Source organism: Xanthomonas sp. F4 (assembly GCF_011761895.1).
The window spans coordinates 338,494-453,836 of record NZ_JAASQX010000001.1; the positions used below are offsets into that span (position 1 = coordinate 338,494).

At 69.4% G+C, this 115,343-nt stretch carries 92 protein-coding genes, 1 other RNA gene and 1 riboswitch (2 of these 94 only partly in view); of the genes, 62 read left to right on the top strand and 31 right to left on the bottom strand.

What is annotated here, in order from left to right:
* The 4 genes from ribB to thiL all read left to right on the top strand — a co-directional run.
* On the top strand, positions 1–435 hold the 3' end of the coding sequence (ribB, locus tag FHR66_RS01480) for a 3,4-dihydroxy-2-butanone-4-phosphate synthase (protein ID WP_160966721.1). The gene continues 693 nt to the left of window position 1, outside the view; only the last 435 of its 1,128 coding nucleotides appear in the window; its start codon lies off the left edge, out of view; it ends in the stop codon at positions 433–435.
* A 126-nt stretch (positions 436–561) separates the two neighbouring features.
* Positions 562–1,029, top strand: a complete 468-nt coding sequence (gene ribH, locus FHR66_RS01485) for a 6,7-dimethyl-8-ribityllumazine synthase (protein WP_160966579.1) — start codon at positions 562–564, stop codon at positions 1,027–1,029.
* Positions 1,026–1,505 carry a transcription antitermination factor NusB gene (gene nusB / locus FHR66_RS01490; RefSeq protein WP_048490537.1) on the top strand — a complete coding sequence of 160 codons (480 nt, stop codon included), beginning with the start codon at positions 1,026–1,028 and terminating at the stop codon, positions 1,503–1,505. The genes ribH and nusB overlap by 4 nt, the downstream gene beginning before the upstream one ends.
* 108 nt (positions 1,506–1,613) lie before the next feature.
* On the top strand, positions 1,614–2,588 hold the full coding sequence (thiL, locus tag FHR66_RS01495; RefSeq protein ID WP_160966581.1) for a thiamine-phosphate kinase: 975 nt from the start codon (positions 1,614–1,616) through the stop codon (positions 2,586–2,588).
* A gap of 440 nt (positions 2,589–3,028) precedes the next feature.
* Here the strand turns inward: thiL and FHR66_RS01500 are convergent, their stop codons facing one another.
* Positions 3,029–4,540 carry an N-acetylmuramoyl-L-alanine amidase family protein gene (locus FHR66_RS01500; RefSeq protein ID WP_160966583.1) on the bottom strand — a complete coding sequence of 504 codons (1,512 nt, stop codon included), beginning with the start codon at positions 4,538–4,540 and terminating at the stop codon, positions 3,029–3,031.
* Positions 4,541–5,106: 566 nt separating this feature from the next.
* Here FHR66_RS01500 and FHR66_RS01505 point away from each other — a divergent pair.
* From FHR66_RS01505 to FHR66_RS01540, 8 genes are all read left to right on the top strand, one after another.
* Positions 5,107–6,690: a CocE/NonD family hydrolase gene (locus tag FHR66_RS01505; protein WP_160966585.1), complete on the top strand. Its 1,584-nt coding sequence runs from the start codon at positions 5,107–5,109 to the stop codon at positions 6,688–6,690.
* Between the two features lie 1,297 nt (positions 6,691–7,987).
* Entirely contained in the window at positions 7,988–9,496 is a 1,509-nt protein-coding gene (locus FHR66_RS01510) for an outer membrane beta-barrel protein (RefSeq protein ID WP_160966587.1), read from the top strand.
* A 302-nt stretch (positions 9,497–9,798) separates the two neighbouring features.
* On the top strand, positions 9,799–9,891 hold the full coding sequence (locus FHR66_RS01515; RefSeq protein ID WP_010341961.1) for a potassium-transporting ATPase subunit F: 93 nt from the start codon (positions 9,799–9,801) through the stop codon (positions 9,889–9,891).
* Between the two features lie 16 nt (positions 9,892–9,907).
* A complete protein-coding gene (kdpA, locus tag FHR66_RS01520) occupies positions 9,908–11,620 on the top strand; it encodes a potassium-transporting ATPase subunit KdpA (protein WP_160966589.1) in 1,713 nt (570 codons plus the stop codon).
* Positions 11,621–11,630: 10 nt separating this feature from the next.
* Positions 11,631–13,700: a potassium-transporting ATPase subunit KdpB gene (gene kdpB, locus FHR66_RS01525; protein WP_160966591.1), complete on the top strand. Its 2,070-nt coding sequence runs from the start codon at positions 11,631–11,633 to the stop codon at positions 13,698–13,700.
* A gap of 40 nt (positions 13,701–13,740) precedes the next feature.
* On the top strand, positions 13,741–14,364 hold the full coding sequence (gene kdpC / locus FHR66_RS01530; RefSeq protein WP_160966593.1) for a potassium-transporting ATPase subunit KdpC: 624 nt from the start codon (positions 13,741–13,743) through the stop codon (positions 14,362–14,364).
* Between the two features lie 66 nt (positions 14,365–14,430).
* The gene (locus FHR66_RS01535) at positions 14,431–17,109 is read left to right on the top strand and encodes a sensor histidine kinase (protein ID WP_160966595.1); all 2,679 of its coding nucleotides are present in this window, start codon (positions 14,431–14,433) and stop codon (positions 17,107–17,109) included.
* Positions 17,099–17,827, top strand: a complete 729-nt coding sequence (locus FHR66_RS01540) for a response regulator (protein WP_160966597.1) — start codon at positions 17,099–17,101, stop codon at positions 17,825–17,827. The genes FHR66_RS01535 and FHR66_RS01540 overlap by 11 nt, the downstream gene beginning before the upstream one ends.
* Before the next feature lie 243 nt (positions 17,828–18,070).
* On the opposite strand, the gene FHR66_RS01545 is transcribed toward FHR66_RS01540, so the two are convergent.
* The 4 genes from FHR66_RS01545 to FHR66_RS01560 are packed head-to-tail and all read right to left on the bottom strand — an operon-like array spanning position 18,071 to position 22,088.
* Positions 18,071–19,456, bottom strand: coding sequence for an FAD-binding oxidoreductase (locus FHR66_RS01545; protein ID WP_160966599.1), 1,386 nt, complete (start codon positions 19,454–19,456; stop codon positions 18,071–18,073).
* Entirely contained in the window at positions 19,453–20,004 is a 552-nt protein-coding gene (locus FHR66_RS01550; protein ID WP_160966601.1) for a metal-dependent hydrolase, read from the bottom strand. Before FHR66_RS01550 ends, FHR66_RS01545 begins: the two co-directional genes overlap by 4 nt.
* A gap of 1 nt (position 20,005) precedes the next feature.
* The gene (locus tag FHR66_RS01555; protein WP_160966603.1) at positions 20,006–20,374 is read right to left on the bottom strand and encodes a YraN family protein; all 369 of its coding nucleotides are present in this window, start codon (positions 20,372–20,374) and stop codon (positions 20,006–20,008) included.
* The gene (locus FHR66_RS01560; protein ID WP_160966605.1) at positions 20,364–22,088 is read right to left on the bottom strand and encodes a penicillin-binding protein activator; all 1,725 of its coding nucleotides are present in this window, start codon (positions 22,086–22,088) and stop codon (positions 20,364–20,366) included. The genes FHR66_RS01555 and FHR66_RS01560 overlap by 11 nt, the downstream gene beginning before the upstream one ends.
* 80 nt (positions 22,089–22,168) lie before the next feature.
* Between FHR66_RS01560 and rsmI the strand changes: the two genes are divergently transcribed.
* Both rsmI and FHR66_RS01570 read left to right on the top strand, forming a co-directional pair.
* Entirely contained in the window at positions 22,169–22,993 is an 825-nt protein-coding gene (gene rsmI, locus FHR66_RS01565; RefSeq protein ID WP_160966607.1) for a 16S rRNA (cytidine(1402)-2'-O)-methyltransferase, read from the top strand.
* Positions 22,994–23,078: 85 nt separating this feature from the next.
* A complete protein-coding gene (locus FHR66_RS01570) occupies positions 23,079–23,507 on the top strand; it encodes a GFA family protein (RefSeq protein WP_160966609.1) in 429 nt (142 codons plus the stop codon).
* A 65-nt stretch (positions 23,508–23,572) separates the two neighbouring features.
* Here FHR66_RS01570 and rnpB read toward each other — a convergent pair.
* Both rnpB and FHR66_RS01580 read right to left on the bottom strand, forming a co-directional pair.
* Positions 23,573–23,938, bottom strand: an RNA gene (gene rnpB / locus FHR66_RS01575) — RNase P RNA component class A.
* A 228-nt stretch (positions 23,939–24,166) separates the two neighbouring features.
* On the bottom strand, positions 24,167–24,931 hold the full coding sequence (locus FHR66_RS01580; RefSeq protein WP_160966611.1) for an NRDE family protein: 765 nt from the start codon (positions 24,929–24,931) through the stop codon (positions 24,167–24,169).
* Positions 24,932–25,257: 326 nt separating this feature from the next.
* Here FHR66_RS01580 and mraZ point away from each other — a divergent pair, with 326 nt between their 5' ends.
* The 15 genes from mraZ (at position 25,258) to lpxC (ending at position 42,911) form a co-directional block, all read left to right on the top strand.
* Positions 25,258–25,704 carry a division/cell wall cluster transcriptional repressor MraZ gene (gene mraZ, locus FHR66_RS01585; RefSeq protein WP_026144304.1) on the top strand — a complete coding sequence of 149 codons (447 nt, stop codon included), beginning with the start codon at positions 25,258–25,260 and terminating at the stop codon, positions 25,702–25,704.
* Between the two features lie 14 nt (positions 25,705–25,718).
* Positions 25,719–26,768, top strand: coding sequence for a 16S rRNA (cytosine(1402)-N(4))-methyltransferase RsmH (gene rsmH, locus FHR66_RS01590; RefSeq protein ID WP_160966613.1), 1,050 nt, complete (start codon positions 25,719–25,721; stop codon positions 26,766–26,768).
* Positions 26,765–27,028 carry a cell division protein FtsL gene (ftsL, locus tag FHR66_RS01595; RefSeq protein WP_009576670.1) on the top strand — a complete coding sequence of 88 codons (264 nt, stop codon included), beginning with the start codon at positions 26,765–26,767 and terminating at the stop codon, positions 27,026–27,028. The genes rsmH and ftsL overlap by 4 nt, the downstream gene beginning before the upstream one ends.
* Positions 27,025–28,893 carry a penicillin-binding transpeptidase domain-containing protein gene (locus FHR66_RS01600; RefSeq protein WP_160966615.1) on the top strand — a complete coding sequence of 623 codons (1,869 nt, stop codon included), beginning with the start codon at positions 27,025–27,027 and terminating at the stop codon, positions 28,891–28,893. The genes ftsL and FHR66_RS01600 overlap by 4 nt, the downstream gene beginning before the upstream one ends.
* 8 nt (positions 28,894–28,901) lie before the next feature.
* Positions 28,902–30,374, top strand: a complete 1,473-nt coding sequence (locus FHR66_RS01605; RefSeq protein WP_202394647.1) for a UDP-N-acetylmuramoyl-L-alanyl-D-glutamate--2,6-diaminopimelate ligase — start codon at positions 28,902–28,904, stop codon at positions 30,372–30,374.
* Positions 30,371–31,885, top strand: a complete 1,515-nt coding sequence (locus FHR66_RS01610) for a UDP-N-acetylmuramoyl-tripeptide--D-alanyl-D-alanine ligase (RefSeq protein ID WP_160966619.1) — start codon at positions 30,371–30,373, stop codon at positions 31,883–31,885. Before FHR66_RS01605 ends, FHR66_RS01610 begins: the two co-directional genes overlap by 4 nt.
* Positions 31,875–32,960: a phospho-N-acetylmuramoyl-pentapeptide-transferase gene (mraY, locus tag FHR66_RS01615; RefSeq protein WP_010344435.1), complete on the top strand. Its 1,086-nt coding sequence runs from the start codon at positions 31,875–31,877 to the stop codon at positions 32,958–32,960. The genes FHR66_RS01610 and mraY overlap by 11 nt, the downstream gene beginning before the upstream one ends.
* Positions 32,960–34,282 (top strand): putative lipid II flippase FtsW, encoded by a 1,323-nt coding sequence (gene ftsW / locus FHR66_RS01620; protein ID WP_167087284.1) that lies wholly within the window; start codon positions 32,960–32,962, stop codon positions 34,280–34,282. Before mraY ends, ftsW begins: the two co-directional genes overlap by 1 nt.
* Complete coding sequence (gene murG, locus FHR66_RS01625; protein ID WP_160966623.1) at positions 34,279–35,517, top strand: undecaprenyldiphospho-muramoylpentapeptide beta-N-acetylglucosaminyltransferase; 1,239 nt, start codon at positions 34,279–34,281, stop codon at positions 35,515–35,517. Before ftsW ends, murG begins: the two co-directional genes overlap by 4 nt.
* Entirely contained in the window at positions 35,514–36,950 is a 1,437-nt protein-coding gene (gene murC, locus FHR66_RS01630; protein WP_160966625.1) for a UDP-N-acetylmuramate--L-alanine ligase, read from the top strand. The genes murG and murC overlap by 4 nt, the downstream gene beginning before the upstream one ends.
* Positions 36,947–37,888 (top strand): D-alanine--D-alanine ligase, encoded by a 942-nt coding sequence (locus FHR66_RS01635; RefSeq protein ID WP_160966627.1) that lies wholly within the window; start codon positions 36,947–36,949, stop codon positions 37,886–37,888. Before murC ends, FHR66_RS01635 begins: the two co-directional genes overlap by 4 nt.
* 127 nt (positions 37,889–38,015) lie before the next feature.
* On the top strand, positions 38,016–38,870 hold the full coding sequence (locus FHR66_RS01640) for a cell division protein FtsQ/DivIB (RefSeq protein ID WP_160966629.1): 855 nt from the start codon (positions 38,016–38,018) through the stop codon (positions 38,868–38,870).
* Positions 38,867–40,102 (top strand): cell division protein FtsA, encoded by a 1,236-nt coding sequence (gene ftsA / locus FHR66_RS01645; protein ID WP_010340121.1) that lies wholly within the window; start codon positions 38,867–38,869, stop codon positions 40,100–40,102. The genes FHR66_RS01640 and ftsA overlap by 4 nt, the downstream gene beginning before the upstream one ends.
* 285 nt (positions 40,103–40,387) lie before the next feature.
* Positions 40,388–41,614 carry a cell division protein FtsZ gene (ftsZ, locus tag FHR66_RS01650; RefSeq protein ID WP_160966631.1) on the top strand — a complete coding sequence of 409 codons (1,227 nt, stop codon included), beginning with the start codon at positions 40,388–40,390 and terminating at the stop codon, positions 41,612–41,614.
* A 382-nt stretch (positions 41,615–41,996) separates the two neighbouring features.
* Positions 41,997–42,911: a UDP-3-O-acyl-N-acetylglucosamine deacetylase gene (lpxC, locus tag FHR66_RS01655; RefSeq protein WP_160966633.1), complete on the top strand. Its 915-nt coding sequence runs from the start codon at positions 41,997–41,999 to the stop codon at positions 42,909–42,911.
* Between the two features lie 147 nt (positions 42,912–43,058).
* Here the strand turns inward: lpxC and FHR66_RS01660 are convergent, their stop codons facing one another.
* On the bottom strand, positions 43,059–43,535 hold the full coding sequence (locus FHR66_RS01660; protein WP_160966635.1) for a DUF721 domain-containing protein: 477 nt from the start codon (positions 43,533–43,535) through the stop codon (positions 43,059–43,061).
* Between the two features lie 10 nt (positions 43,536–43,545).
* Between FHR66_RS01660 and FHR66_RS01665 the strand changes: the two genes are divergently transcribed.
* Positions 43,546–44,493, top strand: a complete 948-nt coding sequence (locus FHR66_RS01665) for a peptidoglycan DD-metalloendopeptidase family protein (protein WP_160966637.1) — start codon at positions 43,546–43,548, stop codon at positions 44,491–44,493.
* 163 nt (positions 44,494–44,656) lie between these two features.
* Positions 44,657–47,398: a preprotein translocase subunit SecA gene (secA, locus tag FHR66_RS01670; RefSeq protein ID WP_160966639.1), complete on the top strand. Its 2,742-nt coding sequence runs from the start codon at positions 44,657–44,659 to the stop codon at positions 47,396–47,398.
* A gap of 120 nt (positions 47,399–47,518) precedes the next feature.
* Here the strand turns inward: secA and FHR66_RS01675 are convergent, their stop codons facing one another.
* Complete coding sequence (locus tag FHR66_RS01675; RefSeq protein ID WP_167087286.1) at positions 47,519–48,688, bottom strand: FAD-dependent monooxygenase; 1,170 nt, start codon at positions 48,686–48,688, stop codon at positions 47,519–47,521.
* A gap of 101 nt (positions 48,689–48,789) precedes the next feature.
* Between FHR66_RS01675 and FHR66_RS01680 the strand changes: the two genes are divergently transcribed.
* From FHR66_RS01680 to FHR66_RS01690, 3 genes are all read left to right on the top strand, one after another.
* The gene (locus FHR66_RS01680) at positions 48,790–49,344 is read left to right on the top strand and encodes a TetR/AcrR family transcriptional regulator (RefSeq protein WP_160966643.1); all 555 of its coding nucleotides are present in this window, start codon (positions 48,790–48,792) and stop codon (positions 49,342–49,344) included.
* A gap of 171 nt (positions 49,345–49,515) precedes the next feature.
* The gene (locus FHR66_RS01685; protein ID WP_160966645.1) at positions 49,516–49,890 is read left to right on the top strand and encodes a VOC family protein; all 375 of its coding nucleotides are present in this window, start codon (positions 49,516–49,518) and stop codon (positions 49,888–49,890) included.
* A 396-nt stretch (positions 49,891–50,286) separates the two neighbouring features.
* Positions 50,287–51,249, top strand: coding sequence for a Nudix family hydrolase (locus FHR66_RS01690; protein ID WP_160966647.1), 963 nt, complete (start codon positions 50,287–50,289; stop codon positions 51,247–51,249).
* A 274-nt stretch (positions 51,250–51,523) separates the two neighbouring features.
* On the opposite strand, the gene FHR66_RS01695 is transcribed toward FHR66_RS01690, so the two are convergent.
* The 3 genes from FHR66_RS01695 to FHR66_RS01705 all read right to left on the bottom strand — a co-directional run bounded on the left by FHR66_RS01695 (position 51,524) and on the right by FHR66_RS01705 (position 54,696).
* On the bottom strand, positions 51,524–52,147 hold the full coding sequence (locus FHR66_RS01695; RefSeq protein ID WP_160966649.1) for a DUF4124 domain-containing protein: 624 nt from the start codon (positions 52,145–52,147) through the stop codon (positions 51,524–51,526).
* Positions 52,148–52,319: 172 nt separating this feature from the next.
* A complete protein-coding gene (gene metF, locus FHR66_RS01700) occupies positions 52,320–53,162 on the bottom strand; it encodes a methylenetetrahydrofolate reductase [NAD(P)H] (RefSeq protein ID WP_160966651.1) in 843 nt (280 codons plus the stop codon).
* Positions 53,163–53,325: 163 nt separating this feature from the next.
* Entirely contained in the window at positions 53,326–54,696 is a 1,371-nt protein-coding gene (locus FHR66_RS01705) for an alpha-amylase family protein (RefSeq protein ID WP_202394649.1), read from the bottom strand.
* Positions 54,697–55,032: 336 nt separating this feature from the next.
* Between FHR66_RS01705 and FHR66_RS01710 the strand changes: the two genes are divergently transcribed.
* On the top strand, positions 55,033–55,953 hold the full coding sequence (locus tag FHR66_RS01710; protein WP_160966655.1) for a M14 family metallopeptidase: 921 nt from the start codon (positions 55,033–55,035) through the stop codon (positions 55,951–55,953).
* 203 nt (positions 55,954–56,156) lie between these two features.
* Complete coding sequence (locus tag FHR66_RS01715; protein WP_160966657.1) at positions 56,157–56,714, top strand: DUF3228 family protein; 558 nt, start codon at positions 56,157–56,159, stop codon at positions 56,712–56,714.
* Positions 56,715–56,783: 69 nt separating this feature from the next.
* Here FHR66_RS01715 and FHR66_RS01720 read toward each other — a convergent pair whose 3' ends face one another.
* Entirely contained in the window at positions 56,784–57,281 is a 498-nt protein-coding gene (locus FHR66_RS01720) for a DUF6630 family protein (RefSeq protein WP_160966659.1), read from the bottom strand.
* 516 nt (positions 57,282–57,797) lie between these two features.
* On the opposite strand from FHR66_RS01720, the gene FHR66_RS01725 reads away from it, so the two are divergent.
* Both FHR66_RS01725 and FHR66_RS01730 read left to right on the top strand, forming a co-directional pair.
* Positions 57,798–60,338, top strand: coding sequence for a methyl-accepting chemotaxis protein (locus FHR66_RS01725; RefSeq protein ID WP_160966661.1), 2,541 nt, complete (start codon positions 57,798–57,800; stop codon positions 60,336–60,338).
* A 17-nt stretch (positions 60,339–60,355) separates the two neighbouring features.
* Positions 60,356–61,117 (top strand): TorF family putative porin, encoded by a 762-nt coding sequence (locus FHR66_RS01730; RefSeq protein ID WP_343160668.1) that lies wholly within the window; start codon positions 60,356–60,358, stop codon positions 61,115–61,117.
* Positions 61,118–61,128: 11 nt separating this feature from the next.
* Here the strand turns inward: FHR66_RS01730 and FHR66_RS01735 are convergent, their stop codons facing one another.
* The 3 genes from FHR66_RS01735 to FHR66_RS01745 are packed head-to-tail and all read right to left on the bottom strand — an operon-like array spanning position 61,129 to position 64,128.
* Complete coding sequence (locus FHR66_RS01735) at positions 61,129–61,833, bottom strand: sulfotransferase family protein (RefSeq protein WP_160966665.1); 705 nt, start codon at positions 61,831–61,833, stop codon at positions 61,129–61,131.
* A complete protein-coding gene (locus FHR66_RS01740; RefSeq protein WP_160966667.1) occupies positions 61,830–62,744 on the bottom strand; it encodes a sulfotransferase domain-containing protein in 915 nt (304 codons plus the stop codon). Before FHR66_RS01740 ends, FHR66_RS01735 begins: the two co-directional genes overlap by 4 nt.
* Positions 62,737–64,128, bottom strand: a complete 1,392-nt coding sequence (locus FHR66_RS01745) for a cytochrome P450 (protein ID WP_160966669.1) — start codon at positions 64,126–64,128, stop codon at positions 62,737–62,739. The genes FHR66_RS01740 and FHR66_RS01745 overlap by 8 nt, the downstream gene beginning before the upstream one ends.
* Before the next feature lie 511 nt (positions 64,129–64,639).
* Between FHR66_RS01745 and FHR66_RS01750 the strand changes: the two genes are divergently transcribed.
* Positions 64,640–65,419 (top strand): class I SAM-dependent DNA methyltransferase, encoded by a 780-nt coding sequence (locus FHR66_RS01750; RefSeq protein WP_237475296.1) that lies wholly within the window; start codon positions 64,640–64,642, stop codon positions 65,417–65,419.
* Positions 65,420–65,550: 131 nt separating this feature from the next.
* On the top strand, positions 65,551–65,703 hold the full coding sequence (locus tag FHR66_RS01755; RefSeq protein ID WP_160966671.1) for a hypothetical protein: 153 nt from the start codon (positions 65,551–65,553) through the stop codon (positions 65,701–65,703).
* 104 nt (positions 65,704–65,807) lie between these two features.
* On the opposite strand, the gene FHR66_RS01760 is transcribed toward FHR66_RS01755, so the two are convergent.
* From FHR66_RS01760 to ahcY, 3 genes are all read right to left on the bottom strand, one after another.
* On the bottom strand, positions 65,808–66,107 hold the full coding sequence (locus tag FHR66_RS01760) for a type II toxin-antitoxin system RelE/ParE family toxin (protein ID WP_160957430.1): 300 nt from the start codon (positions 66,105–66,107) through the stop codon (positions 65,808–65,810).
* 1 nt (position 66,108) lies between these two features.
* Positions 66,109–66,393, bottom strand: coding sequence for a CopG family ribbon-helix-helix protein (locus FHR66_RS01765; protein WP_160966673.1), 285 nt, complete (start codon positions 66,391–66,393; stop codon positions 66,109–66,111).
* A gap of 269 nt (positions 66,394–66,662) precedes the next feature.
* A complete protein-coding gene (gene ahcY, locus FHR66_RS01770) occupies positions 66,663–68,108 on the bottom strand; it encodes an adenosylhomocysteinase (RefSeq protein WP_160957428.1) in 1,446 nt (481 codons plus the stop codon).
* A gap of 33 nt (positions 68,109–68,141) precedes the next feature.
* Positions 68,142–68,241, bottom strand: a riboswitch (S-adenosyl-L-homocysteine riboswitch).
* A gap of 152 nt (positions 68,242–68,393) precedes the next feature.
* Here ahcY and FHR66_RS01775 point away from each other — a divergent pair.
* The 8 genes from FHR66_RS01775 to FHR66_RS01810 all read left to right on the top strand — a co-directional run bounded on the left by FHR66_RS01775 (position 68,394) and on the right by FHR66_RS01810 (position 83,073).
* Positions 68,394–70,922 (top strand): S9 family peptidase, encoded by a 2,529-nt coding sequence (locus tag FHR66_RS01775; RefSeq protein ID WP_260302850.1) that lies wholly within the window; start codon positions 68,394–68,396, stop codon positions 70,920–70,922.
* Between the two features lie 162 nt (positions 70,923–71,084).
* Complete coding sequence (gene ppc / locus FHR66_RS01780; RefSeq protein ID WP_160966675.1) at positions 71,085–73,799, top strand: phosphoenolpyruvate carboxylase; 2,715 nt, start codon at positions 71,085–71,087, stop codon at positions 73,797–73,799.
* A gap of 82 nt (positions 73,800–73,881) precedes the next feature.
* A complete protein-coding gene (locus FHR66_RS01785; protein WP_160966677.1) occupies positions 73,882–74,457 on the top strand; it encodes a TetR/AcrR family transcriptional regulator in 576 nt (191 codons plus the stop codon).
* 92 nt (positions 74,458–74,549) lie between these two features.
* On the top strand, positions 74,550–75,530 hold the full coding sequence (locus FHR66_RS01790) for an Lnb N-terminal periplasmic domain-containing protein (protein WP_160966679.1): 981 nt from the start codon (positions 74,550–74,552) through the stop codon (positions 75,528–75,530).
* Positions 75,527–77,479 carry a lipase family alpha/beta hydrolase gene (locus FHR66_RS01795; RefSeq protein WP_160966681.1) on the top strand — a complete coding sequence of 651 codons (1,953 nt, stop codon included), beginning with the start codon at positions 75,527–75,529 and terminating at the stop codon, positions 77,477–77,479. Before FHR66_RS01790 ends, FHR66_RS01795 begins: the two co-directional genes overlap by 4 nt.
* Before the next feature lie 448 nt (positions 77,480–77,927).
* Positions 77,928–80,642 carry a TonB-dependent receptor gene (locus FHR66_RS01800; protein ID WP_167087653.1) on the top strand — a complete coding sequence of 905 codons (2,715 nt, stop codon included), beginning with the start codon at positions 77,928–77,930 and terminating at the stop codon, positions 80,640–80,642.
* Between the two features lie 71 nt (positions 80,643–80,713).
* Complete coding sequence (locus FHR66_RS01805) at positions 80,714–81,805, top strand: Ca2+-dependent phosphoinositide-specific phospholipase C (protein ID WP_343160669.1); 1,092 nt, start codon at positions 80,714–80,716, stop codon at positions 81,803–81,805.
* Between the two features lie 23 nt (positions 81,806–81,828).
* Positions 81,829–83,073 (top strand): histidine-type phosphatase, encoded by a 1,245-nt coding sequence (locus FHR66_RS01810; RefSeq protein WP_167087289.1) that lies wholly within the window; start codon positions 81,829–81,831, stop codon positions 83,071–83,073.
* Positions 83,074–83,453: 380 nt separating this feature from the next.
* On the opposite strand, the gene metK is transcribed toward FHR66_RS01810, so the two are convergent.
* Positions 83,454–84,665 carry a methionine adenosyltransferase gene (gene metK / locus FHR66_RS01815; protein ID WP_010342184.1) on the bottom strand — a complete coding sequence of 404 codons (1,212 nt, stop codon included), beginning with the start codon at positions 84,663–84,665 and terminating at the stop codon, positions 83,454–83,456.
* Positions 84,666–84,871: 206 nt separating this feature from the next.
* On the opposite strand from metK, the gene FHR66_RS01820 reads away from it, so the two are divergent.
* The 3 genes from FHR66_RS01820 to FHR66_RS01830 all read left to right on the top strand — a co-directional run bounded on the left by FHR66_RS01820 (position 84,872) and on the right by FHR66_RS01830 (position 89,993).
* Entirely contained in the window at positions 84,872–86,587 is a 1,716-nt protein-coding gene (locus FHR66_RS01820; RefSeq protein WP_343160670.1) for a lysophospholipid acyltransferase family protein, read from the top strand.
* The gene (locus FHR66_RS01825) at positions 86,584–87,402 is read left to right on the top strand and encodes a UDP-2,3-diacylglucosamine diphosphatase (protein ID WP_160966683.1); all 819 of its coding nucleotides are present in this window, start codon (positions 86,584–86,586) and stop codon (positions 87,400–87,402) included. Before FHR66_RS01820 ends, FHR66_RS01825 begins: the two co-directional genes overlap by 4 nt.
* Before the next feature lie 653 nt (positions 87,403–88,055).
* A complete protein-coding gene (locus FHR66_RS01830) occupies positions 88,056–89,993 on the top strand; it encodes a tetratricopeptide repeat protein (RefSeq protein WP_160966685.1) in 1,938 nt (645 codons plus the stop codon).
* A 66-nt stretch (positions 89,994–90,059) separates the two neighbouring features.
* Here the strand turns inward: FHR66_RS01830 and FHR66_RS01835 are convergent, their stop codons facing one another.
* Complete coding sequence (locus FHR66_RS01835) at positions 90,060–90,446, bottom strand: hypothetical protein (protein WP_160966687.1); 387 nt, start codon at positions 90,444–90,446, stop codon at positions 90,060–90,062.
* A 362-nt stretch (positions 90,447–90,808) separates the two neighbouring features.
* On the opposite strand from FHR66_RS01835, the gene FHR66_RS01840 reads away from it, so the two are divergent.
* The 3 genes from FHR66_RS01840 (at position 90,809) to FHR66_RS01850 (ending at position 93,574) form a co-directional block, all read left to right on the top strand.
* The gene (locus FHR66_RS01840; RefSeq protein ID WP_160966689.1) at positions 90,809–91,483 is read left to right on the top strand and encodes a hypothetical protein; all 675 of its coding nucleotides are present in this window, start codon (positions 90,809–90,811) and stop codon (positions 91,481–91,483) included.
* Between the two features lie 192 nt (positions 91,484–91,675).
* The gene (locus tag FHR66_RS01845) at positions 91,676–92,368 is read left to right on the top strand and encodes a hypothetical protein (RefSeq protein WP_237475298.1); all 693 of its coding nucleotides are present in this window, start codon (positions 91,676–91,678) and stop codon (positions 92,366–92,368) included.
* Between the two features lie 132 nt (positions 92,369–92,500).
* Complete coding sequence (locus FHR66_RS01850) at positions 92,501–93,574, top strand: metal-dependent hydrolase (protein ID WP_160966691.1); 1,074 nt, start codon at positions 92,501–92,503, stop codon at positions 93,572–93,574.
* A 7-nt stretch (positions 93,575–93,581) separates the two neighbouring features.
* Here FHR66_RS01850 and FHR66_RS01855 read toward each other — a convergent pair whose 3' ends face one another.
* The 5 genes from FHR66_RS01855 to FHR66_RS01875 form a co-directional block, all read right to left on the bottom strand.
* Positions 93,582–94,409 (bottom strand): class I SAM-dependent methyltransferase, encoded by an 828-nt coding sequence (locus tag FHR66_RS01855; RefSeq protein WP_160966693.1) that lies wholly within the window; start codon positions 94,407–94,409, stop codon positions 93,582–93,584.
* A gap of 23 nt (positions 94,410–94,432) precedes the next feature.
* The gene (gene dusB / locus FHR66_RS01860) at positions 94,433–95,431 is read right to left on the bottom strand and encodes a tRNA dihydrouridine synthase DusB (protein WP_160966695.1); all 999 of its coding nucleotides are present in this window, start codon (positions 95,429–95,431) and stop codon (positions 94,433–94,435) included.
* A 75-nt stretch (positions 95,432–95,506) separates the two neighbouring features.
* Positions 95,507–96,112, bottom strand: coding sequence for a DUF4893 domain-containing protein (locus FHR66_RS01865; RefSeq protein WP_160966697.1), 606 nt, complete (start codon positions 96,110–96,112; stop codon positions 95,507–95,509).
* A gap of 97 nt (positions 96,113–96,209) precedes the next feature.
* The gene (locus FHR66_RS01870) at positions 96,210–97,163 is read right to left on the bottom strand and encodes a ribokinase (protein WP_160966699.1); all 954 of its coding nucleotides are present in this window, start codon (positions 97,161–97,163) and stop codon (positions 96,210–96,212) included.
* A 68-nt stretch (positions 97,164–97,231) separates the two neighbouring features.
* A complete protein-coding gene (locus FHR66_RS01875) occupies positions 97,232–98,530 on the bottom strand; it encodes a NupC/NupG family nucleoside CNT transporter (protein WP_160948067.1) in 1,299 nt (432 codons plus the stop codon).
* Between the two features lie 217 nt (positions 98,531–98,747).
* Between FHR66_RS01875 and FHR66_RS01880 the strand changes: the two genes are divergently transcribed.
* From FHR66_RS01880 to FHR66_RS01900, 5 genes are all read left to right on the top strand, one after another.
* Positions 98,748–99,719, top strand: a complete 972-nt coding sequence (locus tag FHR66_RS01880) for an aldo/keto reductase (protein WP_160966700.1) — start codon at positions 98,748–98,750, stop codon at positions 99,717–99,719.
* Positions 99,720–99,904: 185 nt separating this feature from the next.
* The gene (gene hemP / locus FHR66_RS01885) at positions 99,905–100,105 is read left to right on the top strand and encodes a hemin uptake protein HemP (protein ID WP_160966701.1); all 201 of its coding nucleotides are present in this window, start codon (positions 99,905–99,907) and stop codon (positions 100,103–100,105) included.
* Between the two features lie 174 nt (positions 100,106–100,279).
* Positions 100,280–102,505 (top strand): TonB-dependent hemoglobin/transferrin/lactoferrin family receptor, encoded by a 2,226-nt coding sequence (locus FHR66_RS01890; RefSeq protein WP_160966702.1) that lies wholly within the window; start codon positions 100,280–100,282, stop codon positions 102,503–102,505.
* A 6-nt stretch (positions 102,506–102,511) separates the two neighbouring features.
* Positions 102,512–103,102, top strand: coding sequence for a Hemin transport protein (locus FHR66_RS01895; RefSeq protein WP_160966703.1), 591 nt, complete (start codon positions 102,512–102,514; stop codon positions 103,100–103,102).
* Positions 103,103–103,154: 52 nt separating this feature from the next.
* Positions 103,155–104,090: a DUF6607 family protein gene (locus FHR66_RS01900; protein WP_456361720.1), complete on the top strand. Its 936-nt coding sequence runs from the start codon at positions 103,155–103,157 to the stop codon at positions 104,088–104,090.
* Between the two features lie 205 nt (positions 104,091–104,295).
* Here FHR66_RS01900 and FHR66_RS01905 read toward each other — a convergent pair whose 3' ends face one another.
* The 3 genes from FHR66_RS01905 to FHR66_RS01915 form a co-directional block, all read right to left on the bottom strand.
* Positions 104,296–105,195 carry a S1 family peptidase gene (locus FHR66_RS01905; protein WP_160966735.1) on the bottom strand — a complete coding sequence of 300 codons (900 nt, stop codon included), beginning with the start codon at positions 105,193–105,195 and terminating at the stop codon, positions 104,296–104,298.
* Positions 105,196–105,377: 182 nt separating this feature from the next.
* Entirely contained in the window at positions 105,378–107,861 is a 2,484-nt protein-coding gene (locus FHR66_RS01910) for an ABC transporter permease (protein ID WP_160966705.1), read from the bottom strand.
* Positions 107,858–108,460, bottom strand: coding sequence for an ABC transporter ATP-binding protein (locus FHR66_RS01915; RefSeq protein WP_160966706.1), 603 nt, complete (start codon positions 108,458–108,460; stop codon positions 107,858–107,860). Before FHR66_RS01915 ends, FHR66_RS01910 begins: the two co-directional genes overlap by 4 nt.
* Positions 108,461–108,569: 109 nt before the next feature.
* On the opposite strand from FHR66_RS01915, the gene FHR66_RS01920 reads away from it, so the two are divergent.
* From FHR66_RS01920 to FHR66_RS01930, 3 genes are all read left to right on the top strand, one after another.
* A complete protein-coding gene (locus FHR66_RS01920) occupies positions 108,570–109,244 on the top strand; it encodes an arylesterase (RefSeq protein ID WP_160966707.1) in 675 nt (224 codons plus the stop codon).
* A 92-nt stretch (positions 109,245–109,336) separates the two neighbouring features.
* Complete coding sequence (locus tag FHR66_RS01925) at positions 109,337–110,050, top strand: response regulator transcription factor (protein ID WP_003481607.1); 714 nt, start codon at positions 109,337–109,339, stop codon at positions 110,048–110,050.
* 108 nt (positions 110,051–110,158) lie between these two features.
* Positions 110,159–111,439 carry a sensor histidine kinase gene (locus FHR66_RS01930; protein ID WP_160966708.1) on the top strand — a complete coding sequence of 427 codons (1,281 nt, stop codon included), beginning with the start codon at positions 110,159–110,161 and terminating at the stop codon, positions 111,437–111,439.
* A 109-nt stretch (positions 111,440–111,548) separates the two neighbouring features.
* Here FHR66_RS01930 and FHR66_RS01935 read toward each other — a convergent pair whose 3' ends face one another.
* Positions 111,549–112,721 (bottom strand): efflux RND transporter periplasmic adaptor subunit, encoded by a 1,173-nt coding sequence (locus tag FHR66_RS01935; RefSeq protein ID WP_160966709.1) that lies wholly within the window; start codon positions 112,719–112,721, stop codon positions 111,549–111,551.
* Positions 112,711–115,343, bottom strand: partial view of an efflux RND transporter permease subunit gene (locus tag FHR66_RS01940; RefSeq protein WP_160966710.1) — the 3' portion only. Its footprint extends 580 nt past the window's final position; 2,633 of the gene's 3,213 nt are visible here — the last part of the coding sequence; its start codon lies beyond the right edge, outside the window; the stop codon is at positions 112,711–112,713. The genes FHR66_RS01935 and FHR66_RS01940 overlap by 11 nt, the downstream gene beginning before the upstream one ends.

The following is a 115,343-nucleotide window of genomic DNA, read 5'->3' on the forward strand; positions in this document are numbered from 1 at the left end:
CACGATCTGCACTTCGCCCTGGTTCGCGGCACCCCGGACGCCGGCACCCCGACCCTGGTGCGGGTGCAGGTGGAGAATCCGCTCGCCGATCTGCTGCACTGGCGCCGCGATGATTTCGGCGTGGCTGCCAGCGACGCGCTGCGCGCGATCGCCGCGGCCGACCGCGGGGTGATGGTGGTGCTGTCGGCGCCGCGCGACAGCGAGGCGCTGCTGGCGCGGCTGCGCGCGCAGCCGGAGGCGGCGCACGGCAAGGACGTCGGCCAGTGGCGGCGCAACGGCGCCGGCAGCCAGATCCTGGCCGACCTGGGCCTGGGCAAGCTGCGCGTGCTCGGCACGCCGCGCCGGCAGATCGGCCTGGCCGGGTTCGGGCTGGAGGTGGTGGAGCACATTGAGCCGGGACTCGGGAATCGGGAATCGGGATTGGGGAATCGGTAAAAGCTGATTCCGGGCGATTCTCGCCATTGGCGGTGCTCGGCCGACTACGCGGTTCCCCTGGATCGCTTTCCGGGCCCTGGCCTCCCTGCCTGTTAAACTCTCCCACCCCCTCAAGCTGCCACCGCCATGTCCCATTACGAAGGCGACCTCCGCACTCCCGAGTCGGCGCGTTTCGCGATCATCGCCAGCCGCTGGAACGCCCGCATCACCGACGTGCTGGTCGCCGGCGCGCGGCAGAGCCTGTCCGGCAACGGCATCGCCGATGAGGCGGTGGACGTGATCCGCGTGCCGGGCGCGTGGGAGTTGCCGCTGGTCGCCGCACGCCTGGCCGCGACCGGCAAGCACGCCGCGATCATCGCGCTGGGCTGCGTGATCCGTGGCGATACCCGCCACTACGAACACGTCGCCGATGGCTGCGCCGAGGGCCTGCTGCGGGTCTCGCTGGACTTCCGCATCCCGGTGCTCAACGGCGTGCTCGCCGTTGAGCAGGTCGAGGACGCCGAGGCGCGTGCCGGCGGCAGCCATGGCAACAAGGGCGAGGAAGCGGCGCTGAGCGCGCTGGAGATGGTCAACCTGCTGGAGTTGCTGCCGTGAACAAACCCGCTGGCCACAAGCACCACCCACGCCGCGATGGTGTCGATCCGGTCCTGCGCTCGCGCGCGCGTCGGCGTGCGCTGCAGGCGATCTACGCCTGGCAGATTTCTGGCGGCAACGCCCAGCACGTGATCGCGCAGTTCGCGCACGAGCAGGCGCACGAGATCGCCGACCTGGTGTACTTCGAGAACCTGGTCGAGGGTGTGCTCAAGCACCGCGCCGAACTGGACGAGGCGCTGGTCGGCTACCTGGACCGCACGGTCGAGGAAGTGGACGCGATCGAGCGCGCGGTGCTGCGCCTGGCTGCCTACGAACTGCTGCACCGCATGGACGTGCCGTACCGCGTGGTGATCAACGAAGCCATCGAGACCGCCAAGCGCTTCGGCTCCGAGCACGGCCATACCTACGTCAACGGCGTCCTGGATCGCGCCGCGCTGCAGTGGCGCGCGGTGGAGTCGGGCGGCGGCGGCGCCTGACGGCGCGGGATTGGGCATTCGGGATTGGGGATTCGCCAGAGCGACATTCCCGTCCGAGGACGCGCTTTTGCCAATCCCCAATCCCCAATCTCCATTCCCGGCCCTTCAATGCCTGAATTCGATCTGATCGAGCGCCTGCGTGCGCGCAGTCGGGCGCGTGCGGATCTGCCGCTGGGCATCGGCGACGATGCGGCGTTGCTGCTGCCGCCGGCGGGGGAATTGCTGGCGATCACCACCGATACGCTCAATGCCGGGGTGCATTTCCCGGCCGAAACCGCGGCCGCCGACATCGGCTGGAAGACGCTGGCGGTGAATCTGTCCGACCTGGCGGCGATGGGCGCGCAGCCGCGCTGGTGCACGCTGTCGCTGTCGTTGCCGCAGGTCGACATGGCCTGGGTCGATGCGTTCGCCGAGGGCTTCTTCGCCCTGGCCGACGCGCACGGCATCGGCCTGGCCGGTGGCGACACCACGCGCGGGCCGCTGGCGTTGTCGGTGACCGCGATCGGCAGCGTGCCGGCGACGGCGGCGCTGCGCCGCGATGCCGCGCAGCCGGGCGACGAGGTCTGGGTGACCGGCCAGCCGGGCGAGGCTGCCGCGGCGCTGGCGTTGTGGCAGGGCGGCCGCCTGGACGTGACCGCGCCGGCCGCCGATCCGCTGCACGAACACCTGCGCCAGCGCCTGCTGCGGCCGACACCGCGGGTGCAGGCCGGCTTGCGCCTGCGCGGCCTGGCGCGGGCCTGCGTGGATGTCTCCGATGGCCTGCTGGCCGACCTGGAACACATCTGCGTGCGCAGCGGCGTCGGTGCCGAACTGGAGCTGGCCACGCTGCCGGCGGTCGCCGCCCCGGCCGACGCGGATGCCGCGCAGGTGCACGCCTGGCAACTGGGCGGCGGCGACGACTACGAGCTGTGCTTCACTGCCGACCCCGCGCAGCGCGCAGCGATCGTGCAGGCGCTGCAGGCGGTCGGGGTCACGGCGACGCCGATCGGGCGCATCGTCGCCGGCCGCGGCATTGTGGTGCGCGATGCCGACGGCCGGCCGTGGCAACCGCCGCGGCGTGGATACGAGCATTTCGTCAAGTAGCTTGCTATCTCGCGCGGGTGGATCGTTGCCGAGCAAGCACGGGCGTGGCGCTGATACGTCGCTGTGGCTAATCGATTCAAGGGCCTTAGGCTGATCACGCTCAGTGGCCCAGTTTGTCAATGTTCAGGCTGATCGATTTGCAGAGGCGCGATCTGAAGGATGCCGGCGAAGTGCTTAGGGATACGTCCGATGCCAGCTTCGAACTAGTGGGGCGCACTCCGTTTGGGGATCCGAACCGGCAGTGCCTGGTGGTTGTCGAAGGCTGCTGGTAGCGAGTGGGATGTTTGAGTTGTGCGCCGCATGGGGTGCCAACCGCTCTTGCGCTCGCTGGCACTGCATTCGGTAGACCAATAATCAGGATTGGCTCGGTAAGGTGCTGAATAAACCGGATAACGAAGGAGGTTCCATGGCGCTGATTAGCGCCATGGAACCCAGTGGGTCTAAGGTGTGCAAATGTACTTGTGCTGCAATTCGCCGCCTTGCACGTTGAAAGCGTCGTAGATTTTTGTCTTTGCGACGAATGTCGTTGGCTGCTTTATTCCGGACGGGCAGGAAAATTCGAGCTCTACCGTTTTATCTGCAGGCGATCGCGCGAATTGAAAGTGCTTCGATTTGCAGGTGCCGACAGGGCAGCTGATAAACGTCGTGTCGATGTGAAGCCAAGTATCAAAGTCGCCAGAGTAGGTCAGCTTCGGATACACATTTTGCGAGCGTCCGGAGGTGGGCTGCTCAATGCTGACGAGGGTGAATGGCGAGCAATCAACCGAGCGGAATCTCAGTCCCTTCTCCACTCCTCGTAGCGCGGCTTTCGCGAAATTCTGGTCATTCAGTGCTGCAGCGTCCTGCGCGTTGGTGTGATAACCCAGCTTAATAATGATGGCTGGCATGGTGGCGTAGCGATTTTCGATCTTGTCCAATTCGGTCACGCTATGCGCGATCTTGAAATTCTCATAGCCTGGTACGGAGTGGATCTGTTCTCGCAAATAGCACAGGACACTGTTTCCGAGCTTTTGAGCGAACGGACTGCCAGATTGTACGATGACCTCTGTCCCCGTCTTGCCTGGCTCGCCACTGTTGGTATGGATGGAGATCAGGTGGGTGGCACTTAACAAGTTGGCATAAAGCGGCCTGGAAGCCAGGTCTTCGTCTTGCTCGCGGAGGTCGATGCGCGTTGTGTCGTCAGTTCCATTTGGGAAAATGTTCCACAACGTAGGTCCGTTGTCGGGATAAAGCTTCTGCATGTAGTATCTGGTTGCCAGTCTCCATCCAGCGACATTGCTCTGTGGGTCGATAAAGAGATCACTGAGATTTCTGGTCTGTTTGATGCCTTTTACAGCTGTGTTCTTGCTCAAGATTTGGTTTTGGAGATTGCTGGAAAAATTTGCGGTATAGTCATCCTCAAGGATTCCATTGGTTGGGCTTTGCTGTGTAACCCATTGGTTGGATCCATGGTTGAAGTAATAGCCACTTCCCGGATTGAGGGCAACCGGTGGCGGTGTCGGTAGGGTCGATGTATCGGAACGATCTGATTGCACCGGGAAGTCGAGCGGAAACAGCTCATTGATGCTTGAGCCGTCGAAGCGAAGTGAAACAGTTGAGATGTCGATGATTCCATCGACAAGATCGTGCCCATACTGGCTTACCCTGTTGTAGGTATCACTGAAGCTTTCGCGCCATTTGGTCATGCCTTTCGGTATGAAGCCTCGGCCAAGGTCCACAATCACGATTTTGGAGGGGGCATCGTATGAAACCCGCACTACGATCGTTTTGTCTTGACCCGGGTATCGTTCCTGTTTGTCTATGAAGGCCTGCATCGCTGCCTGCAGTTGCGGCTGCAAATCAGTCCAAGCCGTTGCAGTAACGGCCGTCGGTGCTTCTCTCGGTTCTGCAGGCGCAATACCCGAATAAAATGTCAATATTGCGACGGTTGTTGCAAATTGCATCCACTTCATCTGTAGCTCCATGTGTTGATTCCATCCCCTGCCAATCGATCATATCAGTCGATGCGGTCGGCTTCGAAGATGTTATTGGTTTTTGCGAGAAGGCGTCTGTCTTCGGACATGCGCATCTGCGCCAAAGTAGTGGAGGATTGGGGCCAGCGACGACGCTATGCCTAGAATCGGAACCGACGCAAAACATGGTGTGGACAGATAGCGCTGGTTCTTTTTGGCCACGTAGCGATGGATCGCGTTCGATCCGTCACTGACTAGCTCGGCGCTACAGGAGGTTGCCGCCAGGTGGGCAAGCGCCTGACACAAAGAATCGCTGGACGTATTAAATAGGTCTGGCGCACGGCTCACGTCAGGTCATGTGCAGGCGTAAACCGCGGCCGAAACGCGGGCAGTACTGCGCCGCCACTCGGATGCCTTCCATACTGTGCCGCACTGCGGCGTGAATATCGCCCGTACCTGGTGGTACGGTCCGCCTGCCCGGCCCCGTGTCGAGCGTTTGTCACCGTTCTGGCAGTACCGTTCCGGCAGCCGGCCATTCCGGTTCGGCGCCGCTTGGGAGGCAGTCCATGCGCATGTCCGTGTCACGTCGCATCGCCCTTGGCGCGATGTTGCTGGTGTTCTCCGCCGCCGCGGCTGCGGCCGGCTTCAGCAAGCAGTACCAGAGCATTTCCAGTTTCGATGGCACCAAGCTCGGCGCGCTCGTCCTGGTGCCGCAGGGACAGGGCCCGGGACCGTTCCCGCTGGTGGTAATGCCGGCCAGCTGGTCGCTGCCCAACCTGGAGTACGTGGGCCGCGCCAGCGAACTGGCCAACGACGGCTATGTGGTGGTCAGCTACACCTCGCGCGGCTTCTGGGACTCGCAGGGGCTGATCGACATCGCCGGGCAGCCGACGGTGGAGGACGTCAGCGCGGTGATCGACTGGGCGCTGGCCAACACTCCGGCCGACGCCAAGGCGATCGGTGTGTCGGGCATCTCCTACGGCGCCGGCACCAGTCTGCTCGCCGCCGCGCGCGACCCGCGGATCAAGGCGGTGGCCGCGCTCAGCGGCTGGGCCGACCTGCAGGCGTCGCTGTACGCCAACAGCACGGTCAGCCAGCAGGGCGTGGGCATGCTGGTCGCCGCCGGGGTCGCCACTGGCCGGCCCGGTCCGGAACTGGCGCAGATCACCGCGCACGTGGCGGTGGGCGACTACGACGGTGCGGTGCAGGGCTTCCTGCCCAAGGCCGCCGAACGCGGGGTGATCAACGAGGTGCAGGCGCTCAACCGCAACGGCCCGGCGGTACTGCTGGCCAATGCGTTCAACGACGGCCTGTTCCCGCCGAACCAGTACATCAACCTCTACAACCAGCTCAGCGTGCCCAAGCACCTGATGTTCAGCCAGGGCGACCACGCCACCGCCGAACTGCCGGGCGCGTTGGGCCTGCCGAACCAGGTGTATACCGAGGCCACGCGCTGGTTCGACCGCTACCTGAAGGGCCGCGACAACGGCGTGGACCGCGAAGCGCCGGTGCAGCTGTCGACCCTCGGCGGCACCTGGCTCAGCTATGCCGACTGGAACAGCGTGCAGGCCGGCGCCACGCGCTACGGCCTGACCGGCCCCAGCGGCCTGCTGCTGCCGACCGGCTCGCTGAGCACCGGCAACAGCAGCGGCTGGAACTACCGCATCGCCACCGGCGTGCCGACCCTGGCCGACTCCGGCGTGGTGATGTTGAGCGGCCTGCTGCAGGGCCTCGGCCAGCCGGTGACGACCTCGATCCCGCTGGTCAGCCGTGCTGGTGCCGCAGTGTGGAGCGGCCCGGTGCTGTCCAGCGACAAGCGCCTGGCCGGCGCGCCGTCGCTGCGGCTGACGGTGACCCCGAGTCAGTCCAACGTGTCGCTGTTCGCCTATCTGTACAGCATGGACAGTTCGGGTTCGGCGCAATTGCTCAGCCACGTGCCGTACACCCTGCGCAATGCGACGCCAGGGTCACCGGTGACGCTCGACCTGGCGCTGCAGGCGACCGCGGTCGAGATCCCGGCTGGTCGCCGCCTGGTGCTGGTGGTGGACACCACCGATCCGCGCTACACCTCGGCCAGCCGCTTCGGCGGCACGGTGAGCTTCAGCTCGCCGACGGCCACGCCGTCGTTCCTGAGCGTGCCGTTGCACTGAGGCAGTTAGCGTTTCCCTTCTCCCCTCGGGACCATGGCCCCCTTTTCGGGGGAAGGTGCCCCGCAGGGGCGGATGAGGGTGCGGGCGGAGCTTCGCATGATCAGGTCGACGTGGCGCTTCGCGCACCGTACCCTCACCCCAGCCCCTCTCCCGGCGGGAGAGGGGCTTTGGCTCTCCCTTCTCCCCTCGGGAGAAGGTGCCCCGCAGGGGCGGATGAGGGTGCGGGCGAAGCTTCGCATGATCAGGTCGACGTGGCGCTTCGCGCACCGGACCCTCACCCCAACCCCTCTCCCGGTGGGAGAGGGGCTTTGGCTCTCCCTTCTCCCCTCGGGAGAAGGTGCCCCGCAGGGGCGGATGAGGGTACGGGCGAAGCCTCGCATGATCAGGTCGACGCGGCGCTTCGCGCGCCGGACCCTCACCCCAACCCCTCTCCCGGCGGGAGAGGGGCTTCGGCTCTTCCCTTCTCCCCCCCTGGGAGAAGGTGCCCCGCAGGGGCGGATGAGGGTGCGGGCGAAGCCTCGCATGATCAGGTCGACGCGACGCTTCGCGCACCGGACCCTCACCCCAACCCCTCTCCCGGAGGGAGAGGGGCTTTGGCTCTCCCTTCTCCCCTCGGGAGAAGGTGCCCCGCAGGGGCGGATGAGGGTACGGGCGTAGCCTCGCATGATCAGGTCGAGGCGACGCTTCGCGCGCCGTACCCTCACCCCAACCCCTCTCCCGGTGGGAGAGGGGCTTCGGCTCTTCCCTTCTCCCTTCGGGAGAAGGTGCCCCGCAGGGGCGGATGAGGGTACGGAACCACGCATCGCCACACAGCGCACCGGCCCATTCTGCATACGAATTTACGTAGGTTTTATTCGAACCGGCGCGCGCTTTGCAACGAAGATATCCGGCGATTCCTATACTTTCCGCGCTGACGACGGGGATGCTTGCGTGGAATCGATGGCTGGAAGTTTGAGCGTGTCGCTGACCGCAATGATCGCTTGCATGCGCAATATGTCGCCTCCGGTCGCGCATTCGCCTAGTGCCCGCGTCAGCGTGGCCGTCATGTCACGTGCGTTGCGACGCCACGATGTCTGCCGCAGCGCGCTGCAGCGTCCGCCGCCACGCCGCCGCGCGCGCTCACTGCACGCGCGTTGACTGTCTGACACCGCCGCCACCGCGGCGCTGCATTCCAACTCTCTCCCCGCGATGCGCCATCCGGCGCATCGCCAGCGATGGCGCGTGCGCGTGACGCGGCGCGCTGTCGTTGCCTCCCTCCACCCAAACAAGGACGGCTCGTCGCAGAGCCGAAGTCGCGATGTCCATGAAGCTGCACCCCCTGTTCCTGTCACTGACCCTGCTGTGCGCCGGCGATGCCGCCGCCGCGGGTCTGGCTGCGCCCGTGTCGGACGCGATGCCGGCGTCGGACGCCGCCACGGCGCCGCTGGCGCGCAGCGCCGATTGTGCCAATGGCTTCTTCTCGCGCCTGGCCTCGGCCTATCGCGAGGATGCGCAACCGGCCGATCCCGATGCGCCGACGCCGGCACGCCGCGGCCTGGCTTCGCCGTTCTCCTCGCCGCCGTTTCCGTCGGCCGAATGGCAGCTCGGTGCCGTGGACTACCCGGTCGGCGTGCCCAACGAGAATGCGCAGTACCCGGTCGAGAAGGCGCTGGCATGCACGCGTGTGGGGCAGTGGATGCAGCGCAACCGCATCGAGCTGTACGGCTGGATCAATCCCTCGCTCAACGCCAGCACGTCCTCGCGCACCAACTATCCGCTGTCCTACTCCACGCGGCCCAATCGCGGCGAGTTCAACCAGGCGCTGATCCGCCTGCAGCGCGTGCCGGACACCGTGCAGACCGATCATGTCGACTGGGGCTTCCATCTCGACGACCTGTACGGCTACGACTACCACTACACCACGATGAAGGGGGTCACCAGCGATCAGTTGCTGCACCACCCGCAGGCCAACAGTGCGCTCAACGGCAAGATCTACGGCAACGATCCGATGATCGCGCACGTGGACCTGTACCTGCCGTCGGTGGCGCAGGGCATGCTGGTCACGGTCGGCCGCTACCTGTCGCTGCCGGACATCGAGGCGCAGTTCTCGCCGAACAACTACCTGCTGACCCATTCGATCCTGTACACGGTCGACGCCTATACCAACATGGGCATCCTCACCACCACCAAGCTCAACGACCAGTGGACGCTGCAGCTCGGCGTGCACGGCGGCGACGATTCGGCGATCTGGGACGCGACCAGCCGCCTCAGCGCGCAGGCCTGCCTGCGCTGGGTCTCCAAGAGCAACGACGACATGCTGTATCCGTGCGTGGAGTCGTACAACAACGCCGCACAGACCTACAACAACCTGCAGGAGTTCGTGCTGACCTGGGGCCATCGCTTCTCGCCGAAGGTGCACATGCTCACCGAGGCCTACCACCTCTACGTGCGCGACCAGGCGCTGGCGACCGATCCGTCGCAATCGCACGCGCCGACCGGACGCCCGGGCTATGCGCTGGGCGAGGCGCCCGACTTCCCGCTGGGCCGCAGCAGCGCCGACGCCATCGTCAACTACGTCAACATCCAGCTCGGCGCCTCGGACATGCTGGCGATCCGCAACGAGTTCGTGAACGATCACGACGGTCAGCGCACCGGCTTCGCCACGCGCTACTCCAGCCACACCATCGGCCTCACCCACTGGGTGTCGCAGGACCTGGAGATCCGCCCCGAGCTGCGCTACGAGCACGCCTATGATTTTCCCGCCTACGACGGCGGCCGCCGCAATCATCAGGCGACTGCGTTGATCGACGCGATCCTGCACTACTGAGGACGGCGCGCGCGGCGCCGGCCGTGTCGCGCGTCATCGTGCGCTGCCGGCGCCGACCATGGCGATACGCCGGCACGCACGGTTTTACGCAGAATTTATGCGCGCCGCGCGGCTTCGCCACGGAGAGTTTATGGCGCCGGCTTCGATAATGCCGGCCTGGGCCAGAAGGCCTGTCCGACCCGGCGTCCCTCGCCATGTTGCGCTTCCCTTCTGCCTCCGTGCGCGTGTCGCGTACGGCGGTGTTCCCACGTGATTGCGGCCTGCCCTGCGGCGGGCCGTCCCTTTGTTTCGGAGTTGAGACCATGAGCGGTTGGCTTTCGTTCGTTTGCGGCGTGGCGGTGATCGTCGCGGCCGGTTACCTGCTGTACGTGATCCTGCGCCCCGAAGATTTCTGAGCCGAGTGCCACTTCCATGATCGATACATTGCTTGTCTATGCGCTCGCGCTGCTGCTGGGATGGCCGCTGGGCCTGTACCTGGCCAAGGTGATGCGCGGGGCGCCGATGCGCGGCGACGCGCTGTTTGGCTGGATCGAACGCCCGTTGTACCGCCTGCTCGGCACCGATCCGGCGCGCGGCATGCACTGGCGCGCCTATGCCGGCGCGTTCCTGGCCAGCAACCTGGTGCTCGGCGTGCTGGTGTTCGCGCTATTCGTGACCCAGGCCTGGCTGCCGTTCAATCCCGATGCGGTGCCCAACATGCGCTGGGACGTGGCCCTGCACACCATGGTCTCGTTCCTGACCAACACCAATCAGCAGCACTACTCGGGCCAGGCGCAGCTGTCGTACCTGTCGCAGGCGGTGGGCGTGGTCGGCCTGCAGTTCATCACCCCGATGATGGGCCTGGCGCTGGTCGCGGCGACGCTGCGCGGCCTGTTCGGTGGGCGCGGCCACGATGCGGCGCGCGCGGCGGCCGGCGGCGAGTTGCCGCAGGACGTGGACGTCGGCAACTACTGGGCCGACGTGATCCGTCCGACCCTGCGCTTCCTGCTGCCGCTGTGCCTGCTGTGGACGCTGCTGCTGACCCAGCAGGGCGTGCCCTCGACGTTGGCCGCCGGCCCGGTGGCCACGCCGCTGGACGCCAGCGCCGGGCAGCAGACGCAGAAGATCCCGCTCGGCCCGGTCGCGGCGATGGTGGCGATCAAGCAGCTCGGCACCAACGGCGGCGGCTGGTATGGGCCCAACAGCGCGATGGCGCTGGAGAATCCCACGCCGTTCTCCAACCTGCTGGAGGTGCTGGGCATCGTGCTGATCCCGGTGGCGGTGGCATTCATGGTGGGTCCGTTCACCGGGCGCCGCAAGTTCACCGCGCTGGTGTTCGGCAGCATGCTGGTGATGTCGCTGGCGTCCACCGCGGTGTCGCTGTGGGCCGAAGGCCACGCGCCCGGCAGTGCCGCGCTGATGGAAGGCAAGGAAGTACGCTTCGGCGTGGACGCCTCGGCCGCCTGGTCTTCGCTGACCACGCAGACTTCCAACGGCTCGGTCAACGCCATGCACGATTCGCTGGCGCCGCTGACCGGCGGCGTGGCCATGGTCAACATGCTGATCAACGCGATCTGGGGCGGCATCGGCTGCGGCCTGCAGCAGTTCCTGGTGTATCTGCTGCTGAGCGTGTTCCTGGCCGGCTTGATGACCGGGCGCACCCCGGAATTGTTCGGGCGCAAGATCGAGGCGCCGGAAGTGCGCCTGCTGGCGCTGCTGATCCTGCTGCAGCCGCTGGTGCTGCTCGGCTTCACCGCGGTCACCCTGGCCTTGCCGGCGTCGATCTCGGCGACCTCCAATCCCGGCTTCCACGGCATCAGCCAGGTGTTCTACGAGTACACCTCGGCCTTCGCCAACAACGGCTCCGGCTTCGAGGGCCTGGGTGACGGCATTCCGTGGTGGAACCTGAGCTGCACCGCGGTGCTGCTGCTGGGCCGCTATCCGGCGCTGATCGTGCCGCTGATCGTGGCCGCGCAACTGGCGCGCAAGCGGGTGGCGCCGGAAACCGGCGGCAGCCTGCAGGTGGAAACCCCGACCTTCGCGCTGACCCTGATCGCGGTCATCGCGGTCCTGACCGTTCTGCAATTCACGCCGGCTTTGGTGTTGGGACCGATCGCCGATCACCTGACCCTGGCCGCGCACTGAGACGACGACGATGAGCACCCCGCTTCCTTCTACTTCCGTGGCTTCTTCGCCGGCGCGCCGGCCTGGGCTGTTCGATGCCGCGGCGCTGCGCGCGGCCTTGCGCGACAGCGTGCTGAAGCTGTCGCCGCGGCACCTGCTCGGCAGCCCGGTGATGGCCGTGGTCTTCGCCGGCACGCTGCTGTCGGCGCTGATCACCGTGTCCGGCCAGGGCCCGGCCGGCTTCGGCTGGGCGGTGACCGCGATCCTGCTGGTCACCGTGCTGTTCGGCAACTTCGCCGAAGCGGTGGCCGAGGCGCGCGGCCGCGGCCAGGCCGCGTCGCTGCGGCGCGCGCGCAAGGACCTGGTCGCGCGCCGGGTCGCCAGCGTGCGGCTGGACGGCGAGGCCAGCGTGCCCGCCGCCGAACTGCGCCCGGGCGACCTGGTGGTGGTCTCGGCCGGCGAACTGATCCCGGCCGACGGCGAGATCGTGCACGGCCTGGCCACGATCAACGAGGCCGCGGTCACCGGCGAGTCCGCGCCGGTGCTGCGCGAGGCGGGCACCGACCGCTCCGGCGTCATCGGCGGCACCAAGGTGCTGTCCGACGAGATCCTGGTGAAGGTGACCGCCGAGCCGGGCCACAGCTTCCTGGACCGCATGATCGCGCTGGTGGAAGGCGCCAATCGGCAGAAGACGCCGAACGAGATCGCGCTGACCATGCTGCTGGCGGCGATGACCCTGACCTTCCTGATCGTGGTCGCCTCGCTGCCGGCGATCGCCGGCTTCGTCGGCGTGCACGTGGATCCGCTGCTGCTGATCGCGCTGCTGGTGTGCCTGATCCCGACCACCATCGGCGGGCTGTTGCCGGCGATCGGCATCGCCGGCATGAATCGCGCGCTGTCGGCCAACGTGCTGGCCAAGTCGGGCAAGGCGGTGGAAGTGGCCGGCGACGTCGACGTGCTGCTGCTGGACAAGACCGGCACCATCACCCACGGCGATCGCCAGGCCACCGTGTTCCATGCGCTCAGCGGCGTGGACGTGGCGCAACTGCGCGAGGCGGCGATGCTGTCGTCGCTGGCCGACCCGACCCCGGAAGGCAAGTCGATCGTGCGCCTGGCGCGCGAGCAGGGCCTGCCGCCGGCCGACCCGGAAGGCGCCGAGTTCGTCGCCTTCACCGCGCAGACGCGCATGTCCGGCGTCGACCTGCCGGCATTCGGCACGGCGTCGCCGCGCTCGATCCGCAAGGGCGCCGCCGATGCGCTGATCCGCCACGTCACCGCGCTGGGCGGGCAGGTGCCGGCGGAGCTGAAGAGCCGGGTCGAGCAGGTCGCGCGCAGCGGCGCCACGCCGCTGGTGGTGGCCGAGGGCCGGCACGTACTGGGCGTGGTCGAGCTGTCGGACGTGGTCAAGCACGGCGTGCGCGAGAAGTTCGCGCGGCTGCGCGCGATGGGCGTCAAGACGGTGATGATCACCGGCGACAACCCGCTCACCGCCGCAGCCATCGCCGCCGAGGCCGGCGTCGACGACTACATCGCCGAAGCCACGCCCGAGGACAAGCTGGCGCGCATCCGCCAGGAGCAGGCCGGCGGACGCCTGGTGGCGATGGTCGGCGACGGCACCAACGACGCGCCGGCGCTGGCCCAGGCCGACGTCGGCCTGGCGATGAACTCCGGCACCCAGGCGGCCAAGGAGGCCGGCAACATGGTCGACCTGGATTCGGATCCGGCCAAGCTGCTGGCGGTGGTGGAAGTGGGCAAGCAGCAGCTGATCACCCGCGGCGCGCTGACCACCTTCTCGCTGGCCAACGACGTGTCCAAATACTTCGCGATCCTGCCGGCGCTGTTCGCCGCCTCGATCCCGCAGATGGCCGCGCTGAACGTGATGCGCCTGTCCAGCCCGACCAACGCAGTGCTCGCGGCGCTGATCTTCAACGCGCTGGTGATCCCGGCGCTGATTCCGCTGGCGTTGCGCGGCGTACGCTTCACCCCGTCCTCGGCGACTTCGTTGCTGCGCCGGAACATGCTGATCTACGGCGTGGGCGGCGTGCTGCTGCCGTTCGTCGGGATCAAGGCCATCGACATGCTGCTGGTGGCGCTGGGCTGAGCCCGGTGCCGATTTTGACGCTCCTTCCGGAATCGCTCCCATGACCGTGTCTTCCGTTTCCCCCCGTGAGCCGATGCGCTGGCGCGCCGTGCTGGTGCTGCCGCTGCTGGTACTCGGCTCCGCGGCGCTGTACTCGCTGCTGGCCACCGTGCTGGCCGGCGCGCTGTTCCCCGCGCAGGCCAACGGCAGCCTGCGCACCCACAATGGCCGCGTGGTCGGCTCGGCGCTGGTGGCGCAGCCGTTCGCCGCCGCGGGCTACTTCCAGCCGCGTCCGTCCGGCGCCAAGTACGACCCGATGTCGGCGGCCGGCAGCAACCAGGCGCGCAGCAACCCCGACCTGCGCAAGCGCCTGGACGACACCCGCCAGGCGGTCGCCGCGCGCGAAGGCATCGACCCGGCGCAGGTGCCGGACGATCTGGTCACCCAGTCCGGCAGCGGCATGGACCCGGACATCAGCGTCGATGCGGCGCACATCCAAGTGGCGCGCGTCGCCGCCGCGCGCGGCCTGCCGCCGCAGACCGTCGCCGCCCTGGTCGCCGCACAGACCCAGCCGCGCCAGTTCGGCGTGCTTGGCGAGCCGCGGGTGAATGTGCTGGCGCTGAATTTGGCCTTGGACGCGGCCGGGAATGGGGAAACGGGAATCGGGAATGGGCAAAAGCAGTAGAGCGCATGGCCTGACGCTGTACGCTTCGCGAATCCCCAATTTCGAATCCCCAATCCCGGCCCTTCGATGCCAGACCCCCGCACCCAACAGGCCGACGCCCTGATCGGCGAACTGCAGCGCGAGCGCGGCGGGCGCCTGACCGTGTTCCTCGGCGCGGCGCCAGGGGTCGGCAAGACCTACGCGATGCTGTCGCGCGCTCGGCAGTTGCAGCAGCAGGGCAGCAACCTGGTGGTCGGTGTGGTCGAGACCCACGGCCGCGCCGAGACCGCGGCACTGCTGGAAGGCCTCACCGTGCAACCGCGGCGGCGCCTGGAGTACCGCGGCCGCACCCTCGACGAGATGGACCTGGATGCGCTGCTGGCGCTGCGCCCACCGCTGGTGCTGGTGGACGAACTGGCCCATCGCAACGCGCCCGGCAGCCGCCACGAGCGGCGCTGGCAGGACGTGCAGGAATTGCTCGACGCCGGCATCGACGTCTACAGCACGGTCAACATCCAGCACCTGGAGAGCCTCAACGACGTCGTCCACCGCATCACCGGCGTGCGCGTGAGCGAGACCGTGCCCGATGCGATCTTCGACCGCCTGCGCGACATCGTGCTGGTCGACCTGCCGCCGCGCGAACTGATCGAGCGCCTGCAGCAGGGCAAGGTGTACCTGCCCGAGCAGGCCGGGCAGGCGCTGCAGGCGTTCTTCTCGCCGTCGAACCTGGCCGCGCTGCGCGAACTGGCGATGCAGACCGCCGCCGACCGCGTCGACAACGATCTGCGCGACGTGCAAGCCGCGCAGGGCCGCACCAGCGTCGCGCTGCGGCGCACGGTGATGGTGGCGATCGACGGGCGCGGCCAGTCCGACTACCTGGTGCGAGTGGCGCGGCGCCTGGCCGAACGCCGCGGCGCGCCGTGGACGGTGGTCACCGTGCAGACCCAGGCGCAGCCCGACGCCGACTGGCAACTGGAGATCGACCGCGCCTTCGCGCTGGCGCGTCGGCTCGGCGGCGACGCCGCGCTGCTGCACGGCGCCAACGTCGCCGATACCTTGCTCGACCATGCCGCGCGCAGTGGTGTGTCCACGCTGGTGCTGGGGCGCACCCGCGAGCGTCCGCTGGCGCGGATGATCAACCGCACACTGACCCAGCAACTGCTGCAACGCGGCGCGCACTACGAGCTGGTGATCATCAGTTCGCCGGAGGCGCGCGCGCGCGCGCGGCGGCGCTGGCGCAGTCCGGGGCATTGGCTGTCGCGCGACGACCTGGTGTTCGCCACGCTGGCCTCCGTCCTGGCGGTGGTGGTGGCCTGGGTCGCCGAACGTTGGGTCGGTATCGACGACCTGTCGATGGTGTTCATCGTCGCGGTGGTGATGGTGGCGTCGAAGACACGAATGGCCGCGGCGGTCCTGGCGGCGCTGCTGAGCTTCTTCAGCTACAACTTCTTCTTCATCGAGCCGCGCTTCACCTTCCAGATCGGCGCGCGCCAGGGCGTGGTCACGGTGCTGCTGTTCCTGGTCGCCGCGCTGGTCGCCGGGCGCCTGGCCTCGCGCCTGCGCATGCAGGTGCTGGCGCTGCGCGCGGTCAATGCGCAGACCACCGCACTGCAGCGGCTGGGTCGCGAACTGACCAGCGCTGCCGACCTCGGCCAGGTGCTGGAGGCCGGGCGCCGCGCGCTCGCCGGTACGCTCGACGCCGAGGCCTGGCTGCGCCTGCAGCCGCTGGAGCGCGCCCATGACGGCGCCGACGACTACGCGCCGACGATGGCCGCGGTGGACCGCAGCGCCGCCGACTGGGCGCAGCGCCACGGCCAGGCCACCGGTCGCTTCACCGATACGCTGGCCGGCGCGAGCTGGTGGTTCCTGCCGGTGCGCCACGAGCGCGGCACCATCGGCGTGGTCGGCCTGCGCTTCGGCGCCGGCGTGCAGCGCCCTGGCCTGGAGCAGCAGCGCCTGGCCGAGGCGATGGTCGAGGACATCGGCCAGGCCGCGCTGCGCACGCGCCTGGTCGCCGACCTGGAGAGTGCGCGGGTCAGCGGCGAGACCGAGCGGCTGCGTTCGGCGCTGCTGTCCTCGGTCTCACACGACCTGCGCTCGCCGCTGGCGGCGATGATCGGCGCGGCCAGCAGCCTGTCCAGTTACGGCCAGGCGATGGACGCGGAGGATCGCCGCAGCCTGCTCGAGACGATCCAACTGGAAGGCGAGCGCCTGGATCGCTACATCCAGAACCTGCTGGACATGACCCGGCTCGGCCACACCGGGCTGACCTTGAACCGCGACTGGATCGGCGTGGACGAACTGATCGGCTCGGCCGCGCGGCGCCTGCAGCGCTACCAGCCGCAGGTGCGCCTGGACATCGCCCTGGCCGCGGACCTGCCGACGCTGTGGGTGCACCCGGCGCTGGTCGAGCAGGCGATCTTCAACGTGCTGGAGAACGCGGCCAAGTTCTCGCCGGCGGATGCGGCGATCCGCGTCGCCGCGGGCATGGTCGAGGGCCGCCTGCGCATCGACATCAGCGACCGCGGCCCGGGCATTCCCGAGGACGAGCGCGCGCGCATCTTCGATATGTTCTACAGCGTCGAGCGCGGCGACCGCGGCCGCCACGGCACCGGCCTGGGCCTGACCATCTGCCAGGGCATGATCGGCGCGCACGGCGGCAGCGTCGAGGCGCTGCCCGGCCCCGATGGTCGTGGCACCACAATCCGCATTACCCTGCCGCTCATCGAACCCGCCGCGCCGCCGTCCCGCCCCGATGCCGACTGAGTCCCACGCCGATCCGATTCCGCCGCCGCGCGTGCTGGTCATCGACGACGAGCCGCAGATCCGCCGGTTCCTCGACATCAGCCTGCGCGCGCAGGGCTACCGCGTGCTGCAGGCGGACACCGGCGCCGCCGGCCTGGCGCAACTGGCCGCGCACGGCGCCGAACTGGTGGTGCTGGACATCGGCCTGCCCGACCAGGACGGGCACAGCGTGCTGCGCGAACTGCGGCAATGGTCGTCGGTGCCGGTGATCATGCTGACCGTGCGTGCCGGCGAGGACGAGAAGGTGCAGGCGCTGGACGCCGGTGCCAACGACTACGTGACCAAACCGTTCGGCGTGCAGGAGCTGATGGCGCGCATCCGCGTGCTGCTGCGCATGCAACCGGTGGCCGGCGAGGCCGAGCCGGTGTTCGACGACGGCCACCTGCACATCCACCTGGGCCTGCGCGAGGTGCGCCTGGACGGCGAGGCGCTGCCGCTCAGCCGCAAGGAGTACGCGCTGCTCGCGCTGCTGCTGCGGCACAGCGGCCGCGTGGTGACACAGCCGCAACTGCTGCGCGAACTGTGGGGTCCCACCCACCAGGACGACACGCATTACCTGCGCATCCTGGTCGGCAAGCTGCGGCAGAAACTCGGCGACAGCGCGGTGGCCCCGCGCTACATCGCCACCGAGCCGGGCGTGGGGTTGCGCTTCATCGGCGTGCAGTGTCCGTCCGCGTGATGTGTCGCGTCGGCCTTGCCCGGTGTTCGTTGGAGCGGCTGCAGCCGCGACCCCGCGTTTTCGGTAAGGCCCGTCGCGACTGAAGTCGCTCCACAGGGCGTATCGCGACGGACACAGCCCGACAGCGACGGAAATCAGGATTAGGTCGACGTTGCAATGGATCCGCACGCGAAAGACGCTGTTACGAATCCCGAATCCCGAATCCCGAATCCCGAATCCCGAATCCCGAATCCCGAATCCCGCTCAAGCCTCCGGCAACACCTTCCCCGGATTGAGAATCCCATCCGGATCCAGTGCCCGCTTGATCGCGCGCATCGCGTCCAGGGTGGCGGCGTCGAAGGCCTGATCCATGTAGTCGCGCTTGGCCACGCCGATGCCGTGTTCGCCCGACAGCGTGCCTTCCAGCGACAGCACCAGGGCAAACAGCCGCGGCAGGGCGGCCTGCGCGCGCGCAGTCTCGGCGGCGTCGTCCGGCGCGTACATGATGTTGACGTGCAGGTTCCCGTTGCCGGCGTGGCCGAAGGCGACGATCGGCAGGTCGAACTCGGCGGCCAGCGCTTCCACGCCGGCGACCAGCTCGGGGATGCGCGACACCGGTACCACCACGTCTTCGTTGATCTTGCCGGGCCGGATCGTGCGCAGCGCCGGCGACAGCGCGCGGCGCGCGGCCCACAGGCGGTCGCGTGCGCTGCCGTCGGCGGCCACGTCCAGGGCCAGCAGGCCGTCGCCCTCGGCCGCCGCGCCCAGCGCCTGCAGCGTGTAGGGAAGGGTGTCGTGGTCGCCGTCGGCCTCGATCAGCAGCATCGCGCCGGCCTCGGGCACGTCGCTGCCGTTGCGACGCAGCAGCGCGATCGCGCTGCGGTCCATGAACTCCAGCATGGTCGGCGTGCTCGGCTGCGCCATCAGCCGCGACACCGCCGCGGCGGCGCCGGCGGCGTCGCGGTACAGCGCGCGCAGGCCGGCCTGCGCCAGCGGCCGTGGCGACAGCTTCAGCGTCGCTTCCACGATCAGCGCCAGGGTGCCTTCGCTGCCGACCAGCAGGTGGGTCAGGTCGTAGCCGGTGGCGTCCTTGGTGTAGGCGCCGCCGCAGCGGATCAGCTCGCCCGTGCCGGTCACCGCGACCAGGCCGAGCACGTTGTCGCGGGTGGCGCCGTACTTCACCGCGCGCGGCCCGCCGGCGTTGGTGGAGAGGTTGCCGCCGACGCTGCAGATCTCCGCGCTGGACGGATCCGGCGGCCAGAACAGCCCGTGCGGCGCCAGCGCCTGCTGCAGGTCGCCGTTGAGCACGCCGGGTTCGACCACCGCGCAGCGGTCGGCCGGGCGCAGCTGCACGATGCGGTTCATGCGCGCGAACGACAGCACCACGCCGCCGCTGAACGGTACCGCGGCGCCCGCGGTGCCGGTACCGGCGCCGCGCGCCACCAGTGGCACGCGGTGCGCACGGCAGGCGCGCACGATCGCCTGCACCTGCTCGCGCGTCTGCGGCAGTGCGACCGCGTCGGCCAGCGCCCAGCGCCGCGAATCGTCCTCGCCGTAGCTGCGGCGGCTGTCGGCATCGGTGCGCCAACCGTCGGCGCCGAGCAGCGCGGCGAGGGTGTCGGTGAGTGCGGTGGGGAGGGGTGTGGTCATGGCGAAGGCGGCGAAGAGGGAGCGGAGGGCGAGGGCGGCTGCAGCAGTTTCCAGGTGAGCACCGCCAGCGCCAGCGGCAGCCACACCCAGCGCAGTTCCGACAGCAGCGTGGCCACGCCGCGCGCGCTGAAGAAGCCGTTGGCGAACGGCGAGACCCGGATCGGCCGCCACGGCGCGAACCAGCGCTGCTCGCTCCACGGCCAGGCGAGGGCCACGCCGAGGCCGCCGGAAGTCATCGCATCGAGCAGCGGATGCGAGGCGGTGCAGACGAACATCCACGTGGCCGCCTGCAACGCGCCGGCGCGCAGGGGACGGTGCAGCAGCGCGCCGAGCATGCCCAGTACCGCGGCGAACAAGAGCGAGTGGCTGGCGCCGCGATGACCGAAGGCGTCGGCGTAGGGGATATGCAGGGCGAAGCCGAGCACGTCGGCGTCGGGCAGCATCGCCGCGACGATGCCGGCGCCGAGCAGGCGCGTGGAGATGCGCCCGCGGTCGGCGGCGGCCCACAGCGCCAGCGGCACCGCGGCGTGGGTGAAGATGCTGGGCATCTCAGCAATCCTCGGCGCGGAACGCGTCGCGCAGCCAGGTCAGCCGCGGCGGATCGCCCTCGGCCTCGACCACGTCGAAGCGGCACGGCCAGGTGGCGTACTGCGGATGCGCGGCCAGGAACAGTTGCGCCGCCAGCAGCAGGCGGCGGCGCTTGCGTAGGTCGACCGAGGCCGCGCCGCCGCCGAACGCGGTGCTGCGCCGGTAGCGCACTTCGACGAACACCAGGCTCTGCGCCTGCTGCATCACCAGGTCCAGCTCGCCGCCGCGGAAGGCGACGTTGGCGGCGATCAGGCGCAGGCCGGCGCGCTCCAGTTCGGCGCGCGCCGCCGCTTCCACCGCGTTGCCGCGTCGGCGCCGCTCAGTTTCCATCGGGCAGCGGGGTCGGACGCCCGCCGCTGAAGGTGGACCAGGCCGGGGTGCGCACGATGTTGCCGAAGCCGTCCAGGTGCAGCACGCCGGTGGCGCCGCGCAGGCCGCTGTCCTTGCCGGTCGCCAGCTTCTCCAGGTATGCGGTGATCTGCCAGGCGTCGTAGCCGAAGGCGAACAGGCGCGCGGCCGGGCCGCGTGCGGTCGGCAGCATGTCGGCCACGCTGGTCGCCGCCGGCAGGCCGCCGACGCCGCGCACGTTCCACAGTTCGCTCGGGTAGACGATGCCGTCCAGTACCAGGTCGTCCTCCGGCTTGCCGGTGCCCAGCACCAGCTGCGAGGTCGCCACCCGGGTCTTGCCGGCGAAACCGGCCAGCGCCAGCTGCGGCGCCAGCGCGCGGGCGGTGTTGCCCTTGACCGCCAGCAGCACCGAGTCCGCCGCGCCGGCGTTGCGCAGCTGCGCGCCGATGTCGCCCGGGGTGTCGGCCACGCTGACGCTGCCGGCGACCTTGCCGCCACGCTCGCTGAAGCGGTCGCGGAACGCGGCCACCGCGCGGCGACCGTTGTCGTCGTTGCTGCCGATCACCAGCGTGTTGTGGCGCTCGTGCGCCAGCAGGTACTCGGCGGCGGCGATGCCGTCGTCTTCCGGCGCCAGCGAGAAACCGGCGCTGCCGCCCGGCGGCGCGTGAGTGCCGCGGTTCAGCGCCAGCACCGGCACCGGCAGCGCGTCGCGCCCGAACAGTGCGGTGACCTCGTCGCGGCCGAGCGGGCCGACCACGAAATCGGCGCCGCCGTCGACCGCCTTCTGATAGGCGGCCAGCGCCCCGGCCGGGGTGCCGGTGGTGTCGATGAAGTCGATCGCAGGACGCCGCCGGGTCTCGCCGTAGTAGCCGGCGAGCAGGCCATCGCGCACCGGCGCGGCCGCGGTGGCCAGGTTGCCGCTCAACGGCAGCAGCACCGCCAGCTTGGCCGGCGGGCGGTAGCCGTCGCGTTCGGCCGGCGGCCGCTTGCTGGTATCGAAGCCCCATTGCTCGCCGCGGTCGAACGGACGCGGCAGCGCCAGGCCGCGGCTCAGCAGCGCGCGGCCGACGAAGTTGTACAGCGGGTCGCCGGCTGGCAGCGCGGCGGCGCGCGCCTGCAGGGTGGCGTCGTTGAGCGTGGCCAGCTGGCGCACGATGGCGCGCTGGTTGTCGCTGCGCGCCTGGCCGCTGAGGCCGTTGTCGGCGCGGGCACGCTCGTCCAGTGCCGCGGTGGCGTCGCCGGTGCCTTCCAGCGCCTGCGCGCGGGCCAGGTGCCAGCGCGCGCGCAGGTTCTGCGGCACCGCCTGCGGATCGCTGCCCAGCGCCTGCAACGCCTTGGCCGGCTGGCGGTCGGCCAGGGCCAGTTCGGCTTCCACCAGCGCCACCCGCACCTTGCTCAGCGGAGGCAACTGCCGCACCTGCACCTGTGCCAGCAGGCTGCGCGCGCGCGCGGCGTCGCCGGCCTCGTACCAGGCGAAGGCGGCGTCGCCCAGCAACTGGTTGCGCTCGCTGCCGGTGGCGCCGGCGGCCTGCGCCTCGAGCTGCTGCGCCGCATCCCGCGGCTTGCCCTGGTCCAGCAGCGCCAGCGCCGCCGATTGGGCCGGCGAGGCGCTCGGCGTCACGCTGGAGGTGGCGCAGCCGGCGATGAGCAACGCCAGCAGCGACAGGGCGGAAATCCTTGCGAATCGCTTGTTCATTTCTGGTCCATTCGGCTGGGCACGCCGGGCGCGCCGGGGAAAACCGCTACGATTCTACCCTTGACCATGGAAAGCCGTAGATGAGCGCCCAGCCCGGAACCCTGCATGTCGTCGCCACGCCGATCGGCAACCTCGCCGACCTGACGCCGCGCGCCCAGGAGACGCTGCGCTCGGTGGCGGCGATCTGTGCCGAGGACACCCGCCGCAGCGGCCAGCTGCTGGCCCACTTCGGCATCGAGCGGCCGCTGCTGGCGCTGCACGAACACAACGAGGAGGCGTTGTCCCAGCGCATCGTCGCGCGCCTGCTGGAGGGCCAGTCGCTGGCCCTGGTCAGCGACGCCGGCACCCCGCTGGTCAGCGACCCCGGCTACCGCCTGGTGCGCGCGGCGCGCGCGGCCGGGGTGCGGGTCAGTCCGGTGCCCGGCGCCTGTGCGGTGATCGCCGCGCTCAGCGTGGCCGGCCTGCCCAGCGACCGCTTCGCCTTCGAGGGCTTCCTGCCGGCCAAGGCCTCGGCGCGCCGCGAGCGCCTGCTGCGTCTGGCCGGCGAGCCGCGCACCCTGGTGTTCTACGAAGCCTCGCACCGCATCGCCGAGTCCCTGGCCGACTGTCGCGCCGCTTTCGGGGATGCCCGCCCGGCGGTGCTGGCGCGCGAATTGACCAAGCTGTTCGAGACCGTGCTCGACGGGACCCTGGCCGACCTGCACGCCCGGGTCGAGGCCGACGACAACCAGCGCAAGGGCGAGTTCGTGCTGATGGTGCAGGGCGCCGGCGACGACGCCGACGCGCAGCTGGCCGAGGGCCGCCGCGTCTACGCCAAGCTCAGCGAGCACCTGCCGCCGTCCACCGCCGCCAAGCTCGCCGCCGAACTGACCGGTGCTTCGCGCAAGGCCCTGTACGGCGGCTGACGTGGCAGTAGGCCGGGCGTTCGGCACCACCCGTGCCAGGCTGTAGGGGCGTTCCATTTCTGCTTCTTTGATGAAAGGGCACACAATGAGCACAGCAGTTGCGAAGGAGCAGGGCGCGTGTCTCTGCGGCGCCGTTCGGCTGCAGGCGACGTTTTCCGCCCGCGAAATGGGGGCGTGTCACTGTTCGATGTGCCGTCGCTGGTCCGGCGGCGTATTCCTCGCGGTGGAATGCCGCGACGTCGAGGTCGAGAACGCAGAGAACGTGGGCGTGTATGCCTCGTCCGAATGGGGGGAGCGGTGCTTCTGCAAGGTCTGCGGCAGTACGCTGATGTGGCGGTCCAAGGACGGGACGCACCACGCGCTGTCCGTTCACCTCTTCGAGGATCCTTCCGGCTTCGCGTTGACGTCGCAGATCTTCATCGACGAAAAGCCGGCCAGCTACTCGTTCGCCGAACCCACCAGGAACATGACCGGCCCCGAATTCGTCGCCATGGTGACTGGCGCAGCGCAATAGTGGCCCGTCTGGACAGGCCGGGCGGCTGTCCCCGGCCAGCGGTGGGCAGGGGGCGTAGAAAAAAGCGGCGGAGCCGGCCGATAAGCCGGGTTCTGTCGTGGACAGTCATTCTTCTAGGCGCACCGTCACCGGTACGCTCGAGCAACCTACCCGGACCCGACGCGGGCCGCGCCATGAGGTCCCTATTTGGTCTTGCTCCAGGTGGGGTTTGCCGTGCCGGTCCGTTACCGGACTCGCGGTGCGCTCTTACCGCACCATTTCACCCTTACCGGCCTGCTTGCGCAGACGTAGGCGGTATCTTTCTGTTGCACTTTCCGTCGGCTTGCGCCGCCCAGGCGTTACCTGGCACCTTGCCCTATGGAGCCCGGACTTTCCTCGGCATCCCGCCGCACCGAAGTGCGAGGGGATGACGCGACTGTCTGGCCGACTCCGCCGCGCGCATTGTCGCATGTTAAGCCGGAGCCCGGGATTCGGGATTCGGGATTCGGGATTTTTACGCGAGTGCAGGGCGGTTGCGATTGCATTGTGGGAGGGACTGAAGTCCCTCCCACGAAAATCGCCGCTTTTTGTATCAGGTCGCTGACAGCGATTTCGCGCCTCATCCCATGCTTCCCGAATCCCGAATCCCGAATCCCGAATCCCGGGTCACGAGTCACGAGTCACGAGTCCCGGTTCTCCAGCCGCGTCTCCCCCAGGAACACCCCATCCGGGCCGAACCGGCGCTCGTGGATCCAGCCGTGGCCGGCGGCGTCCACCGCGACGATGGTGCTGGCGCGGGTGCCGTAGTCATGGCCACGGATGAAGGCCGGCGACAGCCGCCGCTCCAGTTCCGGGCCGACCCCGGTGTCGGGCAGGTTGTCCGGGTCGGCCAGGGTCTCGTCGGCCAGCGCCCGCCACAGCGGCGCCAGGTCGTCTTCGCCGGCGGCGATCCAGGCGGTCACGGCAGTGCGCAGACGCAGGGTCTTCGGCCAGGGCGCGTCCAGCGCGCCGTTGGACATGCCGTGCACGCCTGGCGCCAGGGCGCTGCGGCCGGGCGGGTGGTTGCCGACGTAGGCGGCGCCGGCGGCATCGGCCAGCAGCAGGTTGAACGGCGGATAGGCGTCGGCGCGCGCCGCCAGTGCTTCGGCGAAAGCCGCAGCCGGCTGCGCGCCAGTCAGGTAGTCGGCGATCAGGGCGCCGCGCGAAGCGCCGGACATCGACGCCAGCGGGTCGCGCACATTGGTGACCACGGCGCAGCGGCCGGCCTCGTCCAGCCCCACCCAGGTACCCCCGGAACGCAGGTCGCGCCCGGCCAGCAGGCGTTGCGCCGGGGCCGGCCAGCGCTGCAGTGGCGCGGTCGGGCGGGCGTGGAATTCGTCGCGGTTGCCGACCAGCAGCAAGCGCCATCGCGGGTGCGCAGCGTGCGCGAGAACGACCAGACACATGCGCCGCAGTGTGCGCGCTTGCGCAATCGGGTGCGAGTCCATGTGCCATGTCGACGGCCGGTGACGATGGCCTTAACGCCCCGTACACAGGCCTGAATTTCCGTTCAATCTCAAAATTTGAGACGAAACAGTAACTTGTGGATAAGCCTTGAACAAGTCTCTAAAGATTGCTGCAAACCATTGATCCCGCTAGCGATTTGCCGCTCGCAAAGTTGTTGACAACCTGTTGCGCGCTGCTAAGGTGGGCACTTGAGGGGAAACCGGGTTTTTTGTGGTTTTTCGTGGTTCAATGACCGCCCAGGCGGATTCGGAAAGGTGCAGGCGTCGTGTTTCAGGGCGAGACCGCAATCACTGTGGACGACAAGGGGCGTATGGCGGTTCCCACCGCGTACCGCGACCTCGTCGCGCGCGTGAGCGGCAATCGGCTGGTGCTGACCTACAACCCGTTCGAGGCCGGCTGCCTGTGGCTGTATGCGGAGAAGGAGTGGGAGCGGGTCCGTGACGACGTCATGGCCAAGCCCAATACCCAGCGCGTGGTGCGGGTCCTGCAGCAGAAGCTGGTGGGTTCGTCGGCCGCGCTGGAGCTGGACGCCAACGCCCGCATCACCATTCCGCCGAGCCATCGCGCTGCGGTGGGCATTGAAAAGCGCGCCGTGCTGTTGGGCATGGGCGACAAGTTCGAACTGTGGAGCGAGCAGGCTCATCGCGCACTGATCCAGCAGACGTTGTCTGACGAGGATCTGGGCGATGGATTGCTCGATCTGAAGTTGTGAGTCGGGGTGTCCGGATGCGCGGACAGGCGCAGGCCGGTCACCTCCCGGTGTCGCAACCATCGGCGGCGCATGTGCCGGTGTTGTTCGCGCAGGTCCTGGACGGGCTGCAGGTGATCGAAAACGGAATCTATCTGGATGGCACGTTCGGGCGTGGCGGACACGCGCGCGGGGTGCTGCACAAACTCGGCCCAGGAGGCCGGCTGCTGGTGATGGACAAGGATCCCGAGGCGATCGCCGAAGCCGAACATGCGTTCGGCGGCGACGCGCGCGTGTCCATCTATCGCGGCAGCTTTGCCGAGCTGGGCCAGTGGGACGCCGCCACCGCCCTGGACGGGGTGCTGTTCGACCTGGGCGTGTCCTCGCCGCAGCTGGACGTGGCCGAACGCGGCTTCTCCTTCGGCAAGGACGGCCCGCTGGACATGCGCATGGACCCGGAGGCCGGCGAGAGCGCGGCGCAGTGGCTGGCGCGCGCCGACGAGCGCGAGATCGCCGACGTGCTGTGGACCTACGGCGAAGAGCGGCAGAGCCGGCGCATCGCCCGCGCCATCGTCGCCCGTCGCGAGAAGCAACCGCTGACCCGCACCGCCGAGCTGGCCGAGCTGATCGCCAGCGTGATGCCGCGCGGCGACAGCAAGACCCACCCGGCCACGCGCAGCTTCCAGGCCATCCGCATCCATATCAACCGCGAACTGGCCGATCTGGAGACCGGCCTGGACGCGGCGCTGGCCCGGCTCAAGCCCGGCGGCCGCCTGGCGGTGATCAGCTTCCACTCGCTGGAAGACCGCATCGTCAAGCAGTTCATGCAGCGCCACGCCAAGGCCCCGCCGAGCAACCGCCGCCTGCCCGAGGCCACCACGTTCGTGCCGACCCTGCGCCTGCACGGCGGCGCCATCAAGGCCGACGCCGACGAACTGGCAGTGAACCCGCGCGCGCGCAGCGCGGTGCTGCGGGTGGCTGAGAAGCTGGGATTGGGGATTCGGGATTCGGGATTCGACGAGCACTCCTCCCCAATCTCCAATCCCCACTCCCCAATCCCGGCGTCTCCGCACGGAGACGCCCCATGAGCCGGTTGCTGCTGATCGTCCTGCTCGCCTGCACCATCGCCTCAGCGATCGGCGTGGTGTACATGCGCCATCGCCATCGCCAGTTGTTCGTGGAGCTGTCGCGGCTGGAGCACAACCGCGACGAGCTGAACATCGAGTTCGGGCGGCTGCAGCTTGAGCAGGCGACCTGGGCCGAGAGCAATCGCGTCGATCAGGTCGCGCGCGAGCGGTTGGGGATGAAGTTCCCCGAGACCGGCGACATCGTGGTGGTGCGCCCGTGAGCAAGAGCGGACGCAACCGCACCCGCAGCAACTTCAACCTGCGCGGCCGCCTGGTGCTGGTCGGCGCGGCGCTGGGCCTGTGCTCGGTGACCCTGATCGGCCGCGCGGCCTACGTGCAGTTGATCAACAGCGACTTCTACCAGCGCCAGGGCGAGGCGCGCTATCTGCGCGAACTGCCGATCGCCACCTCGCGCGGCATGATCACCGACCGCAATGGCGAGCCGCTGGCGGTGTCCACGCCGGTGGAGTCGATCTGGGTCAACCCGCAGGAACTGCTGCGCAGCCCGGACCGCATCCCGCAGCTGGCGCAGGCGCTGGATCTGCCGGTCGACGAGCTGACCGCCAAGCTGTCGCAGAAGGCGGACAAGGAGTTCATGTACCTCAAGCGCCGGATCAATCCGGACAAGGCGCATGCGGTGGTCGCGCTGGGCATCCCCGGCGTGTTCTCGCAGCGCGAATTCCGCCGCTTCTACCCGCAGGGCGAAGCGATGGCGCACGTGCTGGGCTTCACCAACATCGACGACCGCGGCCAGGAAGGTCTGGAGCTGGCGTTCGATTCCTGGCTGCGCGGCAAGCCGGGCGCCAAGCGGGTGATCCGCGACCGCAAGGGCGCGATCGTCGAGAGCATCGACCTGGTCAAGCCGGCGCAGCCGGGCAAGGACCTGACCCTGAGCATCGATCGCCGCATCCAGTTCCTGGCCTACAAGGAACTGCGCAACGCGCTGGTCGAGAACAAGGCCGCCGGCGGCTCGATCGTGATCATGGACGTGGCCACCGGCGAGATCCTGGCCATGGTCAACCTGCCGACCTACAACCCCAATGCGGTCAACGGGGTCAACCCGGACGTGCGCCGCAACCGCGCGGTCACCGACCTGGTCGAGCCGGGCTCGACGATGAAGCCGCTGACCATCTCCACCGCGCTCAAGGCCGGGGTGGTGACCAAGGACACGCTGATCGACACCAACCCCGGCTACATGGCCGTGGGCCGCTTCACCATCAAGGACGTGCCGCGCAACAACGGCGTGCTGACCGTGACCGGGGTGATCACCCGCAGCTCCAACATCGGCGCGGCCAAGATCGCGGCCAAACTGCCGGACCAGACCTTCTACGACCAGGTCCACAGCTACGGCTACGGCAGCTCCCCGCACAGCGGCTTCCCCGGCGAATCGGCCGGCGTGTTCCCGTCGCCGGCGCGCTGGAGCGGTTCGTCCAAGACCACCATGTCCTACGGCTACGGCCTGTCGGTGACGCCGCTGCAGATCGCCCGCGCCTATTGCGCGCTGGGCAACGGCGGGCGCCTGGTGACCCCGACCTTCGTCAAGGGCCAGCACGAGGACAGCAAGCAGGTGCTGGATCCGGCGATCGCCAAGGAAGTGGTGGCGATGATGGAGACCGTGGTCACCCAGGGCGGCGCCAAGGGCGCGGCGATCCTGGGCTACCACGTCGCCGGCAAGACCGGCACCGCGCGCAAGGCCGGCCCCGGCGGCTACGAGCGCGGCCACTACAACGCGCTGTTCGCGGGCCTGGTGCCGGCGAGCAACCCGCGTTTCGCCACGGTCATCGTGATCAACGACCCGCAGGGCGCCAAGTACTACGGCGGCCTGGTCTCGGCGCCGGTGTTCCACAACGTGATGGAAGGCGCGCTGCGGCTGATGGACGTGCCGCCGGACGACATCCAGTCGTGGCTGGCCGCGCAGGCCGCCGGCAAGAGCGGCCACGCGCCGCCGCCGGCGCAGGTTGAACCGGATCCGGCGACCGTGCCCGACGCCGCCGCCGAGGTCGATGCCGCGCTGCCCAGCGCGCGCGCGGTGGCGCCGCCGGCGCCGGCCGCGTTGCCGGCGCCGCTGCAGGAGACCCGCCAGTGACCCGCGCGATGTCGCTGTCGCAACTGTTGCCGGGTGTGGCTTTGCCGCACGACGTGCAGGTGTCCGGTCTGGTGATGGACAGCCGCGCGGTGCGCCCGGGCGATGCCTTCGTGGCGATCGCCGGGTTCGGCGCGCACGGCCTGGGTTTCGTCGAACAGGCGCGCGCCAACGGCGCCGTCGCGGTGCTGTACGACCCGCCGGCCCCGGCCGAGCTGCCGGCGCCGGCCGACGCGATCGCGGTGCCGGGCCTGCGCGCGCGCATGGGCGCGATGGCCGATCAGTTCCATGGCCATCCGTCGCAGACCATGACCATGGTCGGCGTCACCGGCACCAACGGCAAGACCTCCACCGTGCAACTGCTGGCGCAGGCCTGGCATCTGCTGGGCACCCGCAGCGGCAGCATCGGCACGCTCGGCGCCGGCCTGTACGGACAGGTGCAGCCGACCGGTTTCACCACGCCGCTGGTGCTGCCGCTGCACGCGCTGCTGGCGCAGCTGCGCGACGCCGGCGCGCAGGCGGTGGCGATGGAAGTCAGCTCGCACGCGCTCGACCAGGGCCGCGTGGACGCGGTGCATTTCGACGTGGCGGTGTTCACCAATCTCACCCGCGACCATCTCGACTACCACGGCGACATGGCGGGCTACGGCGCGGCCAAGGCGCGCCTGTTCGCCACGCCGGGGCTGAAGTCGGCGGTGATCAACCTGGACGATGCGTTCGGCCGCGCGTTGCTGGAAAAACTGGATCCGGCGCTGCGCCGCATCGCGGTCAGCTCGCGCGGCCAGGACGGTGCCGAGGTGCGCGCAGAGGCGCTGCGCCTGGACGCGCGCGGCATCGGCTTCACCCTGGCGATCGGCGAAGAGCGGCATCCGCTGCAGTCGCCGTTGCTGGGCCGTTTCAACGTCGACAACCTGCTGGCCGTGGCCGGCGCGCTGCACGCGCTGGACGTGGCGCCGGTGCGCATCGCCGCCACCCTGGCGCAACTGCAGCCGATCCGCGGGCGCATGAACCGGCTGGGCGGCGATGGCGCGCAGCCGCTGGTGGTGGTCGACTACGCGCACACCCCCGACGCGCTGGAACAGGCGTTGCAGAGCCTGCGCGCGCACGTGCAGGGCCGCATCACCTGCGTGTTCGGTTGCGGCGGCGAGCGCGATACCGGCAAGCGCCCGCAGATGGCGGCGATCGCGCAGCGCCTGGCCGAGCGCGTGGTGGTCACCGACGACAACCCGCGTGGCGAGGACGGCGACCGCATCGTCGCCGACATCCTGGCCGGCTTCGACGGCATGCAGGCGGTGCAGGTGCAGCGCGACCGTGCGCAGGCGATCGCCATGGCGGTCGCCGACGCCGGCGCCGAGGACATCGTGCTGATCGCCGGCAAGGGCCACGAGCCCTACCAGGAGATCGCCGGCGTGCGGCATCCGTTCGACGACACCGAGGTCGCCGCGCAGGCCCTGCGCGCGCATGCGGCGGAGGTGGCCCGATGAAGCGCCTGCCGTTGTCGATGATCGCGCACTGGGCCGGCGCCGAACTGCATGGCGACGACGTGGCGATCGATGCGATCAGCCACGACACCCGCAGCCTGGCTGCCGGCAGCCTGTACGTGGCGCTGCGCGGCGAGCGTTTCGACGGCCACGCCTTCGCCGCCGACGCCGCCGCGCGCGGCGCCAGCGCGCTGCTGGTGGAGCGCGTGCAGCCGGAGATCGAACTGCCGCAGATCGTCGCCGCCGATACCCAACTGGCGCTGGCGCGGATCGCCGCCGGCATGCAGCGCGGCCGCGCCACCCGCGTGGCCGCGATCACCGGCAGCAACGGCAAGACCAGCGTCAAGGCGCTGCTGCTGGCGATCCTGCAGCATGCCTGCCGCATCGACGGCGGCAGCGTCTATGCCAACCCCGGCAACCGCAACAACGAGATCGGCCTGCCGCTGGCGGTGATCGAGGCGCCGGACGACGCCGACTACGCGATCTACGAGATGGGCGCCGGCAAGCCGGGCGACATCGCCTACCTCGCCGACATCGCGCCGCCGCAGGTGTCGCTGGTCAACAACATCGCCGCCGCGCACCTGGAGCGCATGGGCAGCCTGCTCGGCGTGGCGCAGACCAAGGGCGCGATCTACACCGCGCTGCCGGCCGACGGCACCGCGGTGATCAATGCCGACGACGCGTTCGGCCTGTGGTTCGAGCAGCGCCTGCCGATGGGCGAGGCGCGGCCGCAGGTGCTGCGCTTCGGCCTGCAGCCGGGCGCCGAGGTCGGTGCCGCGCAGATCCGCATGGCCGCCGACCGCACCCAGTTCGTGCTGACCACGCCGCGCGGCGACGTCGAGGCGACGCTGCCGCTGCCGGGCCGGCATAACCTGCAGAACGCCCTGGCCGCCGCCGCGCTGGCGCTGGCGCTGGACGTGGCGCCAGCGCGCATCGCCGCCGGCCTGGCGCAGGTGCAGCCGGTGCCGGGTCGGCAGATCACCCACACGCTGCCCAATGGCGCGGTGCTGATCGACGACAGCTACAACGCCAACCCCGGCTCGCTGGCCGCGGCGATCGACGCCCTGGCCGCGGCCGGCGGCGAGCGTTGGCTGGTGCTGGGCGACATGCGCGAACTTGGCGCCGGCGCCGAGGCGCTGCATGCCAGCGGCGGCCGCCGCGCGCGCGATGCCGGGCTGACCCGGCTGTACGCGCTCGGCCCGCTCAGCGCCCATGCCGCACAGGCGTTCGGCGAGAACGGCCGGGTGTTCGACAGCCATGCGGCGCTGATCGAAGCGCTGCAGCGCGATCTGGCGGCCGTGGCCGGGACCCGGGAACAGCAGGATCAAGAGCAGGAAGTGAAGCACATGCATGAGAACACCGGCGCGCCGTCCGTTGGCGCGCCTTCGCGGGACCCGGGACCCGGGTCCCGGGTCCCGGCCACGCTCCTCGTCAAGGGCTCGCGCGGCAGCGCCATGGATACCGTCGTGCGCGCGCTGCTGAACCAGGCACAGGAGGCGCCGCATGCTGCTTGAACTCGCCCGCTGGCTGCAGCAGCTCGAAAGCATGTTCGGGCTGTTCGGCTATCTGACCTTCCGTGGCATCCTCGCGGCGCTGACCTCGCTGTTCCTGTCGCTGTGGCTGGGCCCGGCGGTGATCCGCAAGCTGGCGCAGTTCAAGGGCGGCCAGCCGATCCGCCAGGACGGCCCGCAGACCCACTTCTCCAAGGCCGGCACCCCGACCATGGGCGGCTCGCTGATCCTGCTCACCGTGCTGCTGTCGGTGCTGCTGTGGGGCGACCTGCGCAACCGCTACGTGTGGCTGGTGCTGGCGGTGATGCTGGCGTTCGGCGTGATCGGCTGGTACGACGACTGGATCAAGATCGTGCGCCGCGACCCGAACGGCCTGAAGTCGCGCTGGAAGTACCTGCTGCAGTCGATCTTCGGCCTGGCCGCGGGCCTGTTCCTGTACTACACCGCCGACGTGCCGGCGGCGATCACCTTCTACATCCCGATGTTCAAGTCGATCGCGCTGCCGCTGGCCGGGATCAGCTTCGTCGCCATCGCCTACTTCTGGATCGTCGGCTTCTCCAACGCGGTCAACCTCACCGACGGCCTGGACGGCCTGGCGATCATGCCGACGGTGCTGGTGGCCTGCGCGCTGGGCGTGTTCGCCTACGCCTCGGGCAACGCGGTGTTCTCGGCCTACCTGAAGATCCCGACCATTCCCGGTGCCGGCGAACTGATCATCATCTGCGCGGCGATCGCCGGCGCGGGCCTGGGCTTCTTGTGGTTCAACACCTACCCGGCGATGGTGTTCATGGGCGACATCGGCGCGCTGGCGCTGGGCGCGGTGCTGGGCACCATCGCGGTGATCGTGCGCCAGGAACTGGTGCTGGTGATCATGGGCGGCGTGTTCGTCATCGAGACCCTGTCGGTGATGATCCAGGTCGCCTCGTTCAAGCTCACCGGCAAGCGCGTGTTCCGCATGGCGCCGATCCACCACCACTTCGAACTGAAGGGTTGGCCGGAGCCGCGGGTGATCGTGCGCTTCTGGATCATTTCGGTGGTGCTGGTGCTGGTCGGCCTGGCCACGTTGAAGGTGCGCTGATGAACGACACCGCCCGCCAAGCGACCCGCCTGGAGGCCATCGGTGGCCGCTACGACCCGTGGCTGCTCGGCGCCGCGGTGGCGCTGGCGTCGCTGGGCGTGGTCATGGTCGGCTCCAGCTCGATCGAGCTGACCACCAGCCCGTTCTATTACCTGAGCCGCCACCTGCTGTTCCTGGCCGGCGGCGTCGGCCTGGCGATCTGGGCGATGCGCACCGAGCTGAAGAACATCGAGCAGTACAACCAGTTGCTGCTGCTGGCCTGCTTCGGCCTGCTGCTGGTGGTGTTCGTGCCTGGCCTGGGCAGCACCGTCAATGGCGCGCGGCGCTGGATCAACCTGGGCATCTCGCGCTTCCAGACCGTGGAAGCGGTGAAGGTGTTGTACATCGTGTGGCTGTCCAGCTACCTGGTGCGCTTCCGCGACGAGGTCAACGCGACCTGGCCGGCGATGCTCAAGCCGCTGGGCGTGGCGGTGGCGCTGGTCGGCCTGCTGCTGCTGCAGCCGGACTTCGGCTCGTCCACGCTGCTGCTGGCGATCACCGCCGGCATGCTGGTGCTGGGCGGGGTGAACCTGCCGCGCATGTCGATGCCGATCGTGATCGGCCTGCCGGTGTTCGCCTTCATCGCGATCCTCGAGCCGTATCGCCTGCGCCGCATCACCTCCTTCCTCGATCCCTGGGCCGACCAGCTCGGCTCCGGCTACCAGCTGTCCAACGCGCTGATGGCGGTGGGCCGCGGCGAACTGTTCGGGGTCGGCCTGGGCGGCTCGGTGCAGAAGCTCAACTACCTGCCGGAAGCGCACACCGACTTCATCTTCTCGGTGATCGCCGAGGAGCTGGGCTTCGTCGGCGTGTGCTTGATCATCTCGCTGTACGCGCTGCTGGTCGGCCGTGCGTTCTGGCTGGGCATGCGCTGCGTGGAGATGAAGCGCCACTTCTCTGGCTACATCGCCTTCGGCATCGGCCTGTGGATCAGCCTGCAGAGCTTCGTCTCGGTCGGCGTGAACCTGGGCATCCTGCCGACCAAGGGCCTGACCCTGCCGCTGATCTCCGCCGGCGGTTCCAGCGTGCTCATGACCTGCGTGGCGATGGGCCTGCTGCTGCGCGTGTCCTACGAACTCAACCGCGCCGAGCGCCAGGTGGCGCTGGTGCGCAGCGATGCGGCGATGCCGGTCAAGCAGACCGTCGACAACGCCGAGGACCTGCACGCCGCGCGCGAGGCCAGCGCCAGCGCGGTCGCCGCGGCGATCCAGGGCGGCGCCCCGGGGCGCGGTACCAGCCGCATGCAGCCGCGCGTCGAACCCACCTTCGGGAGGCTGGGATGAGCGCGGTGCAGGGCGATCGTCCGGTAATGATCCTCGCCGGCGGCACCGGCGGGCACATCTTCCCCGCGCTGGCCGTGGCCAAGGTGCTGCGCGCGCGCGGCGTGCCGGTGGTGTGGCTGGGCGCGGCCGGGCGCATGGAAACGCGGCTGGTGCCGGAACACGGCATCGAGCTGGACACCATCGAGATCGGCGGCCTGCGCGGCAAGGGCGCGCTGGCCCTGTTCGGCGCGCCGGTGCGGGTGATGCGCGCCGTGCGCGCTGCCGGCTTCGTACTGCGCCGGCGTGCGCCGCGCGCGGTGATCAGTTTCGGCGGTTTCGCTGCCGGTCCCGGCGGCCTGGCCGCGCGGCTGCTCAAGCTGCCGCTGCTGGTGCACGAACAGAACCGCGCGCCGGGCCTGACCAACAAGGTGCTGGCGCGGGTCGCACGGCGCGTGCTGACCGGCTTCCCCGGCAGCTTCGCCACCCGCGAGGAAGCGGTAGGCAACCCGGTGCGCGCCGAGATCGCCGCGCTGGCGCCGCCGGCGCAGCGCCTGGCCGGTCGCCACGGCGCGCCGCGGCTGCTGGTGCTGGGCGGCAGCCAGGGCGCACGTGTGCTCAACCAGGCATTGCCGAAGGCGTTGGCCGCGCTCGGCGTGGCCGTCGAGGTGCGCCACCAGTGCGGCGAAGCGCTGCGCGAGGAAGCCGCGCGCGCCTATGCCGATGCCGGCGTGGCCGCCAGCGTCGAAGCCTTCATCGGCGACATGGCCGACGCCTACGCCTGGGCCGATCTGGTGGTGTGCCGCGCCGGCGCCTCGACCTTGGCCGAACTGTGTGCGGTCGGCATCGGCAGCGTGCTGGTGCCGTTCGCCGCCGCCGTCGACGACCACCAGACCCGCAACGCTGAATACCTGGTCGAGCGCGGCGCGGCCGTGCTGCTGAAACAGGACGACGCCCTGGCCGACCACCTGCAGCGCGTGCTGCGCGACCTGCTGGCACAGCCCGCACAGCGCCTGGCCATGGCCGAGGCCGCACGCCAGCTGGCCAAGCCGGATGCGGCCGAACGCATCGCGGACATCGTGTTGGAAGAGGCCGGGAGTCGGGATTCGGGATTGGGGATTGGTAAAAAGCAGGAGCACAAGCAGGACACCATGCAGACACCCGTACAGCGTGCAGCGCTGCGGCCATCGGCCGCCAGCGACACGAATCCCCAATCCCCAATGCCGAATCCCGGCACCTCCACCGGAGGTGCCCAATGATCCGCCGTCTCCACGACACCGGCGATCTGGTCCGCGCGTTCCCGCGCGTGCACTTCGTCGGCATCGGCGGCACCGGCATGAGCGGCATCGCCGAGGTCATGCTGACCCTGGGCTATGAGGTCTCCGGCTCGGACAACGCCGACAACGCGGCCACCCGGCGCCTGGTCAAACTCGGCGCGCGGGTGATGCGCGGGCACTCGGCCGCCAACGTACTCGGCACCGATTGCGTGGTGGTGTCCAGCGCGATCCGCGAAGACAACCCGGAACTGATGGAAGCGCGCAGCCAGCGCATTCCGATCATGCCGCGTGCGGCGATGCTGGCCGAGCTGATGCGCTTCCGCCGCGGCATCGCGGTGGCCGGCACCCACGGCAAGACCACCACCACCAGCCTGGCCGCGGCGGTGCTCAGCGAAGGCGGTCTGGACCCGACCTTCGTGATCGGCGGGCAACTGCTCGCCGCCGGCGCCAACGCCAAGCTCGGCGGCGGCCAGTGGCTGGTCGCCGAGGCCGACGAGAGCGACGGCAGCTTCCTGCGCCTGAACCCGCTGATCTCGGTCATCACCAACATCGATGCCGACCACCTGGAGAACTACGGCAACGACTTCGCCCGGGTCCAGGCCGCGTTCGCCGAGTTCCTGCAGCGCCTGCCGTTCTACGGCCTGGCGGTGCTGTGCATCGATGATCCGGAAGTCGCCGCGCTGGCAGCGAAGACCCCGCGTCACGTGATGAGCTACGGCCTCAGCGAGAACGCCGACGTGCGCGCCGAGGACGTGGTCCAGGACGGCCCGCGCATGCGCTTCACCCTGCGCCTGCCGGAAGGCAGCAGCATCCCGGTGACCCTGGCGCTGCCGGGCCGCCACAACGTGCTCAACGCACTCGCCGCCGCCGCCATCGGCTGGCAGCTGGGCGTGGCGCCGGAGGCGATCGCCAGCGCGCTGCAGAGCTTCGCCGGCATCGGCCGCCGCTTCAACGACCTGGGCGAAGTGACCACCGCCGGCGGCGCGCGCGTGCGCCTGGTCGACGACTACGGCCATCATCCGCGCGAGCTGGCCGCGGTGTTCGCTGCCGCGCGTGGCGGCTGGCCGGACAAGCGCCTGGTGGTCGCGTTCCAGCCGCATCGCTACAGCCGTACCCGCGACCAGTTCGATGCCTTCGCCGCGGTGCTGTCGGAAGTGGACGCCCTGGTGCTCAGCGAGGTCTACCCGGCCGGCGAGGCGCCGATCCCGGGCGCAGACGCGCGCTCGCTCGCCCGTGCGATCCGCGCACGTGGCCGCAGCGAGCCGGTGGTGGTCGGCCAGGTCGGCGAACTCGACAGCGTGCTGCCGGACGTGCTGCAGGACGGCGACCTGTTGCTGATGATGGGCGCGGGCGACATCGGCTACGTCGCCCAGCACATCGCCCAGCACGGCTTCGCCGGCGGAGCGGACGCATGAGCGCGCAGACCCTGCCGCCGCCGCGCGTCACCGACCCGGCCGCGTTCGGCCGCGTCGCCGTGCTGCTCGGCGGCAGCTCCAGCGAGCGCGAGGTGTCGCTGAACTCGGGCGCCAACGTGCTCGAGGCGCTGCGCAGCCGCGGCGTCGACGCGCAGCCGGTGGACGGCATTTCCGCTCTGCTTGAGCGCATCCGCGCCGGCGAGGTCGACCGCGTATTCAACATCCTGCACGGCGGCGACGGCGAGAACGGCGTGCTGCAGGGTCTGCTGCGCGCGTTGCAGGTGCCGTTCACTGGCCCCGACGTGCTCGGCAGCGCGCTGACCCTGGACAAGATCCGCACCAAGCAGGTGTGGATCGCCGCCGGCTTGCCGACTCCGGGCTTCGCCCGCATCGACGCCCAGGCCGACCTGGCCGCGGCGGCCGCCGCGCTGGGCTATCCGCTGTTCGTCAAGCCGGCCTGCGAAGGCTCCAGCGTCGGCGTGTTCCGCGTGCTGTCCGAGGCCGACCTGGCGCCGGTGCGCGCCTTCGCTGCCGACTACCGCGGCGAACTGCTGATGGAGCAGATGGTGCAGGGCGAGGAATACACCGTCGGCATCCTCGGCGACGTCGCGCTGCCGTCGATCCGCATCGTGCCCGCGGGCGACTGGTACGACTACCACGCCAAGTACATCGCCGAGGACACCCAATACCTGTGCCCAGGCATGGAAGGCGAGGACGAGACCCGGATCCGCCAGCTCGCGCTGCAGGCCTTCGCCGCGGCCGGCTGCAGCGGCTGGGGCCGCGTCGACGTGATGCGCGACCGCGTGCGCGGCCTGCAACTGATCGAGGTCAACACCGCCCCGGGCATGACCAGCCATTCGCTGGTGCCCAAGGCCGCGGCGCAGCTGGGCGTGGATTTCGCCGGCCTGTGCTGGCGCATCCTGGAGCAGACGCTGTGAAGCCGGGATTGGGGATTCGGGATTGGGGATTCGCACCGTCGGCGCTTCGCGCCGCCGGCGCGGTCTGCTGCGCGCATTGCGCCAATCCCGAATGCCCAATCCCCAATCCCGCACGCGGAGCGCGCCCATGAACGCCTCCCTGCGCATCCTCGCCTGGTTGCTGGCACTGGCCCTGGTCGCGCTGCCGATCGTGGCCGTGCTCAACGGCTGGGTCGGCGCCGAGCGCTGGCCGCTGAGCCGGCTGCAGGTCAGCGGCGACTTCAAGCGCGTGTCCGCCGAGCAGTTGCGCCAGGTGGTGCTGCCGTATGCGCGGCGCGGCTTCTTCGCGGTGCGCCTGCAGGATGCGCAGAACGCGATCGAGCGCCTGCCGTGGGTGGAGAGCGCGCGCGTGCGCAAGCGCTGGCCGGACGTGCTGGAAGTGCGCGTCACCGAACATCGTCCGTTCGCGCGCTGGGGCGCGGACCGCATGCTGTCCGAGCAGGGGCGCATCTTCGCCCTGCCCAACGAACTGCGCGACGTGGCGCTGCCGCACCTGGACGGTCCCGACGCCAAGGCCGCCGACGTGGTCGCGCTGTACAACGCCTCGCGCGCGCTGTTCGCTCCGGTCGGCTTGCCGGTGCAGGGCGTGGCCCTGGACGCGCGCGGCAGCTGGTCGCTGGCGCTGGGCAACGGCGTGCAGGTGGTGGTCGGGCGCGACGACGCGCGCGCGCGCCTGGAGCGCTTCGCCCGGGTGCTGCCGCAACTGCTGCAGCCGGGCCAGCCGCCGCTGGCGCGCGCCGATCTTCGCTACACCAACGGATTCACGGTGGCATGGGTACCCGAGAGCAAAGAGCCGAGTAAGGAGCCGGGCAAGGAGAAGAAACCCGCGGCGCCGGCCCAGCCCACGCGCCACGCGGCACTGGCCGACCCTCCATCCCATCGCGAGAGCCCGCTCTTCTCCATTCCCCATTCCCGATTCTCTATTCCCGGCTCCAAGACATGAACCGCAAAGGCGACAAATCCCTCATCGTTGGACTGGACATCGGCACCTCGAAGGTCGTCGCGCTGGTCGGCGAATATTCGCCCGGCAACCCGATCGAGGTGATCGGCATCGGTTCGCACGAATCGCGCGGTCTCAAGCGCGGCGTGGTCGTGGACATCGAATCCACCGTGCAGTCGATCCAGCGCGCGATCGAGGAAGCCGAGCTGATGGCTGGCTGCGAGATCCGCTCGGTGTACGCGTCGATCTCCGGCAACCACGTGCAGTGCAAGAACTCGCCGGGCATCGTGCCGATCCGCGACGGCGAGGTGACCTGGAACGATCTGGACCGCGTGCTGGAAGCGGCCAAGGCGGTGGCGATCCCGGCCGACCAGCGCATCCTCCACGCGATCCCGCGCGAGTACGTGCTGGACGATTCGCAGGAAGGCATCCGCAACCCGGTCGGCATGACCGGCGTGCGCCTGGAGGTACACGCGCACCTGGTGGTGTGCGCGCAGTCGGCGGCGGCCAACATCAGCAAGTGCGTGCAGCGCTGCGGCCTGCAGGTGGACGACCTGATCCTGTCCTCGCTGGCGTCCTCGGTGGCGGTGCTGACCGCCGACGAGCGCGAGCTGGGCGTGGTGCTGGTGGACATGGGCGCCGGCACCACCGACCTGGCGGTGTTCGTGCAGGGCGCGATCTGCCACACCGCCTCGCTGCCGATCGCCGGCGACCACGTCACCAACGACATCGCGCACATGCTGCGCACGCCCACCCCGGAAGCCGAGCAGATCAAGGTGCGCTACGCCTGCGCGCTGGCGCAGCTGGCCACCGCGGAAGAAAGCATCCAGGTGCCCAGCGTCGGCGACCGCCCGCCGCGGCGCATGCCGCGCCATTCGCTGGCGCAGGCGGTGCAGGGTCGCTACGAGGAGATCTTCGAGATGGTGCAGGCGGAACTGCGCCGCTCCGGCTTCGAGGAACTGGTGCGCGCCGGCATGGTGCTGACCGGCGGCGCCTCGAAGATGGAAGGCGTGGTCGAACTGGCCGAGGAAATGGTGCAGATGCCGGTACGCGTGGGCATTCCCCAGCACGTCACCGGCCTGGGCGAGGTCGTGGGCAACCCGGTCCACGCCACCGGCGTGGGCCTGCTGCTGATGGGCAGCCAGATCGAACACCCGCGCCGCCCGTCGCTGCCGACCGGCCGCGCCGGCAGCTTGTTCAAGAAATTGAAGAACTGGTATCGCGGCGAGTTTTGATGGAGCCGGGATTCGGGATTCGACATTCGGGATTGGTGGGAGCAACAGCGGTAGGTAGAGAGAGTGGAGAGCGGTAGGTAGGCAGGCGATAGGTTTTTTTGCAGTGATTCCGCCGCGGAAAGGGTCACGGAACTGGGTAGTCGCTCTTGCGAATCCCCACTCCCGAATCCCGAATCCCGGCATCCAAACAACAACACTCGCCGGACGGAGAGGCAGGGAAAAAGGATCGGAGTTCTCCGAATCCCCAATCCCCACTCCCCAATCCCGGCTCAAGAGGACACGGACATGGCGCATTTCGAACTGATTGAAAAGATGGCACCCAATGCAGTGATCAAGGTCGTTGGCGTGGGCGGCGGCGGCGGCAACGCGGTCGCGCACATGGTCAGCAGCAGCGTGGACGGCGTGGAATTCATCACCGCTAACACCGACTCGCAGGCGATCAAGAACTGCGGCGCCAAGCTGCAGCTGCAGCTCGGCACTAACGTCACCAAGGGCCTGGGCGCGGGCGCGAACCCGGAAGTCGGCCGCCAGGCCGCGCTGGAAGACCGCGAGCGCATCATGGACGCGCTGCAGGGCGCGGACATGGTGTTCATCACCGCCGGCATGGGCGGCGGCACCGGCACCGGCGCCGCGCCGGTGGTGGCGCAGCTGGCCAAGGAAATGGGCATCCTGACCGTGGCCGTGGTCACCAAGCCGTTCCCGTTCGAAGGCCGCCGCCGCATGCAGGTGGCGCTGAAGGGCATCGAGGAACTGAGCCAGCACTGCGACTCGCTGATCACCATCCCCAACGAGAAGCTGATCACCGTGCTCGGCCGCAACGCCACCATGATCCAGGCGTTCCGCGCCGCCAACGACGTGCTGCAGGGCGCGGTGCAGGGCATCGCCGACCTGATCGTGCGTCCGGGCCTGATCAACGTCGACTTCGCCGACGTGCGCACCGTGATGTCGGAAATGGGCCTGGCGATGATGGGCACCGGCTCGGCCCGCGGCGACGATCGCGCGCAGGCCGCTGCCGAAGCCGCAATCCAGAACCCGCTGCTGGACGACGTCAACCTGGCCGGCGCCAACGGCATCCTGGTCAACATCACCGCCGGCCCGGACTTCACCATGGCCGAGTTCGACGAGATCGGCCGCACCATCGAGGGCTTCTCCTCCGAGGACGCCACCGTGGTGGTCGGCACCGTGCTGGATCCGGACATGCAGGACGAAGTGCGCGTGACCGTGGTCGCCACCGGCCTGAACCGCGCGGTGTCGCGCCAGTCGCAGCGTCCGGAGCAGCGTGCGCCGATCAAGCTGGTGCGCAACGCCACCACCGGCCAGCCGGAGTTCGGCGACTTCGAGCACGGCGGCGATGCCGTGTCCAAGGCGGTCGGCGGTGCGATGGGCCTGGGCCTGCGTCGTCCGAGCGGCGAGTCGATGAGCCCGGCGGCCGCCGCGCCGACCCCGGCCGCGGCCGACCTGCCGAGCGACTACCTGGATATCCCGGCGTTCCTGCGCCGCCAGGCCGACTGATGCCGTCCCTGGCGCAGCCGTCCGGCTTGCGGATGGGCCTGCCCGGCCATCCATGGCCGGGCGCGGGGCCGCTCGCGAAGCCGTGCTTCGCAAGCAAGCGGCCCACCCTGCGCCGCCAGGCCGACTGAGGTCGATGCGTCATCGGCCGGCGTTCGCGCCGGCCCGCAACACCGCCGTCCAGGAGCGCCTCCCTGGTCGGCGCGCCGTGTCCCTTGCTGCCGGGTCCTCGCGACCCGGCAGGTTTTTGCGACCGCGACGCCGGCGCGGGCCAGCGTTGCACCCATGGGATGCTGTGACCGCTTTGTTAAAATTTGGCTAAACGCGTGATATTCTCGTTGTCTGTTCAGTTCCCGTGCGAACAGACGTTTCCAGACTGTCTGCCATGACCCAGCAACGCACTCTCAAGAACACGATCCGCGCCACCGGCGTGGGCCTGCACAGCGGCGACAAGGTCTACATGACCCTGCGCCCCGCACCGGCCGACCACGGCATCGTGTTCCGACGCGTGGACCTGGATCCGGCGGTGGACGTGCCTGCCGATGCCGAGCTGGTCACCGAGACCACGCTGTGCACCGGCTTGAGCCGCGGCCAGGCCAAGATCCAGACCGTGGAGCACCTGATGTCGGCGATGGCCGGCCTCGGCGTGGACAACGCCATCGTCGAACTGTCCTCGGCCGAACTGCCGATCATGGACGGCTCGGCCGGTCCGTTCGTGTTCCTGCTGCAGTCGGCGGGCATCGTCGAGCAGGACAAGGCCAAGCGCTTCATCCGCATCAAGCGCGAAGTGGAAGTGCGCGACGGCGACAAGATCGCCCGCTTCGTGCCCTACGACGGCGGCTACAAGCTCGGTTTCACCATCCAGTTCGATCACCCGATGATCCCGGCCAAGCAGTCGCGCCAGGAAATCGAGTTCTCGACGATGGCCTACATCAAGGAAATCTCCCGCGCGCGCACCTTCGGCTTCATGCGCGACCTGGAGTACATGCGCGAGCGCAATCTCGGCCTGGGCGGTTCGATGGACAACGCCATCGTGCTCGACGAGTTCCGCGTGCTCAACGATGACGGCCTGCGCTATGCCGACGAGTTCGTGCGCCACAAGATCCTCGATGCGATCGGCGACCTTTACCTCGCCGGCGGCGCCATCCTCGGTGCCTACGAGGGCTACAAGTCCGGCCATGCGCTGAACAACAAGCTGGTCCGCGCGCTGCTCGCCGAACAGGCGGCCTGGGAATGGGTCAGCTTCGAATCCGCCGCGCAGCAGGCGCCGGTGGCCTACGGGGCCGTGGCTTACGCCTGAATCCGTTCAGCCCGGCCAGCGGCCGGGTGGGGATCACGGAATCGGCAATCGGCCGGTTCTTCTTCTCCCCTTAACATCGATTTAACGAATCGGTAACGACCTCACGCCCGACGCCCGCTAGGATGCGTCGGGTCGCGGCGTGCGTGTCTACGTACGTCGACGGCCGCGGTCGGAGCCCGCGGTCGCATCAGGCGTCGCGGAGCCGACGTCCTGCAGGGAAGCCAGAGCCTCGCGCAGCCCCTTGTGCGTGGCCGCAGAAACCGGAGCTGGCTTGCTTCTTGCCTGCTGCATTGGGGAATGCGCGGGTGCAGTCGCAGTCTTGACGGTCACTTTGGTGGCTTTCAGCCCGAGGGAACGGGCCGCAGCAAGGATGTCGGCCTCGGCCAGCCTGACCCGGGCGTGCCAGACCGGAGACTCAACGAGAAAAACGAGCTGCTCGCCGTTCACATTGGCCAACCGGCAACGGGAGGCCAGGTTCGGCGGCAGATGGGAGCGTAACTGCCGGTCCAGCGCGTCGAGCCACAGGGCGCGTCGCAACGGGTCGCCCGCCTTGTCCGCCAGTGCGGCGTCCAACGCCGGCTGCGGCGTGGCGGTATGGCCTTCGCCGGACTTTCGCTTAGACATGAAAACTCATATGACGTTCAAGAAGATCGTAATCCGTTCCAGTGAAAAGGGGGTCAAGACGTTGCCGTGGCGATTGCGCGATTTCGCCGATCGCCGCCCCCTCGCCGCGCTCGGCGCGGTCCTCGGACTCGGCATGGTACTCGGCATCGGCGTCAGCGCCGCAGCCGGATGGGGTGGTTCGGCGCAACTGCGCGCCAAGCTCGAACGGCAGGACCAGGAGCTGGCGCAGGTGCGCCGCGACGCGCAGACCCAGGTCAACGCCCTGGCCGCGCGCCTGGGCGAGCTGCAGGCGCAGGCGACCCGGCTCAACGCGCTCGGCGAGCGCCTGACCCGCATGGGCAAGCTGCAGGACGGTGAGTTCGACTTCGACCAGCCGGTCGGCGTCGGTGGCGGCGACGACGAGCCCAGCCACGACATGCCCGCGCAGCAGCTCGGCAAGGAGCTGGACGGGCTGCAGCAGAAGTTCGCCACCTCAGGCCAGCAGCTGTCGGTGCTCGAATCGCTGCTGTTCGACCATCAGCTGGACCAGAACGCGGTGCCCTCGCGGATGCCGATCCGCAACAGCTACATCACCTCGGCCTTCGGCGGCCGCGCCGATCCGTTCGGCCGCGGCACCGGCAACCACAAGGGCATCGACTTCCACGCCAATGTCGGCGACCCGGTGCTGGCGGTGGCCGACGGCGTGGTCAGCTATTCCGGCGTGCGCGGCGGCTACGGCAACGTGGTCGAGGTCGACCACGGCAACGGCTATGTCACCCGCTATGCGCACAATTCGCGGCTGTCGGTGAAGGTCGGCGACCTGGTGCGGGTCGGCCAGGAAGTGGCCAAGGCCGGCTCCACCGGCCGGTCCACCGGCGCCCACGTGCATTTCGAGGTGTGGAAGGACGGGGTGGTGGTGAACCCGGCCAAGTTCCTCGGCGATGGCGCCATTCCGGTGGGTCGCCGCGGCCGCGGCTGAGTTCTGCAGGGGGCGGCGTGCCGGCGCTTGAATCGCCGGGCCCCGCCCCAAGCTACAATGTGCTTTGCCATCGACAGGGCGCCTCGCGCCCTGTTTCGTTTGCGGCCCGTCGATTCCCTGGGGATCGGGCCGCGCGGGCGTTCCTTTCCAACCGGTTCCTTCAATGATCAACAGTCTGCTTACTCGCGTTTTCGGTAGCCGCAACGAGCGCCAACTGCGCCAGCTCCACCGTATCGTCGCCAAGATCAATGCGCTGGAGCCGGAGATGGAGCAGCTCTCCGACGAGCAGCTGCAGGCCAAGACCCCGGAACTGCGCGGACGCATCGCCGGCGGCGATACCCTGGACAAGGTGCTGCCGGAAGCGTTCGCGGTGTGCCGCGAGGCCAGCCGGCGCGTGCTGGGCATGCGCCACTACGACGTGCAGTTGATCGGCGGCATGGTCCTGCACCTGGGCAAGATCGCGGAAATGCGCACCGGCGAGGGCAAGACCCTGGTCGCGACGCTGCCGGTGTACCTCAACGCGCTGGAAGACAAGGGCGTGCACGTGGTCACCGTCAACGACTACCTGGCGCGCCGCGACGCCGCGCAGATGGGCAAGCTGTACAACTGGCTGGGCCTGAGCGTGGGCGTGGTGTACCCGGGCATGCCGCATAGCGACAAGCACGCCGCCTACGCCGCCGACATCACCTACGGCACCAACAACGAATTCGGCTTCGACTACTTGCGCGACAACATGGCGCTGTCCAAGGCCGATCGCTTCCAGCGCGGGCTCAACTACGCCATCGTCGACGAAGTGGACTCGATCCTGATCGACGAGGCGCGCACCCCGCTGATCATCTCTGGCCCGGCCGACGAGTCGCCGGAGCTGTACATCCGCGTCAACCGCATCGTGCCGCAGCTGGTCAAGCAGGAGTCGGAAGAGGGCGAGGGCGACTTCTGGGTCGACGAGAAGGGCAAGCAGGTGCACCTGTCCGAAGCGGGCATGGAGCACGCCGAAGAGCTGCTGCGCGCCGCCGGCATCCTCACCGACGAGGAAGACCGCCTGTACGGGGCGCAGAACCTGAGCGTGGTCCACCACCTCAACGCGGCGCTGCGCGCGCACGCGATCTACCAGCGCGACGTCGACTACATCGTGCGCGACGGCGAGGTGGTGATCGTCGACGAGTTCACCGGCCGCACCCTGCCGGGCCGGCGCTGGTCCGACGGCCTGCACCAGGCGGTGGAGGCGAAGGAAGGCGTGCCGGTGCAGCGCGAGAATCAGACGCTGGCCAGCATCACCTTCCAGAACCTGTTCCGCATGTACAAGAAGCTGTCCGGCATGACCGGTACGGCCGATACCGAAGCCTACGAGTTCCAGAGCATCTACGGCCTGGAAGTGGTGGTGATCCCGACCAACCGCCCGACCATCCGCAAGGACTGGCCGGACCAGGTGTTCCTCAACCGCCAGGGCAAGTTCAACGCGGTGCTGGCCGACATCGAGGACTGCGCCAAGCGCGGCCAGCCGGTGCTGGTCGGCACCACCTCGATCGAGACCTCGGAGATGCTGTCCGAGCACCTGCGCAAGGCCGGCGTGAAGCACGAGGTGCTCAACGCCAAGCAGCACGAGCGCGAAGCGCAGATCGTCGCCAACGCCGGCCAGCCGGGCGCGGTGACCATCGCCACCAACATGGCCGGCCGCGGTACCGACATCGTGCTCGGCGGCTCGCTGGAAGCCGAACTGCATGCGCTGGGCGAGGAGCCGGACGAGGCGACGCGCGCGCGCCTGAAGGCGGCCTGGCAGGAGCGCCACGACGCGGTCAAGGCCGCCGGCGGCCTGCACATCATCGGCACCGAGCGCCACGAATCGCGGCGTATCGACAACCAGCTGCGCGGCCGTTCCGGTCGCCAGGGCGACCCGGGTTCCTCGCGGTTCTACCTGTCGCTGGAAGACAACCTGATGCGCATCTTCGCCTCGGACTGGGTGCAGAAGGCGATGCGCATGATGGGCATGAAGGAAGACGACGTCATCGAGGACAAGCTGGTCAGCCGGCAGATCGAGAAGGCGCAGCGCAAGGTCGAGGCGCACAACTTCGACATCCGCAAGAACCTGCTCGACTTCGACGACGTCAACAACGACCAGCGCAAGGTGATCTACGCCCAGCGCGACGAGTTGCTGGACGCCGAGTCGGTGAAGGAGAACGTCGACGGCATCCGCGACGACGTGATCTACGACATCGTGTCGCGCTTCGTGCCGCCGAACTCGGTGGACGACCAGTGGGACCTGCCGGGCCTGGAAGCCACGCTGGCCAGCGAACTGGGCCTGTCGCTGTCGATCACCGATTTGGTCAAGCGCCATGAGGAACTGGACGCGGACGGCATCGTCGAGAAGGTGCGCGAGGAAGTGGACCGTCATTTCCGCGAGAAGGAATCGGCGGTCGGCGGCGAGACCATGCGCGCGCTGGAGAAGCACGTGATGCTCACCGTGCTCGACCAGAGCTGGAAGGAGCACCTGGCGCGCATGGACTACCTGCGCCAGGGCATCCACCTGCGCGGCTACGCGCAGAAGCAGCCCAAGCAGGAATACAAGAAGGAAGCCTTCGAGCTGTTCTCGGAGATGCTGGAGCACGCCAAGCGCGAAGTGGTCACCCTGCTGGCGCGGGTGCGCATCCGCAGCGAGGAGGAAGTGGCCGCGCTGGAGGCGCAGGAGCGCCAGCAGGTGGAGGCGCAGCTGCGCCAGGCGCAGTTCCAGCACCAGGACGCCGGCGGTTACGGCGCCGACGAGGAAGCCGAGCAGGTGCAGCGCGGCGAGGCGGGAGCGCCGACCGTGGCGCAGGTGACCCGCGAAGCGCCGAAGGTCGGCCGCAACGATCCCTGCCCCTGCGGCAGCGGCAAGAAGTACAAGCACTGCCACGGCCAGCTGAGCTGAGTCTGGTCCCGCCGCAGCGCTGCGCACGTGCGCAGCCGCTGTGGGCGCCGGCCCTTTCCTAGGCCCCGGCATCCCGGATCCGCTGCTCCCGACCCTTGCGGGGCAGCGACCGTCCGACGCTCAGTTGCCCAGTTCGGCCAATCGCGCCGCCAGCCTGCGCTGGATCGGGGGCGCACGATCGATCAGGCCGAGCAGGCCATTGCGAACAGTACGTGTCATCGGCGCGGTAGCGGTGGCCGCACGCGTCATCGCATCGGTCATGCGCACCACGCCGCGGGCGATGCGATGGCGGCGGCTGGCCCACGCATCCAGGTCGTGGTCATCCTGCTGGTGGAGTGCCCGCTGCAGCGCAGGCGCGAGGGCGATCGCGTCCTGGATGCCGGTATTCATGCCCTGGCCTCCGGCGGGGCTGTGCACATGCGCCGCATCGCCGCACAGCAGGACCCGTCCCCGCCGCATCTGCGCGGCCACGCGATGCTGCAGATGAAAGTCCGAACTCCAGAGCAGCGCGTCGATGCGGCCGCGCGCGTCGAGCAAGGCCTGCATCTGCGACAGGGTCGGCGGCCCGGCCGTGTCCGTCACCGTCGCCACGATCCGATGGCGATCGCCGGCTGCACCGTCGGGCTCCGGCAACGGCGCCACCACCATCAGGCCCTGCGGCGAGAAGAACAGGCTGACTTCCTCGCGCGGCAGCGGCCATGCCATGCGCACGTCGGCGAGCACGAAGGTTTCCGTGTAGTCACCGCCCTCGAATGCGATTCCTGCGCCTTGCCGCACCGTGCTGTGCGCGCCGTCGCAGCCGACGATCCATTGCGCACGCACCAACTGCCTGCGCTGTTGCGGCAGTTCCAGGTCGGCGCTGATGCCATCGGCTGCCTGCGCGAACGACAGCAGGCGTGCCGGCCGCCACACCGTGGCGGAATCGGGCCCGAGCCCGTCGCCGAGGATCGCCTCGGTCGCGTTCTGCGGGCACATCAGCGCGTATCGGTGCGCCGAGGGCAGGTCGTCGAAGCCGATCTGCAGCAGGACCCGGTCGCCGTCGCGCACGCAGAACCGGGTGGTCTTCACGCCTGCCGCGAGCAGGCGCGGCACGACCCCGAGCGGTTCGAGCACTTCCAGGGTGCGGGCATGGATCACCGCGGCGCGCGAGGTGTTCAGCCCTGCCGGATGCCGGTCGATCAGGAGCGAGGCGATCCCGAGGCGATCCAGGGCCAGGCGCAGCGCGAGCCCGCTGGGCCCGGCACCCACGATCAGTACGTCCGTCGATAGCGTGTCGCCATACGTGTTCATCGCACTTCCCTGGTAAGCGTGTGTTTACATCCTGCGCCGTTTCCCGCGTGGAGTAAACTTCCGTTTACAGGCGCTAGTCTGTTCCTCCCACGGACACCCCAGTGACACGCTCTCAGGCCACCAAAGACCGCATTCTCGAATCGGCTCGGGCGCTGTTCGCCCTGCATGGTTACGACGGCGCCACCGTGCGCCAGATCGCGGCGCAGGCGCAGGCCAATGTCGCGCTGGTGATCCGCTACTACGGCAGCAAGGAGCAGCTGTTCCTGGCGGCAGTGGAGTTCGACCTGCACCTTCCGGATCTGCGCGACACGCCAGCCGAGGAAATAGGCGAACGCCTGGCGGCGCATTTCTTCGCGGTCTGGGAGGACGCGCCCTCGGGGCATCAACTGGTGGCCTTGCTGCGCGCGGCGGTGAGCCATGCCGATGCGAAGGCGCGGATCACCGAGATCTTCGAGACGCAGTTGCGCACGGCGGTGCGGCGCTACCTGGGACCGGGCGCGGCGGCAGAGACGCGCGCGACCCTGATCGCCTCGCAGATGCTGGGTTTTGCCCTGGTGCGCTACGTGTTGGAGTTTCCGGCCAGGGGTCTGACCCGGCCGCTGGCGGTGCGGGTGTTGGGAGAGACGCTGCAGCGGTATCTGACCCAGCCGCTGTGAGTGCGGGGCGCGTTTGCCAAGCCCTTACGCAAGGCCGGGGCGTGCTCCAGCGGCCATGCCGCGGCCGGGGCGGGGAGAGGGAGGCTTGCGCGTGCTCGTGCTGACGCGCGTGTACCGTCGCAGCGTGGCATGCTGGGTCACGAATCGCACGCATGCGTTGGAGGAAGTGCCATGGAAACCTTGCGCAGCCTGGAACTGAAGGTCTTCGTGCCGGCGCAGGATTTCGGGTTGTCGGCGCGGTTCTATGCGGAGGTCGGATTCGTGCCCGAGCCGCTCGGCGACGGCCTGACCTGCTTCCGCCACGGTGACCGTTGCGCGTTCCTGCTGCAGGATGGCTACCATCAAGCCCTGGCGCACAACCTGATGCTGCACCTGTGGGTGGAGGACGCCGATGCCTGGTGGCGGCGGCTGCACGCGGCCGACCTGGTCGCCCGCTACGGCGCGCGCCTGGGCGAACCCGAGGACCGGCCCTGGGGCATGCGCGACTTCACCCTGCACGATCCCGGCGGGGTGCTGTGGCGGATCGGCCACGACCTGGTCGCCTGAGCGGGGAGCCGGGATTGGGGAGTGGGGAGTGGGGATGATCGGCACCGCGATCTGGAATGCAGCCGTCTCCGTGGGAGCGGCTTCAGCCGCGGCAGGTTTTCCGTGAAGGCCCGTCCCGGCTGGAACGCAGCCGGGGCTGCGGAAGTGCACCCAACCACCACGATGCGTGCCGCAGCGGCACGATGAGCGGGCACGCCACGCAGCGTCGCATGTGGACCAGCGCGCAACGCTTGGTGTTGGCGCGACACGCCCGCGTCTTCAAGCCGCGCTGGGTGCAGGTCATGGTCCCGCCCCGGGGATTGCCCGGTCGCGCGGGATGCCGCCTCCGCGGCCGATCGGCGCCGATGTGACCCTGGTTGATTGCGTTGGCGCTGCCGGAAACGGCAAGCTTGCGCCATGTCCGAACCGCTCAGATCCATCCATGTCGTCGCCGGCGTCATCACCGATGCGCGCGGCCGTATCCTGCTGACCCGCCGTACCGAGGGCCGCGACCTGGCCGGTCTGTGGGAATTCCCCGGCGGCAAGCGCGAGCCCGGCGAGACCTCGGAGCAGGCGCTGGTGCGCGAACTGCAGGAGGAACTGGGCATCGACGCCGTGGTCGGCGAGTGGCTGATGGAAGTTCCGCAGCGCTACCCGGACAAGCGGCTGCGCCTGGAAGTGCGCCAGGTGTCGGCGTGGAAGGGCACGCCACGCGGCCGCGAGGGCCAGGCGCTGACCTGGGTGAGCGCCGACAAGCTGGGCCGCTACGCGATGCCGCCGGCCGACCAGCCGGTGGTGGCGATGCTGCGCCAGCCCGCGTGCTACCTGGTCACGCCTGAGCCGGCCGAACCTGGCCCCTGGTTGGCGGCGTTGGAGCGCGCGCTGGATGGCGGTGTGCGCCGCGTGCAGTTGCGCGCGCGCGGCCTGCCGGCCGAGCAGTGGTCGCCGCTGGCCCGTTCCGCGGCGGCGCTGTGCGCGGCACGTGGCGCGCAGGTGCTGCTCAACCGCGACGTGGCGCTGGCGCAGGCACTGGGCGTGGGCGTGCACCTGGGCGCGGAGCAGTTGCCGCACTGGCAGGCGCGTCCGTTGCCGGCCGGCCAGCCCGTCGCGGCGTCCTGCCACAGTCTCGAAGAATTGCAGGCGGCGCAGCGCATCGGCTGCGATTTCGCGGTGGTCGGGCCGCTGGCGGCCACCGCCAGCCACCCCGGCGCCGCGCCGTTGGGTTGGGAGGCGTTCGAGCGCCTGCGCGAGCAGGTCGCCCTGCCGATCTACCCGATCGGCGGCCTGGCACCGACCCAGGTGGCCGAGGCACGCCGTCACGGCGGCCAGGGCATCGCCGCGATCCGCGGACTATGGCCGCTGGCGGCCGATGTGGCGTGAGCGGGGCGGTGGCAACCGCTTCCCGCAGGAGTCAACTGTCATGCAGCCGTGGCGCGCGAAGTGGTGCGCCTTCCGATGGCGCAATGCGTCGGGGCTGAAGTCCCTCCCACAGTGATCCTCCGACGAGGCTGGCGCCGTACTTGTGGTAGCGGCTTCAGCCGCAACAGCGGATCTCCGACAGGTCGCGGCTGAAGCCGCTCCTGCGCGAGGGGGGAGGAGCGTACGGGACGCCGCTGTTGCGATTCCCCAATCCCCAATCCCCAATCCCGGCTCCTCAGAAACTGATCCAGAAGCAGTCGTACTGCCGGCGCAGGTCCAGCACGGTGGAGGTGGGGGTGATGCTGCCGGCGAGGGTCTGCTGCAGACGCAGGCCGGTCGGATGCGGACGCGATGGCGCCTCGCCGCTGTCGGCATCCGTCGCGGCCGACGTGGCCGTTGTCGCGGACGCGACTGTCGATGACGTGCCGGCTGCAGGAGCGTTGGTCCCGCTGGTGTCCGGCACCACCGGCACGATCGCGACCAGGGGGCGGCGCACGATCGCCTCCAGCCGGTCGAAGATGCGTTGCGCGCCGTCGTCGGAAGCGCCGTTCCACCAATACAGCGCCGACAGCCGGTTGACGTCGCGGGTCTCGACTGCGGTGCGGATCTGCTGGACCAGCACGCTGAGCCGGCGCACGCACTGCGGCGGCGCCAGGCCGCGAGCGTTGTCGCCGACATTGCCGGGCGCAACCGGCGGCGGCAGCCGGTCGATCGCGCCGACGTCCTCGCAACGGCGATCGCTGAATACGGTGGTGCCGTCGGGGCCGCTGCAGCGGTTCACCCGCTGCGCCGCGGCGGGAGTGGCGAACACGCACAGGCACAGGCACAGAGCCAGCAGGATCGGCGGAAGAGCGCGCATCGGCGCAGGGTAGCGGCAGCCGGCGTGACCGCGGAGCGAATGCCTACGAAGCCGGGATTGGGGATTCGGGATTGGGGATTCGCCAAAGCGAGGCCGCGCGCGCCGCTGTTGCCAATCCCGAATCCCGAATCCCGAGCGGCAGCGACAGCGGCCGCGACCGCGACCGCGACACTCAGCCGGCGGCGATGGCGCCGCGCAGGCGTGCCAGCACGCTGGTGGTCGGCTTGGCCAGGTTGAGCGTGTAGAAATGCAGCCCGGGCGCGCCGCCGTCGATCAGGCGTTGGCACAGCGTGGCGACCACGTCGGCGCCGAAGTCGCGGATGGCCTCGGCATCGTCGCCGTAGGCCTGCATGCGCTTGCCGATCCAGCGCGGGATTTCGGCGCCGCACTGCTCGGAGAAACGCCGCAGCTGACTGAAGTTGGAGATCGGCATCATGCCGGGCACGATCGGGATCTGCACGCCGAGCTTGCGCACCGCGTCGACGAAGTGAAAGTAGGCGTCGGCGTTATAGAAGTACTGGGTGATGGCGGCATCGGCGCCGGCGTCGACCTTGGCCTTGAAGTGGCGCAGGTCGCTGAGCGCGTCGTTGGCCTGCGGATGCGTCTCCGGATACGCGCCCACTTCCAGGTGGAAGGCGTCGCCGTGCTCGGCGCGAATGAAGGCGATCAGGTCGGCGGCGTAGCGCAGGTCGCCGGGGTGGCCCATGCCGGACGGCAGGTCGCCGCGCAGCGCGACCAGGCGCCGGCAGCCGATGGCGCGGTACAACTTGAGCAGTTCGCGGATCTCCTCGCGGCTGCCGCCCACGCAGGACAGGTGCGGCGCAGCCTCGAAGCGGTGGTGCTGCTTGAGGTGGCGCACGGTCTCGGAGGTGTAGCTCAGGGTCGAGCCGCCGGCGCCGAAGGTGCAGGACACGTACTCCGGGGCGTAGGCCTTCAGCCGCGCGGCGGTGCGGTCGAGCTGCGCGCGCTGCTCGTCGGTCTTGGGCGGATAGAACTCGAAGCTGATGGCGGTCATGGGCGCAACGCAGCGGGCGGTGTCGTCAGTATATCTCTTCATCCGGATGGATATGCAATAGGCGATGGCGGCCGCACCTTGGTCAGCCGCCACCGCGCCGCCCGGATCGGCGACGCAGCCCCCTTGCGGCGCGCCGGTGGGCGCGCCGCGTCCGCTCGCAGGCTCAGCGCTTCCACATCCGCGCCTGCCGCGGCGGCAGGCTGAAGGTGTAGCTGCCGCTGGAAATGCGCACCACGCTGCCGGAGCCCAGCGCATCGGTGTAGTCGACGTTCCAGCGCAGCACGCTGCCGTTCATCGGTACGGCGGCGGTGACGGTAGTGCCGCACTTGTTGATGCCGACGATGCCCAGGTCGCCGCGGCGGAACAGCAGGTAGCAGGCGCCGTGCGCCAGTACCTGCATGTCGCGGCCCTGCGCGGCGTTGTGGAAGCCGACCATGCGCTTGAGGTCGTCGCGCTGGTAAGCGTTGACCCAGCGGTTGTCGCCGCTCTCGTTGTTGTCCGAGTACACCATCGGCACGCCGCCGTCGCGGCCGAGCAGGTAGGCGTAGGCCAGGGTCTCGTCGACCGGGTCCATGATCGCGTAGCGGAAGCCGGCGTTGTTGGGGATGTCGTGGGTGATGGCGAAGGTCACCGCACGTGCGCCGGGCAGCGCCTGGCCGTAGGCGCCCGGGTCCACCAGCTGGTCCATGCTGCCGCCATAGGCGAAGGCGTTGCGCACCGAGTTGAACAAGGGGAAGTCGTAGGCCGCGTGCGGGGTGGCCTGCAGGTACGGCGCCAGGAACTGGTCGTAGTCGGAATTGCCGCTGCCGCCGCCGGTGATGACTTCGCCGAACACCAGCACGCCGGAGCGCACCTGCGCATCGAGCACCTTGTTCAAATGGTCGAAGGTCATGTGCTTGGCCGCATCGATGCGGAAGCCGGTCACGCCCAGTGCCTTCAGCGCCAGCAGATAGTTGCGCTGCTGCTGCACCACCCAGTCGTTGCCGACCAGGTCCGGCAGGCCGGGATCGTTGCCGCCGCCGCAGATGCGGTAGGTGCGCACCTGGTAGGGGTCGTTGTAGTTGGTGATGCATTGCGCCGGGCCGAAATCGCTGGCGCTGAGGAAGTTCTGCGAGAGGTCGCCGAACAGCCGCAGCGACGCATAGCGCTGCGGATTGGCGGCGTACTGGCCGAGAACCGCGCTGCCCGGGTAGTTCAGGTCCGAGCGCGTGGCCGCTTCGTTTGCCATGTGGTTGAGCACCACGTCGGCATAGGTCTCCACGCCCACCGCCTTCAGAGCCTGCACCATGCTGGCGAAGGCGTCGGTGTCGCCGAGCGGGTTGTCGATCAGGCGCATGTCCTGCGGCTGGTAGCGCGCCCACCAGGCGTCGCCCTGCGAGCGGTAGGCCGGCGCCACCAGCACCTTGCGGTAGCCGGCGGCGGCGATCTGCGCGGCGCGCGCTTCCACGGTGGCGTACGGCCAGTTGAAGGCATGCAGGATGACGTCGGCCTGGGCGCTGGCGGTGGCCAGGAGCAGCAGCAGGCCGACCAGCAGGCTGCGCCAGCGATGCAGGCGCAGCAGACGATTTGCAGCGGCGGATGGGACGCGCATCGTTCGATCTCCTCGTTGCGTGGGCGCAGGCAGGAACGCCTGCAGGACAGGGCGTGACGTCGCCGCGGGGCTGGCATGCGGCGGGAGGATGCTAAGCGCGCATCGCGGCGCAACATGCGCGCGCTACATACGTATTCATGGCGACAGCGCGCGAAAGCGGGATCTGTTTCCGCTTCCGCATGGGAGCACCACGAACGCTGCATTCGCGGCACATGTCGCATCGCGGCCCATGCGCTTTGCTACAGTCGCCGCCCTCACCTGTCGACGCGGAGCCGCACCATGACCAGCGCAGCCTTCTATCCGATCGGAACCCCCGGCGTGCCCTGGGGCCCCGCCGAGAAGGCGGCTTGGCTGGCTACACAGCCGCGCCGGCGCAGCTACCAGGACGAGGTGGTCGCCGCCATCGAAGGCCTGCGCGGGCAGTGGGAGGTGGTCGCGTACGGGGAACTGGCGTATGCGCAGGAGCGTTATCCGCTGCTGGCCTTGCGCAGCCGCAACTGGGACGACGCCTCGCCGTGCATGCTGGTTACCGGCGGCGTGCATGGCTACGAGACCAGCGGCGTGCATGGCGCGCTGCAGTTCGCGCAGCAGCATGCCGACGCGTATGCCGGCCGCGCCAACGTGCTGGTGGCGCCGTGCGTGAGCCCGTGGGCGTACGAACGCATTCACCGCTGGAACGCCGATGCGCTGGATCCCAACCGTTCGTTCCGCGCCGACAGCCCGGCGCAGGAGTCGGCCGCGCTGCTGCGCCTGGTGGCGCCGCTGCGCGATCGGGTGCGCATGCACATCGACCTGCACGAGACCACCGACAGCGACGAGTCCGAGTTCCGTCCGGCGCTGGCCGCGCGCGATGGCATCGCCTACGAGCCGGGCGGCATTCCCGACGGGTTCTACCTGGTCGGCGACAGCGAGAATCCGCAGCCGGCGTTCCAGCAGGCGGTGCTGGCCGCGGTGGCGCAGGTCACCCATATCGCACCGGCCGATGCCGCCGGCGAACTGATCGGCACGCCGCTGGCCGCGCCGGGTGTCATCAACTATCCGGTGAAGCGGCTGGGCCTGTGCGCGGGCATCACCGACGCGCGCTACACCACCACCACCGAGGTATACCCGGACAGCGCCAGCGCGACGCCGGAGCAGTGCAATGCCGCGCAGGCGGCGGCGGTGCGCGCGGCGATCGATTACGCCTTGGCGCATCCCTAACCGGAAGCGTGGTGCGTAGCATCCGTAGGAGCGGCTTCAGCCGCGACGGCATTGCCGGTAACGCCCGTCGCGGCTGAAGCCGCTCCTATCCTGGTTTCCCATGCTGAGGCTGATGCGCCAGATACGCATCGGGATCTGGCGGCACGGTGGGCACCGGCCGTGCCGCGCGCTACGCTTGTCCGCCCTCGTTCGCCAAGTCCGCCATGTCCATCGTCCTCACGCCGTTCGCCCGCACGCGCCTGTTCCCGCGCGATGGCCGCCGCAATGCGATCCAGGACTGCACGCCGGAACAGTTCGAGCAGCATCTCAACGCGCACGCGCCGCTGCAGGTGCTCGACGGCTACGCGCCATTCTGCAAGTTGCACGTGCACCGCAACTGGACCTCGACGCGCTGCCTGACCGTGCCGATCACCGACGCCAACCGGCGCCTGCTGCGTTCCGGCTACGAGGCGCGCAGTCGCGAGGAACTGCCGGTACTGGTGCGCTGGTTCGAAGGGGTCGAGCCGCCGGTGGCGGAGTACCTGCTGCCCATCCTCTACAGCCGCGAACAACTCGCCCACGAGGGCGCGCCGATCGAGGCGGACTGGGGCGTGGTCGGTTGCCTGTACACCGCCGAGCCGCAGGAGATCCCGATGGCGCCGATCACCATGCTGCGCAATGCGCTGGGCGTGGAGGAGGGTGGCTCCGGCGTTCCGTTGGATCGCGACGCCTATCGACGCAGCGTGGCGTTCTGGGAATACAACGCCAACTGGCGGCCGTAAGCCCGGCTCGCACGTGTCGATGCCCAGCACGCCGGAAGATGCGTGCGACGGCGATACGCGCGTCGCGGCTTACAGGGCGGCGGCGCGTTCGCCCAACGCTTCGGCCATCCGCCGCGTCGCCTCGCCCCGGTCCACAGGGACGACCAGCAACGGATAGCTGTCGCTGTCGATGTCGAGATGGATCAGTGCCATGCCCTGCGCGTGCAGGCAGCGCGCCGCGAGCGTCAGCGCCTCTTCGTTGCGTGTCTGCGATGCGGCCAGTGGCGACAGCACGTTCCGCATGCCCGCCAGGGGCCGCAGTTCGCCCAGCGCGTGGGCGAGGTCGGCGGCGTCCACTTTCCAATCCACCTCGGTGCACAAGCGCCGGGCGATCAACCCGTCGACCAGGGCTAGCCACGGAGTGACCTGATGGGGCTCTTCGATGCCGCGCTCGAACAGCGATTCTTCGAACCGCTGCAGATAGCGCGCCGGCGCCTCCACGGCGAGCGCAACGTCGTCGCCCAGGTCGTGGTCTTCGGGCGCAACCGTGTCGCAGATGGACGTCCAGCTGTCGCGGGCAGGGTGCATGGCCTCTCTCCTTGTACGGGCCATTGTCGATGCACCGTCGTGCCGGCAGCAACACCGGGCTGCCGTGGCCGCACCGGGGGCGCCGTCCGTTCGCGTGCGGCTTGCTCGCATACCGCGCGTACCTCGCCGGTATCCGCATGGCTCGTCCCTCATGCCGTCGCGCTTGTGTATGCCGACACGCAGTGCTGCACCAGTGCACGCAGCTGTTCACTGGCGCATGCATACAGGAGAAAACCACGCGCGATCGGCCGCTTTGAACGCGAACACCCGTCCGTTCATCGGCCTGGCGCGGGATGGCCATCAAGTTTGCGGGCGACGGGACGATAGCGATGGGGTGGGCCGCCATGCAGCCGCGCCGGGACGTGATGCCCGGCCGCGCGTCGTGGCCCGATGGGGAAGGCGTTCCGGGCAGATCATCGGCAACGGACACGGCGCGCTCGCGCCGCGCGCTGCGGTGAGCTGACGCAGTGCGCGTTCCCCGCGACCGTATTCCCTCTCCCCGCCAAGGAAGCCTTCATGTCCACTCCGTCGCCGCATCGACGTCGCGGCAGCGTCGCCAAACGCCTGATGCTGGGTACCGGCCTGCTCGCGCTCGCCTGTTTCGGCCTGACCGCGATGATCATCTACTGGCGCAGCAGCGATGCGTTGCTGTCGACCTCGCGCACCAGCATCGAGAACCTGGCGCAACTGGAAGCGCAGCGCGTGTCGCGCGAGATCGGTGTTGCCTTCGACGCCAGCGATGCGCTGGCCAACAGCTTCCGCGTGCAGCACGCCGCTGGCCTGTCGCGTGCCACCGCCACCGCGGTGTTGCGCAGCCAGCTCGACGCGCATCCGCAATGGCTGGGCATCAGCACGATGTGGGAGCCGGACGCGTTCGACGGCAACGACAAGGCCTTCGTCGGTGCCGAGGGCCACGATGCCACCGGCCGCTACATGACCTGGTGGTCGCGGCAGAACGGCAAGCTGGTGCGCGAGGCGCTGCGCGACTACGAGAAGCCGGGCGACGGCGACTGGTACCTGCTGGCGCGCAATACGCACAAGCCGGTGGTGATCGAGCCGTACTACTACCCGGTGGCCGGCAAGGACACGTTGATGACCACGCTGGCCACGCCGATCCTGGAGAACGGCCGCTTCCTAGGTGTGGTTACCGTCGACTTCACCCTGGATACGCTGCAGCAGCGCATCGCCGCGCTGCGGCCGATGGGCGAGGGCTACGCCAGCCTGCTGTCGCCGTTGGGCATGGTGATGGCCAGCCGCGATCCGCAGCAGGTCGGCAAGACCCGCAACGACGCCTGGTCCAAGGACATGCTCGCGCGCGTGGCCAAGGGCGAGGTGGTATTCGACCATCGCCGCGCCGACGGCGAGGATGCATTGAACGTGTTCGTGCCGCTGAAGATCGGCGATGCGCCCCAGGCGTTCGCGCTGGGCATCTCGGTGCCGTATGCGCTGGTCATGGCCAAGGCGCGTGCGCTGTTGTGGACCATCGCCGCGGTCGGCCTGCTCTCGGCGTTGTTGCTGAGCGGTGCGCTGTACCTGTTGCTGCGCCGGCAGGTGCTCGATCCGCTGGCCGAGGCGGTGCGCGTGTCCTCGGCGGTCGCCGCCGGGCGCCTGGACAGCCAGGTCCGCCACCGTCGCGACGACGAACTGGGCCAGCTGCTGGATGCGATGGGCAGCATGCAGACGCAGTTGCAGGCGGTGATGCAGGCCCAGGCGGAGATGGCGCAGCGCCACGACGCCGGCGAGATGAGTTACCGGATGGACGCCGAGCGCTTCCCCGGCGAATACGGGCGCATGGTCCACGGCACCAACGCGCTGGTCGCCGCGCACGTGGACGTGCAGCGGCGCCTGGTCGAGGTGATGTCGCAGTACGCGATCGGCAACATGCAGGTGGACATGGAACCGCTGCCGGGCGAGAAGGCGGCGATCACCGAGGCGATGCGCACCACCAAGCACAGCCTGCAGGCGATCAACCAGGCCATCACCGAACTGGCACAGGCCGCGGCCTCCGGCGATTTCTCCCGGCGCGGCGATGCCGAACGCTTCCAGTACGACTTCCGCGGCATGGTGGTCGGGCTGAACCGGCTGATGGAGCTGACCGAAGGCAATCTCTCGGCCTTGTCGACGCTGTTGCGCGCCGTGGCGCAGGGCGACCTCACCGCGCGCATGCACGGCGAATTCCATGGCGTGTTCGCGCAGATGCGCGACGATGCCAATGCCACCGTGGAGCAGCTGACCGGCATCGTCGGTCGCATCCAGCAGGCCACCACCGCGATCAACACCGCCGCCGGCGAGATCGCGGCCGGCAATGACGACCTGTCGCGTCGTACCGAGCAGCAGGCGGCGAATCTGGAAGAGACCGCGGCCTCGATGGAGGAGCTGACCTCCACGGTGAAGCAGAACGCCGAGCATGCGCACCAGGCCAATCGCCTGGCGCAGGACACCGCCGGTGTGGCGTCGCGTGGCGGCGCAGTGGTCGAGCAGGTGGTGGAGACCATGACCGGCATTGCCGCCGCGTCGAAGAAGATGGCCGAGATCATCGGTGTGATCGACGGCATCGCCTTCCAGACCAATATCCTGGCGCTCAACGCCGCGGTGGAAGCCGCGCGCGCCGGCGAGCAGGGGCGCGGCTTCGCGGTGGTGGCGAGCGAGGTGCGCGCGCTGGCGCAGCGGTCGGCGACCGCGGCGCACGAGATCAAGGGCCTGATCGATACCTCGGTCGGGAAGATCGACGACGGCACCGCGTTGGTGAACGGCGCCGGCGACACCATGCGCGAGGTGGTGGCCAGCGTGCGTCGGGTCACCGACATCATGAGCGAGATCGCCGCCGCTTCGCAGGAACAGAGCGCCGGCATCGAACAGGTCGGCAAGACCATCGTGCAGATGGACGAGGTGACCCAGCAGAACGCCGCGCTGGTCGAGGAGGCCACCGCGGCGGCGCGGGCGATGGAGGAGCAAGCCGAGGAACTGCAGCGCGCGGTGGCGTTGTTCAAGCTCGCGGCACCATCGCCGGGCGGCCTGGGGACCTCGGGCCGGACGCGGCTGGAGCTGGCGTCGTGAGGGCCGTGCGCACGGGAGTGCTCCTGCTCGCGTTGGGCGCCGCTGCACCGGCCTGGGCCGGGACCGCCAGCGCCAATCTGGCGGCGACCTCGAACTACGTCTCGCGCGGTTTCGAGCAGAGCTGGGGCCGGCCGGTGCTGCAGGGCGGGCTGGACGTGGCCGCGGACAGCGGCTGGTATGCCGGCACCTGGGCGTCGGGCGTGAGTTCGTACTTCATCGAAGGCGGGCACGTGGAGTGGGACGTATATGCCGGCTATGCAGCCAGCCATGGCGACTGGGGCTGGCGCGCCGGCGTCTACCACTACGCGTATCCCGGCGCGCGCATGAGCGCCAGCGGCACCCGCTACGACTACGGCGAAGCCATCGTCGCCGCGCACTGGCGGACGGTGGAGCTGTCCTACGCCAGCACCTGGACGCGCGACTACTTCGGCTACAACAGTGCCACGCTGGGCGTCGGCCAGGGCCAGCACTCGCGCGGCTCCGGCTATCTGGCGCTGGACGCCACGCTGCCGCTGGCGTCGGACTGGCAGGCGAGCATGCATGCGGGCCATCAGCACGTGCGCAACTTCGCCGACTACGGCTGGACCGACGCGCGCGTGGGCCTGAGCCGTACCTGGCGCGGCACCGAGTTCGGGCTGGCCTATTCGCGGGCTTGGAACAGCGCCGGGGTCTACCGCCGCTACACCACTGGCGTGCCGGATGGCGACGGCCGGGTGCATGTCACCAATCCGATCGACGGCGCCTGGTCGTTCACCATCAAGCGCAATTTCTCGCTGTAGCCGGGTGGCGATCAGCCGTCGACGGACGGCGCGAACGCCTCCACGGCGAGCCGGTCCAGGTAGGCGCGCAGGCGTTGTTCGCGTTGTGCTGGTTCGCTCGGTAGCGGGCGCGCTTGCGCGCCGTTGCTGCCGCGCGCATGCACGCGCGGATACGGCTGTGTCGGCACCGGCACGCCGAGGAAGGCGCACAGCGGTTCCCAGCCGCTCTGCGCGTCGGTGTCGAGTACCAGCAGGCGATGTGCCGGTACGTTGGCGATGACGGCCTGGTTCCAGCGGTGGAAGTAGTCGGTCATGAAGCCGCGATCGTCGATGCGTGTGGCGAACCCGCGGCGCAGGAACTGGCTCAGACGTTGGCCATCAGGGCCGAACAAGGCCGGCACGCTGCCGTCGCTGGCGAAGATGGTGCTGCGCACCGAATCGAACCAGGCATCGGCATCGCGCACGGTCAGGATCACCCGGGCCTGCGGATAGCGTGCGACCAGTTCGAGCCAGAAGCAGCAGCCGGGATAATCGACGGTGGCGGTGTAGCCTGCGAACAGCGCTTCCCAATCCGCCTGCCCGTCGATCGCCGCGTCCCACAGCGGCAAGGCCTGGCGCAGGTTCGCGGCCAGTTCCATGGCGTGATAGCAGCGGCCCAGGCCCAGATGCTCCAGCGCCACTTTCAGCGACAGGGTACCGGTGCGGCCGAGGCCGGCGCCGATGATGCGCAGGCTCATGCCGACGCCCCTGCGCCCTGCGCCAGCCACTGCGCGGCCTCGCGACCCAGTTCGGCCTGCGCGCGCGCCTCATAGTCGGCGGCGACGGCCGCCGGCAACAGCGTGCGCCAGCGGCCGCTGCGGCCCTGGTTGAAGAAGGCCTTGCCGCCCTCGCGCCACAGCCCGGCGCCCTGCGGCACGTAGCGTGCGGCGTGTTGGCGCATGTAGCCGAACTGGCAGTGCGCCAGGATCGTCTCCCAGGTCGCCTCGCGTACCGGGATCTCCAGAAACGTGGCGATGCGCCGCACCTGTGCGGGCAGATCCTCCAGCAGGTCGGCGTAGTGCACCAGCAGCACATTGGGCTGCGCGCGCTGCTGCCACCAGCTGCGCACGCCTTCCCAGAACGGCCAGAACGGTGCGCCGTCGTGGGCCAGCCAATGCGCCACGTAGGCGTCCACGGGAAGGCTCGGCGGCGGCACCACGCGCAGCTTGCCGGGTTCGGCCGCGCCGGCGTCCAGCCGCGCCTGCGCATCCTGGCTGACCGCGCATTGGTGGTCGTACAGACTGAGCGCGATGTCGCGGCCATCGCGGCCGATGTACAGATACTTGGCGCGATCGCTGACCGCCAATGCATCGGCCGGCAAATGGGTCTTGATGAAGCGCCGGTGGGTCTGCGCCTGCAGCAGCGCGAGCTTGCTGGCGCGGTCCGGGTACACGCCGTCCAACCATGGCGAGATCGCCGATACGTCGACGTCCGCCGCGCCCTCGAACAACAACTGCGCGACGATCTGCTGCAGCCAGGTGGTGCCGGCCTTGGCGTAGCTGGCAATGACGATGTCGCCGTCGCGGAAGGCCAGCGCGTTCCAGGCAGCCGAATCGAAAAAGCGGTTGGGATATTCCCGGGTCTTGGCGAAGGCGGCGGGATCAGCCATGCGGGGCTTCCGGTGTGGGAGCGAGGGGCGCCGTCGCGGTAGGCGACTGGCGAGGCGGGGCTGCCGTGCGCGGGCGCAGGGCGATGCGGACATCGAGTGGACGCAGCACCAGCGCCGGATACGGCCGCGGCTGCGCATCCGCGGCCAGCTGCAGCGTGCGCTCGCGCAGCAGGCCGGCCACGACCACGGTCATCTGCACCAGTGCCAGTTGGCTGCCGATGCAACTGCGCTGGCCGCCGCCGAAAGGGAAGTAGGTGTAGCGCGCCGGCGCATGTGCGGGGTCCAGCCAGCGTGCCGGCGTGAAGCGGTCCGGCGCGGCGAAGTGGCGCGGATCGCGCTGCACCACCCATTGGCTGATGACCAGCTGGGTGCCGCGTGGCACCGCGAAGCCCTCCAGCGTGGTGTCGCGTTGGGCGATGCGCGCGGTCATCCACGCCGGCGGATACAGGCGCATGGCTTCCTTCACGCAGGCGCGGGCCAGCGGCAGGCGTTCGACCAGCGCGTCGTCGCAGGCCATGGCGGACGCGCTGTCGAGGCCGGGCAGGGCATCGGCTTCCTCCGCCACCGCCTGCGCGATCGCCGGATGCTGGGCCAGCAGCAGCAGCGTCCAGGTCAGGCCGGCCGCCATCGGCTCCAGCGCCGACATCAGCATCGCCGCCGCTTCGTCGCGGCACCAATCGCCCTGGCCCTGCGGATCGTCGCGCTGCAGCAGCTCCAGTACCGAAGCGCCTGTACCTGCTGAATGCGGCGACACCAGGATCTGCGTCAGCGCGCTGTCCAGTTCGCTGCGTGCGGTACGCAGTCGCCGCTTGCCGGCACTCGGCCACCAGGCCGGTGCCGCCGACGGCGTGCGCGTCTGCTGCAGGATCGCATCGACCATCGGCAGCAGCCGCAGCAGTGCCGGCGCGTGTGCCGTGTCGCCGAGCAGGAAACCGGCGCCCAGTTGCGCACAAAGCGCCGTCATCGTCAGGCGCAGATCCTGGGCGTGGGCGCTGTCATTGCGCGCCTGCAACAACGCCTGCGTGGCAGCGAGCGCCTGCCCGGCGTAGTCGCGCACCAGGCTGGCGCGGAACGCGGGCTGCAGTGCCTGGCGCTTGTGCCGCCATGCCTCGCCCTCGCTGTTCATCACCGATCCCGGGAATGCGGCGCGGCGCGCACGCGGATCCGGATCCGATTTGGCATAGAGGCTGCCGTCGTCGCCGAGCACCCTGGCAATGGCAGCCGGTGCTGCGATCAGATAGGTGCGCTCGGCAATCTGCACTACGTCGCCATGCTCGCGTGCGCTGCGTTGCAGGAATTCCAGGGGATCGGCAGCGAAGGCCTGCCGATTGCCGAACGCCCAGTGCCCGCGCGGCCCTGGTGGCAGTCGGTGCGCTTCGGTCACGCGAAGATCCGCATGGTGACGCGCCGCGAGACGGAAGCTGGCATGTGGCGCATGGCGAACGAAGCGCGTGGTCGCGCGAAGAGAAGCGCCGCGAGAGGGGGACGATTGCCCCCTCTCGCACAGACACGCCACACGACGGTGGCGGGAAGGTCAGTAGGTGTAGATGTAGCCGAGCTTGCGGCCGCCGAGGCTCTGCACCCAGCGCGACAGCGAATCAAAAAGGCGTTTCATGGCGATACTCCTGATTGAACGGGGAATCTGTTGCGGTTGTCGCGTCTGTCACCGTGACAGACGCGGGAAAAGCATCCCTGCTTGGGTGTGGCGACGCAAGCGAAAGACTGAAGCGCGGCCAACTGCAATGCGCCTGTCATCTGCTGCGCCGTGCCGTGTATTGCACGCGGTCTCAGGGGATTGCAACGCCTGCCATGCACGGCATCGCCCTGTGCGCAGCGCCATCCGGTCGCATCAGTGCGTGCTATCGTCGCGCCACTTCGGCAACGAGTGGCTGCGGATGCCCGTGACCCACGACTACGACCGCCTGGCCGCGATCTACGACCGGTTCTACGATCGCTGGCCCGACGTCGTCACGCAGCAGTGCGTCGGTGTCCTCGCCGAGCTGGCCGCGGGCCGTGCGGCACTGGAACTGGGCATCGGCACTGGCCGCCTCGGTTTGCCGCTTGCGCATTGCGATGTGCCGGTCACCGGCATCGACAACGCGCCGGCGATGCTCGAGGCCTTGCGTGCGAAACCCGGCAGCGAACGTCTGCAGCTGGTCTGCGCCGACTTCGCCGACATGCCGGTGTCCGGGCCGTTCGGCCTGATCTACGCAGTGGCGGCGTTCGGCTATCTGTTGACCCAGGCCGAACAACTGCGTTGCATGATCAATGCTGCGCGTTGTCTGACACCCGACGGACGCTTGCTGATCCAGACCGCGGTGCCGGGCGCAGAGGTATTCGACGGCAGCGGCAAGGTCAGCCAGGTGCTGGACGTGCCGGATACCGACGGCGACGGCGACGGCGACGGCGACGGCGCTGCGGTGATGCTGGTGTGCTCGCAGCCCGATCCGCTGCAGCAACGCATCGACCAGCGCGTGGTGGTGCTGGGTGAGTCCGGCACGCGCATCTTCCGCGAGCGCCGCCGCTACGTGTGGCCGTCCGAATTGGACCTGATGGCGCAGATCGCCGGCCTGCGTCTTGAGGCGCGCTGGAGCGACTGGGCACGTGCGCCGTATCACGCGCGCAGCCGCATCCAGATTTCGGTGTACGTGCCGGCTGGCGAGCGCAAGATCTGAAAGACTTGCGCCGTCTCAGGCACTAGATGGCGATGTCCGGTGTGTGCGTTGCGGAATCTGCAGTGGGGCCATGTCACCTTTGGCGCCTGCGTGTCCATGCCGATGCGATACCGGTCGATACCGTTGGTGTCATGGGCGAACCGCGCCTGCAGCCGCGCCGCATCGTGCTTGGTCTGGTCGACGCTCGTGCCACGACCAAGCACGGTGCGATTGGCTTCGCGATCGCCAGTTTGCTGCGGGAGTCACTCAGCATGTCATCTTCCGGCAGCGAAGTGCCGCGCTAGCAGGCGCGAGGGGGGCCGTTGTAGCAAATCAGTCGGGGTGGGGCTTCGCGCGCCCATGTCCCTGTCAGCATCGCATCGATCAGGTTGGCGCGCCGGCCTTGATGTTAGGCATCGCGTGCATAGCCTGCCTCGCGTTGCGCGCGGATCGCCAGGACAAAGACGGTATCCAGCGCAACCACGTATCGGTAGAGGGCAATATATCCGTGAGCGCCTTGGCCAATGACCAGTTCACGCACATCATGGCGCGTCAGCCGGCCGATCAGCGGATTGTCCGTCAGCACATTCGATGCGCTGACGATCTCGCTCAGACGCTCTTGGATATGTTCGGCTTCGTGTTGTTCCAGATGGCCGATGATGCGCCGTAGGTCCTCGTTGACAGATGGCAGGAACTCGACGTGCGCCATGCTATTTCGCGAACTTGCGGGGGACGGGAGGGGGAGTGTCCTTGCCCTCAATGCGTTCCATCAGATAACGACGCATCTCGTCCCAGGGAATGCTCTCGCCGGTCTCGAGGAATTGGCCCCAACGGCGCTCGGCCTCTGCATGGAAGTCGACGCGCCGCTCGGCCAGCTCGGCCTTCTCGGCAATGGCTTCCAAGATGAAGTTGTGCGACGTGGTGCCGGCCGCTTCCGCGGCCTTGGCGATGCGGGCCTTGAGCGCGTCCGGCAGGCGGATGGTGGTGGTGCTCATGGGGAGCTCCAGGCGATTGGTGTGGAATCAATGTAGCACAGGTGTGGTACAGGTGGCCTGGCCGGACAGCCGCCTTCGGTCAGCTTGGCGGAAAGTCCGCTTGGAGCAGGGATTGGCTCAGCGATGCCGGCGGTTTTCGCTCGATACGAATTCCTAGCTCCCGAGCATGTTCCTAGCCTCCCGACCATGCGCTCGCAGCACCGACCGCACAAAAAACGGGCGCCTCGCGGCGCCCGTTCTTGTCTGCATGGCGATGTCTTGCCAACGGCTCAGTAGCGGTAGTGCTCCGGCTTGAACGGGCCGTCGACCGGCACGCCCAGGTAGGCGGCCTGCGCGTCGGTGAGCTTGGTCAGCTTCACGCCGATCTTCTCCAGGTGCAGGCGCGCCACTTCCTCGTCCAGCTTCTTCGGCAGGCGGTACACCTGCTTCTCGTAGCTGTCCTTGTTCTGCCACAGGTCGATCTGCGCCAGGGTCTGGTTGGCGAAGCTGTTGGACATCACGAAGCTGGGATGGCCGGTGGCGCAGCCCAGGTTGACCAGGCGGCCTTCGGCCAGCAGGAAGATCGCATTGCCGTTGGGCAGCACGAACTTGTCCACCTGCGGCTTGATGTTGATCTTCTGCACGCCCGGCAGCTTGTACAGCGCCTCGACCTGGATCTCGTTGTCGAAGTGGCCGATGTTGCAGACGATGGCCTGGTCCTTCATCTGCGTCAGGTGCTCGATGCGGATGATGTCCTTGTTGCCGGTGGTGGTGACGTAGATGTCGGCCTGGCCGAGGGTGTCCTCGACGGTGTTGACCTCGAAGCCTTCCATCGCCGCCTGCAGCGCGCAGATCGGGTCGATCTCGGTGACGATGACGCGGGCGCCGTAGGCGCGCAGGCTGTGCGCCGAGCCCTTGCCGACGTCGCCGTAGCCGCACACCACCGCGACCTTGCCGGCCAGCATCACGTCCATCGCGCGCTTGAGGCCGTCGGCCAGCGACTCGCGGCAGCCATACAGGTTGTCGAACTTGCTCTTGGTCACCGAGTCGTTGACGTTGATCGCCGGGATCAGCAGGGTGCCGGCCTCGGCCAGCTGGTACAGGCGATGCACGCCGGTGGTGGTCTCTTCGGAGACGCCCTTCCAGTCCTTGACCACGCGGGTCCAGTAGCCCGGGCGCTCCACCGCCACGCGCTTGAGCAGGTTCTTGATCACCTGCTCCTCGTGCGAGGAGGCCGGTTCGTCGACCCACTTGGAGCCGTTCTCCAGCTCGTAGCCCTTGTGGATCAGCAGGGTCACGTCGCCGCCGTCGTCCACCACCAGCTCCGGCCCGGTCTGGGTGCCGTCGGGCAGGGTGAAGGTCAGCGCGTCGAGAGTGCAGTCCCAGTATTCCTCCAGGGTCTCGCCCTTCCAGGCGAACACGGGGGTGCCGGTGGCGGCGATCGCCGCGGCGGCGTGGTCCTGGGTGGAGAAGATGTTGCACGAGGCCCAGCGCACGTCGGCGCCGATGTCCTTCAGCGTCTCGATCAGCACCGCGGTCTGGATGGTCATGTGCAGCGAGCCGGTGACACGCACCCCGGCCAGCGGCTTGGCGGTGGCGTACTGGCGGCGGATCGACATCAGGCCCGGCATCTCGTGCTCGGCGATGTCCAGTTCCTTGCGGCCCCAATCGGCCAGGGAAATGTCGGCGACCTTGTAGTCGCCCTCGGTGGAAAAGCGCTTGAGTGCAGCGTTCATCGATAAAGCTCCGGTCAATGGCGAGAAACTCGCGAAGTCCGGGCGCCGTTGTCGCTCAAGCCTCGCGCCGAGCCTGGCCGGATCTGGAGACGGAGAATCCGGTCTCGATCCGGTCGCAGCGCCCCTCGGCGCAAGGGGTAACCGATTATAGCGGCTGCTGCGTGTGGCGCTTGAACACGCGGTCAGAACATGGAGGACACGCCCAGGCCCAACCATCGACAGGGGGCGCCCGACGCCGGCCCTGCTACCGTCGTCGGTTCGTTCGATGGGAAGGAGAGGGGAGAGATGAACCAGATCACAGTGCGCGGGCGCCGCCGCGTCGCCAGGCCGGTCTGCGGCCTGCTGTGCGCGGCCCTGGCCGCCGCCGGCAGCGCCGCCGCCAACGCGGCCTCGGCACCTGCGGCGGCGGCCACCGCCGATCCAGCCGACAGCGGCTATCAACTGCCGTCGGCGCCGCTGCAGGCCATTGTCGACGCACCGCGGCCGCCGCAACTGTCGCTGAGCCCGCGGCGCGATCTGGCGGCGATGCTGCAGCTCCCCGCGCTGCCCGGCATCGCGCAGGTCGCGCAGCCGGAACTCAAGCTCGCCGGCCTGCGCATCCATCCGCGCACCCGCTCGCAGAGCCGGTTCGTCTTCGGCGACAAACTGTGGTTGCTGCGCATCGCCGACGGCAGCGAGCTGCGCATCGACGGCCTGCCGTCGCCGCTGTCGATCGCCGGCATGGCCTGGGCGCCGGACCAGCGTCATCTGGCCTTCAACCGGGTCGACGCACGCAACGGCGCCAACGAGCTGTGGGTGGTGGACATCGCCGCGCAGCGAGCGCGGCGGATCGCCGAGCGGCTGAACACGGTGTCCGGCGACGGTTACGCATGGATGCCCGACAGCCGCCAGTTGCTGGTGCTGCTGCAGCCGCAGGAGCAGGGCGCGGCGCCGCCCGCCGATGCAGTGCCGACCGGGCCGGCGGTGCAGCAGACCGCGGGCGGTGGCGCCACCGCCTTGCGCACCTATCAGGACCTGCTGAAGAACGAGGCCGACGCGCGCCAGTTCGACGATCAACTGCGCGCGCAGCCGGCGCTGGTCGATGTCGACGGGCAGGTGCAGCGCATCGCCAACCCGGACCTGTACCTGTCGCTGGCGCCGTCGCCGGACGGCCGCTATCTGCTGGCGCAGCGCCTGCAGCGGCCGTTCTCCTACCTGGTGCCGGCCAGTGGCTTCCCGCGCACCATCGAGGTGCTCGACCGCGCCGGCAAGCCGGTGCACACGCTGGCGCAGCTGCCGCTGGTGGAAGGCCTGCCGACCGGCAACGATGCGGTGCGCACCGGCGTGCGCGACATCGACTGGCGCAGCGACGCGCCGGCCACCCTGGTCTGGGCGGAAGCCCAGGACGGCGGCGACCCGGCGCGCGAAGCGGCCGTGCGCGACGCGGTGATGATGCAGGCGGCGCCGTTCAAGGCGCCGCCGGTGACGCTGGCGCGCCTGCAGTCGCGCTTTGCCGGCATTGCCTGGGGCCGCGGCGATCTGGCCCTGATCGACGAGTTCTGGTGGAAGACGCGGCAGACCAAGCAGTGGCGCGTGGCCCCGGACCATCCCGCGCAGGCGCCGCAGCTACTGGCGCAGCGTTCGCAGGAGGACCGCTACGCAGATCCCGGCACGCCGGTGACGGAGCGCGATGCCGCCGGCAACCCGCGCCTGTTGATCGCCGCCGATGGCCACAGCCTGTTCCTGCGCGGCGAAGGCGCTTCGCCGCAGGGCGATCGGCCGTTCCTGGACCGCTACGATCTGGACACGCGGAAAAGCACCCGCCTGTTCCAGTCGCAGGCGCCGTACTACGCGGTGCCGCAGGCCCTGCTCGACGACAGCGGCCAGCGCCTGCTGATCACCCGCGAGACGCCGCAGGAGCCGCGCAATTTCTATCGGCTCGACAGCGCGAACGCCGAGCCGGTGGCGCTGACTCGCTTCACCCATCCCACGCCGCAGTTGCGCGACGTGCACAAGGAGCAGATACGCTACCGGCGCAAGGACGGCGTGGAGCTGACCGCGACCCTGCTGTTGCCGCCGGGCTACGACGCCAAGCGCGACGGCCCGCTGCCGATGCTGATGTGGGCCTACCCGGGCGAGTTCAAATCCGCCGATGCCGCCAGCCAGGTCACCGATTCGCCGTATCGGTTCAATGCGATCGGCTACTGGGGGCCGCAGGCGTTCCTGGCGCTGGGCTATGCGGTGCTCAACGACCCGTCGATGCCGATCGTGGGCGAGGGCGCGCGCGAACCCAACGATACCTACGTCGAGCAATTGGTCGCCGATGCGCAGGCGGCGGTGGACGAGGTGGTGCGGCGCGGCGTCGCCGATCGCGATCGCATCGCCATCGGCGGGCATTCCTACGGCGCCTTCATGACCGCCAACCTGCTCGCTCATACCCGCCTGTTCAAGGCCGGCATCGCCCGCAGTGGCGCCTACAACCGTTCGCTGACCCCGTTCGGCTTCCAGTCCGAGGAGCGCACCTATTGGCAGGCGCAGCCGGTGTACCAGGCGATGTCGCCGTTCAACTACGCCGACCGGATCAAGGATCCGCTGCTGCTGATCCACGGTGCCGAGGACAACAACTCCGGCACCTTCCCGATCCAGAGCGAGCGCATGTACGCGGCGATCAAGGGCAACGGCGGCACCGCGCGGCTGGTGATGCTGCCCAACGAGGCGCATGCCTACCGCGCGCGCGAGTCGGTGCTGCAGATGCTGGCCGAGAGCGAGCGCTGGCTGCGCACCTATCTGGGGCCGGCGCCCACGCCGACTGCGGCAGGCGCTGTGTCGCGCTGAGTCGTGCCTGTGCCACGGCCGCACGTTTTCGTGCAGCCGTGGCACAGGGCACTGCCGTGCGGTGCAAATGGTTCGCTTTGAAACCGTCGCCGCGGCCGACGGGACGCGATCCCTTTTCGGTTAGGCTTGCGGCGCCCCCACTGCCGAGCCATGCGTTTTCCGATGAACGAGTCCCGCAGCAGTATCGTTTTCGCCACACCCGACCTTCCCTTGCGCGACGACGTGCGTCGCCTCGGCGCCCTGGTGGGCGACCTGCTCGCCGAACAGGTCTCGGCGCAGTTCCTGGACGAGATCGAACGCATCCGCACCACCGCGATCGCCCGCCGCCAGCGTGCCGCGCCGCTGTCGTCGCTGAGCGAGCAGCTCGCCGGCCGCGCGCCGCGCGACGCCGAGGCGCTGGTGCGCGCCTTCAGCACCTACTTCCAGGTGGTCAACATCGCCGAGCGCGTGCACCGCATCCGCCGCCGCCGCGACTACCAGCGCAGCAGCGCCGATACGCCGCAGCCGGACGGCCTGCACGACGCCTTGCGCCGGCTCAAGGCGCAGGGCGTCGGCCTCGAGGAGCTGCGCGACTGGCTGCCGCGCATCGACGTCGAGCCGGTGTTCACCGCGCACCCGACCGAGGCGGTGCGGCGCGCGCTGCTGGAGAAGGAACAGTTGATGGTGGCCAGCCTGGTCGACAACCTCGACGGCCTGCGCACGCCTGGCGAGCGCGCCACCGACGCGGCGCGCTTCCGCATGGCGCTGACCGCCTCGTGGCAGACCGCCGATTCCTCGCCGGTGCGTCCCACCGTGGAGGACGAGCGCGAGCACGTCGGCTTCTACCTGACCCAGGTGCTGTACCGGGTGATCCCGGTGATGTACGAGACCCTGGAGCACGCCATCGAGGAGACCTACGGGCAGGCGCTGACCCTGCCGCGGCTGCTGCGTTTCGGCACCTGGGTCGGCGGCGACATGGACGGCAACCCCAATGTGGATGCCGCCACCATCACCGCCACCCTCGACGCGCAGCGGCGCGCGGTGCTGGAGCGTTATCTGAAGGAACTGTGGCAACTGGCCAGCCTGCTCAGCCAGTCGACCACCCTGGTCGCGGTCAGCGCACCGCTGCTGGAGCAACTGGAGCGTTACCGGCAACTGCTGCCGGAGGCCGCCGCGCGCTCGCGGCCGCGCCACGGCGACATGCCCTACCGATTGCTCAACGATCTGATGCGCGCGCGCCTGCAGGCCACCCTGGACGATGCGCCGGGTGCCTATGCCGCCCCGGCCGAACTGGAAAGCGACCTGCAGTTGATCCTGGACAGCCTGCAGGCCAACAAGGGCCTGCACGCCGGCTGGTTCGCGGTGCGGCGCCTGCTGTGGCGGGTGCGCAGCTTCGGTTTCCACCTGGCGCGGCTGGACGTGCGCCAGGAGTCCAGCGTGCACGCGCGCGCGGTCGCCGCCGCGTTGGACACGCAGGACTGGGATGCGCGGGCGGTGGAGGAGCGCGCGCGCCTGCTCGGTCCTTACGCTGGCGGCGAGCAGACCCTGCCGGCCGCCGACGACGAAGGCAATGCGCGGCTGGACGCGGTGTTCGCCGCGCTCGCCGATGCGCGCGCGCGGCACGGCGCCGACGCGCTGGGCAGCTACATCATCTCGATGGCGCACGACCGCGCCGACGTGCTGACCGTGCTGGCGCTGGCGCGCCGCGGCGGCCTGGTCGATGACGACGGCGCGGTGCCGCTGGACATCGTGCCGCTGTTCGAGACCGTGGACGATCTGCGCGGCGGCACCGCGACCTTGCGCGACCTGTTGGCCGATCCGGTCTACCGCCGCCACCTGGCTGCGCGCGACGACGTGCAGATGGTGATGCTCGGCTATTCCGACAGCGGCAAGGACGGCGGCATCGCCGCTTCGCGCTGGGGCTTGCAGCGCGCGCAGGTGGAACTGCTGGAGGCGGCGGCCGAATTGGGCATCCGCCTGACCTTCTTCCACGGCCGCGGCGGCTCGATCGTGCGCGGCGGCGGCAAGACCACGCGCGCGCTGGAGGCGGCGCCGCGCGGCAGCGTCGACGGACGTCTGCGGGTCACCGAGCAGGGCGAGGTGATCCACCGCAAGTACGGCATCCGCGCACTGGCGCTGCGCTCGCTGGAACAGATGACCGGCGCGGTGCTGCTGTCGAGCCTGCGCCCGCGTGCGGCCGACGCGCGCGAGGACGGCTGGCGGCCGGTGATGGACCTGGTCGCCGAACACAGCAGCCAGGCGTATCGCGGCTTTGTCGGCGATGCCGAGTTCATGCGTTATTTCCGCCTGGCCACGCCGATCGACGTGATCGAACGCATGACCCTGGGCTCGCGGCCGTCGCGGCGGCTTGGCCAGGATGCGGCGCTGTCCAACCTGCGCGCGATTCCCTGGGTGTTCGCCTGGAGCCAGGCGCGCGCGGTGATTCCGGGCTGGTACGGCGTGGGCAGCGGCCTGCAGGCGGCGGTGGACGCCGGCCACGAGGACGCGCTGCGCGCGATGGCCGTCGACTGGCCGTTCTTCCGCACCTTCCTCGACGACATCGCCATGGTCCTGTCCAAGGGCGACCTCAACATCGCCGAGATGTTCTCGCGCCTGTCCGGGCCGCTGCACGAGCGCTTCTTCCCGCGCATCCGCGACGAGCTGGCGCTGACCAAGGGCTGGGTGAAGACGCTGACCGGGCAAACCTCGCTGCTGCAGCACGATCCGCGGCTGGCCTTGTCGATCCGCCTGCGCAACCCCTACATCGACCCGATCAGCGTGCTGCAGGTGGACCTGCTGCAGCGCTGGCGCGCCACCGAGGGCGAGGACGAAGACCTGCTGCGGGCGCTGGTGGCCTGCGTCAACGGCGTCGCCCAGGGCGTGCAGAACACCGGCTGAGGCCAGTGCTTCAAGGTGCCGCCGGTCGATGCCGGCGGCTGCCGACCGCGATCCGCTTGCAAGCGGACAAAATTGTCCGATAATGCCGCGCATGGAAATGCGAGCCGATACCGCCCACCGCCGCCGCTTGTTGCTGGACGCCGCCGACGAGGTGTTCTGCGAGCATGGCGTGTTGGCGCCGTTGGAACTGGTGGTGGAGCGCGCCGGGCTCGGCCGCGCCACGCTGTACCGCCATTTCGCCGACCGCACCGAACTGATGGCGGCCCTGCTGGAACGCGGCCTGGACGGCCTGGAGGGCTGCGCGCGCGAGATCGGCACGCGGCCGGACGGGCTGTTCCTGCTGCTGTACGACGTCGCCGAGCACATCGCGATGTCGGCGCCGCTGGCCGACTATTGGCGGTCGATGCCGCGCGAGCATCCGACGATCGCCGCGGCGCATGCGCGGGCGATGGCGATCCTGCTGCCGTACCTGCAGCGTGCGATCGCCGCCGGCCTGTGCCGTGCCGACCTGGACGACCAGGATCTGGGGTTGGCGATGGACATGCTCGGCGCCTGCCAGCGTGGCAGCGACGAAGCCGAGCGCAAGGCGCTGGCGCAGCGGGGTTGCCGCCTGCTGCGCCACGCCCTGGCCACGCCCGCAGCGGCGGCGGACTTGTGAGCCGCGCTGCCGGCGCTGCGCGGCAGCGCGCCGCGGCGGACACGGGCGCGCCCAGACGGCGCTGGCCGCGGCGGCTGGCACGCGCGCTGGCGATGCTGGCGATCCTTGCCGCCAGCCTGTGGGGCGCGCTGTTCCTGAGCTACCTGCCGCATACCGGCGCCGTGGTGCGCTACGGCTCGGCGCTGCTGTGGGCCGCGCTCGGCGCCGCTGCGCTGTGGGGCCTGCGGCATCCGCGCGAGTACCGCGTACTGCCGCTGTTGTTCGCGGTCGGTTGCGCGGGCATGGCGGTGGGCTGGTCGGCGCTGCAGCCGCAGCAGAACCGCGACTGGGCCGACGATGTCGCGCAACTGCTGCAGCCGCAGGTGGACGGGCACGTGGTGACCCTGCACAACGTGCGCAACTTCGCCTGGCGCAGCGACCACGACTACACCCCGCACTGGGAGACCCGCCGCTACGATCTGGACCGACTGGCCTCGGCGGACCTGGCGCTGTCGTACTGGATGGGGCCGGCGATCGCCCACACCCTGGTCTCGTTCGGCTTCGACGACGGCCGTCGCGTGGTGTTCTCGCTGGAGATCCGCAAGGAGCGCGGCGAGGCGTTCTCGGCGCTGGCCGGATTCTTCCGCAATTTCGAGCAGGTGATGGTGGCTGCCGACGAGCGCGACATTCTGGCGGTGCGCAGCAACGTGCGCGGCGAGGACGTGTACCTGTATCGGCTCAACCTGTCGCGCGCGCAACTGCGCCAGCTGTTCCTGGGCTACGTGGCGCGGGCGCAGCAATTGCAGCGCACGCCGCGGTTCTACAACACCGCCACCAGCAACTGCACCACCATCGTGTTCGAACTGGCGCGCAAGCTCGATCCCGCGCTACCGCTCGACGTCCGCCTGCTGCTGTCCGGCTACCTGCCTTCCTACGTTTACGCGCAGCACGGCTTCATGCCCGGCTACAGCCTGGCCACGCTGCGTGCGCGCGGCCGTATCGGCGAACGCGCGCGGGTTGCGGGCGCTGACGCCGACTTCTCCACGCGCATTCGCGCCGGCATTCCCGGCGACGATCCGGCGGCCACGCCATGACCCTGCGCGCACGTCTTGCCCGCTGCGCCGGCACCGGGCTGTTGGCTGCCGCGCTGCTGCTCGGCACCGGCTGCGCGATGGTCAGCGTGCAGTCGCGCAGCGCCGCCGATTACATCGCCACCCAGCGTGGCGACGTCCTCAGCACCGGCAAGCTCAGCGACGCCAGCCTGGAGACGCTGCGCGTGCTCGCGCTCGATCCCAAGACTTGCGAGGCGGACGTTGCGGCCTGCGCCACGCAGCTGCGCGCATTGCAGGGGCTGGACCAGGAGCGGCGGCTGGCGACCCTGTCGGAGCTGTGGGTGCATGCGGCCAATGTGCGCACGCCGCGGCAGGCGAGGGCGCTGGACGATGCGACGCTGCAGGCCTGGCTGGAGGCCGCGCGCTACGCCTACGCCTATCTGTTCTATACCCAGCGTCCGGCCAGCGCGCGCGCGTTCGAGGACCGGCAGACCCAGGTGCGCGACTACTACAACTACGCGGTGCAGCAGGTGGTCGGCGAGCTGTTCCTGCGCTGGCGTGCCGGCAGCGCCAGCGGCGAACTGCACGACGACGACATGCTGCGCACGGCCGGCTGGCAGGTGCGCGCGGACATGGGCAGTTTCCGCCTGCCCGGCGGGGTGGCGCGGCCGGACGCGATGCTGCCGGCGTCGACGCTGCGCTTCGACGGCCTGCGCAGCACCTACCGGCGCGACGGTTTCGGCGCCGAGCTGGTCGCGGAGATTGCGCCGTCAAAGGTCGGCGACCCGACCGCGGCAACCGCTGCCAAGACCGCGCCGGACCCGCACGCGCCGGCCTTCAGCGAGATGCCGTATGCGCCGACCACGGTGCTGCTGCGCTTCGACGGCGACAGCCTGGCGCAGGTGCTGGACACCCGCAGCGTGGTGGTCGCGCCCTACGATCCGTATCGCGATGGCGAGGTCGAGGTGCACGGCCAACGCCTGCCGCTGGCGGCCAACTTCACCGCCGCCTACGGCCTGTGGCTGGCCCGTGCCGGCTTCGCGCGGCAGTCGCTGCGCTCGATGCTCGGCCGCGAGGATGGCATCGAGCAGCCGCATCTGTACCTGATGCAGCCGTACGATCCGGACCGGCGCATCATCCTGATGCTACACGGCCTGGCCAGCAGTCCGGAAGCCTGGGTCAACGTCGCCAACGAGTTGATGGGCGACGAGCAGCTGCGCCGCCACTACCAGATCTGGCAGGTCTACTATCCGACCAACATGCCGATCGCCTGGAACCGTGCGCAGATCGACGCGCTACTGCAGCAGACCTTGCGCCATTTCGATCCGCAGGGGCAGGCGCCGGCCTCGCAGCACATGGTGCTGATCGGCCACAGCATGGGCGGGGTGATCGGGCGCCTGTTGGTCAGCGACTCCGGCGACACGCTGTGGAACGAGCTGATCGGCGCACGCGGCGACCGCCGCCCGCTGGATCCGCAGGCGCTGGCGCAGTTGCAGCCGCTGCTGCGCTTCGCGCCGTTGCCGGAGGTGGACCGCGCCATCTTCATCGCCGCGCCGCAACGCGGCACCACCTTCGCCGAAGGCCGCCTCGGGCGCCTGGCCGGGCGCCTGGTACGCCTGCCGGTGACGCTGCTTGATCGCTTGAATACTCTGCTGCAGGGAATCGACGGGCCCGATGGCGCGCCGGTGCGCGTGCCCAACAGCATCGACAACCTGCGCGACACCGATCCGTTCGTGCGCGCGGCGGCTGAGTTGCCGATCGCGCCGGCGGTGCGCTACCACACCATCATCGCCCGCCGCGATCCGGCGGTGCCGCTGGCCGATTCCGACGATGGGCTGGTGCCGTACCGCAGCGCACATCTGCCTGGCGCGGTCTCCGAACTGGTGATCACCTCGGGCCACAGCGTGCAGGAGACGCCGCAGGCGATCCTGGAGATCCGCCGCATCCTGCACGCGCAGCTGCAGGTCGACGCCGCCGCAACGCCGCGCTGAGGACACCGCGGCGCTCGGCCGCGCCAGCGTCTCGAAGCGCAGCGGCGGCATTGCGTCGCGCACCGCACCCACCGAGAGGCGGGCGACGCATCCCTGCAGCCCCATCTCCACGCAACTCGGATAGACGCGCCCAACGCGTCGCGCTTGCCTTGGCGCCACGCCCCGTAGCGCCGCGCCGTGCATCGTCGCGGTTGTGCCGAATTCCGCGGGAAATGCGTCGGATCGATGGCCGATGGCGGTGGGTGACATCGTTGTCATCAAATTGCAGCCGCGCCCGCCAACAATGCGCGCCGCCGTGAACACGATCACGGCCTCTCTCCCCACCATGCCCGGCCTGCGGAACATTCCGTTGGTCGCGCCTACGCTCGGATTCTTCATGTCGCACTCGATCCATCTTCCCAAACGCCTGTCATGGGCGATCGCCGCAGCGTTGCTCGGTGTCGCGCCGATGGCCTTGGCCCAGGCGCAGGATGCGCAGGAGACGCAGAACCCCGCGTCCGACGCCAGCGCCAAGACCCTGGACAAGATCACCGTCGCCGTCACCCGCTACAACGCCGCGGACATGCAGATGGCGGCCACCAACACGGCCAACGTGCTGTCGGCCGAAGACCTGAAGTACACCGCCGTGCACAACATCGCCGAGGCGCTGGGCCTGCTGCCGGGCGTCAACGTGGTCAACACCGGGCAGTCGTACTTCGGCGGCGTCGACGGCGCCGCGCGCGGCGAGGGCATGTTCGCCTCGGTGCGCGGCCTCAACGCCGAGTACAACGTCAACCTGATCAACGGCGTCAACGTCGCCCAGGGCCTGCCCTACAGCCGCAGCGTGCAACTGAGCCTGCTGCCGCCGTCGGGCCTGCAGACCATCGTGTTGAACAAGACCTCCACCGCGGCGATGGACGGCGACGCGATCGGCGGCACCATCGACTACCGCACCCCCAGCGGCTTCGACTACAGCGAGGCGATGGGCGGCAGCGTCACTGCCAGCGGCCGCATGGAAAGCCGTGCGCGCGACTACGGCGACAGCGGCCTGGGCGAGGGCGCATCCGGCGAGTTCCACGCCAAGTTCGGCGCCGACAACCAGTTCGGCATCTACACCAGCGCGTACTACGACGAGCGCCACTACGTGAACAGCGAAGTGGCCAACGCCGCCGCCTCGCGCGGCGACTGGTCGGGCAAGTACTTCTCGCGTACCACCGCCAGCGGCCAGCCGGCGCCCGGCTACGATCCGCAGGACCTGCTGATGGCCACCGGCGCCAACATCGGCTATTCCGCCGGCGACACCAAGCGCTACGGCGGCAACGTGTCCTTCGACTGGCACGTCGACCCGAGCCTGCAACTGTACGCGCGCGCCACCTACGCCTACGCCAAGACCGAGCAGAACACCGGCTACACCCAGCTGGTGCCGGCCAACGTGAGCCTGGTGCAGATCGGCAATACCGGCGTGTATCAGCCGCAGATCAACCGTGTTGCGGTGCGCTACTGGTACGAGACCAACCCGGAAGTGGCGGACCTGGCCACCTTCCAGTTCGGCGCCGACAAGCAACTGGGCAACTGGACGCTGTCGCCGAACCTGTTCTACAGCTACGGCGACAACGATCGCCCGGACCACGTGGAAATTTCCGCGCGCGTGGACCAGTACGCTTCGACCCAGTTCCCGTACGGCGGCGCCAACACCTTCTCCGGCTACGACAGCGAAGGCTTCCCCAAGCCGCTGCTGACCCCGGCGATCCAGGCCCAGGCCAGCGACATCGGCAGCCTGTATGCGCGCCGCTACGGCCAGTTGACCAAGTCCTACAGCGGCCAGACCAAGGGCGGCGCCAAGTTCGACGTGCGCTACGACTTCGACCAGGGCGCGCTGAGCAACATCCAGTTCGGCGTGAAGTACGTCGACAGCTCCCGCGACTTCACCTCGCGCGACTGGACCAACAGCAAGTTCACCGACGGCACCCTGCTGCGCAACACCGGCCTGGTGGTGGGCCAGTACGATTCGGTGTACCCGGGCAAGTACGCGTGGCCGACGGTCAAGCTCAGCAACGGCGGGTTGAAGGCGATGATCGCCCAGCACCTGACCGCGGCCAGCTTCGACACCTGCGGCAGCCTGGCGATCAACAACCAGAACTGCGCGACCATGCGCGGCGACGAGGCGGTCACCTCGGCGTATGCGATGGCCACCTTCCGCAGCGGCGACCTGGAAGTGATCCCGGGCGTGCGCTTCGAGCACACCAGCATCCGCAACACCTTCTGGACCATGCCCGAAGACGCCAACGGCAACGAACTGCCCGGCTTCTTCAGCAGCAACCGCACCAGCTACGACGTGCCGCTGCCGAGCGTGTTCCTGAACTACCGCCCGGGCGCCGGCAATGCGGTGTACCGCGCCTCGGTGTGGACCAGCTACACCCGGCCGGCGCTGGTGCAGCTCGGCGGCGGCGCCAACTACGACGTCTCCAGCGACGGCACCACGGTTATCACCGAGGGCAACCCGGACCTGAAGCCGATCAAGTCGCTCAACGTGGACCTGTCCGGCGAGTGGGACAACGGTCATGGCGGCCACGCCATGCTGGCCGGCTACTACAAGCGCCTGACCGACTACATCTACGAGAGCGGCTCGGATCCGGCCAACGCCGGCAGCAGCGCCGGCGCCGGCAACGTGCGCTACGTGCGTCCGCAGAACGGCGGCGACGGCAAGGTGCTGGGCCTCGAAGCCGCGGTGCGGCAGACCCTGCAGGGCATGCCGGCTCCGCTGGACGGCTTCGGCATCGGTGCCAACCTCACCCGCCAGACCACCCGCGTGGACCTGGGCATGGACGGCTTCCACGACGAGCGCATCCAGAACGCGCCGGACCTGATGGCCAACGCCGAACTGTTCTACGAGAAGGGTCCGCTGTCGGTGAACCTGGCCTACCACTATTCCGGCGAATACGTCTCGGTGTACGACTATTACAACCGCGGCGCGACCTGGGACGACCTGTGGGTCAAGCCGATCACCCGCGTGGACCTGCACGTCGGCTACACCTTCAACGAGCACCTGCGTGCCGACCTGTCGGTGGCCAACCTCACCAATCGCCTGAGCTACTGGGCGCACGTGGGTCGCAACAGCACCGCGATCTCAGACATCGTCGATGCCGGCCGCACTGCGTTGTTGAACGTGAAGTACACGTTCTGAACCGGGCGCTTGCGCACGCTGGACGTCCCCACCCGCCGCACGGCCCTCTGCCGCGCGGCGGGTGGGGCGTTGTGTGCAGCGCGCTGCTGCTCGTCTGGCTGGCGCTGATTGGCCTGCCGGGAGCGGCCAGCGCGGCAGAGGCACCGGCGACAGTGCCGATCGACGGCTTGCGCCTGGACCAGGTGCAACTGCTCGGCTCGCACAACAGCTATCGGCCGGTGCCGACGGCGCAGGTGCGGCAGCGCCTGCAGGCGCACGACGCCGCCGAATGGCCGGCACTGGCCTATGGCCATCCTTCGCCGCAGGCCCAGCTCGCGCTGGGCCTGCGGCAACTCGAACTCGACGTGGCCGCCGACCCGCACGGCGGCCTGTATGCCGCGCCGTATGCGCGTGCCGATGCGGCGACCCGCGCCAGGATGCATGCGCCAGGCGCCAAGGTCCTGCACCAGCCGGGCCTGGACTACGCCAGCCATTGCCTGCGCTTCCGCGACTGCCTGGCGATCCTTGCCGCCTGGTCGCGCGCGCACCCGCGGCATGCGCCGCTGGTGGTGCTGGTCAACGCGGTGGATTTCGATCCGGTGCCGGGCCTGTGGCCGCACCGTGCCGCCTTCGATGCCAACGATCTGGACGCGCTGGACCGCGACATCGCCGAGGTGGTCGGGCGCGCACGCCTGATCGTGCCCGATGATGTGCGCGGCGCCGCGCCGAGCCTGCGCGACGCGGTGCTGGCGCATGCCTGGCCGCGCGTGGCGCAGGCGCGTGGCCGCATGTTGTTCGTGCTCGACGGCAATCCGCGGCACGAGGCGCTGTATCGACAGGAGCATCCATCGCTGCGCGGACGCATGATGTTCGGTTGGTATGCGCCGGACCAGCCGGAGGCGGCGGTGTTGTCGATCGAGGATCCGCTGGCCGAGGCGTCGCGGATCCGCGCGCTGGTCGCGCAGGGCTTCGTGGTGCGCACCCGCGCCGATGCCGAAGGCCGCGAAGCACGTGCGCACGACCGGCGCCGTGCGCAGGCGGCGCTGGATGCCGGCGCGCAGTGGATCAGTACCGATTACTACGCCGGCGCGCCGGATCCGCAGCAACTGCACTACTGGCTCGGCATCGCCACGGGCCTGCGCTGCGACCGGGTCACCGCTGACTGCGGCGCGACCGCGCCATGAGATTTTCCATCTTGGGAACGACGATGAAGACAAGCTTGCGCTGGATGCTGTGGGGCGTATTGGTGGTGGCGACGTTGGGCGCGCAGGCGCGGCCGGCGCCGAAGACTGCGCCCGCGCCCGCGCTTCAGGTGGAAAAGGTGTGGATGCTGTTCCGCCATGGCGTACGCGCACCGCTGCCGGGCGAGGCCGCGGCTGCTGCGCTGGCGCCGCAGCCCTGGCCGGTATGGGACACGCCGCCGAGCCTGCTTACCGCGCATGGCCGCACCGCGGTGGAGCGCAGCGGCGACTACACCCGGCAATGGCTGCTGCGCGATGGCGTGCTGCCGGCCCAGGGCTGCCCCGCCGACGGCACGGTCAGCATCTACGCCAACACCGACCAGCGCACCATCGTCAGCGCGCAGTTGCTCGCCGACACCCTCGCGCCCGTCTGCCATCTGCAGGCCGGCCACCAGGCCGAGGGCAGTGACGACCCGCTGTTCCGCCCGGTGGAAGCCGGCGCGGTGGAGTTCGATGCCGCCGCCGCGGTGGCCTCGATCCAGCGCCAGACCGGTGGGCCGGGCGCGGTGCTGGCACCGTATGCACGCGAACTGCGGACCATGCAGGAGATCCTTGGCTGTACCGACACCTGCGACTTCGTGCACATGCCGTCGTCGCTGACTCCGGGCGGGAACGGACGCAGCCTGGCCCTGCACGGACCGCTGGACCTGACCTCGGGCACGGCCGAGGTGTTCATCCTGCAATACGCGGAAGGCATGCCGCTGGACCAGGTCGGCTGGGGCCGCGCGACCCCGGCGCGCATCGCTGCGGTGTCGCGCCTGCATGCCCTGCTGTTCGAGATCTATGCGCGGCCGCAGTACATGGCCGCGCGCGCAGGCGCGCCGCTGGCGCACCGCCTGCTGGACACATTGGATGCGGCCGACGCGCCGCGGCTGAGCGTGCTGGTCGCCAGCGACACCCATATCGCCGCGCTCAGCGGCCTGCTCGACCTGCACTTCCATCTGCCCGGTTTCGGCCGCGACGACGCACCCCCGGGCGGTGCGCTGGTGGTGGAGCAGGTGCGCGACGCACGCGACGGCCAGCGCTACGTGCGCGTGCGCTACCAGGCGCAGTCGCTGGACCAGCTGCGCGCACTGACCCCGCTGAGCCTGCGCCATCCGCCGCTGCTGCAGACCCTGCAGATTCCGGGTTGCAGCGATCCAGCGACCGGGCTGTGCCCGCTGCCGAAGTTCCAGTCGTTGCTGCAGGCGGCGCTACAGCGGCGCGGCTGAGCAGTTCGCCGCGCCTCTGCGCTTTTGCTCGTCTGCTCGTCGTAGGAGCGGCTTCAGCCGCGACAGGCCTTCCCAGGAATGCCCGTCGCGGCTGAGCCGCTCCTACGACGGGCGGCGTGCTGACGCGTGAATGGATGACGCGTTGCCCGGCATTGCGGTGCCGTGTCCTTTGCTCGCGGCGACCGCGATGCGCTGCTGATCCTGTAGGAGCGGCTTCAGCCGCGACAGGCGTTCGTCGTGACGCCCAGTCACGGAGGCGGTGGCCTACGACGACGCATCCGCGACAGCGTCTGTGTCGACGGTTCAGCACCACCCATCACCCCAAACGCAGAACGGGCCGCAGTGCGGCCCGTTCCGTGTCGCAAGCGCGGCAGGCCGGCTTACTTCAGCTTGGCGTCCGCGCGCAGTGCCTCGGCGCGGTCGGTCTTCTCCCACGAGAACGCGGTGGCCTGGTGCTGGGCGCCGGTGCCGTCGGTGTAGGTGAAGGCCTTCGGGGTACGGCCGAAATGGCCGTACGAGGCGGTCTGCTGGTACATCGGGTGGATCAGGTCGAGCATCTGGATGATGCCGAACGGACGCAGGTCGAAATGCTTGCGGATCAGCTTCTCGATCTTGTCGTCGGCGATCTTGCCGGTGCCGAAGGTGGTGACCGAGATCGAGGTCGGCTCGGCCACGCCGATGGCGTAGGAGACCTGCACTTCGCAACGGTCGGCCAGGCCGGCGGCGACCACGTTCTTGGCGACGTAACGCGCGGCGTAAGCGGCCGAGCGGTCGACCTTGGACGGATCCTTGCCGGAGAACGCGCCGCCGCCGTGGCGCGCCCAGCCGCCGTAGGTGTCGACGATGATCTTGCGCCCGGTCAGGCCGCAGTCGCCCACCGGCCCGCCGATGACGAACTTGCCGGTCGGGTTGATGTGGAACTTGGTGCCCTTGTGCAGCCACTTGGCCGGCAGCACCGGCTTGAGGATTTCCTCGCGCACGGCTTCGACCAGGTGCTTCTGCTTGATGTCCGGGTCGTGCTGGGTGGACAGCACCACCGCGTCGATGGCGGTCGCCACGCCGTCTTCGTAGCGCAGGGTGACCTGGCTCTTGGCGTCCGGGCGCAGCCACGCCAGCGGCGAGTTCTTCTTCTTGCGCACCTTGGCCTGCTGTTCGACCAGGCGGTGCGACAGGTGGATGGCGGCCGGCATGAAGCTGTCGGTCTCGCGAGTGGCGTAGCCGAACATCAGGCCCTGGTCGCCGGCGCCCTGTTCTTCCGGCTTCTTGCGGTCCACGCCCTGGTTGATGTCCGGCGACTGCTTGCCGATCAGGTTGAGCACGCCGCAGGTCTCGCCGTCGAAGCCGACGTCGGAGCTGTTGTAGCCGATGTCCAGGATCACCTTGCGGGTCAGCGCTTCCAGGTCGATCCAGGCGCTGGTGGTGATTTCGCCGGCGACGATCGCCACGCCGGTCTTGACCAGCGTTTCGCAGGCCACGCGCGCGCGCTTGTCCTGGGTCAGGATCGCGTCGAGCACCGCATCGGAGATCTGATCGGCGATCTTGTCCGGGTGGCCTTCGGAGACCGACTCGGAGGTGAAGAGATAGCTGGACATCGCGGCTATATCCTTGTATTCGGATGAAAAGATGGAGGCGAATGATACACGGGCGCCGGGCGGCGTGCATGGTGCCCGGGGCCGACGTTGCCCAAGGTTAACCGGTTGGCGCGCCACGGTGCGCCCGTCACCTTGCCGTAGCCAGATTGCAAGATCGGTGTCGCCGCCGCGGCCGAAGCTGTGCGCAGTCAGCAAGGGGGCTTGCCGTGCTCGCACTCGAACGCCGTCTTCAGGACCGTTACCCGCATTGGTTTGCCGGGCGCCGCTCGCGGCTGGTCCGGCCATTGCTGCGCGGCCTGCAGAAATGGTCGGGACTGGACGCGCTGGACGCGTTCCTGGAGGCCAACCGCGACCTGCGCGGGTTCGCCCTGGTCCAGGCGGGACTGGATTTCCTGCAGGCCCGCTACGTGGTTGGGCCGACCGCCGCCGAGTGCATCCCGGCGCGCGGGCGCCTGCTGATCGTCGCCAACCACCCCTCCGGCGCGCTGGATGCGCTGGCGCTGCTGGACTGTGTCGGCCAGGTGCGGCGCGACGTGAAGATCGTCGCCAACGATTTCCTGTGGGCGCTGGAAGGGCTGCGCGACCTGCTGCTGCCGGTACGCATCCTCGGCGGTGCGCCGTCGCCGGCCAGCGTGCGGGCGATCGAGCAGGCGCTGGCGCAGGAGCAATGTGTGATCGTGTTCCCGGCAGGTGAAGTCTCGCGGCTGGGCTGGGGCGGCGTCGCCGACGGGCGCTGGCGCCGCGGCTTCCTGCGCTTCGCCCTGCGGAGTGCCGCGCCGGTGTTGCCGGTGCGCATCCATGCGCGCAACTCGGCGCTGTTCTATGGCGCCTCGGCGCTGTTCAAGCCGGCCGGGACCGCGTTGCTGGCGCGGGAGATGTTCGCCCGCCGCGAGCGCCGCATCGCGCTCAGCCTGGGCCGCGCCCGCGCGCTGCCGCAGGACCTGCCCGAAGCCGAGCTGATGCGGCGCCTGCGCAGCGAGCTGTATGCGCTCGGCCGCAGCGGCGGGCAGGCCGCGCCGAGCGAGGAAGCGCTGGTCGCCGCCGAGGACCCGGCGCAGCTGGCCGTGGAAGTGGCGAGCCTGCGCAGCCTCGGCCACACCCTGGACGGCAAGCAGATCCGCGTCGGCCGGCTGCGTGCCGGCTCGGCGCTGCTGCGCGAGATCGGCCGCCTGCGCGAGCTGACCTTCCGCGCGGTGGGCGAGGGCACCGGCCGGCGCCTGGACCTGGACGACTACGACACCTGGTACGAGCACATCGTGCTGTGGGACGGCGCCGCCACCCGCGTGGTCGGCGCCTACCGGGTCGCTCGCGGCGCGCCGGTGCTGGCCGAGCGCGGCCTGGCCGGTTTCTACACCGCCGAACTGTTCCGCTACGGCGAGGGCATGCTGCCGCGCATCGCCGCGGGCATGGAACTGGGCCGCAGCTTCGTTGTGCCTGATTACTGGGGCAGCCGCAGCATCGACTACCTGTGGCAGGGCATCGGCGCCTATCTGCAAGACCATCCGCAGGTGCGCTACCTGTTCGGCGCGGTGTCGATCAGCGCCGCGTTGCCGCAGCAGGCACGCGAACAGATCGTGGCCTACTACGCGCGCTACTACGGCGACGCCAGCGGCGAAGCCGCCTCGGCGCGGCCGTTCCCGTATCCGGAAGCGCCGTCGGCGTTCGACGAACTGGACGCCGACACCGCCTTCAAGGTGCTCAAGGGCAACCTCGACGCGCTGGGTGCGGCGGTGCCGATGCTCTACAAGCAGTACACCGATCTGTGCGAACCCGGCGGCGCGCGCTTCCTCGCCTTCGGCGTGGATCCGGCGTTCAACGACGCTGTCGACGGCCTGATCGAGCTGGACCTGCAGCGCATCCGCAGCAAGAAGCGCGCGCGCTACCTCGAACGTCCCCGCAACGAAGCAGAGGTGGTGGCATGAATCCGGTCAGCAGCCTGTCGCCGCGCCGCGCGGTGTTCGTCTCCGACGTGCACCTGGGTGCGCCGCATTGCCATGCACGCGAACTGGCCGATTTCCTCGGCGGCCTACGCTGCGAACAGTTGTACCTGGTCGGCGACATCGTCGACTTCTGGTGGATGGCGCAGCGCCGCGCGGTGTGGAGCGCGGCGCACCAGCGCGTGATCGATGCACTGCATGCGCTGGCCCGTGGCGGCACCGAACTGATCTACGTGCCCGGCAACCACGACCGGCCGATCCGCCGCTTCTGCGGGCTGGCGCTGCCGGCGATGCAGGTGCGCCGCCGCGCGGTGCACGCCACCGCCGACGGACGCCGCCTGCTGGTGGTGCACGGCGACGACTACGACAGCGTGACCCAGTTCGGCGGCCTGCAGGAGAAGTTCGGCGACTGGCTGTACTACCGCATTCTCACCGGCAACCAGCTGACCAACCGCGTACGCCGCCGCCTGGGCATGCGCTACTGGTCGCTGGCCGACTACCTGAAGCGGCAGAGCAGCGCGGCCGAGCGCTACATCGAGCGCTTCGTCACTGCCGGCCTGGACGACGCGCGCCGTCGCGGTCTGGACGGGGTGATCTGCGGTCATGTGCACCGCGCCGGCCTGTTCGAACGCGATGGCCTGGTCTACGCCAACGACGGCGACTGGGTGGAAAGCCTCACCGCGCTCGCCGAGGAGGCCGACGGCACGCTGCGCCTGCTCTCGCATCGCGGCGACGTGCTGCGCGAACTGCCGCCGCGCCTGCGGCTGGTGCAGGAGAACGCCTGGCCGCGTGCGGCCTGAGGCAGACGGTTCGCGCGCGGCTACGCTGCGCCGCTCTCTGCGGAGTTTCTGAGCACGTCGTGGACTGCGCATGCCGCAACCACGGTGCGGGTCGACCGGACGCAGCGATGCCACAGTGGCACTGGACGGCGGCGTAGAACTCGGCGTGACGTCCATTCCATGATGATCGACGTGGTGCGGATAGCGCCGCGGCGTGCGCTTGCCCGGCCTCCAGCGCATCGGGTCTACTGCGTTGCGATGGAGCGATACGCCCGGGCAGGAGCACATGGCCGCGCCCGGTTGTCGCCCCGGGCCATATCGCTGCGGCGCACCTGCGCCGCATCCCGATCAGTTCTGGAGCCGTGGAGCACGTGAAACCAGGGAAGGCAGTGTGCGGCCGGTCGCTGCGATCCGCATGGACGTGGTCGAGCCCGATCTGGTCGGCGTCTTGCAGCACGACCCTCCAGGCCCAGGCCACCACTGCACGCGCGTGGCAGCGGGCACGCGTCCGAGCGGCGTGCCTGGGCGTCCTGCTCGCGGCGTGCGGGACAGCGATCGCGCAGAACACGGTCTACGGCTGCACCGATGCCGAGGCACCGCGCAAACTCCCGGATGCGATGCTGTGCCTGCAGCAGGCCGGCCTGTCGACCTTGCACACAACCGGTGGCACGCGGATGGACGCGCTGTTCGCACGGGCCAAGGAACAGCTCGACGGCGGCCGCTTCGACGCCGCCGAGCAGGCGCTGGACTGCGCCGAGGCCAATATCGGCGATGCCGGCGACGCGCGATGGCGCTACGAACTCACGCGCCGCCGCGGCATTCTCGATTTCCGTCGCGAACGCCTGCCGCAGGCGCTGGCGCGCTTCGAGTGCGCGGCCACGCTGTCCCGCTCGCTGCACGACCGCGTGGGGCAGGCGCGCGATCTGAACAACGTCGGTGCGGCGCTGCGCCGGCTCGGCGATTTCCGCGGCGCCCTGCGCAACCTGACGCTAAGCCTGGACCTGCAGCGTGCGCACGGCGCAGTAGCGGCGTCGGTGCTCACCAATATTGCCGACGTCTATCGCGAACTGCGCGAGTCCGACACCGCGATGCGCTACTACCGCGATGCGCTGGCCGCCAACCGCGCGCAGGGCGACGCCATCGAGGCCGCGCACGTGCAGGAAACCATGGCCGAGCTGGCGCTCGACAGCGGCGACACGCCGCAAGCGCTGGCTTGGTTGCAGGAGGCCCTGGCCGTGTACCGCGCGCAGGGCCGCCGGGTGTACGAACTGCGTGTCCACGACGGCCTGATCCGTGCGGCGCTGGCGCTTGGCGATGTGGCGCAGGCGCAACGCTGGAGTTCCAGTGCGCTGGCGCTCGCCGAGGCGTGGGCGCTGCCGCTGCCATCGGCACTGCAGCTGCAACTGGCGCGGACGGCCCGGCTCGAAGGCAATGCCGCGGCGGCCGCGGCACGCCTGCGCGAGGCGCTGGCCGCGGCCGCCGGCGGCGATCCGGTGCGGGTGCCACTGCTGGAGGAACTGGCACGGCTGCAGGAAAGCAGTGGCGACACGGTGGCCGCCATCGCCACCCTGCGGCGCGCGAACGCAGAAGCCGCCGCATTGGTGCGCGCGCAGCACGATCGCCAACTGGACTGGTTGCGGATCCGCTTCGACACCGCCGAAAAGCAGCGCACCATCGACGCCCTGCAAAGCGAAAACCGCCTGCGTCAGGCCCAGCTGCGCCAACGCACGCTGCTGCTGTGGCTGGCGCTGGTGTCTGGCGTCGCCGCCGTGCTCGGCGTGTGGCTGTTGCTGCAACGTCGCCGGCAGCGCGAGCGCTTGCTGCAGGCCGCGCGGCAGGTCCGCCACGAGGAGCAGCTCGCCCGTTATCGGCGCGAGGCCGATGCGCTGGCCGAGGATCGCAGCCTGCTGCAGACCTTGCTCGACAGCCGCGAGGATGCGCTGTGCCTGCTCGATGCCGAAGGCCAGGTCCTGGCCGCCAATCGTGCGGGCCGCCTGCTGCTTGGCGGCACGGACGCCGCCGAACCGGTAGGGCAGGCGGTGTTCGCCTGCGTTGCCGAACGCGACCGTCCGGCGTTGCAGGCGGCGCTGGAGCGTATGGAGGACAGCGCCGCGCAGCGCCTCGAGGTCGTGGCGCGGCACGGCACACCGCTCGCCGTTACCCTCGCACCCTGGCGGGGCGGCGATGGCCTGGTCGTCCTCGCCCTGCAGGAACGCGACACTGACGCGGCGTCGGACACCGCGCAGGCCGAGCACACGCAACAGGAAGCCGCCGCGCCTGCGTTGCGCGATGCCTTCCGACGCGCGCTGGTCGACTTGATGCTCGCGGTCATCGACACCTGGGAGCGCACCACGGCGACCGGCCGGCTGGAGTTGGCCGAGCGCAGCCGGATCTGGCGCGTGAACATCGACGATGGCCGCCTGCGCGCGCGGGCGATGGAGCGCTACCTGGCGGTCTCCAAGTTGCCCAGCAACCCGCGCTGGCGGGACGTGCTGCGCTCGGCCTATTTCGTGCTCGCGCACTGCGAGGGAATCTCGGCAGAGGCGCGCGCCGCGCTGCAGTCGCGGATCGACACGGTGCTTGCCTACACCCGACGGGACGCGCTCGGCTGAGCGTGCCTGGCCGCCCTGCTGGCGACCGTTGGCCGCCCTGAGGAGCGAGCGCGCCTGCACGGTGGGTCAGCGCCCGCGCTTGGCCGGGCAGACCACGCACGCGCCCTTCAAGCCTTGTTCCATGCGGTAGGCGCTGTGGTGGTCGCGGGCCAGGAAGGTCGTCGGGCCGAGCACGATGGGCTTGGCCGATCGCGACGGGGCCACCACCTCGCAATAGGCGGCAATGGTGTTCAGCGTATTCGTGTACGGCTCGTGGCTATCGACCACGCCGCACTTGTCCATGGTCTGCCGCAGCTGCTGGCCGTCGAAATCGAACTTCACCACGACCTCCGGTTCCTGGTCCTGCTCCAGGCACCAGTCCGGTGGCAGGGTGTCGTGGCCGTGGGCGATCAGCGGCAAGCTCAGCAGGACCGCGACGAGGGCGGCATGAAAGACGGAGCGGGAGGCAGGCATCGGAATCTCGCAATGCGCAGAAGGGAAGCCGCAGCCTACGAGTGGCGCGACGGCCGATGCCAGCGCATCCACGGGTATAGACCGGGAATAAATCCGGCTAACGCATTGATTCTTCGGTGGCGGCATCGCGCCGCGCCGCAGGATCGCGCGCCCGCGACCGGTGGTGCTCGTATCCGGGCTTCGTCAATCCGACCCGGTTCATTCCATGGGCGGCCCGGCTTCGCCCTCGTGCTGCGCCGTCGCCCTGCCTAGCCTGGAATCGCCGGATCGCACCGTGTGTCGATGCGGCGGTGGCCTTCCTCCGGGGGCGGTGCACGCATCCCAGCCATCTCCAATCCCTTCCATATAGCGAGAGAACGCTCATGAAGAAGAAGTTCCTTGTCGCAACCGCTCTGCTGGCGGGCAGCGTCGTCGGCACCCCTGCGCTGGCGGCCGAGAACCCGTTGGACCATGCCGGCATCCAGCACAACATGTACCTGGGCTGCCTGATGGACCTGAATGCCACGGCCGAGGACGCGCTGACCCTGCTGGTCAAGAAGTGCGGCTATGCCCCCGGCGTGCCGCTGGAGCGGTACATCGCCACGCAGCAGCCGATCGTCGACTCGATCGATCCGACGCGGTCCCTGACGGAAAACCTGCCCGCACTGCGCCAGCAGTTCAATGCCTACGAGTACTCGTTCCTCGTTCGCATGGATCAGATCGTCGAGAACGCCGCGGACATGGATGCCGCGGCGGCCCAGTTCGAGGCGCTGGAGCGCGAGGCCATCGCGCGGCTCGATCCCAAGTCCGAGAACGGCGCGCTGATCCTGGGCGGGCTGAGCGTGGCCAGGCATTCCAATGGCTACTGGTCCAAGCAGGCGGCCGAGAGCGGCGTCACTTCGAAAGGGCGGTTCTGGAAATGGCTGGCCGTCGTCGTGAGCGACGTGGGTGGCTATTTCCTCTCGAATCACGACGTCGGGGCGGCGGCCACGGTCTCGAGCCAGGCCCACGACGTGATCTTCGACACGGCGAGCCCGACTCCCAATCCGCAACCCTGAGTCGATCCATCTGCCGCCAGCCTTCCAGGAGACCCGATCGGGCCAGACACGCCGAGGGGGGAGGCCCGATGGGCGCCTTCCCCTGTATCGCATTGCGCCATGTGCCGGTGCGTCGGTGGTCGCCCTTTGCGGGGCCTGCAGGAACGTCGAGACCTGGCCACCTCTCTCTCCATCCATTGCACGAGAATGTTCATGAACAAAAAACTCCTTGTCGCGACCGCCGCCCTGCTGGTCGGCAGTGCCTTCGGCGCGGCCCCCGCGCTGGCGGCCGAGAATCCGATGGAACAGGCCGGCATCCAGCACAACATGTACCTGGGCTGCCTGATGGACACCAACGCCCCGCCCGACGAGGCCCTCGCCGCGCTGGTCGAGAAGTGCGGCTACAACCCTGGCATGCCGCTGGAGCGCTTCATCGCCACGCGGCAGCCCATGGTGGATGCGATCGACCCGACCCGGCCGATGACCGAGAACCTGGCTGTACTGCGCCAGCAGTTAAGCGCCTACGAATTCTCGTTCATCGTGCGAATGGACCAGATCGTGCAGAACGCCCAGGACCTGGACGCGGCGGCGGTGCAATTCGAGGAACTGGAACGGGAAGGCATCGCGCGGCTCGATCCCAGGTCGAAGAACGGCGCGCTGGTCCTGGGTGGGCTGAGCGTGGTCAGGCACTCCACGCGCTACTGGTCCAAATTTGCGGCCGACGCCTCATCGAGACAGGCTGCGCCTCCGCACACGGGCTGGGCGATCGTCGCAGCGAGTGATGCGATGGGCTACTTTCTCTTTGGTGACAGCGAAATGGCATCTGGCACCTCGTATTTGGCCTTTGGCATCCTCGTTTCACAGGGATATTTCCCACTCTACGCATCCGGAGAAATTTCCCCCTGATCCTGCTTCAGGCAGTGCAGATGAAATAAAGAAAGGCGTCCCCGACGGGGCGCCTCTCCCTGTCGGGCACATCGAGAATGCGGGTATCTCACCGCTGCGCATCGAGCACTGCATCGCTGCTAGCATCCCCCGATGGATTCCCTCACCCAGATCGTGCTCGGCGGCGCCGTTGCCGCGGCCATCGCCCCGGCCGCGCATCGGCGCGCGGCACTGCTCGCCGGTGCCGCGCTCGGCACCGTGCCGGATCTCGATTCGCTGATCCTGCTGCCGCTCACTCGCGATCCGGTCACGCTGATGACGGTGCATCGCAGCGTCAGTCATTCGCTGTTCGTGCTGCCGCTGCTCGGCTGGCTGATCTGGTGGCTGTTCCGCCGCCTCGGCCACGGGCGCGTGGCCGAGGCGCCGCGTCGCTGGTTCTGGGCGATCCAACTGGCCTTGCTCACCCATCCGTTGCTGGATGCGTTCACCGTCTACGGCACGCAGCTATGGTGGCCGCTGCGGCCGCCGCCGGCCATGTGGTCGAGCGTGTTCATCATCGATCCCGCCTACACGCTGTGGCTGCTGCTGGCCTGTGGCATCGCATGGTGGGCGCGCGCGCGCCGCTTTGCGCAGCAGGCTTTGCTTGTCGGACTGCTGTTGAGCAGCGCCTACCTGGGCTGGTCGCTGCTGGCCAAGCACCTGGTCGATCGGCAGGCCGACCGCGCGCTGGCGGCGATGGGCCTGGCGCAGGCGCCGCGCTTCTCGGTGCCGATGCCGTTCAACACGCTGTTGTGGCGGGTGGTGGCGATGACGCCGAGCGGCTATGTGATCGGCGAGCGCTCGCTGGTCGCCGATCGTGGGCCGATGCGCTTCCAGGGCTATCCCTCCAACACCCAGGCGCTGGCGCAGGTACGCGACCTGCCGGCAGTGCAGCGACTGAGCTGGTTCAACCGCGGTTTCATGCGTGCGCAGGTCAGGGACGGCGAGCTGGTGCTCAGCGACCTGCGCATGGGCCTGGAACCGGACTACAACTTCAACTTCGCGGTGGCGCGGCAGCAGGGCGACTGCTGGGAGGCGATTCCACCGCGGCAACTGCAGGCCGCGTACCGGGCGCCGGTGGCACGTGGGCAGATTCGCGCAGCGCTGGCGCGGATGTGGCAACGGATCTGGGTCGAACCGGCGTCGCCCGCGCCGGTCGGCGCGCAGGCATCGCCAGCGGCGCCGTGAGCGCCGCTCAGTACACCGTGGCGTGCGCCTGTACGAACGAATAGAAGAACACCGCATCCGGGTCGCTCTGCACCTGCGCCATCTCCCGGCGCATGCCGGCCACGGTCTCCGCGTCCACCGCGCCGGCCTGCAGCAGCCTGTCTGCCGCCGACAGCAGCAGCTCTTCCCAGAACCCGATCATGGTCTTGCGCCGCGCCGGCTCGCGGTTGTCCAGGTGCAGGGTCTTGATCTCGGTGCTGACGTCGCGATACCCGCCGGCCAGCAGCAGGTTGCCGAGCTTGGCGCCGACGAAGGGGTCGCCGCCGTGGTCGTACTGAAAGTCGTTGAACGCCATCCAGTAGCGCCACACGTTCGGCGAGTAGGGGTGCAAAAGGAACGAGGCGTTCATCACCTCGGTCACGTACACCGGCGACCCCGGCGCCAGCACCCGCCGCACTTCGCTGAGCACGCGTGCCGGCGACGGCACGTGCTCCAGCACCCAGCACAGGAACGCCGCATCGAAGCTGCGCGGCTGGAACGGCAGGTCACCGGCGTCGGACTGCTGCAGCGTGTAGCGGTCCTGGCACCAGGGCATGCGCTGCAGGTTGTCGCGCGCGGCCTGCAGCTGCGCCTCGCTCAGGTCGATGCCGGTGACGTGCAGCTCCGGGAAGCGCCGCAGCAAGACTTCGGTCTGCGCGCCGACGCCGCTGCCCACCTCCAGCAGGCGCCGCGCGCCGGTGTAGTCGATCTGATTGAACAGGGTGGCTTCGAGCAGCCGCGCCTGTTTCAGCAGGCGTGCCTGTTCGGTCTCGGAATAGCCGTGCAGATAGGTCGGAGTCTCGGCAGATGCGCTCATGGCGGTGCTCCAGGAAGAAGGCGTCAGGCGGCGGCGGACAACGCGGGCGGGACCCCGGCGATCAGCGCGTCGAAGTAGTCGGCGGTCAGCGCCAGTTGCGCCTGTGCGCTCTCGGCGCGGTTGACCACGGCGCGGAACGCGGCGTTCTCCGGCCGGTCCTTGGCGTACCAGCCCAGGTGCTTGCGCGCGATGCGCACGCCCTGCGCCTCGCCGTAGAAGTCGTGCAGGGCCTGCAGGTGGCCGAGCAGGGTGTCGCGCACGAACGTCAGCGATGGCGCCGGCTGCTGTTCGCCGGTGGCCAGATAGTGCGCGATCTCGCCGAAGATCCATGGCCGGCCCTGCGCCGCGCGCCCGACCATCACCGCGTCGGCGCCGGTCGCGGCCAGCACCTGCGCCGCCTTCTGCGGCGAATCGATGTCGCCGTTGGCGATCACCGGGATGCGCAGCATCGCCTTGATCTGCGCGATGGTCGCGTATTCGGCGTGGCCGCTGTAATGCTGGTCGCGGGTGCGCCCGTGCACCGCCAGCGCGGCGATGCCGCAGTCCTCGGCGATGCGCGCGATGATCGGGCCGTTGCGGTGGTCGCAGTCCCAGCCGGTGCGGATCTTCAGCGTCACCGGCACCGGCGATGCCTTCACCACCGCACTGAGGATGCGCGCCACCAGCGCCTCGTCGCGCATCAGCGCCGAGCCGGCCCAGGCGTTGCACACCTTCTTCGCCGGGCAGCCCATGTTGATGTCGATCAGTTGCGCGCCGTGGTCGGCGTTGTAGCGCGCGGCCTCGGCCAGCTGCTGCGGTTCGGTGCCGGCGATCTGCACGCTGACCGGGTCCGGCTCGCCGGCGTGGTCCATGCGCTGCAGCGACTTGCGGGTCTGCCAGAAGCGCGGATCGGAGATGGTCATCTCCGACACCGCCAGGCCGGCGCCCAGGCGCTTGCACAGCAGCCGGAACGGCTTGTCGGTGACCCCGGCCATCGGTGCCAGGATCACCTTCGGTTCGATCGTGTAGGGGCCGATGCGCATGCCGCTAGTGTAGCGGGCCTGCGTATCGGCGCGCCGCAGTCGCGCCGCCCTCCGCGGTGGTAGACGCCGCGCGCGTCAGCGGATCAGCTGGTACAGCTCGAAGCCGTTGTCCTTGCCGTCCAGGATCAGCAGCAGTTCGTTGGGTCCCAGCGCGACCAGGCGGCCGACGCTGTTGCCATGCGTGCCGTCGGAGACATGGCCAGGGGCGTAGGCCGCCTCAGGCTCGTCGTTCACCGTGCTGGCGCCGAGGAAGGCCAGTTCGTGACTGCCGGCGGCCAGCGGATACAGGGTGCCGCTGCGGCGCTGCGAGCCGCTGGTCTTGCTCAGGTGATAGCCGCAGGCATCGCCGCGGATCTCGGCCTTGAAGTACGGATAGGCATAGGCGAAGTGCGGGTCGACCTGGATCGAGCGCACCTTCCAGCGGCCTTCCAGCTTGCCGGGCTGCTGCGGCGTCTGCGCGCGCTGCAGCAAGGTGCGCGCCAGCGTGGCGCCTGCTTCCTGCTCGGCATCGTCGTAACGTGGTGCGATCACCTGTTGCAGGCGCTCGGCGGACACGGTCACCGCCGCGCGGTCGGCATCGGCGGCCAGGCTGTTCCAGTCGCAGCGCGGTGCAGCGGCAGCGCACAGCGGGAGCAGCAGCGCGCACAGCGCGCCGAACGGCAGCAGGGAATGACGGGGCATCGGGAACTCCTTGTCGGATGCGGCCGGCACGGCGGCCGGCGGTGTTGTGGTCAGGGAAACGCGGCAATCGCGGCGATGCGGATCGCCGCGCGCAGGCTCAGGCGGGGTCCGGGGTCAGCCGCGGCATCGATGCCGCCGCGCCCTCGGCTTCGGTGGAGCGCGCCGCGTAGTGATTGGCGAAACGCACGTGGGTGGCGAACGCGGCGTTCGGCGACTGCGCCAGCGAGGCCACCAGGGCGCCGTTGAAGGCATCGCCGGCACCGGTGGTGTCCACCGTGTGCGCGGTCTCGGCGCCGATCCGGTAGTAGGGCTGGGTGTCGCCGCGCAGGCGCTCCTCGGGATGCGAGATGAACGCGCCGACCGCGCCCAGCGTCACCACCACGGTGCCGCCCGGCAGCAGCTTGCGGCACAGCGCGTGCAGGCTGCCGCCATCGGTGGCGGCGACGTCGTCGGCGTCCACACGCGCGCCGACATGGCGCGCCAGCAGGGCGGCGAACTCGGTTTCGTTGGGGGTCAGCACGTCGGCCAGCTTGAGCAGGCCGATGCTGGTCTGCGCGTTGGCCGGGGCGGCGTTGAGCACCGTGGTCAGGCCTGCCTCGCGCGCCAGCGCCAGGGTGGCCTCGATGGTCTCGATCGGCGACTCCAGCTGCGCCAGCAACACCCGTGCCGATCCCAACAGCGCGCGCTGCGCCTGCACGAAGTCCAGGCTCAGCGCGGCGTTGGCGCCGGCGCCGATGACGATGGTGTTGCGGCCGTGGCCATCGACGTAGATGCCGCCGGTGCCGGTCGGCTCGGTGCTGGCCTCGGCGACCAGGGCGATGCCGTCCTGCGCCGCCAGGCCACGCGCCATCGTGCCGCCGGCATCGTCGCCGAGCGCACAGACGAAGCTGGTGCGTGCGCCGGCGCGGGCCGCCGCCACCGCCTGGTTGAAGCCCTTGCCGCCGGGGCCGGTGCTGTAGCGGCCGGCGATGGTCGCCCCCGGTGCGGGCAGATTCTCGCAACGCCACACATGGTCGACATTGAACGAACCGACGACGATGACCGAACTCATAGGCATGTACTGCTTCTCGACAGGAACTGGAAAAAAAGAAAACCGGTGCGGCGGATGCTGCGGCCGGATCACGCGAAGTGCGACAGCACCCCGGCGATGGTCGCGGTCATGAAGGTGGCGATCGAGCCGCCCAGTACCGCGCGCAGGCCGAAACGGGCCAGGTCGTGCCGGCGCTCGGGGGCCAGGCCACCGATGCCGCCGATCTGGATCGCGATCGAGCTGAAGTTGGCGAAGCCGCACAGCGCGTAGGTGGCGACCAGCCGGCCTTCCGCGCTCAGGCTCACGCCCGGCACCTGACCCTGGACGATACGCGACAGCTCGGTATACGCGACGAACTCGTTGATGACCACCTTCTGGCCGATCAGCGAACCGACCGTGGTCGCATCCGGCCACGGCGTGCCGATCACCCAGGCCACCGGCGCCAACACGTAGCCGAAGATGGTGGACAGGTTGGTCGGGCGGCCCAGCGCGGAGGCCAGGCCGGTGACGTCGCCGAGCCAGGTCAGCGGCGCGTTGACCAGCGCGATCAGGGCGATGAACGCCAGCAGCATCGCGCCGATGTTCAGCGCCAGGCGCAGGCCATCGCCGGCACCGGCGGCGGCGGCGTCGATCACGTTGCTGGTGGTCTTCTCCACTTCCATCTTGACCGTGCCGCGGGTCAGCGGCGTGCCGGTCTCCGGGATCAGCAGCTTGGCCACCACCAGCGTCGCCGGCGCGGCCATGATGCTGGCCGCCAGCAGATGCTTGGCGTAGAACGCCTGCTGCGCCGGATCGCCGCCGCCGAGCATGCCCACGTAGGCCGCCAGCACGCCGCCGGCGATGTGCGCCATGCCGCCGATCATCATCGTCAGCAACTCGGACTCGGTCATGCGCGGGATGTACGGGCGCACCGTCAGCGGCGCCTCGGTCTGGCCGATGAACACGCTCGCGCACACGCTGGTGGTCTCGGCGCCGGACACGCGCATCACCTTGGTGATCGCCCACGCCATCACCCGCACTACCGCCTGCATCACCCCCAGGTGATACAGCACGCCCATCAGCGCGGAGAAGAAGATGATGGTCGGCAGCACCTGGAAGGCGAAGATGAAGCCATAGGTCTTGGTGTCGAGCAGGCTGCCGAAGATGAAGCTGGAGCCTTCGTTGACGAAGCTCAGCACCTTGACGAACACCTGGCCGAGCCAGTCGAACACCTCGCGCCCGCCCGGGACCAGCAGCACCAGCGAGGCGAAACCGATCTGCAGGACCAGGCCGGTCGCGACCAGCTTCCAGTCCACCGCTCGGCGGTTGTTGGAGAACAGCCAGGTGATCCCGATCAACACCGCCAAACCGAACAGGCCGAAGCCGATCCTTCCCAATCCCTCGACCATCTGCGTCCCCGGTCCCCGACCAAAGACGGGAAGCCTAGTGCAGGGGGTGACGGCCGGCAAGGCGAGGCGTGTTCAGTCGGGGATTCGGGAGCGGGGATTGGGGATTCGCAAGAGCGGGGCGCCCCCGCTGCCGCCGACGGGGCCTTGCCGCGGCGCCGCTACACTGTGCGGCCACCCGCCGGCCTTGCCGCGGGTTCGCTCAGCAGGAGGAGTTGCCATGCATTACCGTCGCCTCGGTGCCACCGGGCTGCACCTGTCGGCGCTGTCGTTCGGCGCCTGGATCAACTTCGGCGGGCAGACCGGCCGCGACGAAGCGCGCAACCTGATCGCCGCCGCCTGGGACCACGGCATCAATTTCTTCGACAACGCCGAGGTCTATGCGCACGGCCGTGCCGAGCAGGTGATGGGCGACGTGATCGCCGACCTGCGGCTGCCGCGCGACGGCTTCTGCGTGTCCAGCAAGGTCTACTTCGGCGCCGTGGAATCGCCGCGCCCGACCCAGCGCGGGCTCTCGCGCAAGCATGTCACCGACGCCTGCCATGCCGCGCTCAAGCGCCTGCGGGTGGAGTATCTGGATCTGTATTACTGCCATCGTCCCGATCCGGACACGCCGGTGGAAGAAACCGTGCGCGCGATGGACGCGCTGATCCGCCAGGGCAAGGTGCTGTACTGGGGCACCTCCGAGTGGCCGGCCGAGCGCATCCGCGAGGCGGCGCAGGTGGCGCGCGCGCTGGGCCTGCACGGGCCGTCGATGGAACAGCCGCAATACAACCTGCTGCATCGCGAGCGCGTGGAGCAGGAGTACGCGCCGCTGTACGCCGAACTGGGCCTGGGCACCACCATCTGGTCGCCGCTGGCCTCGGGCCTGCTGACCGGCAAGTACAACGACGGCATCGATCCGGCCTCGCGGCTGGGCCAGGAGCGCAATGCCTGGCTGCAGCAGGAGGTCATCGGGCCGCCGGCGCAGCGCCGGGTCGAGCGCGCGCGCGCCTTCACCGCGCTGGCCGCCGACGAGGGCGTGGCGCCGGCGTCGCTGGCGATCGCCTGGTGCCTGCGCAACCCGCACGTGTCCACGGTGATCCTCGGCGCCAGCCGGGTCGCGCAATTGCTGGAGAACCTGGCCGCGCTGGAATTGGCCGAGCGCGACGACGCGGCGTGGTGGGAGCGGGTCGAAGCCGCCGTGCGCTGAGGACGGCACTTGCTTGCCCCGTCACGATGTCGTGGCGGCGCAAGCGAGAGGTTCGTGTCGATCTTTGAAATCTTTCGGGATCTTTATTTCGATCGGTACTGCGAATCGAATCGGGCGAGAATGGGTCTTGATTAAGTATTGAGAATCATTATCATCTCGATGCACCCCGTGGATGGAGTTCGACCATGACCGCTCAACCCGTGCTGTTGCGTCACCCCGACACCCTGAGCCTGCGCGAGCGCACCGTGCCGCGCGCGGTGCCGGCCGAAGAAACCATCAGCAGCCAGGCGCTGCTCAAGGGCCGCCGCGAAGTGCTGATCCAGCACGGCGACCGCGTCTATCGCCTGCGCCACACCAGCAACGACAAGCTGATCCTGACCAAGTAATGCCCTCCGGCCGCCGCGCGCGGCCGGCCTTCCGCTCGACCTGCCGCCACCTGGCCGACGCCCTTGCGCGTCGGCCGCGGCCGCCTCGCAGTCGCGATCCTTCTCTCCCCCTCGGCCAGGCGCGGACCCCGCGCCGTGCCGGTCGAGGGTCTTCCGCGACCACCGATGCTCCCCATGTTCCGTACCGCCCCGCTCACCGGCGCGCTGTGGCTGGCCCTGTCCGCCTGCGCGCATGCCGCTCCCGCCTCCGCCTCTGCCTCCGACGCTGACGCCGCCGCCAGTGCGGCGGCGGCCATCCGCGATTTCGACCGCCTGCAGGTCACCGCCACCCGTACCCAGCGCGCCATCGTCGACGTGCCCGGCAGCGTCGACGTGATCGATCGCGAACAGATGGACCGCACGTTGGTCCACGACCTGAAGGATCTGCTGCGCTACACGCCCGGCGTGTCCGCCACCGGCAACAGCGGCCGCTTCAGCGGCATCGGCGGCATCCGCATCCGCGGCCTGGACGGCAACCGCGTGCTGATCCAGACCGACGGCATCCCGGTCTCGGATACCTTCAGCTTCGGCAGCTACCTCAATGCCAATCGCAACTTCGTCGACATGGACACGCTCAAGCGCGTGGAGATCGTACGCGGCCCGGCCAGCGCGTTGTACGGCTCGGATGCGCTCGGCGGCGTGGTCGCCTATGTGACCAAGGATCCGGCCGACTACCTGGCGCCGGGCAAGGACCGCTACGTCGGCCTGAAGTTCGGCTACGAGAGCGAGTGGAAGGGGCTGTTCGCCGGCGCGCTGGTCGCCTTCGGCGGCGACCGCTGGAGCGGCATGGCCGCGGTCAGCCATCGCCAGGGCCAGGAAAGCGAGACCCAGGGCGACAACCGCAGCACCGGCGCCGCCCGCACCGCGCCCAATCCGCTCAGCAGCGACGGCCGCAGCCTGCTCAGCAAGCTGGTCTACGCGCCCAGCGCCAACCAACGTTGGAAGTTGACCGTCGAAGGCAACGAGGACTACTCCCGCATCGATGCGCTGAGCAACGTCACCGCCAGCATCCTGTCGCAGCGCGGCCGCGACCATCAGACCCGCGCCCGCGTGTCGCTGACGCTCGAATTGGACCAGCTCGGCATGCTGCTCGCCGATGACCTGCAGTGGCAGTTGTACCGCCAGGATAGCCAGAGCCTGCAGCGCACCGACGAGCGCCGCAGCAACGGCACGCTGCGGCACATGGAGCACGACTTCGACCAGCGCCTGTACGGCGTGCAGGCGAATCTGCACAAGCGGGTGGAGCAGGGCAGCGCCGTCCACGACATCAGCTACGGCATCGATCTGTCGCACACCGACACCCACGAAAAGCGCGACGGCCACACGCTGACGCTGCGCACCGGCGCGATCAGCAAGACCGTGGGCATGGAGACCTTCCCGGTCCGCGACTTCCCGATCACCACGACGGTCAAGGCCGGCGCCTACCTGCAGGACGAGATCGCACTGGCCGACGGCCGTTTCAGCCTGATCCCGGCGCTGCGTGCCGACTACTATCGGCTGTCGCCGCAGGTCGATGCGATCTTCGCCACCGACAATCCCGGCGTGGCGGCGAAGAAGATCAGCGACCGCAACGTCTCGCCCAAGCTCGGCGCGATCTGGCGCCTGGACGATGCCTGGTCGCTGTACGCCAACTATGCGCACGGCTTCCGCGCGCCGCCCTACAACGACGTCAATATCGGCTTCACCAACCTGTTGATCGGCTACACCGCGATCGCCAATCCCGACCTGAAGCCGGAGACCAGCCGCGGCGCGGAACTGGGCGTGCGCTACGCCGGTCCGGCCGTCTACGCCGGCCTGAGCGCCTACCGCAACGCCTACCGCGATTTCATCGAGTCCTATCGCTTCGTCGGCTTCAACGCCGACGGCTTGATGCTGTATCAATCGCGCAACGTCGACCGGGTGACCATCCGCGGCGTGGAAGCCAAGGCCGGCATCGACTTCGGCGCACTCGATGCGCGCTGGAGCGGCTGGTCGCTGCAGGCCAGCGCCGCCTATGCGCGCGGCGACAACCGCACCGACGGCACGCCGCTCAACTCGGTGGATCCGCTGCGCGGCGTGCTCGGCCTGGGCTACGACCGCAGCACCTGGGGCACGCAACTGGTCGCCACCGCGGTGGCGAAGAAGCGCCGGCCGGAACTGCCGAGCTACTACACGCCGGCCGGCTACGCGACGCTGGACCTGCTCGCGCACTGGCGCTTCACCGAAGGTGCGCGGCTGGACGTGGGCGTGTTCAACCTGGCCGACCGCCGCTACATCGACTGGAACATGCTGCCTGGCGCGACCCTGGCCAGCAGCAGCGTGCTCGATCGCTACACCGGCGCCGGGCGCAACGTCTCGGTCAGCCTGGCGCTGGACTGGTAGCCGCGCATGCGCACGGCCGCGCCAGCGCGTACCGGCCCGGAGCGGATCGCCGCTGCGCCGCTGCCGCGCCCGGCGCAGCTGGCCGCACTGGGCACCGTGTTGTGTCTGTACCGTGCCCGCACCGGCGCCGAACTGATCGGCTGGGGCCACGCCTGCAGCGTGGCCGCGCACCTGGACGTGGACAGCGATGGCGTGCTGGAGAGCCTGCGCTTCTACGATCGCCAGCAGCAGTGCTGCTGGCGCTTGTACCTGCTGCCCGACAGCGATTTCGTCGCCTGGGACATGCTGCTGGCGGCGCTGCCCGCAGCGCAGGATGCCGCCGACGGCGGCGTCGCCGAGCGGCTGTGGCGGCGCGTCGCCGGCCGTTTGCGCGGCGATGGCTGGCACGCGCGGGCGCTGCGCCTGCACGCCGCCGATGGCGTGCTGGCGGCCAGCGTCGCCGGCGTGTCGCCGCTGGGTGCCAGCATCGCCCGCCGCATCGCGCGCCTGGAAGCGGCCGAGGGCGATGTGCTGGTCGACGACTGCTGCTGCGCCCGCGCCGGACGCCCTGCGCCGCGCCCCGATCCCGACCGGCCGTGGCCGCTGCTGCGGCTGTGAGCGGCCGATGGCGTTTCCTCATTTCCTGTCACTACCCACACACCTCTCGATGATGAAAGTCCAACTCCCGTTCTGCGCCTTGCTGCTTGCCGGCAGTCTTCCCGTCCACGCCGAGAACGCCGATCCGGCGCGCGACCGTGCCAGCATCCTGGCGATGCAGGGCGAGTACACGGTGGCGTTCGCCTTCGACGAGACCGTGCTGCTGCAACCCGGCTACACGCGCGCCGCGCCAATGCGCAGCGGTGGCGACGAGGTGGTGATCGTGGTCGAGGACAGTCCGCGCAAGGTGGTGCTGCAGCATCTGCTGGTGGAGCCCAAGAGCGGCCACGTGACCAAGCACTGGCGCCAGGACTGGATCTACGAGGCGCCGCAGCGCTTCGAGTTCAGCGCCGACCAGACCTGGCAGGTACGCCCGCTCGACGCCGCGGCCACCCGCGGCGCCTGGACCCAGTGCGTGTACGAGGTCAGCGACGCGCCGCGCTACTGCGGCACCGGGCGCTGGGACTACGCCGATGGCCATCCGACCTGGACCAGCGACCTGAGCTGGCGCCCGTTGCCGCGCCGCGAGTACACCAAGCGCAGCGACTACAACGCGCTGGCGGTGATCAACCGGCACACGCTGACTCCGGCCGGCTGGACCCACGAGCAGTTCAACACCAAGGTGCTGCGCAAGCCCGATGGCAGCCAGCAGGCCATCGCCCGCGAGTTCGGCTTCAACGACTATGTCAGGACCACGACCATCGATTTCAGCCCGGCTCGCGCCTACTGGACCGCGACCCAGGGCTACTGGGCCAGGGTGCGTGCGCGCTGGGACGGCCTGCTCGGCAAGCCGCCGGGCGTGCACCTGAAGACCAAGGTCGATGGCATGGCGATCATCATGCCGCTGTTCGGCCAGGCCGAGGCGGTGCAACAGGGCAAGCCGGTCAGCGATGCGCAACTCGATGCGGTGTTCGCGCAATGGACGGCACCGGCGCCGGCCGCGCGCTGAGGACAGCGCCGGCAACACGGCCAGGGTGGGGAAGGCGGCCGGGATGGCGCCTTCCCCTTTTTCTTGCGTGTGTCGCGTCGCCGCAGAACCTGTTCGGCGCTGGATGGCGTGCAGAGCACGGCTCACGCTCTGAGCGCCGCAGGTGTGCGCTAACGGGAGGCAAGCCGACGCAAGGCCGGCGCCAGCGCGGCGCCGCGCTGGCGTATCAGCGTGCCGCGTCGTGCGTGTGTGCGGGCGTCGTCGTTGGCGACGACGTGTCATCCGGGGATGTGGCCATCACCTGCGTCATCCACGGCAGATAGCGCGACACGCGCACGGCGTGCACGATCTGGCCGTAAAGACCCTGCACGAATGGACGACCCGTAGTCCAGGTCGCCCAGAACGGATGGTCCGGCGGATAGTTGCCCCACGACGCCAGTCCGATCAGTTGCCGCGCGTCGCCGGTGCCGATCAGCAAGGGGCCGCCACTGTCGCCGCTGCCGGTGATGCCTTCCAGCGGTAGGGCGGCGGGGGGCGCGTCGAAGCGATACGAGAGGTAGCGCGGGTCGGCGCCGACGATCGTGTTGAAGGCGTGGCGCAGCACGCCTCGGTGGGCGCCGTGGGGATCCTGGCCGGCCTTGCCGTCGCCGGTGGCGCCCTTGCCGATCAGTTCGGCGGTCATCCCCACTTCCTCGTCGCCGCGGTACAGCGCGACCGGTGCCACTCCCGGCACCGGCGCAGCCAGCTCGATCAGCGCGATATCGTCGGCAGCGCCGAGCGCCGCATAGAACCTGGAGAAGTCGTGCGTCGTCAGTGCCTCCTGCACCAGCGCATCGGCCGGCTTGCGGTAGCCGGGATGGAGAACGACCCGCTTGATCCTGTACGCCACGCCGCCAATGGACACATCCTGGTCCATGCCCGGCATCTGCATCGGTGCCGCGTGCGCGGCGGTGACCACCCACTGCGGCGCGATCAGCACGCCGTGCCCTTCGCCGGGCAGGTCGACCAGGGCCGGGAATGCCGCCGCCGGCATCCGGTAGCGCGTTTCCTCCACGTCCGCCCTGACCACCACGGCGCCAGCCGCAGTGGAGAGGGCCAGCAGGCAACAGGCGACAATCCATTTCATGCGTTTCTCCTTTCGATGCGCCGCGATCTTACCCGTGTGCGGCACGCATCGCACCCGTCGTCGCCAAGGACCGCCGCCGAGCGCCAACGGCGTCATGTCCGCGCAGCCTGCGGCGCTCTACCAATCCCGAATCCCGAATCCCCGTTTTTCCACAGCCGAATGGCTGGTCATCCCGCCTCCACTCAAGGCTCGCGCAAGGCCAGCGCCGGCGGCGTGCGCAGGATGCGCCTGGTGCCCGACCAGCCGGCGAGCAGGCTCAGCGCCACGCCGCCCAGGCCGCCGAGCAGCAGCGCCGGCCACGGTGGCGACAGCGCGAGGTCGAAGGCCTGCTTGGCCACCACCACGCCGATGATCGCCGCGGCCCCGACCGCGAGGATCGCCGCGAGCAGGCCGAGCGCGCCGAACTCCACCAGCACCGCGCCGCGCAGTTGCCCGCGGCGCGCGCCCAGGGTGCGCAGCACCGCGCTGTCGTAGCGACGCTCCCCGGCGGTGGCCTGCAGGGCGGCCAGCAGCACCAGCGCGCCGGCCAGCAGGCTGAAGCCCATCACCAGTTGCACCGCCTGGGCGACGCGGTCGATGACCTCGCGCACGCGCTGCAGGATCGCGTCGATGTCGAGCAGCGACACGTTCGGATAGGCGCGGCTGAGCCCGCTCAACTGCGCGGCCGAGGCGCGCGGCAGATGGAAGGCGGAGATCAGGTTGTACGGCGCATCCTGCACCGCACCGGCGTTGAGCAGCAGGAAGAAGTTGACCCGGAACGAATCCCAGTCGGCCTTGCGCACATTGGTGACGGTGAAGCTGCGCTGCTGGTCGCCGAGCAGCAAGGTGATGCGGTCGCCGAGCTTGAGCCCGTAGCGCTGCGCCCAGCCTTCCTCCACCGAGGCCTCGGCGGCGGTGCTGTCGGCGGCCCAGAAGCGCCCGGACAGCAGCCGGTTGGCGGCGGGGAACTCATGCCGCCAGGAGAAGTTGATGGGCCGGTCGCTACCGTCGCCCTCGTCGTCCGGACCCTGCGCGCGGCGCTGCGGCGGCTTGTCGTTGATCGCCACCAGCTTGCCGGTGCTGAACGGCTCCACCGCCGCGTCGGCGACGCCGAGCGTGCGCAGGGTGCCGAGCACCTGGTCGGCCTGGTCGGGCTGGATGTTCATCAGGAAGTAGTTCGGCGTGTCCGCCGGCAGTCGGTCGCGCCACTGCCCGAGCAGGCCGGGGCCGATCACCGCCAGCAACAGCAGGGCGCACAGCGACAGCGACAGGCCCACCAGTTGCACCACGCTCAGCGCGCGGCGCCGGGTCAGCGCCGCCAGGCCCAGTTTCCAAGGCCCGCGCAGCCGCCCCTGCAGTCGCCGCAACACTGCCAGCAGCACGGCGCCGACCGCCGCGGCCAGCGCCGCCAGCAGGGTCAGGCCGCCCAGCACCCAGGCCGCCAGCACACCGTCGCCGGTGGCGTAGACCGCCAGCACCACAGTGGCGACCAGGGCCGCGGCATAGACCAGCAGCGAGGTCGGCGGCAACGCGGCGAAACTGCGGTTGAGCACGCGCATCGGCGGCACGTCGCGCAGGCGCAGCAGCGGTGGCAGGCCGAAGCCGAGCAGCAGCAACAGGCCGATGCCGGCGCCGGCCAGCGCCGGGGTCGCCTGCGGCAGCGGCAGGCGGTTGGGAATCAGGCTGCCCAGCGCTTCGACCAGGCCCACCTGGGCCAGCATGCCCAGGCCCACGCCGAGCACGCAGGCGGGGATCGCCAGCAGCAGCAACTGCAGCGCCAGCGCGACGAGGATGTCGCGCTGGCGCGCGCCCAGGCAGCGCAAGACCGCGACCTGATCGATGCGGCGCAGGGCGAAACGGTTGGCGGCCAGCGCGGTGGCGACGCCGGCCAGCAGCACCGCCAGCAACGCGGCCAGCGCCAGGAAGCGCCCGGCGCGGTCGAAGGCGCCACGCACGCCGCGCTGGGTGTCCTCGATGCCGACCAGGCGGTACGCCTTGGCACGCGGCGCCAGCCATTCGCGCAGGGCGGCGATCTCGCCCGGCGCGCCGGCGAACATCAGCCGATAGGAGGCGCGGCTGCCAGGGCCGAGCAGGCCGGCGGCATCGACGTCGGCGCGGTTGACCAGCAGCGGCGGCGACAGCTGCATCAGTTCGCCGGAGGCATCCGGTTCGGCACGCAACACGCGGGTCACGCGCAGCGTGCCGGCACCGAACTCCAGCGCATCGCCGAGCTTCAGCCCCAGCGCTTCGAGTAGGCGCGGATCGGCATAGGCCTCGCCGCGCGGCGGCGGTCCGGCGCGTTCGCTGCCGGCGCCGACGGTGTCGCGCGCCACCAGCAGTTCGCCGCGCAGCGGATAACCGGCGCCCACCGCCTTGATGTTGGCCATCTGGCTAGCGTCGCCGTGGAACAGCACGCTGGGGAAACTGACCAGGCGCGTGCTGCGCAGGCCGCGCCGCTGCGCCTCCTCGGCGAAGTCGCCAGGGATGTCCTGGCGTCCGCTGACGCCGAGGTCGCCGCCGATCACCTCGGCGGCGCTGCCGGTGAGCGCCAGGGTCACCCGGTCGACCAGGGTGCCGACCGCGGTCATCACCGCCACGCCCAGCACCAGTGCCGCGAACACGGTCAGCAGATCGCCGGCGAACAGTTCGCGGCGCAGCGCGCGCGCGGCGTGGCGCAGCACGTTCATGCGGCGTCCGCCGGGTCGGCGGCGCGCAGGCGGCCGCCGTCGAGCCGGTAGCGGTGTTCGCAGCGCTGCGCCAGGCGCATGTCGTGGGTGACCAGCACCAGGGTGGTGTCGCTGCCTTCGTTGAGCGCGAACAGCAGGTCGCTGATCTGTTGCCCGGTGGCCTGGTCGAGGCTGCCGGTGGGCTCGTCGGCGAACAGGATCCGTGGCCGCGCCACGAACGCGCGTGCCAGCGCCACGCGCTGCTGCTCGCCGCCGGACAGTTGCCGCGGATAGTGCCGCGCACGCGCGCTGAGCCCCACCGCCTCCAGCACCTCGCGCACCCGCGCCGGATCCTCGCGTCCGGCCAGTTCCAGCGGCAGGGCGACGTTCTCCGCCGCGGTCAGCGACGGCAGCAGGTGGAAGCTCTGGAACACGAAGCCGACTTCGCGCGCGCGCAGCGCGGCGCGCGCTTCCTCGTCCAGCGTGTTGAGCGATTGCCCGGCCAGCACGATCTCGCCGCGCGTGGGCAGGTCGAGGCCGGCCAGCAACCCGAGCAGGGTGGTCTTGCCGGACCCGGAGGCGCCGACGATGGCGACGCTGTCGCCTTCACCGATGGTCAATCCCACCTTGTCGAGAATGTGGACCGTGCCCTCCGGTCCGCTGACGGATTTGCCGACATCGCGTACGTCGATGGCGATACCGGCGCGAAGAGTGGGGGCCTGACTGTCGATGAGGAATCTCCGGATGCGCGGCGACGAGACGAGAAGCAAGCGGGCCTGGATGCGCCGCGCCTGGCTGCTATTGGCATGGTGGGTGCTGCTGCCCGCCATCGCCTGTGCCAAAGGTGCGACGGGGCCGGTACTGGTGCTCGGCGACAGCCTCAGCGCGGCGCACAACATCCCGGTGCAGTCCGGCTGGGTGGCCTTGCTGGACAAGCGCCTGCAGCAACAGATGCGGGCGCCACCGGCGGTGGTCAATGCCAGCATCAGCGGCGAGACCTCCTCCGGCGCACTGACCCGTCTGCCGGCGCTGCTGCAGAAACACAAACCGTCGGTAGTGGTCATCGAGCTGGGCGGCAACGACGCATTGCGCGGGCTCAGCCCGGCCGAACTGCGCGGCAATCTGGAGAAGATGATCGTGCTCAGCCGTGAGGCCGGCGCGAAGGTGCTGTTGCTGGGCATCGACGTGCCGCCGAACTACGGACCGGGCTACCGGCAGCGTCTGCGCGCGGTCTACGCGGACCTGGCGAAGCAGTACCAGACCGGCCTGCTGCCGTTCCTGCTGGAAGGCGTGGCGCTGAACCCGGCGCTGATGCAGGGCGATGGCCTGCATCCGACCGCCGCGGCCCAGCCCAAGGTGCTGGACAACGTATGGCCGCAACTCAAACCATTGATCGCGCAGTAATTTTTTCATGACTCAGGCACATGAAGCGGTCTTCACGCCGCCACCACTGCACATCCGGCATGTTTCACAAAGCTGAAGACTGAGGAAGCATCATGCGTCAGACCAAGGAAACATCCGGGCTCGTGCTGGTCGTGGAGGACAACCGCAACATTTCCGAGATGATCGGTGAGTATCTGGAAGGCCGCGGGTTCGAAGTGGATTACGCCTGCGACGGCCTGGACGGCTACCGCCTGGCGGCGGAGAACAGCTACGACGTGGTGGTGCTGGACCTGATGCTGCCGCGCCTGGACGGCATCGAAGTGTGCCGCCGCCTGCGCAACGACGCGCGCAAGTCGACCCCGGTGCTGATGCTGACCGCGCGCGACACGCTCGACGACAAGCTCACCGGCCTGGGCTTTGGCGCCGACGACTACCTGACCAAGCCGTTCGCGATCCAGGAACTGGAAGCACGCCTGCGTGCGCTGATCCGTCGCGAGCGCCGCCAGGTCGGCTCTGAAGTGCTGAAGGTGGCCGACCTGGTGCTGGACCCGGTGAGCATGCGCGCCACCCGCGCCGGCACCGAGCTGCAGCTGTCGCCGATCGGACTGCGCCTGCTGACCATCCTGATGCGCGAATCGCCGCGCGTGGTCACCCGCCAGGAGATCGAGCGCGAGATCTGGGGCAACGGCCTGCCGGACTCGGACACTTTGCGCAGCCATCTGTACAACCTGCGCAAGATCATCGACAAGCCGTTCGACCGCCCGCTGCTGCACACCGTGCAGAGCGCCGGTTACCGCATCGCCGACATCGCCCAGCCGATGAGCTGAGGCGGCGCGCGATCGTGAAACCCGCAGCGGTCCCCGCAAACGGGGCCGCTTGCACGAAAGGCTCACGATCGGCCTTCCTATAATCGCGGCAACGATCACGGATGCCGTATGCCGCACGGGTTGCCGCGCAAACTTCGCCTCGCCCTGATCGCCCGCATCGTGTTTGCGGGCTGTGTGGTCACGCTTGCCAGTTATCTGGTGGTGGCGATCGTGCAGCACTCGCTGGTCGGCTCGATCCTGAAGCAGGAGGCGCGCTACTACTGGCGCCTGCATGCACAACAGCCGCAGCAGCCGCCCCCCAATACTCACAGCCTGCGCGGTTATCTGGTGCCGGCCGGACACTCCGATGCGGCGGTGCCCATCGACCTGCGCACGCTGGCGCCCGGCCTGCACGAGGACCGCCCCGGCGGCGAGATCGTGCTGGTCGACCAGAACCCGTCCGGCCGCCTATACCTGGTGTTCCTGCGCGCGCCGGCGCAGCGGCTGGCGTTCTGGTTCGGCGTGGTGCCGACCCTGTTGACCCTGATCGCGGTGCTGGTGGTGGCCTGGCTGACCTGGCGGGTGTCGCGCCGCTTGCTGTCGCCGATGAACTGGCTGGCGCGGCGGGTCTCGCGCTGGGATCCGCGGCATCCAGTCGCCGCCGAACTGGCTCCGGAAAACCTGCCGGCCGATGTGCAGGGCGAGGCGCGGCAGTTGGCCGCCGCCCTGCATACGTTGGCCCAGCGCGTCACCGACCACGTCGCCCGCGAACGCAACTTCACCCGCGATGCCAGCCATGAACTGCGCACGCCGCTGACGGTGATCCGGGTCGCCACCGACATCGCGATGACCGATCTGGAATTGCCGCCGCGCCTGCAGCGCAGCCTGCAGCGGATCCAACGCGCCGGCCGCGACATGGAGGCGGTGATCGACGCCTTCCTGATCCTGGCGCGCGAGGCGGACGTGGTGCCGCAGAGCGAACTCTTCGACGTCACCGACGTGGTCGCGTACGAGGCCGAGAACGCGCGCGAGCTGCTGGCGGACAAGCCGGTGACGCTGAGCGTGCGCGTGCTGGGCTCGGCGACGCTGCATGCGCCGCCCCGGGTGCTGCACGTGGTGGTCAGCAACCTGCTGCGCAACGCCTGCAGCTACACCGATGCAGGGCGCGTCGAGGTCGAGGTCGAGGCCGACCGCATCCGCATCCGCGATACCGGCATCGGCATGTCCGAGGAGGCCTTGCGACACGCCTTCGAGCCGTTCTTCCGCGCCGAGCCGGAGCGCCCGCAAGGCGCCGGGCTGGGCCTGTCGATCGTGCGCCGGCTGTGCGAGCGCTTCGGCTGGCAGGTCGCGCTGGAAAGCGCCGAGGGCGGCGGCATCCTGGCAACCGTGCGGTTCGTTCCGGCGAAGTGAGCGCCGGCAGTTCCGGATCCGTGCAGGCCGGTGCCCGCGCGTTGGCCCGCATCGGTTCCGCGCGCTGCAATGGCCGGCGTGCTTCGAAAAGACCGCCGGCCAGCCGCGTTCACGCCTTGGCGTGTCCGCCATCCGCCTTCGGCGCGCTGATGCGCACCTTGTCGCCGTCAACCAGGCCGTCCGGCGGACTTTCGATCAGACGGTCGCCGGCGGCGATGCCCGAGCCGAGCTGCACGGTCTTGCCGAAGTCGCGCGCGATGGTCACCGGCTTGAACGCGACCGTGTCGTGCGCGTCGACCACCGCCACGCGCAGGCCCTTGTCGTCGAACACCAGCGCGCTGGCCGGGACCCGCACCAGCGCGGCGTCGGCCGGAAGATCGAAGCGCACGCTGGCGTAGCCGCCCGGCATCAGCCTGCCGTCCTGGTTGTCCACGGCGACCTGGACCAGCGTGGTGCCCGAGGCGGCGTTGACCGCCCCCGACGCGCTGTCGACGACGCCGCTGAAGGTCTGCCCCGGGTATTCCGGCACCGTCAGCGTCACCTTGCTGCCGGCACGCACCGACGGCGCATCGCTCTGCGGCACGTTCACGTACATGCGCAGCTTGTGCGTGTCCGACACGACGAACAGTTCCTGGCCGCCGCCGCCGGCGTTGATCAGCGCGCCGACATCGGTCTCGCGCGCGGTGACGGTGCCGTCGAACGGCGCCACCAGTCTGGCGAAGCCCTTCATCGCCTCCAGGCGCTCGAGGTTGGCCTGTGCGGACTGGGCAAGGGCGCGCTTGGCGTCGTAGTCGCCGGTCTTCTCGTCCACCGCCTGCTTCGACACCACCTCGGTCTGGCCCATGGTCTGCCAGCGCTTGGCGGTGGTCTGGGCCAGGGCGGCGTTGACCCGGGCGTTGGCCAGGTCGGCCTTGGCCTGAAGCAACTGCTGGTCCAGGTCGGGCGTTTCGATCTCGGCGAGTACGTCGCCGGCCTTCACCCTGGCGCCGATGTCGGCTTTCCACCATTTCAGGTAGCCGCTGGTCCGGGCGAAGATCGGCGCGCGGGCATACGCCTCCAGGCGACCGGGCAGGTTGAGTACGCCGGTGCCCTGGTCGGTCTCCGGGGCCACCACGGTGACCGTCGGCACCGCCTGGTCGTCGGTCCATGCACGCAGCCGGCGCGCGTCGCCGGCGCGCGTGGCGATGCCGGCGACGACGATGGCCAGGACCACGATCGAGGCGATGACGCCGGCCAGGCGGAGACGGCGTGGCGAAACGGGGGGCGACAGATCAGGCGACATGCGGGGACGCTCCGGAGGCGTGCGCCGTCGGCGAGGACGGCTGGGAACCACGGCGGTGGATGAGGCTGAAGACGATCGGCACGAAGAACAGCGTGCTGACGGTGGCGAAGATCAGGCCGCCGATGACGGCCCGGCCCAGCGGCGCGTTCTGCTCGCCACCTTCGCCCAGGCCCAGCGCCATCGGCGCCATGCCGATGATCATCGCCAGCGCGGTCATGAGCACCGGGCGGAAGCGCACGAAGCCGCCCTCCAATGCCGCCTTCGCCGCGTCGCCGTGCTCGGCGAGGCGCTCGCGGCAGAAGCTCACCACCAGGATCGAGTTGGCCGTGGCCACGCCCATGCACATGATGGCGCCGGTCAGCGCGGGGACCGACAGGGTGGTGTGCGTGGCGAACAGCATCCAGACGATGCCGGCGATCGCCGCGGGCAAGGCGGTCACGATCACGAACGGATCGCTCCACGACTGGAAGTTGACCACGATCAACAGGTAGATCAGCACGATCGCACCGAGCAGGCCGAAGATCAGGCCGGCGAACGCCTTGTTCATCGTCTGCACCTGGCCGAGCAGCGCCGTGCTGGATCCCTTGGGCAGGAATTTCTGGTTGGCGTCGAGGATCTTCTGGATGTCGGCGGCGACCGCGCCCAGGTCGCGGTCCTGCGGGGAGGCGAAGATGTCCACCGTCGCATTGATGTTGTACTGGCTGACCACGGCATTGGTCGCGGTCCGCGACAGCGTCGCCAGCCCGCCCAGGCTCTGCGCGCCGCCCTGGCCGGCGCTGGGGCTGATCGGCACGTTCTGCAGGTCGGGCAGGCTGTCGAGGCTGTACTGCGGCGTCTGCATCACGATCGGATACGACACGCCGTTCTGCGGGTTCAGCCAGAACGTCGGCGCGATCTGGCTGGAGCCGGCCAGGTTCACGCCCAGGCTGCTGGTGACGTCGCGCTCGGTAATGCCCACCTGTTGGGCGAGGCTGCGGTCCACGTTCACCGCAAAGCCGGGGCTGGACTGCGATTGCTGGATGCGCGCGTCCGCCACGCCCGGGACGCGGCGGATCTCGCGCAGCAGGCGGTTGGCATAGGCGAAGTTGGCGGCGAGGTTCGGGCCACGGATCTGCAGGTCCACCGGCGCCGGCGCACCGAAGTTCAGGATCTGGCTGATGATGTCGGCCGGCGGAAACGAGAACACCACCGACGGGAACTGCCGCGGCAAGGTCTGGCGCAGCGTGCGCACGTAGTCGGCGGTGGGCGCGTGGCCTTCGCCCAGCGCGATCTGGATGTCGCCGTCCTGCGAGCCGATGGTGCCGGTGTTGTTGTAGGCGTTGTTGATGCCCGAGGACGACAGGCCGATGTTGTCGACGACGCCGGCCAGGTCGTGCGGCGGAATGAGCCTGCGCACGGCGCCGGTCACGTTGGCGAACAGGTGCGCGGTTTCCTCGACGCGGGTGCCGACCGGCGCGCGCACGTGCATCAGGATCTGGCCCGAGTCCACCGACGGGAAGAAGTTGCGGCCGAGCATCGGCAGCAGCAGGAACGACAGCGCCACGCACAGCATGAAGCCGGGCACGAAGGCCCTGCGGCGCAGCAGCGCGGTCTCGAGCAGGGCGTAGTAGCCGGCGCGCAGCCGCTCGAAGCGCTTTTCGAAACCGCGCTGGAAGCGCACCAGCGGATTGCGCGACGGCGGCTGGCCATGGCCGTCGCCGTGCATGTCGGTATGCGGCGCATGCGGATGCAACAGGTACTTGGCCATGGTCGGCACCAGCGTGCGCGACAGCAGGAAGGACGCGATCATCGCGAACATCACCGCTTCGGCCATCGGCACGAACAGGAAGCGTGCCACGCCTTCCAGGAAGAACATCGGCACGAATACGATGCAGATGCACAGCAGCGAGACGAAGGCGGGCGTCACGATCTGCGAGGCGCCGTCCAGGATCGCCGTCTCCACGGACTTGCCCTGCTCCAGGTGCCAGTTGATGTTCTCGATGGTCACCGTGGCGTCGTCGACCAGGATGCCCACGGCCAGCGCCAGGCCGCCCAGGGTCATGATGTTCAGCGTCTCGCCGATCGCCGACAGCGCGGCGATCGAGCCGAGAATCGCCAGCGGGATCGAGATGGCGATGATCAGCGTCGAGCGCCAGCTGCCGAGGAACAGCAGGATCATCAGGCTGGTCAGCGCCGCGGCGATCACGCCTTCGCGCGCCACGCCGGCGATCGCGCCGCTCACGAACAGCGACTGGTCGCCGATGGGAACGATCCGCAGGTCCGGCGGCAGCGCCTCCTTCATCGCCGCGACCCGGTCCTTGATGCCGGCGATGATCGCCAGCGTCGAGGCCGAGCCGTTCTTCATCACCGTCATCAGCACCGAACGGTCGCCGTTGACGTGCACGATGTTGGTCTGCGGTGGGGCGCCGTCGCGGACATGCGCCACGTCGCGGATGAACACCGTGGCGCCGTCGACCGTCTTCACCGGCAGGTTGCCCAGCTCCTCGATGTCCGATGGCGCGTTGTTGAGCTGCAGCGTGTATTCGTACTTGCCGATCTTCTGCGTGCCCACCGGGGTGATGAGGTTCTGCGCCGCCAGCGCGTTGGCCACGTCCTGCGCCGAGAGGCCGCGCGCCTGCAGCG

Coding starts and splice junctions, on each gene's coding strand:
- FHR66_RS01570 (WP_160966609.1), top strand. CDS start 23,079: ATGAGCACAGCAGTTGCGAAGGAGCAGGGCGCGTGTCTCTGCGGCGCC.
- FHR66_RS01845 (WP_237475298.1), top strand. CDS start 91,676: ATGAACAAAAAACTCCTTGTCGCGACCGCCGCCCTGCTGGTCGGCAGT.
- FHR66_RS01875 (WP_160948067.1), bottom strand. CDS start 98,530: ATGGTCGAGGGATTGGGAAGGATCGGCTTCGGCCTGTTCGGTTTGGCG.
- FHR66_RS01560 (WP_160966605.1), bottom strand. CDS start 22,088: ATGAACAAGCGATTCGCAAGGATTTCCGCCCTGTCGCTGCTGGCGTTG.
- murG (WP_160966623.1), top strand. CDS start 34,279: ATGAGCGCGGTGCAGGGCGATCGTCCGGTAATGATCCTCGCCGGCGGC.
- FHR66_RS01710 (WP_160966655.1), top strand. CDS start 55,033: ATGACCAGCGCAGCCTTCTATCCGATCGGAACCCCCGGCGTGCCCTGG.
- murC (WP_160966625.1), top strand. CDS start 35,514: ATGATCCGCCGTCTCCACGACACCGGCGATCTGGTCCGCGCGTTCCCG.
- FHR66_RS01640 (WP_160966629.1), top strand. CDS start 38,016: ATGAACGCCTCCCTGCGCATCCTCGCCTGGTTGCTGGCACTGGCCCTG.
- FHR66_RS01540 (WP_160966597.1), top strand. CDS start 17,099: ATGCCGACTGAGTCCCACGCCGATCCGATTCCGCCGCCGCGCGTGCTG.
- hemP (WP_160966701.1), top strand. CDS start 99,905: ATGACCGCTCAACCCGTGCTGTTGCGTCACCCCGACACCCTGAGCCTG.
- FHR66_RS01740 (WP_160966667.1), bottom strand. CDS start 62,744: ATGGCTGATCCCGCCGCCTTCGCCAAGACCCGGGAATATCCCAACCGC.
- FHR66_RS01900 (WP_456361720.1), top strand. CDS start 103,155: ATGAAAGTCCAACTCCCGTTCTGCGCCTTGCTGCTTGCCGGCAGTCTT.
- metK (WP_010342184.1), bottom strand. CDS start 84,665: ATGTCCAGCTATCTCTTCACCTCCGAGTCGGTCTCCGAAGGCCACCCG.
- FHR66_RS01635 (WP_160966627.1), top strand. CDS start 36,947: ATGAGCGCGCAGACCCTGCCGCCGCCGCGCGTCACCGACCCGGCCGCG.
- FHR66_RS01925 (WP_003481607.1), top strand. CDS start 109,337: ATGCGTCAGACCAAGGAAACATCCGGGCTCGTGCTGGTCGTGGAGGAC.
- FHR66_RS01755 (WP_160966671.1), top strand. CDS start 65,551: ATGGGCGAACCGCGCCTGCAGCCGCGCCGCATCGTGCTTGGTCTGGTC.
- FHR66_RS01720 (WP_160966659.1), bottom strand. CDS start 57,281: ATGCACCCTGCCCGCGACAGCTGGACGTCCATCTGCGACACGGTTGCG.
- FHR66_RS01795 (WP_160966681.1), top strand. CDS start 75,527: ATGACCCTGCGCGCACGTCTTGCCCGCTGCGCCGGCACCGGGCTGTTG.
- ftsL (WP_009576670.1), top strand. CDS start 26,765: ATGAGCCGGTTGCTGCTGATCGTCCTGCTCGCCTGCACCATCGCCTCA.
- FHR66_RS01605 (WP_202394647.1), top strand. CDS start 28,902: ATGTCGCTGTCGCAACTGTTGCCGGGTGTGGCTTTGCCGCACGACGTG.
- FHR66_RS01880 (WP_160966700.1), top strand. CDS start 98,748: ATGCATTACCGTCGCCTCGGTGCCACCGGGCTGCACCTGTCGGCGCTG.
- FHR66_RS01735 (WP_160966665.1), bottom strand. CDS start 61,833: ATGAGCCTGCGCATCATCGGCGCCGGCCTCGGCCGCACCGGTACCCTG.
- FHR66_RS01935 (WP_160966709.1), bottom strand. CDS start 112,721: ATGTCGCCTGATCTGTCGCCCCCCGTTTCGCCACGCCGTCTCCGCCTG.
- FHR66_RS01790 (WP_160966679.1), top strand. CDS start 74,550: ATGCTGGCGATCCTTGCCGCCAGCCTGTGGGGCGCGCTGTTCCTGAGC.
- FHR66_RS01715 (WP_160966657.1), top strand. CDS start 56,157: ATGTCCATCGTCCTCACGCCGTTCGCCCGCACGCGCCTGTTCCCGCGC.
- rsmI (WP_160966607.1), top strand. CDS start 22,169: ATGAGCGCCCAGCCCGGAACCCTGCATGTCGTCGCCACGCCGATCGGC.
- metF (WP_160966651.1), bottom strand. CDS start 53,162: ATGACCGCCATCAGCTTCGAGTTCTATCCGCCCAAGACCGACGAGCAG.
- FHR66_RS01920 (WP_160966707.1), top strand. CDS start 108,570: ATGAGGAATCTCCGGATGCGCGGCGACGAGACGAGAAGCAAGCGGGCC.
- kdpC (WP_160966593.1), top strand. CDS start 13,741: ATGACCGTGTCTTCCGTTTCCCCCCGTGAGCCGATGCGCTGGCGCGCC.
- mraY (WP_010344435.1), top strand. CDS start 31,875: ATGCTGCTTGAACTCGCCCGCTGGCTGCAGCAGCTCGAAAGCATGTTC.
- secA (WP_160966639.1), top strand. CDS start 44,657: ATGATCAACAGTCTGCTTACTCGCGTTTTCGGTAGCCGCAACGAGCGC.
- ppc (WP_160966675.1), top strand. CDS start 71,085: ATGAACGAGTCCCGCAGCAGTATCGTTTTCGCCACACCCGACCTTCCC.
- ribH (WP_160966579.1), top strand. CDS start 562: ATGTCCCATTACGAAGGCGACCTCCGCACTCCCGAGTCGGCGCGTTTC.
- FHR66_RS01855 (WP_160966693.1), bottom strand. CDS start 94,409: ATGAGCGCATCTGCCGAGACTCCGACCTATCTGCACGGCTATTCCGAG.
- FHR66_RS01870 (WP_160966699.1), bottom strand. CDS start 97,163: ATGAGTTCGGTCATCGTCGTCGGTTCGTTCAATGTCGACCATGTGTGG.
- FHR66_RS01760 (WP_160957430.1), bottom strand. CDS start 66,107: ATGGCGCACGTCGAGTTCCTGCCATCTGTCAACGAGGACCTACGGCGC.
- FHR66_RS01550 (WP_160966601.1), bottom strand. CDS start 20,004: ATGCCCAGCATCTTCACCCACGCCGCGGTGCCGCTGGCGCTGTGGGCC.
- ftsZ (WP_160966631.1), top strand. CDS start 40,388: ATGGCGCATTTCGAACTGATTGAAAAGATGGCACCCAATGCAGTGATC.
- FHR66_RS01580 (WP_160966611.1), bottom strand. CDS start 24,931: ATGTGTCTGGTCGTTCTCGCGCACGCTGCGCACCCGCGATGGCGCTTG.
- FHR66_RS01545 (WP_160966599.1), bottom strand. CDS start 19,456: ATGACCACACCCCTCCCCACCGCACTCACCGACACCCTCGCCGCGCTG.
- FHR66_RS01555 (WP_160966603.1), bottom strand. CDS start 20,374: ATGGAAACTGAGCGGCGCCGACGCGGCAACGCGGTGGAAGCGGCGGCG.
- dusB (WP_160966695.1), bottom strand. CDS start 95,431: ATGCGCATCGGCCCCTACACGATCGAACCGAAGGTGATCCTGGCACCG.
- kdpA (WP_160966589.1), top strand. CDS start 9,908: ATGATCGATACATTGCTTGTCTATGCGCTCGCGCTGCTGCTGGGATGG.
- FHR66_RS01895 (WP_160966703.1), top strand. CDS start 102,512: ATGCGCACGGCCGCGCCAGCGCGTACCGGCCCGGAGCGGATCGCCGCT.
- FHR66_RS01835 (WP_160966687.1), bottom strand. CDS start 90,446: ATGCCTGCCTCCCGCTCCGTCTTTCATGCCGCCCTCGTCGCGGTCCTG.
- FHR66_RS01685 (WP_160966645.1), top strand. CDS start 49,516: ATGGAAACCTTGCGCAGCCTGGAACTGAAGGTCTTCGTGCCGGCGCAG.
- FHR66_RS01810 (WP_167087289.1), top strand. CDS start 81,829: ATGAAGACAAGCTTGCGCTGGATGCTGTGGGGCGTATTGGTGGTGGCG.
- FHR66_RS01750 (WP_237475296.1), top strand. CDS start 64,640: ATGCCCGTGACCCACGACTACGACCGCCTGGCCGCGATCTACGACCGG.
- FHR66_RS01800 (WP_167087653.1), top strand. CDS start 77,928: ATGGCCTTGGCCCAGGCGCAGGATGCGCAGGAGACGCAGAACCCCGCG.
- FHR66_RS01695 (WP_160966649.1), bottom strand. CDS start 52,147: ATGCGCGCTCTTCCGCCGATCCTGCTGGCTCTGTGCCTGTGCCTGTGC.
- FHR66_RS01890 (WP_160966702.1), top strand. CDS start 100,280: ATGTTCCGTACCGCCCCGCTCACCGGCGCGCTGTGGCTGGCCCTGTCC.
- FHR66_RS01840 (WP_160966689.1), top strand. CDS start 90,809: ATGAAGAAGAAGTTCCTTGTCGCAACCGCTCTGCTGGCGGGCAGCGTC.
- FHR66_RS01535 (WP_160966595.1), top strand. CDS start 14,431: ATGCCAGACCCCCGCACCCAACAGGCCGACGCCCTGATCGGCGAACTG.
- FHR66_RS01660 (WP_160966635.1), bottom strand. CDS start 43,535: ATGTCTAAGCGAAAGTCCGGCGAAGGCCATACCGCCACGCCGCAGCCG.
- FHR66_RS01725 (WP_160966661.1), top strand. CDS start 57,798: ATGTCCACTCCGTCGCCGCATCGACGTCGCGGCAGCGTCGCCAAACGC.
- thiL (WP_160966581.1), top strand. CDS start 1,614: ATGCCTGAATTCGATCTGATCGAGCGCCTGCGTGCGCGCAGTCGGGCG.
- FHR66_RS01765 (WP_160966673.1), bottom strand. CDS start 66,393: ATGAGCACCACCACCATCCGCCTGCCGGACGCGCTCAAGGCCCGCATC.
- FHR66_RS01785 (WP_160966677.1), top strand. CDS start 73,882: ATGCCGCGCATGGAAATGCGAGCCGATACCGCCCACCGCCGCCGCTTG.
- ftsW (WP_167087284.1), top strand. CDS start 32,960: ATGAACGACACCGCCCGCCAAGCGACCCGCCTGGAGGCCATCGGTGGC.
- FHR66_RS01865 (WP_160966697.1), bottom strand. CDS start 96,112: ATGCCCCGTCATTCCCTGCTGCCGTTCGGCGCGCTGTGCGCGCTGCTG.
- FHR66_RS01850 (WP_160966691.1), top strand. CDS start 92,501: ATGGATTCCCTCACCCAGATCGTGCTCGGCGGCGCCGTTGCCGCGGCC.
- rsmH (WP_160966613.1), top strand. CDS start 25,719: ATGCGCGGACAGGCGCAGGCCGGTCACCTCCCGGTGTCGCAACCATCG.
- FHR66_RS01910 (WP_160966705.1), bottom strand. CDS start 107,861: ATGAACGTGCTGCGCCACGCCGCGCGCGCGCTGCGCCGCGAACTGTTC.
- FHR66_RS01690 (WP_160966647.1), top strand. CDS start 50,287: ATGTCCGAACCGCTCAGATCCATCCATGTCGTCGCCGGCGTCATCACC.
- FHR66_RS01515 (WP_010341961.1), top strand. CDS start 9,799: ATGAGCGGTTGGCTTTCGTTCGTTTGCGGCGTGGCGGTGATCGTCGCG.
- FHR66_RS01825 (WP_160966683.1), top strand. CDS start 86,584: ATGAATCCGGTCAGCAGCCTGTCGCCGCGCCGCGCGGTGTTCGTCTCC.
- FHR66_RS01775 (WP_260302850.1), top strand. CDS start 68,394: ATGAACCAGATCACAGTGCGCGGGCGCCGCCGCGTCGCCAGGCCGGTC.
- FHR66_RS01830 (WP_160966685.1), top strand. CDS start 88,056: ATGGACGCGCTGTTCGCACGGGCCAAGGAACAGCTCGACGGCGGCCGC.
- ahcY (WP_160957428.1), bottom strand. CDS start 68,108: ATGAACGCTGCACTCAAGCGCTTTTCCACCGAGGGCGACTACAAGGTC.
- FHR66_RS01930 (WP_160966708.1), top strand. CDS start 110,159: ATGCCGCACGGGTTGCCGCGCAAACTTCGCCTCGCCCTGATCGCCCGC.
- FHR66_RS01675 (WP_167087286.1), bottom strand. CDS start 48,688: ATGAACACGTATGGCGACACGCTATCGACGGACGTACTGATCGTGGGT.
- FHR66_RS01610 (WP_160966619.1), top strand. CDS start 30,371: ATGAAGCGCCTGCCGTTGTCGATGATCGCGCACTGGGCCGGCGCCGAA.
- FHR66_RS01905 (WP_160966735.1), bottom strand. CDS start 105,195: ATGAAATGGATTGTCGCCTGTTGCCTGCTGGCCCTCTCCACTGCGGCT.
- lpxC (WP_160966633.1), top strand. CDS start 41,997: ATGACCCAGCAACGCACTCTCAAGAACACGATCCGCGCCACCGGCGTG.
- FHR66_RS01500 (WP_160966583.1), bottom strand. CDS start 4,540: ATGAAGTGGATGCAATTTGCAACAACCGTCGCAATATTGACATTTTAT.
- FHR66_RS01510 (WP_160966587.1), top strand. CDS start 7,988: ATGTCCATGAAGCTGCACCCCCTGTTCCTGTCACTGACCCTGCTGTGC.
- FHR66_RS01505 (WP_160966585.1), top strand. CDS start 5,107: ATGCGCATGTCCGTGTCACGTCGCATCGCCCTTGGCGCGATGTTGCTG.
- ftsA (WP_010340121.1), top strand. CDS start 38,867: ATGAACCGCAAAGGCGACAAATCCCTCATCGTTGGACTGGACATCGGC.
- kdpB (WP_160966591.1), top strand. CDS start 11,631: ATGAGCACCCCGCTTCCTTCTACTTCCGTGGCTTCTTCGCCGGCGCGC.
- FHR66_RS01665 (WP_160966637.1), top strand. CDS start 43,546: ATGACGTTCAAGAAGATCGTAATCCGTTCCAGTGAAAAGGGGGTCAAG.